Here is a 115,343-nt window from a genome sequence, read left to right as displayed (position 1 = left end):
GTAAGACACGAGCGCCAGATAGAGTTAGCTTTCGAAGAACATCGTTTCTATGACGTAAGACGCTGGAAGACACTGGACGAGACCGGCAAGATTATTACCGGCATGAAGCCCATTAACGAAAATGGGAAAACAACGTTTGAAAGATTTGTTGTAAACAGGCGAAACGCTTACTCAGATAAATATTTAAGATTCGCCATACCTGGAAAAGAAGTTATCAAATTAAAAAACAAAACGGGCCTTAACTTCCAAAATGAAGGCTGGTAATTTGTTTTAAATTAAGAACCAGAAGACAAGTCACATCGTAAAGATGTGGTCTCTTATCCTCCTCTTTCTTATAAAAATTAAAAAAATGAAACATTATCAATTCATCATCTTAACAGTATTTTTTTTCCTGTTCACCATGAATTGCATGGCTGACGACTGGGATACTTATCCAGACACATGGGTAGCCGTTGACGAACTAGGACGTGAAGTATACAGTTCTGATACACAAGGCATAACTGCAGATAAAAAGAATGGTCATGGGCATACCGTTGGATTGTTTTATTATCTATGGCACGGTAGTCATCTGATTAACAATACTGGTCAAATCTACGATGTTACGGAGATACTAAAAAAGAATACCGACAATCCACAGTGGGGACCAATACATGAAATGCACTGGTGGGGACGCCCTGTACTCGATTATTATAAAGCAGGGGATCCCTTTGTCTTAGAAAAACATATGCAAATGATATGTGATGCAGGTGTCGACTTTCTTTTCTTTGACGTGACAAACGCGTTTACATATCCGGAAGTTGTCAAACAGGTAATGCAGGAAATTGACAGACGGCAAAGTTTAGGCATGAAAGTACCCAAACTCTGCTTTATGGTTCACTCATCTACTCAAAACACAGTTCAGAATCTATATAATAATTTCTACTCAAAGTCACAGTATGACAAATACTGGTACACATTCAAGGGAAAACCTCTAATATTGGGAAATAAGGCAGAGGTCACTAGTCAGACACTGCTAGATCGTTTTACATGGCGTAATTCATGGGCGTGGATGAATGGTGCGAAATCGGATGAGTGGTCATGGTTAGAATATTACCCGCAGGCACCAGGATGGAGCGGAACAAGATTAAATAAAGAGCAGATATCTGTCAGTACAGCGCAGCATTCTTCAACAAAAGTAGGTAAAAGCTATCATAACGGCAAAGAGCCGTCCTTACTTCCCAATGCCACAACTCTCTATACAGGTCAGGGGCTCTACTATAGTGAACAATGGAAACAGGCTCATAAGGTAACCCCCCAACACATTATGATTACCCAATTTAATGAGTGGCAGGCGATGAGATTTATTGCAGGTGGAAGCGACGGTTTCAGCGTCAACGATGTACGCCCATGCGGTAAGCATGTCAACGGAGAATCAGTGTTCGTAGATACCTATAATGCAGAATTCAATCGTGATATTGAACCTTCTCGTGATTCTACTATTCGTGACAACTACTTGATGCAAACCATCAGTAATATCCGACAATATAAGGGAGTGAGAAATATTCCAATCCCCTCCCCTGCTAAGACAATCACGTTAAACGGAGATATGACTCAATGGGAAGATGTGGAACCAGAGTACCGAGATGACAAGTGTGACGTGGTACACCGTAATTATCAAAATTACACGGGATATACTACTCTCGAAAATAAGACAGGACGTAATGACTTCATAGTGGCCAAGGTAACAAAAGATACCAAAAATATCTATTTTTATATTCAAACCCATGACAATATAAGCAATTTTACAGCATTCACAAAACAGTGGATGATGCTCTATCTGAATACCGATACCTGTTACAAGACCGGCTGGGAAGGATATGATTATATGGTAACCCGTGACAAAGTTACCCGGAAATACTCTCTAATGCGGAACATTAGCAATCAATACAAATGGGAAAATCTCGGTGAGATCACCCGTTATGTGGAAGGCAACAAAATGTATTTTGCAATCAGCCGCAGTTTGCTTGGGATGGATGATGGAAAAGAATGTGACATTGATTTCAAATGGGCTGATAACACACCTGATAATCCTAATATTCTTGATTTCTATATAGACGGTGACGTAGCTCCCAACGGTCGATTTAACTACCGTTATAAAGGCTCGACAATCTCTACCACCGGTATAAAGAATATCAATGTAGAGCAGGGCATCATCGCGAACATCTGCTCCTGCCACTACAAGAACGGAAAAATCAAATTAAATATACAGGCTCTGAATGACGGCAAGAGTTCTATAGCTGTATATAGCCAGAATGGAGAATTAATTAGTCGCAAGAATTTGCACCTCATCCATGGTGACAATGCCGTTTGGCTGAATGTCTCACGTCAACCTGTCATCGTACAAATCACTCAAAATGGAAAGTCTAAAATTTGTAAGGTCTTATAGAGGATCCTCATCCTTATCGACACGTTCTTAAAGTAGTAAAACATATTAACGACAAAAAGATATTAATAAGAATACCTAATATTAACAACGTTGTGAGAAGATATAAAAATCATCTAACAACTATTGAACATTTATCAACTTAAAAATCAACATCATTATGAAAGCAAGATTTACATTAATTGCAGCTTTGTTTTGCCTATTCTCAATGAGTGTTTTTGCAAATCGTAACTATTATGTTAGGTTAGATCTGAGTGACGACTTGGCTAAAGACGGATGGATGTTAGCTGGAGGAATAGGAGAAGGAGAAGCTGGTACGGGTACCATTATTACTGCCACCAGCTCAACCGTAACCCTCACAAAAAACTATTCCGATGTCATTGATGCCGCAAAGGCATACCGTTGCCTGCTCAAAGGGGTTCAGGTTGGAAGTGACAATGCCACCGTTAAGGTGGTATTAGTTGGCGAAGATGGTACAGAAGCCATTTATACGAATACCAACAAGCTCCCAAATGACGCAGAGAAGACCTTCGATGTTACTCTACTTAATCAAGGTAGCATCACCCCTGAAAAAGTAAAAACTATAAAGATTATCGTTGACGGACTGGTAGAAGATGCTTCTCTCGTCATCAATCATCTTGAGATACAAAGCGATTGGATTTACCCGACAGTCAATGGTGTACTCGGTTCAACAACCCGTGTTGAAGCTGAGGATATAGACGAAGGTGCCGATCCTTCATTCGGATTAGGAACCACATACTATACAACCATGTCAGGAACAGACATGTATCAGCCTTGGCTTAACCGTAAGGTTACTATCCAAAGTAATGCTGATGACTACAACCACTACAGCAACCATTGGGCCTTAATGAATATGGGCGCAGATGACTGGACTGGAAACAATTGGACCAAAGAAGATGCATGGACCGTGGAAAATTGTGTAAGATACTTTGGTAACTGGTATAATTATACCGTCAAAGTAGAGCAGGACTGTGATGTAGATATTACGATGGGTGTAGGATGTCACTGGGGTTCTTACCAGACTATCGCCCAGATAGGCGTACAGAAGAATAACGAAGCTTGCACAGCCACATTGGGCTATAACTGGGTTAAACATTATGTTGGAGCCTATACACTTCGACTTGACGGACAAAATCTCAAAGGAACACAAACTAAGCACCCAAATATTTTAGACTGTGAGGGGGGGATCAATGAAGAAACCTGGAAAGCTCTCATCGCCGACGATTCTAAATGGCGTAGCTCGCAAGTGTTGAAAGACGGCATGACTACAAACAATGACACCGTATGGGTTTGGCCAAACCTGAACAATGCCGCTAGTAGTATTTCTTCATGGTGGCCTATGCAGGCCGACCAGCCCCAATACACAACCGTTCACCTGACCAAGGGCGAGCACGTATTTACCATGCAAAGTTATGCTCCTCAGTTCTCATTTGACTATTTTGACATCAAGGTTGTGAATAATGACCCCACTAGTATTGCTACACTTACCTCCTCTGAGTGTCAGGTCATCCGTATGGGACCAGACAAGGCAGAATGGAAAGACAATGCAAGCTATCAGATTTATGAGCTTACGGGACGCAGAGTCGCCCAGGGAATTGGAACCAAAGCTGACTTCTCTAAAATGACCAATGGCGTATACATCCTTAAAGTCGGAAAGGCAAAAGTCAAGTTTATTAAGAAATAAGTTAAAAATCTATGAAAAGGGAAGTGGGGCAACCAAGAAAGCACCCACTTTCTTCTCTTTTATTCTCTTTACTAATATATGATACGATTTTCTGTCAATATTCTCTCAATCTTTTTTTTCTCTCAGACTCTTCATGCACAGGGTAACGACAGCTATTCCCTCATGAAAAATACTTTTACCGTCCCGAAGAATATTACCACCTCCTGCTATTGGTATTGGGTGTCAGGAAACATCAGTAAACAAGGGGTAACAAACGATCTCAAGGCTATGAAAAAAGCCGGAATCAACAGGGCGTTTATCGGAAATCAAGGTCTCTCACCTGAAGACGATCCTCGTGGCCCTATAAAAATACAGTCACAGGAATGGTATGAAATTATACATACAGCCATGAAAACCGCTTCTCAGGAAGGCATTGAGATAGGAATGTTCAATGGCCCGGGCTGGAGTCATGCCGGTGGCCCATGGAACAAACCAGGGCAGTCCATGCGCTTTCTCGCGTCCCAACATGCTATTGTAAAAGGAGGAGGAAAGCAAACCATCACATTCTCTCATCCAGATAATTGGCTGGAGAATGTAAAAGTATTGGCTTTCAGACGCAAGCACAGTACTACACGTATTCAGTCTGGAATAGATCATTTGTCTGCAGACGGCGTTAATGATGTTGCCGCACTTTTTGACGGCTCCCAAACAACAGTATCTGGATTCAGCACTGATATTCCAACTTTCTATATCAAAGCCTCGAAAGATAAATTTCAACTAAGATCAGTACGTATAGAGATCGCCTCACCGATAAAGGGGGATATTACAATCAGTGTAAAACGCAACGGGAAATATGTAAATGTAACCAATCGTCCGCTCGACAGGACGAACATGATGATTGAGATCGGTTACTACATACAAGCCCCCATTGCTATCTCTATACCCGAGACAGAGGGAAATGAATTTAGGCTTGATTTCCATATCAACAAAGACTGCAAGCTTCGTGAAATTACCCTCTCGGAGGACCCTATTGTAGATAATTTCCCCGATAAGATATTAGGCAAGATGGTTCAAGTACCTTTACCTACATGGAACGACTACAAATGGAAAAGCAATACAGACTACGAAGGTAATAATGTAGTAGCAGAAAAAGACATCATTGACATTACATCTAGTCTGTCAGCCGACGTGCTAACATATACGTTCCCTGAGGGTGATTGGGAAATAGTACGTACCTATATGGCTCCCACCATGATTACCAACGGCCCAACTATTGCAGGAGACGGAAAGGGACTCGAGGTAGACCGGTGGAACCATGATGCCTTGAAACACCATTATGATAGTTTTATTGGCGACCTGATGAAACGTATTCCTGCCTCTGATCGTACCACATGGAAAATGCTCGTCTGCGACAGTTATGAGAAAGCTACCCAAAACTATAGTGACGACTTCATGGAATATTTCAAGGCACACTTTGGGTATGACCCTACACCCTACCTGCTTACCTACGATGGTATCGTTGTAGGAAGTACAGAGAAGAGCGAACGCTTTCTCTGGGATCTCAGGCGTATGATTGCTGACCGGCTTGCCTATGATCATATTGGCGGTCTGCGCGACTTAGGCCATCAGGACGGTCTGAAACTATGGCTTGAATGTTACGGTCACTGGGGATTTCCCGGAGAGTTCCTACAATATGGTGGACAGTCTGACGAGGTAGCTGGTGAGTTCTGGAGTGAAGGCTCACTCGGTGATATCGAAAACCGTGCGGCATCATCTGCTGCACACATTTACGGTAAAGGAAAAGTTTCTGCAGAATCGTTCACCTGTGGACCACCAGAATTCTCACGCAGCCCTAGATATATGAAACAACGCGGCGACAAGTTTTTTACCGAAGGCGTCAACAACACGTTGCTTCATTTAATTGTTTCACAACCTAACGAGAATTCATTCCCCGGATTCAACTGTCCGTTTGGTCAGGAATTTAATCGTAAAAACACATGGTACAGCCATCTCAATCTATTCACAGACTATCTAAAACGTTGCAATTATATGCTGCAACAAGGACAATACGTGGCTGACGTTGCCTATTTTATCGGTGAAGACGCCCCTGTCATGACAGGAATTACCGAACCCAAACTGCCACAGGGATATCAATATGACTTCATAAACGCCGAAGTCATAAAAGACAAGTTAACCGTAGGAGAAGATCACTTGCTTAAACTTCCCTACGGCAATCAATATAAACTACTTGTACTTCCACCACTCAAAACCATGCGACTGGATATGCTTCGTCGTCTCAAAACGCTAATTCAGAATGGGGCGGTTGTCCTCGGTCCGAAACCGCTACGCTCTCCAAGTTTAAAAGACTGGGGAGCCGGAGATGCAGAGATCAAGATCATTGCTGACGAACTTTGGGGGCATGGAGATCCTTTCTGCGAAATGAGACGAATAGGAAAAGGTATTTTGTTTACTGGCTATGAGATTAACGATGTATTCCGAATTATCAATAATCATCCAGACGCATCGTTTATCGGAACAAAAAACATAAAATACGCCCATACGTCGAACGGTAATATCGACATATATTTCATAACCAATCAAACTGATAAACCAACCGAATTCATTGCCCAGCTACGTGTAACGGGCAAACAGCCTGAGCTATGGACGCCCACAGACGGGGCCATACGGCAGCTACCTTCTTTCAGTCAGGAAGGAAAAAGTACATCCATCCCCATGCGACTGTCAGGAAACGAAAGTGCCTTTATTGTATTGGCCAAACCCGCAAAAGTTGTACCAACATCTTTGGATATCAACAAGAATTATCCCCGGGAAAGCATTATAAAAACGATCAATTCACCATGGAACGTTTCATTAAAGTCAATGGTTTACAACGGAAAGCGTATCATATTGAAACAACTAATTGATCTTAGTACTAGTGACGATGAATATGTAAAATATTTCTCCGGAACATCAACTTACAAGACTCTTTTTACGGTATCTGGCTTAAAACAAGGTCTTCTCTATAAATTAGACCTTGGCAAGGTTTATGAAATGGCTAAAGTGAAATTAAACGGACAATATGTAGGCGGTGTATGGACATCACCCTATACAATAGACATATCCAAATATCTCAAAAATGGAAAGAACGAAATTGAAATAGAGGTCGTAAACAATTGGATGAACCGCCTCATCGGCGATCGCCAGAAACAGGGAAAAGACCGGAAAACATTCTGCAGCCATGCTACATACGATGGAAACACTCCATTGCAGAGCAGTGGATTGATAGGGCCCGTAAGAATCTTAGAGGCTAACTTGAATTAAATCTTTTTCATTTCAATTTAAGTTTACTGTCTAATTAAAAGTATCTTATTCCCTCTCTCATCAAGCTTATATATGGAAGGGAAATAAGATACTTTTTCATTTGATTCTATCTATGGGATAAATATACCCAATTATTACTGCAACTTATTGCCTTGATACAAAAGTATGTACTGGATTCATATCATTTATAACCAGTAAGATAGTCCTTGGGCGAAATTCCAAAATGCTTCTTGAAACATGACGAGAAGTGCGACTGCGTGCCGAAGCCTACCATGAAGCCTATTTCGTTCAACGGATACTCCCGCAGTTTAATCAACTCTACCGAGCGATTCAGCCTGAACACACGCAGGAAGTCATTGGGCATCATGCCCGTCAACGACTTTACTTTCCGATAGAAGTTGGTACGGCTGAAACCCAGATCACGACCAAGAGCGTTCACGTTTAGATCGCTATCGGCTATGTGCTTATCAATATAGCTGTTCAGCCTGTCCAGAAAACGCTTGTCGAGGGGACTCATCTCTGAGTTGATTTTATCCAGTTCCTCCCGTTCCTCCGCCGTATAACCGCCACTGGTGCGGGCTATAAGCTTCTGGTTGTAGGTTGACCGACGGAAGACACTACCAATCATCGAGAGTAGCAATTCTGGGTTAAACGGTTTGTTGAGATACATGTCAGCACCTTCTTTGTAGCCCTTTATCTTGTCCTTATCAAGAGTTTTGGCGGTAAGTAGGATGACAGGAATATGGCACAGCATGGCGTCTCTCTTGATGGCTCCACAAAGGGCAAAGCCATCCATGCGAGGCATCATTACGTCACTGATAACCAGGTCAGGTCCCGACTCCCTTATCCGTTCAAGCGCCTCAATTCCGTTAGCAGCTGCATCGATGGCATAACGGTCCTGAAGGATATTTCGCAACAGCACTACCATCTCGTTATTGTCCTCTACAACAAGAATACGCTTGCGCTCATCAACGATGAATTCGTTGGCAACGTCCGTATCCGTATCGTTGACAAACGGGGCATTGCCCGTAAATATGCCATCCTTCTGCGCCAAAATGCTGTCGGCATCCTTGAAGGTTATCTCACCAGCCGTGTAAGCCGTCTCGTCTACAGGAATCGTTACGGTGAAGACCATACCCTTTTCGGCTCGATTGCGGACCGTGATGGTGCCCTTATGGTTATCTACCAGATGCTTCACGTAGTTCAGGCCAACACCGTTACCCATTATCTTTGAGGTTTCATTCCCCTTTACTAATCTCTTGAAACGGTCAAAGATACCGGGCAGAAGTGATTCCTCAACGCCGTTACCATCATCTTCTACCTCCAGAACGAGAAAATGCCGCGTAGTACCAGCGTCCTCTGATCCAACCGAACGACGCTCCAGCTCTACGCTCACGTTAACATGACCACCCATGGGAGTATATTTCACGGCGTTGAGAAGCAAATTGTTCAGTATTTTATCTATCTTGTCGGGATCGTAGAACACCACCATCTGCTCGTAGGGACACGTCAGCGATATCGTGATATTCTTTTCGGCAGCATACAGCTTATAGACATTCACAATGTCGACAATCTGTATGACACAGTCATTATCCGACACACTCAACTTGAGTGTATCATTCTTCAGCCGACCGTAGTCTAGAAGCTGGTTTACCAGCCTCAGAAGGCGCTCTGAATTCTTATCTATCAGCGTCAGCAGCGACAGGCTCTCTGGGTTATTTATCGTCTTGTCCTTCAGAAGAATCTTGATAGGATCATATATCATTGTCAGCGGTGTGCGCAACTCATGCGAAATGTTGGTAAAGAAGCTTACCTTCATCTGGGCCAGACGTTTTTCGCGCCTTATCTCGTTGCTCTCCATGATGGCACGCTCCTTTTTCAGCTTCAGTCTGATGTACACACGGTTAATCAGGAATAGCACTAAAAAGAACAACGTGATATAAACCATAATAGCCCAGGGCGTCATCCACGGACTCGGCAGCACTTTGATTGTCAGCAACATGTGTTCCTGCTCCCATTCGTCGGCCCCATTCTTTATCTTGACTTTGAACACATAGGTAGCGGCGGGCAGATTGGAGTAGCTAGCACGATTATACTCTCCGGTATAGTTCCAGTCCTTATCAAAGCCCTCGAGCTTATAGGCATACTCTATGTTTTTCGGCGTTTCATAAGTTAGGCCAATGAAGTCAACGCTGAATACGTTCTCATCATGTTTCAGCTCTATCTCACGAGTACGTGAGATATGCCGTGTCAGAATTCCCTTCTCTCTTTCGGTTGAGATGGGCACGCTCTTGTTGAACACCTTCAGGTCGGCCAGCAACACGGGGACGTTACGCGCCGTATTATTGATATTACGGCACAGCACCTGTGTAACACCGTGGTTGCCACCAAAGAGGATTTCTCCCTCGTCGGTCATACATTCCGATTTCTCGTGATACTGATCGCCAGCCGTGCCATCAGTCATGAAATAGGGACGAACCTTATCGGTAATCAGGTTTATCCTATATAGTCCAAACGAGGAGCTCACCCAAAGGTTGGCCAATTTATCCTCTTCTATACCCAAAATATCGTTGCTGCGCAATCCATTCGAATAGCTGAAAACCGTCAATCGGCGCTTCTGAGGACAGTAAACCATGAGACCATTGCCGTAAGTACCTATCACGATACGATTGCCTGATATGCGCTTTAGGTTAACCACATTCTTAAACATAATCAAATATTTCGGGTCGAGTGCTCGTGTCCTGAGACTGTTTACATCAATATAATAGATATTATCTCCATAGGCCGAAAAAAGCATTGTCGATGCTGACAGCGGCACGAGGCATGTAATGTTGTTCGATTTACCTGTAGCCGGCAGAAAGCTCTTTTCCTTTTGCAAGTCACTGCCGTAGATAGTAATGCCCTTGAACGACGAGCCGGTCCAGATACGACCGTGTGGATCCTCAGCCATGGTGACGATATTGCCGACATCAGCAAACGACTTTTTCAGGCTAAGCGTGCCCCCCGTAATATCGAAAACCAACAGGCTGTTCTCGTTACATACCCAAAGTCTGTTGGAAGAGTCGATGAAAAGAGACTGGATAAAATTGCCGAGCTGCCGGAATATGGCGCTTGTTCGTGAGCTGTACTCCGTGATCGCATGACTGCGTTTGTTATACCTGACAAGCCCACTGTACCGCGTTCCTATCCACAGATTTCCGTGGTGGTCGTCACGTATGCGAGTCACAAACTTGTCTTTGAGCCCGGCTATGAGAGCCTTATCGGTGTCGAATATCTTTTTCTGGAAGAGACATTTCACCCCACTATTAAACGTTCCCAGCCATAAGTTACCGCTACGGTCGGCATAAGAACACGTCAAATCCATAATACCCGTGTAAAGCGAAGCGTCTGTATTGGGAAAGTGTATGAAGTTGCCCTTGTAGAAGTCAAAAAATTTCAGCTTGTTATCCTTGGTGCCTATTACTACCTTGCCGGGGGCATACCCCCTAATATACTTAACAGACATGTGCCTCAGCGCAAGCGGAATAGCCGCTGGCAAAAAAGTATAGGTATCCTTGTCAAGAGCCACGAGCCCGTTCTTGGTGCCTAATAGGATATTACAGCCCGGTGCCTGATAAATGCTATACACCTCTTTCGTTGCGCCAAAGTCTATCTTCCGACAAAGATTCATGGAGGTATCGAAGCACATCACCTCATTATCGTCGCACACCGCCCAGATTTGTCCATGCGAATCGACGATAGATCTTTGTACCACCTGCCCCTCAAGGCTGATGACAGGCACAAGCCGTCCGCTACCCTTCCTCACTTCATATATGCCGCCATAGCCGTAGGTGTACAGATGCCTGCCAGAGAAAAAGAAGCCAAGACAATAGTTGTTTCCCATACGGTGTTCCATACGATAGTTAGTAAACTGCCAGGTATTCATGTCGAACATTGACACCCCGTCACCCGTGGCACACCAAAGGGCCCTGCCATCAAAATAAAGCGCGTTTACGTTGTCAGAACCGATAGAATGGGGTTGCCGCTGCGAATGATAGAACACGTTATAGTCCACGCCATCATAGCGGCATAGACCCTTTGCCGTAGCTATCCACATGAAACCCTGGTCGTCCTGCACCAAGTCGTTGACATGCAAGTTCGATATGCTGCTGACTATACGTGACAGCAGAAACTGCGACGCAGCTGACAGCGGGAACAGCACGAGAAACAGGATGACAAGGTATTTCTGCATAAATCTTTTCAGATAGGTTTTTCAGTGAACAAAGATACATAAAAATTTCATGTTCCTTTCATCAATATACTCGAAAAACACACTCTATAGGTAATTTTGAAACAAAAGTAAAAATCCATGAAACAAATTACAAAATAAATAAATCAATACTTACATTAAACGATATAAACGCGAAAGAATGATATGAAAATTATCGTTAATATTGCACTTAGAAATTAAAAAACAAATATTTTGAAACCATTTCACCATCTTCTACTGACAATATATGCCCTGATGCTACCCGCCATGGGTAGGGGCATGCTTTCCAACCATGTGCCGAACCATGACATAGAAAGTTCCTATAATCTTATTACCGAACACATCACACCTCAGCGCGTCCTGTGGGTATCAGACTCTACGGGAAGGAATATCCGCAGAGTCGAAAACCTGACGCGCCCTTTTTCGGGACAGGTATCGGTAGCGGACACGTCCTATACCGTCATGATAAGCCACCGCGGGCACAAAGCGGCTATTCTACTCGACTTCGGACGAGAGATACAAGGCGGTATAGAGATTGCATCGTCCATTCGTGCCACACAGACGCCCGTGGCTCTGAAAGTACGCTTCGGCGAGTCAGTTACCGAGGCCATGAGCCCCATGACCGACAAGAACAGTGCCTCAAACGACCATGCTCTGCGCGACTTCGTCATTAACGCCCCTTGGTTAGGCACCATACAAACAGGCAACTCAGGATTTCGCTTTGTTTGCATTGAACTTGAAGACACCGCCATACAGTATAACCTGAAAGCCGTCAGAGCCGTAGCCCACTACCAGAACATTCCTTATCTGGGAAGCTTTGAAACAGATAACCCACAGCTGAACGACATCTGGCGTACCGGCGCATATACCGTTCACCTGTGTATGCAGAAGTATCTCTGGGACGGCATTAAGCGCGACCGTCTCGTGTGGGTAGGCGACCTCCATCCCGAAGTGATGACGGTACTCTCGGTCTTCGGACAAAACGACGCCGTAAACCGTAGCCTAGATTTCGCGCGTGACGACACGCCACTGCCAGGATGGATGAATAGCATGTGCTCTTACTCACTTTGGTGGCTTATCATCCAGCGCGATCAATATCTCTACCGTGGCAACCTTGACTATCTGAAGACCCAGCACGCTTATATCAAGACACTTCTCAGACAGATTTGCCACCTTATTGATAGAAATGGTAACGAGCACCTTAATGGCACCCGCTTCCTCGACTGGCCTACCTCCGATAACCCCGCGGTCATCAACTCGGGCCTCCACTCGCTGTGTTACATGGCCGTCAATGCAGGCATCGAGCTGGGACATGCGTTAGCTGACGACGATCTGGTCAGAATGTGCACAGCCACGGCCGCCGACCTGAAGCAAGCCAGTTTGCCCAACTGCGACAACAAGGAAGCAGCAGCACTGAAGATAATATCAGGCCTGAGCAAGGGCACCGTCGACCGTGATGTTATTCTCAAGGATGGCGCACGCCACTTCTCTACTTTCTATGGCTATTACATGCTGGAGGCGTTGGCCCGTAGCGGGAAATACGATGAAGCTACCGACATCATTACCAAATACTGGGGCGGCATGATCAACCTTGGCGCCACCACCTTTTGGGAGGAACTGAACTATGATGACATAGCGCGCGCTGGACGCATTGATGAATTTGTGGGCAGTGGGCAGTATGACATTCACGCCGACGGCGGAAACTATTGCTACAAGGGCCTCCGCATGAGTCTTTGCCACGGATGGGCGTCAGGCGTGACTCCATGGATGACACGTTACATCTTAGGTATCGTGCCTACCGAGCCAGGCTGCCGTGCCGTCACCATAGAGCCCCACTTATGCGGCTGCACGGTGGCCCGGGGTACCTTCCCCACACCACTCGGTATCATTACTGTCAGCCATCGCAAGGGTACCGATGGAACCGTATACAGCACCATTAAGGCTCCCAAAGGTGTACGCGTCACGCTAAAGAACACCGTGGCCGAAAATGGCTCACCGCTTACCGAATAACTTTAACATCATGTTACAAGGATCTTGAGAAACAGTCTAAAAGCTTGTATATCATGAAAGTGAACAACATCAAGACGATGAAGACTATCAAGAAACAATCACAGGGGACTGTTATCGGTTCCTGAACAATACGCCAGAAGCCCGAGCTAAAAAACGGCTCAGATTTCCCTTTTTGTTTTTCCATCTGCCCATAAGCATGGCATCAGTAAGCCAACAAAGAGTAAGGTACGAAACACGACCTCACCTTGCCCCTCCAAAGGCTAGAATACCCCTACGCCCTTCCGGAAAGTCCTCTATAACACCATAACAGAGGCCTTATAACGCAGAGACCGAGACACAAGCCCACAGACGTCACGATGGTGTAAAGTTGCAGATCTGGTAACATACAGACCGAAGCCTGACAGTGAAAAAGATTGACAACAATATCGTAAATGTTGCGTGACAAGTCTGAAAAGAAGTTGCCTTCAGCTCGAAAAGATATTGCTTACAGCCTAAAAAGACATCACCTATAGCCCGTAGAGGCATAGCCTCCAGCCTGTAAAGGATACGGCGATTACGGTGTAAAGAACACACCTCTGCGCCATAAGGGTAAGGTTTTTACAAGGCTTTTAGCAAAAGAATAAGAAGTGGCGTAAACATCTTATTATAAAACATTTAAAAAACCTTACGCCCTAATGGCTCTATCATTACGCTGTAAAGGAGCTGAAAGGCAGCTATAAAGACCGTAAACCGTTGAGACGTACTTCATCACGCTCCTAACCATGTATGTGATGAGGCAAGGATATGCTGAGACGAGAATACAAGGGCTTGTACCGAAATTATGGGCGTGATAAATCATCCCCATATAAACTTACACGTAACAGTATACAGGAATACCATACATCCTCAGGGCCTTTTCTACACTCTTCCTTTCACTATAAGGGTAATAAGGGTTACCTGATAATCCCTTTCTTACCACCAATGATGTAAACGCCACAGCTCAGCTCTTGGTTTGATCGACCAACGAGTTGCACGTTGAGGTTATACACTCTACCGGCATCAGCCTCGGAGGCGGCGACAACGGAAATGCCGATGGTCTGGCCTGTAACCTTAATGTTATCCACAGTCCAGTAATAAGAGAGGCCGAGGACATAGCTATCATAGACATGGAAATGAATCTTCATCGTGTCTGAGGCGTATTTGCTCAAGTTAATCATAAGCTTGGTGTACTTTCTCCACTACGTTTTGCCGTCAGCATGCAGGGGATAATCAGTCAGGCGGTTAAAGACCGACATCCATGTGGTATCGTCGTCACTGCTCACTTCCATATAAAACTGCAGAGCATTCTTCGAGTTCATATTGGCAGTCATAGTGAATGACCAAAACTCAAACGTGGTGCCACTCGCAAAGGTTATGGAAGTAAGATTATGGTCCTCATGCTTGCTGTCCCATACCGATTAGTACTTGGAGGTATGAAGACCTACGTAAGAACGATAGTAGCCATTGTTGGTCTGCAAATCCTCGGTAAGATACTAGCCACGATCGTTTCTGTTGCTCCCCCCAACCGTTAGGATTCTACGTATTTTCCCTGTCTTCATACAAGATAGCGATCTCACCGCTTTGTCCACTTTGGGTAACCCTCAACGTAGTCTTCACGTCAGAGTCGACCTTATCGATAAAAATGATGACGGCCGTGTGCTCGCTGTTAGTGGTCACTGAAAGTTGTGTATCGCCCGATCCGCCCGATATAAACAAAAGACATTTGAGATGTTTCGGATCTCTTTCTGACACTTAAGCATAATCCTTTGTATTTTAGTAACATAAAGTTACAACAATTTTCGCTAATCACCAAATATACAGATACTTACAATTTGTCTAACTCGCGTTAAAAAATCTAAAGGGTATCGAACGGGTTACTGTTGGAATAAAATGTAGCACTCTAGCTCAACCGATAAGGAAAGAATGGGTAGTAAAACTAAATGAACAAGCAGAAAAGCAGGGCACAACATTCTTTTTTAAGCAGTGGAGAGTATGGGGAAATGATAGTATTAAATGCAATAAACACGTAAATAGAAAGATGCTTTATGAGCAAATAATTCAAGAAATATCAAATGATAAGTAAGCAAAATTAGTTTATATAAAATATTTATTGGCATATTCCGTCTTTCTATTAGATGTGGAAAAAATAAAAGTATGAAGTTAACAGAGGCAAAACGTTTCTCATTTACGAAAGGATTTTATTTCGGCGAGAAGCATTGTTTTCGTATATACTGTCAAGCAATTCTTCTGAAAAGCCAAAGGTCTATCCTTATCGGTAGTCGGGTTACAAACAGACATGGGCCTTACCAGTGTAAACACATGATTAAAGCGTTTCAAAGCCGAGAGCATGGAAGGGAGAAACCGTTCTGGACAGGGACGCAAACCTGTAATGGATTGCTCGAACAAGGATGTAGTCTGTCATGCGATAAAACAGAACAGACAGAGCGTGAGCAAGACAAGGGCACCATGGGAGCAGGCATTAGGCAAAGAGGCGAACAGCTCAACTTTCGAACACGTTTTATCCACATTAGCGCAAGATATAAGCGAATAAGAAACGTCCAAGGGAATACCTTCTCCACAACTCTATGAATACACAGTCGAGAAGTTGCAAGAACTTGAGAGCTGGGCATTCGAAAGACGGATAAAGCTATATTATGCGGATGAAAGCCACATATGTATCGAAGGATACGTTCCTTATGGCTGGCAACTAAAAGGGGAAGGGAGTTTATATTCTATCCCATAAAGTAATGTATCTTAACATTTTTGGAATAATAAAGTGTGACAATCATTACAAAGGTTTTACTACGTTTGGAAAAATGACGGCAAACAAGTTTGTCTGTTTCTTTCACGAATTTTCTTTCGATTTAGAGTTGGATACGTTTGTCGTTCTTGACAATGTCACTATTCATAGAAACAAGAAAATCAAAGAGCCTCGAGCCATTTGAGAGAAAAGAGGGCTTTTTCTCTTCTACCTTCCACCATATTATCCGCAATTGAACATTGCCGAGACTCTTTGGCAGTACTCAAGGGGAAATGGATTAGACCACAAGACTATGAAGCCTCCGACATGTTTTTCTATACCACCAACAGGACATTAGAGGACATCGGTAAGGGGCTGCATATAAACTTCTCTAAACATGTTGCTTAATTTTGATTAGCTACTTAAGTAATTATACAATAAAAATCACGGGGTGTTTCTTTATTATAGCAAAGATTACCGACTAGGAACAATTTGGGAGCATTTATAAAACAAGAAAAAGCTAATTGTTTAGTTATCAACCACTTAACCTTTTACTTTGTACCCAGACCCGGTACAGAGTGGGTAAAACAAGAGAAATGAAAAGAATATATTATATTGATAATCAGCTATTTATAATTTTCTTATATTTGGCTACTTTGCCCATTTTTACCTGTTTTTAGTTAGATAGTACACTTTTAGTACACTTTGGCATTCGGAACTTTTTAGTATCTTTGCAAAATAAGAAAACATCTGAAAATAAACGAGTTAATGATTTTACTCGGTTTGATACACATTTAGGTACATAACTATCAATTATGGCAAAATTAGAAAATAAAGCAAAAGAAAACCCGAAATTGGAGCAAAATGTGCTATCTGATGGTCGGATAAGTCTTTATCTGGAGTATTATCTCGGTAGAGAAGAAACACCGGTTTTAGACGAAAACGGCAAGCCCGTTTTGTACGAAACAGGCAAGATGATGGGCAAGCCAAAAGTACATATTAAGCACAACAGGCGAAAAGAAAATTTGCAGTTGTACTTGATAGCTAAGCCTCGTACTCCAGCGGAACGACAACAGAACAAGGAAACACTTAAATTGGCTGCCAAAATTCGTGCAGAGCGGGAACAACAGTTTAAGGAGAGTATGCTTGGTTATCGCCTGAAGAAAGACAGAAATGTCAATTTCTTGGACTATTATCAGGCTTACATAGACAGTTATACGAAGAAAGACTTGCGGATGATAAAGATAGCCTTGAATCGTTTTAAAGATTTTCTGAAAGAGCAATATCCAGTTTATGAGTTTGGCATTAAGCCCGACTTGATAACCAAGGATATGATGGAACAATTTGTTGAATACCTACAATCGAGAAGTGTCGGCGAAGGAGCAAAGAGTATCTATCAGCGTTTCAAGAAAGTTGTTCGTTATGCCATCGATCACGAAGTGATGTTGAAAGACCCTTGTAAGGGAGTCGTGTGCAAGGTGGATGAGCAGATTTTACGCAAAGATGTGTTGTCAATGGATGAGATTCAATCACTGATTCAATGCCATTATGATAATGAAAATCCCAATGTCAGGCGAGCCTTTATCCTTTGTCTGTATTGTGGTCTGCGCTTCTGTGATGTAAAAGACCTTACCTATAAGAATGTAGATTATACCAATCGCCTACTGAAGTTTGAACAGAATAAGACCAAAGGACATTCTGCACATAGTGGTGTTATTATTCCTCTCAATGACGGCTTACTCTCTTTAATTGGCGAAGCTCCTGAAGATTTAAATTCTTCTATCTTCAACCTCCCCTCGTATGAGAGTTGCAGCAAATCTGTGAAACGATGGATAAAGCGTGCAGGTATCAATAAACACATTAGTTGGCATTGTGCTCGCCACAGTTTTGCTGTGAATATTCTGAATAATGGTGCCAACATCAAGACCGTTGCCAGCCTATTGGGGCATAGCGGATTGAAACATACCGAGAAATACACTCGGGCGGTGGATAAGTTGAAGTCGGAGGCAATCAATAGTTTGCCAGAATTGAACATTTAAGATGAAAAATGAATTGAAAAACATTTTTTTGATTGAATAAGACAGTTTTTTGCTTGAAAAAGCATGTGCTTTAAGAAATAATGAATAACTTTATAGCGTAATCAAGTTACATAAGCATGGAACGGAAGAAAATCAATCGCCTAAAGGTGGTACTTGCCGAAAAAGGTATGACAAATAAACAACTGGCAGAAATCCTTGACAAAGACCCTGCCGTTATATCAAAGTGGGTTACAAATGTTGCTCAGCCCAATGTTGAAATGTTCATCCAGTTGGCAAAGATATTGGGAGTGAGAGTTGATGATTTGTTGTGGATAAAATAGAACTGCCAAATATTATTACATCTATGGATATCCACGTTAACTCTATATGTTAGTTGTCATTTTATTATAAAATTTTATTTTTTTAGGAATATATGAAGATTAAGGAAATAAAACTAAATAAATTTAAGCGTTTTACAGATTTAACAATTACGGAACTACCTGAAACTGCAAAACTTGTTATACTTGTAGGTCCTAACGGCTGTGGGAAGACTTCCGTTTTTGAAGGTCTTTACTATTGGTATAGATATTATGGGTTCAATACTCATTGGGAAAAAGACTATTATATAAAAGTCGCAAATAAAAACGAAGCAGGCAGTAGCTGGTTTCGAGATTTAGTTACTCTTTCTACCTATGACACAAATCTTAATAGTAGTAATGAAATCCATGGTCGTTTTTATTTTAGAACTGCACATAGAAATGAACCAGATTTTACAACATCTAGTCTTTCAAGGCAAAATGACCCTAAAGAAGTTACTAAATATAATTCTTTAATGCAAACGGATACAGTCGTATCTGAAAATTATCAAAGATTAATTTCTAGTACTTTATCAAGTCTTTTTGACAATCAAAATAATGATAAATCTGTCAAAGATTTAAGGGAAGAGCTAATTGGTAAAATACAGACTTCTTTAAGTCACGTTTTTGATGATTTAAAACTATCCAGCATAGGTGACCCATTAGTAAATGGTTGCTTTTATTTCACAAAGGGGGAGTCAGAAAACTTCCATTATAGAAATCTATCGGCAGGAGAAAAATCAGCCTTTGATTTACTTTTGGATATGATTATCAAGTCTGTTTATTTAAATAATACAATTTATTGCATAGATGAACCTGAAACTCATATGCATACAGCTTTGCAATCCAAGCTAATAGCTGAAATGTATAATTTGGTTCCTGATAACGGGCAACTTTGGCTTACAACTCACTCTATCGGTATGCTGAAGGAAGCAAAGAAGATTGAAGAGCAACACCCTAACACTGTATGTTTCCTTAATTTCACGGATATAGATTTTGATGTACCAGTGATAATAAAACCTTCAACTATAGACTCTACTATTTGGAATAAGTTTTTAGAACTAGCATTTGGAGATTTTTCAAAGTTAATTGCTCCAGAAAGAGTTGTGTTTTGTGAAGGTTCTGTAAATGGAGCTTCTCGCAAAAATTTTGATGCCGATATCTATACTAAAATCTTTTCTGCAAAATATCCTGGGACGTCTTTTGTTTCTATTGGTTCGTGTTCTGAGATTGAAGATGAAAGCAATATTAGCATGCAGATTATTTCTCGTGTTCTAGAACATTCAAATATAATAAAGTTAGTAGACCGCGATGACAAGAGTGAAGAAGAAGTAAGCAGCCTTCACGATAGAGGTATTAAGGTATTAGCCAAGCGCCATATTGAATGTTATCTTCTTGATGATGAAATAATAACTAAATTATGTATAGTGCAGGGAAAAAGAGATAAAATAGAAGAATGTTTAACTGCTAAAAAGACAGAGATTGATCGAAGTATTAGCCGTGGAAACCCCAAAGATGATATAAAATCAGCAAGTGGACAAATATATACGGATCTTAAGCGTATATTATCACTTACTCAATGTGGAAATGACACTGCTTCTTTTCTAAAATTTACAATGTCCCCTCTGATAACACAGGATACTAAAATATATACGGAATTAGAAAGTAATATTTTTGCTTAACAAATTATTTTTTTAATTATTTCTATGGGAAAAACTGTAACAACATATTTATTAGATGCTGATCCGAAAGGAACACAGTATGTTTTTATCAGTAATAAGATTTGTCAAATGTATGTAATTCCTCGCTCACATCTTTCAATCTTGAATGAGCGATACGAGTTACAGACACCAGCTTTTTACATTCTATTGGGTGAAGACGAAGAGACGAAACCGAAAGCATATATTGGAGAGACTGAAAACTTTCGTGAACGAGTGAGAGACCATGAGAGCAAAAAAGCTTTTTGGCAAAAAGCCTTGCTTTTTATTTCTAAAGATGCAGCAATGACTAAAGCCGATGTGCAATACTTAGAGCATAAAGCGATAGCGGAAGCGAAAGTTTCAAATTCTTTCGTATTAAATGAAAATAAGCAAACGCCTAAAGCACCTAATCTTCCGGAATATCGTAAGGATGATATGGACGAATTTTTCGAGGATGTAAAATTTCTCACATCTTTCATTGGTTGTGGTATATTTGATATTGCCAAACCAAAAGAAGAACATCTTTTCTTTACAAAGGGACGTGGTTGTGATGCAAAAGGTTTTTATCATAGTAAAGGCTTTACTGTGCTGAAAGGAAGCACGATAGTGAGTTCTTCTTCTCCTTCCTTTAAATGGAAAAATAAACGTGAAAAGATGTTGAGCGAATATACGCACTCTTCTAAAGGGAAATTAGAATTGAGTTCAGATACAACTTTTAATAGCCCGAGTACTGCTGCTGATTTCTGTATAGGGAGTAGTAATAATGGTTGGCTTGTTTGGAAAGATAAAGATGGAAACACTTTAGATTCTGTGTATAGAAAACAATTAGAGTAATATAAAACTATCGGAATGGACGTGAATGTTATATTAGGTTTTATAAGTATAGTAGTTACTTTGCTGTGTGCCTACTTAGGTGCTTTACTTCATCGTAAAACAGAAAGAATAAAAATCATGGAGGGGCAATTATCTGAAAAAAGATACTCTGCTTATGAGAAACTTTATGATTTCTTTTATGATATGTTTAAAAATGCGAAGGATAACAAGACTGTTAATAATAGAGAAATGCGTAATAGACTTCTTGAAGCAAAAAAGGAGTTGATTATGTATGGGACAGACGAGGTTGTTTTTGCATTAAATAGTTATTTAAGTTCTCTTACTGAAGAGAATATCTATAAACAAGTTGATAGTTTCTTGGATGTTATGTTATTGGCAAGGAAAGATATGTGTGGAGAAACAAAGATAAATAGAGATGAAATTTTGTTAAATATAATGCAGGATAAGACGGAAGTACAAAAATTTAAATATATGAAATTAAATAACTTAGAACTGTAGAGAATCTGTAAAAGTACCATAATATAATGATATATAATAGATCTTTATCAAAATATCATTTCTCGTTTAGTATAATCTACTAAAATTATTTCTTAAAGCATCTAACAATCGAATAATATGACCATACAAGAAATAACAACTCGCAAGGAAGACCAGACTTTTGATTGCAAAAGCATTCAAGTTGATCCGAAAGCATTGGCTATTACCATTGTGGCGTTTGCTAATGCTGACGGTGGTGCTATTGCTATCGGTGTGTCTGACAAGACAAGGAAGACAGAAGGAGTTGACCAGCATGCGGAAAAGTTGAATGAGTTGCTTCGTGTTCCTTTGGATTTCTGTAATCCTTCTGTGTCTATTACCAGCGACTTGTTACCATGCACGGATAAAGATGGAAACGAAAATCATATTTTATTGATGCATATTCCTGCAAGTTCTGAACTACATGCTAATCAGGCAGACGAAGCCTATATGCGTGTTGGCGATAAAAGTAGAAAATTGTCTTTTGAAGAACGCATACAATTGATGTACGATAAGGGAGAGCGCTACTATGAGGATACGGCTGTGTATGGTGCTACGGTAGATGATATTGATATGACCGCTGTCGAAAGATATACAGAATTGATTGGTTATGCCAAGTCTGCCAAGCAATATCTACATGAGAATAATAACTTCATAACTACCAATGCAAAGGGAGAGGAGCAGGTTAGTGTAGCTTGTATTCTGTTGTTTGGTAAATATCCTCAAAAATTCTTTCCTCGTGGGCGTACTCGCTTTATCCGTTATAAAGGTACAGAAGAGAGAGTGGGTGCAGAAATGAACGTGATTAAGGACGTAACCTTTGAAGGAACCATACTTGATCAGGTGAAGGCCACGATAGCTTATCTTGAAACCCAAGTGGAGGAACACACTTTCCTAGGACAGCATGGGCAGTTTGTAACCAACAGAGATTATCCAAAGTTTGTTATTCAAGAAATGGTTGTCAACGCTTGCTGTCACCGCGCCTACAATATTAAGGGTACGGAAATCCAAATAAAGATGCTTGACGATCGTCTTGTATTCGAGTCGCCCGGTAGATTACCCGGAACAGTCAAGCCTTCTAATATTCGTCATACCCATTTTTCACGGAATCCTAAAATTGCTCAATTCTTAAAAGCATACGACTTTGTAAAGGAGTTTGGCGAAGGGGTAGATCGTGTGTGCAGGGAATTGGAAGCTAATGGTACACCACATTTATCCCTTCATCTTGATGATTTTATTTTGAAAATCACTGTACCGAAGGTTGTGTTGGAGCAAGAGAAGTCTGTAAAAGAGAATGTAGACAAGGTGACTGATAAACACCTAAAGGTATCTGAAAAAGTGACTGATAAGCAAACTAAGGTAACTGATAGGGTGACTGATAAGCAAACTAAGGTAACTGATAAACGAAAGGTAATAGTGGAGAAAGTTGTAGCTAAAGCATTAGAAAATGGTGATAAATTAACGTCAAATCGTATTACCATCTTGCAATTAATGGCTGAAAATCCTTATATTACCAAGATAGAACTTGCTGCTGCCGTAGGAATCAGTGCCACCTCTATCATGCGTAATATCGAATATATGCGTAATAAGTACCTCCGTCGTGTTGGACCAGATAATGGCGGCTTTTGGGAAATCATAGACTAACATGCAGCGCACAAGCCCAACCAAACGAGAACTTAGGTTGGGCTTGCTTCATATAGGGTTATTTCAATTTCTTTTGCATCAGGCTATCTGCCTTTTGCTTCAATTCCATATCGTAATCATCAGCTTTTCCCTTGATTCGTTTGATAATCTTTTCATTGCGATGAATATCGAACACATCGTTGAGCCATAGAATTTCCTTTGGGCTACATCCTCTCCATACTCTGATGATACGGAATTTCAAGGCATCATCCTTGTATTGCTGTTTACTTTGCCACAAGAAGTAATTGCCGACCAAAGAAACAAAACAAAGGACAGATACTGCTACCATATAAGTAAAGACTTTCGAGGACTTGAGGTCAAAACTGTGCCTGTGAATATGTTCCTGCGGTATTGGATGCTCTTTATTCTCCTGCCATTCGTGCAGCATAGTCAAGACACTTGCCACCAATTTGTCAATGGATTTAGCCTCCTCGTCCTTGATGCGTACTTGTACTCCAATATACTTGTTAATCACGTCTTTTGTGCGCTGTTCATACTGATTGAGCAATTCCTGTTCCTTCTGTTCGTCACTTTGTGCTGGTGCAGATTGAACAGGGAAAGAAGCAGAACCGTTCTCCTTTTCTTTCAGTTCCTTTAGTTCCCTGTAAATTATTTCCAACTTGTTTTTTATTTCCTCGAAGAGGACAAATGTATTATTATCAGCCATAGTTATAAATGTATTTTACGTTTTTTCTTTTTCTTCTTTTTATCGAGTGTGTTGTAAACCTCCGCAGGGACAGTACCATGAGTTTGAAACAAGTCCAATCCTCCTTCGATGAGCTCGTTGGCTATTTCGCTCGTAACACTTGCAACATTGGAGATGAGGTTTATCATTCCTTGTGTCTGCTGTTCTTGTTCCCTGTTTTTCTGTTGCAGGGAAAAGTCTATCTTGGAATAACTGAAACCCCTATCCACTTTAGAGCCATTGAAATAATAGCCGTTCTTTTCAAAGATGATGCCCTGCACTTCCTGTGAGTTTCCTTTGTACTTAAAGCGGACATCAATATCTTGCTTTTTCAAGTGAGCAAGAAGCTCTTTCCAATTCCTGCACTGGGCAATCTCTGCTTTCAATGCCTGATAGATTTCATACTTGGTCTTGTCAGGTTCTTTCAGTCGATGTTCTTTGACATTCTCCTTGCCATCGGCTAAGTACAAACCGTATTTGGCGGTCAGTTCCTTGCAAATCTTCTCACTTCTGAATCTGTCGTTACGATCAGAGATAGTCTTGCCATTATTATCTATCCGATTGAAAGCGATATGAACGTGCGGATGTTCCTTGTCGAAATGGCGACCGATAATGTACTGCGTATCTTTTATTCCCATCTTCTCCATGTATTCACGAGCGATCTGCGCCATCCATTCATTACTGAGCTTGGAAGAGTCCTGTGCCGAGAAACTCAGGGAGATATGTCCGACAACCTTAGTTACTCGTGGATTCAGTTCTGTCTGGTCGATGAAACTTTGGACAATATGGTTGATGCTCTCCGTTCTCACTCCGGAACTATCAATGAGTTCCGTTCCTTTCTTCGGGTCAAGGATGTAATTGATTACACCCTTGAAGCCCGAACCTTTCATTATCTTGGCAATCATTTTCGTATCAGATTTAGGATTTCGTCAATCTTGCCAATGATGGTTTTATGGAAAGGAGCAATGGCATGAAAACCTTCCGCATTGGCACGATGTGCCAATTGATTGAGATTATTTGCCATTCCACACAGCTTGCGGATGAAGTCTGCTTGCTCTACGGTCAGTCGTTCAATGACATTTCCATTATCAAGAACTTTTCTTACAAACTCACTCATGGTTACTCCTGCGCTTTTGGCTTTGCTTTTGAGCGTATAGTAATCCTGCGTATTCAGTTTCACCGTGATACGGTATTTCTTCTTTTCGGCTACGCCCTTGGTTGGACGACCACCTTTTTTATATTCTGTTTTTATCATACTTGTTTCTTTGATTTGATTTGATGGAGACCAGCGGGATAATCCTCTGCAACGACTGTCAGGAGGTGGAGCAAGTGGTTTTGGTATGCCCAAAACATAAACTTGCTCCCCGAAAAACAGATTACGCAAAGCAAATCCTACAATCATAGCTTAATCCCTTTGATTTTCTTGTTTTCTGCTTTCTCTGAATGCTTAATTTTAGCACACAGATACTCGTTCAAGTCCTTGTAGCCATTGTATAAAGTTGATGCATCCACAACAGAATTTTCTAATTCCTTTGAAAGTTGCAGGTAGGCATTTCTTCCGGCATTGTCATTGTCCAAGAAGCATTGAACACTATCATATTGCGACAAGCGCTCTAATGCCTTTTGGATATTTGACACAGAATTGAGTACCAAATAATCTTGCCGCTTTAATCCGTCATTCTCCTTTCTTCGGAGCGTCATAAATGAAAGAAAGTCTATGAAGCCCTCGAAAACAAAACATATTTTCTTTGGTTCTTCTGCATAGAAATGGCTGATGTCTTTTGGTGCAATGCAGCCTTTGAAGAACGGATTGCGTATTTCGTAGCCACCTGCGATATTGGGAAAGCCAATACCAAAGTAATGCTTACCCCTTGTATCAAAGTGCAGCTCCTTACACACAGTTCTTGCCGTTTCAATATCAATACACCTTTCTTCAAGATATTTGATAAGGGCTGGATGAGTGATAGGAAGCACCTGAAGATGCTCAAAAGAGTTCTGCGGTGTGGTTGGCTTGACTGTGGGCAGACTGCCTGACACGCTGCTTGGTGCGTTACGCTCTATCTGATGAATGAGATACGACACGTCCGAAGAGTTGTAGAGCAACTCTGCAAGGGTGATGATATTGCCACCTCTGCCAATACCGAAGTCATACCATTGATTGATTTCTGTATTTACCTTGAACGATGCGTGTTTCTCCGTTCTTAATGGAGAAAGGTACATGAGGTTGACACCATATTGTTTTACGGGTTTACAGCCCATTGCTGTAAGAAAGTCCTGCAACTTAATTTGTTTGATTTCCTTTATATTCATGATTGTAGGAAGTTAAAGTGATAAAAAAAATGATGAATTGATGAATTTGATTTTATCTATATGGTTATCAGATGGTTTTGCACTCATCGCACCCTCATCGTACTACTCAACAAAATGGAGTTGCTGCCGAAAAAGAAAACACAATCCTTTTCTTTTTTCATCAGCAGAATATCCACGACGAGCAAAAGATGAGAAAGTAAACGGTTTATACTGAATACTTTATATAGTTTATTCATCATTTCATCAAAATAATGGATATAAAATTGTTTAGAGACTCTTAAGCTGCTTCTTAGTAATAGTATAGAACCTGCCAGTTCTTCTGATAGGAGAGTAATACTGCGGAGCGTTGTAACTGAGTTGGTAGGTGGTGTAGGTCAGCGTATTGGACACAGGCGTGAGTTTCCAGATGTCCTGCACAATCCTCCTTATCTGCCCTTTGTCATACTTGCATTGCGTATTACTCAAAAGTGGCATCATGTCATTGATGCAGAAAGAGACTTCCTCAACGTTATTTATCTCCATGATGTCAAGGCATAACTCGGACATTTCAAGTTCCAACTTGTTTCGGTTACTGCGGATGATGCGCTGCAAGGCAGGAGTAAAAGTCAGTTGGGGCGAAAACCACATACGGCTCTCTTTATGGGTAGAGAGCGTGCGGTGTTGCAGGAAATAGAGAAAGGCAGGAATTTCGGCTTTCAGCTTTTGCAGAAAGTCGGTGTCATCGCTTTTAAGACGCTCTATCTTCCTTACCCAATATCGGCTTTCTCCCACGTCTATGATGACTGGGAGTAACTCGTTATTGGAACACAACACGAACTTGGCAAAGAAGGAGATTTCATCTCGGTCTTTACCCTTTGCTTCCACTTTATAGGAAAGTGTTGTACTGAGATTTTTCAACCGTTCACTATCCTCCCTACGGTTGAGCAATACTTCGTCCACAACAATAAGCAGTTTGCCTGCCCAGTCTACGTTGAACTGACTGCGAAAATCCTCGTTGGTGTTGAAAGTAACATTGTTCTGAAAAACAGCTTTGAGGAAGTTGAGGAACGTACTCTTGCCTGTATTACGTTCCTCTGATACCATCAAGAGAATGGGGAGTTTCTGCACGGGTTGGAGATAGAGCAATTGCAAGTAATCCATGCCCAACTCGTATTGTTCCCCGAAGATATGCCTTATCAGGGATTCGATGTGTAGGAACTCTCCTTCTTTTGGCTGGTGTCCTATCGGCTCGTAGAGATTCAGAAACTTGTCAACCACTGGTTGATAGTTCACGTGGTTAGGTACGGTACAGAAACCATCGTACTTCGGGACAGTGGCAATGAAGTTCTTACCATAGTCCTGCCGTAGCGTCTCATTGTTCCACACGATACGCTTCTTGACAAAACCGCCATTGATGCGTGGTTGGTTCACAATCTTATATAAGGTTGTGCCAACACGGATAAATTCTTCCTGTGCCATGAGCTATTTCTGCATTAAGGGTTTGTTGCCCATGATATACCTTTGAGCCTCTTGATTTATCTGTGCTGTGGTCTTAATAGGATTCTGCCGTAGCCACGCTTCAAGTTCTGCCTTCTCAAAATAAAGCATTTTACCTTGTGGCTTGTAATGAGGTATCAGATTTCCCGATGTGAGTTTGTAGAGATAACTCTTTGAGAGGTTCAAGAATCTGCTGGCTTCTTCAAAACTCAGCACGTTCTTATTCATGAATACCATTTGTTCGAGTTCTTCAACTCGAGTTTCTAATGTCTTGTTCATATTGAAAACATTTTGAATTAAACAACATGAAGGTGCACCTTCGCTAATTATTTGTTAACGAGGGCAAAATTAGAAACGATAAAAGTAAATGGCGTTGAGCAATGTTTGAGGTATCAACCTATGCTCAACCTTTTTTCAGTTGTTTGATGTAGTTATCAATGGTTTCCCATCCTTTCGGCTGCTTCATGTTGATTTGGTCTGTTGCGGTGGAAAGGTCGGTGCGTGTCAGTGGCGTATCTTTTGTTTTCCCCAAGACAAATTCATTACGAGCAATCGCAGATTGCCATTCATCAGTAATGAACCCTCGAAGATTAAGACTTTGCATGAGATATGCCAGCTGGCGATTGTTGTTTGATTTCAAAACACCTTTTAGTTTACAAGCAAAAAAGTCTTTGAGTATCTTGGCAGATATGTGGGTCGTGAATAATTGGATTTCGTTGATGCAAGCGGTAAGAATCTCAATTTGCTCATCTGTAAACTCGGATTGAAATGGATTTATTCCTTTACCAACGATGACCGGTTTCTTTTTCTGCTCACATGGTTCATCGTTTATCAAGACAGAAGAGCGAGACCGATCAGTTTGTACCTCTGTCAATTCAATTCGTTCTATTTCTGCCATGAGGTATTTTGCGTATCGTTCATATAGAATTGCATCGACAAGATACGAAAACATCGGCAGAGCATCATTATATAAGGTGTGTGTCTCAATGTATTTCGCATATTCAAACGAAGATACAGAGAATGAGGTATATTTCTGTTTTTGTTCTTTGGTCAGTGATTCAAAGAAAGTGCTTTCCCACAAAAAGTTATCATCTGTATAGTATTTCTCTACACATGTAAGGGCAGGATAATTTAGATAAATGGAAGAAAGATCGTCTGTTATTCGGATATATTCTTTTTGTAAAATCTCTTTAAACTGCATATTGCTTACACAGCTTTTTTTCCTCAGAATATTTCCAATGAGCACATTGTAGGTCTGGGTAATGCAGTAGTTTAATATTCGTTGAATACTGTCAAGCTGTATCTTTAGATTGTCATTTTCCATTTTTGCAATTTTCTAAGATAGGTATTGTTTACAAAGATAGGGCATTCGTTGGAGAAAAAGCCAAGGAAGGGAAAGAAACAGAATAAAAAGGGAAGAGTTGTCGTTAATTAAATATAAAACTAAGTGGCGAAAAACTATAAAAGTACACCTTTTTCTTTGTTTTGTTACAAAGTACACTTTTAGTACATATTAAAAAAGAAAAGCCCCTTGTAAATCACTGATTTACAAGGGGCTTGTGGTACCAGATCCGGTACAAGATAGTGAAAACAAGAGAAACGAAAAGAATATATAATACTGATAATCAGTAATTTGAGTTTTGGTAGTGTCCTATAAAAGTGTGTAAGCCCATTTTATTCTTATCTTTGTATTTGAAAACCATAAAGAAAGGAACAAATGAAGCTTACACATTCACAAATTTCGGAAATTCTTTCGAATTACACAAGCAGTAGCGAGGGTTTTGTTACCCTTCAGTCTTTAATTATGAACTCTCTGATGTTTCATGAACGGGAGGTGTTCGTCAGTGCAAACGGCAATGAGCAATACAACGGTTTCCGTTCTCGACGTTGGTACAGTCACGGCTTTGAGTTTTCCCTGCGTATCCCTCGCAGCCGCAGCGGCAACTTCTATCCCGTTCTCCTGGGCCTGATACGCAATGAAAGCGAGGAACGTGCGAGGCTGTTCAACCTTCTCTATACCAAGGGACTTACTACGCAACAGATAGGTGAGATCTCCGACAGCATCTATGGCCGCGCTTACAGCAAGCAGCAGGTTTCCTGTCTGTCCAGGAGTTGCCGTGAGGACGTTGAGCTGTGGCTGGGCCGTGCCTTGTCCCCGCATTACTTGGCCGTCTACATTGACGCTACCTTTATCTCCACCCGCAGGGACGGGCAGGTATGCAAGGAGGCTTACTATACCATGCTGGGGGTGTTGGAGGACGGAAGCAGGGAGGTGCTCACTGTAGTCAATCATCCCACGGAAGGGGCCGTATGCTGGAAAGAGGAGCTTGAGGCGTTGAAGGAAAGAGGCGTCGAAGGGATTGACCTTGTCGTTTCCGATGCGCTGCAAGGCATAGAGAATGCCGTCTGTGCTGCCTTTCCGCAGGCAGCACATCAGTTCTGCGTGGCACATGTCAAGCGACAGATACTTGGTAGCGTATCCTATAAGGATAAGCCGGCAGTGGCCCAGGAACTTGGCGAAGTGTTCTCCTTGGAGAACAAAGAGATGAAATCCTTGCAGGGATACGAACATTTCATTACTTTTGTGAACAAATGGGAAAAGAAGTACCCAACCTTGAGAAGGTATAAGGCGGAGCGTAACGCAGCTTACTTCACGTACATGGACTTCCCCATAGAAGTACAAAGGTGCATATACACCACCAACTGGATTGAAAGGTTAAACAGAAAATACAAGAGAACCATAAGTATGAGAACCTCTATGCCGTCAGACAAGGCAGTGATATTCCTATTGGCTGCTGTGGCTATGGAGGAAACAAAGAAAACATATCCCAGAAGAGTATATCAATTTAAAAACTGGAAAGAGAGAATAAAAAACGAATGGAAAGAGAGAAGAGAATAGAAGGAATACTTACACACTTTGAAAGACAGTACCTGAGTTTTTCTTATTTTTGCTAAATTAGCCTATTCTTGCCTGTTTTTTGTTAGATAGTACACTTTGATTTTCAAGACTTTTTAGTATCTTTGCAAAATAAGAAAACACCTGAAAATAAACGAGTTAATGATTTTACTCGGTTTGAAATGTGTGACGAGCATTTATCCTTTGCGCCTGTATTGTGGTCTGCGTTTCTGCGATGTGAAAGACTTAACCTATAAGAATATCGACTATACCAACCATCTTTTGAAGTTTGAGCAGAATAAAACCAAAGGACATTCTGCCAATAGCGGTGTGGTTATCCCTTTGAACGATGGTTTGCTTTCATTGATAGGAGAAGATCCAGAAAACTTAGATTCATCCATTTTCAACTTACCCACTTATGAGAGCTGTTGCAAATCAGTAAAACGGTGGGTAAAGCGTGCAGGAATCAATAAACACATCAGCTGGCACATGGCACGCCATACATTCGGTACGTTTGCTTTGAGTGCGGGAATTCCTATTGAGAGTATCGCCAAGATGATGGGACACGCTTCAATCGCTAGCACACAGATATAATTGCATAGAAAGGCAACTTCTTATCATCGGCTAAAATTCGATATTCAAACCGGCAGAAGCATAAGGAGATACTTGGAAATAGCATGACCTGTCCCGAAACATACTCTTTAAGCTCCTGTCAGTGATTTCCGCAGGGCGTATGACATGAATGCCGGCCGTGAGGGGAATAGAGATGCGTTTGCCGAGTTTTATTTCGGGGCGGAAGCCAGCGATAATGTATTGGTGGGAGAAGATTTTGTCTTTTCCGTCCTGCACCATCAGCGCCATTTGTCCCTTCATTTCCGCCACGATGTTCAGACTTAAATGTCTGTTCGCATTATATCCCGCCGACATTTCCACACCGTCCATCATCGAGATTTTTACGGTATATTTTCCAGCCGTCGCCCAGTTCAGGTAAAAGGCGGGGAACAGCATCGGATAGCCGAAGGAGTTATTCAAAACAATCCCCCCGCCCAATTCAAGATTCGGTTTCAGATGATAGATGAAAACCACTCCCACACTGCCTAAAACGTTCTTGAACCTGATTTTGGAAAGCTTAGTGCTCGGCATATAAATGCCGCCTCCGACGGTGGTGAGCATCGACCATCTGTCATTCAAAGGCCTTAAATGATTCAGGCTCAGGCCGAGGTTCATTATCTCGTCGATGACCAAAGGCTCCGTGAAACCTTTGTTATCGAGCCTTACATATGCTCCTCCCACACTGAGTGCCCACATGGTAGGGCGTTTGTTTTCATCGAGTTTCATCGACAGCGGAATATTGACACCGCCCTGATAAACAACCGCCGAACCTTTGCTGTTTCCCACTTTCCTGTCCGTATCGCCTTCTGTCATTCGATAATCCGATTCTCCGAAATATTCGGTTTTGAACATGATTTGGGCATTTAAGCCCGTGCAGGCAGCCATCATTAATTCTAAAAGCAATATTTTTTTCATCTTGGTATTTATGAATGAATAATAATAATCTGCCACAAAGTTATATGTCCGACCGCCATTTGCCAAAATCTCTTTGACGAATCACAGCTTTACCTTTGACGAATAATAATATATCTTTCATTTAATCCGTTAACTTTGCAGTATGAATATTGACTTGATAAAAAAAGACCGATACATTATTATCCCATTTTGGATATTGATGTTTTTTATTTTCTGGCTTCAGGTGATGCCGCAAACGGCGTCGGCACTCGAATCGGTGCTGTTTGCTGCACTTCTGATCATTACGATATGCCCTGTTGCCAACTACCTGAGCGGACCTTTGCTGCTGCGAGCCATGAAACAGAAAGAAGCAGGGCGGTTTGCCGGGCAGTTTGTCGCGTTATCGCTGGTTGTGGGACTTGTCTTCGTGAGCTGCATCGAACTGTTTTCCGGTTTGGAAAAGGCGGGAGTGTTTCTCGTGTCAGGCTGTTTCAACTTGTCAGCAACGCAACCTTACGCCTTTTTCGTACCTGTTTCGGCGGGTGTTATCATCAATATCGCCATTTGTGGACTGCGTTTCTTTTTGGAATATGTCAGGTCGCAGCAGCGGCTTGCCGAATATCGGTTGTGCACGCTCAGGCATCAAATGACGCCTCACTTCATGTTCAACGTGCTGAACGACATACACGTGCTGATGCAGACCGATGTGGAACTGGCGTCGGAACTGCTGATAAGGTATTCCGAGATATTGCGTTATCAGCTGTATAGCGGGGACAGGCAAAGCGTAACGCTCGGCGAGGACGTGCAATTCCTGAAAGATTTTATTGCCGTGGAGCAGTTGCGCCGGGACGACAGGCTCACGGTGTCGTGTTCGTGGGAGATTGAAAACGCACAGGTGGAAATCCCGGCATTGCTCTTCATTGCGTTTGTGGAAAATGCGTTCAAGCATGTTGCCGGTGCTGATATGGAAAAGGGATATATCGATATTTGTCTGCGGCAGGCGGGCAGTACCATCTTTCTTGAAGTAAAAAACTCTAAACCGGCATTGCCTGCAAGAAGAACAGATACGGGAGGGAGGGGACTTAAAAACATAAAAGAGCGGTTGGATATACTCTGTTTCGGAAAATATGACTTGACAATCGATGAAACGGAAAACTGCTATCATACAAAACTTGTAATTGATTTCTAAACCGATGGTGGAAACGATATTGAAAACGAACCCGTACAGGATGAAATGTTTGGTGGTGGACGACGAGTCGATTGCCGTAAAAGGAATTGCGAACTATATCGGAAAGTTGGATTTTCTGGAAGTTGCCGCTTCCTGTTCGTCGGCGTCGGAGGCAGCCGAAATCCTCCGAAACAAAGAGATTGATCTGATGTTTCTGGATATTAACATGCCCCGTCTTTCCGGATTGGACTTTTTGGAGTCGTTGGATAAACCGCCATTGACCATCATCACCACGGCATATTCGGAATATGCGCTCGATGGTTTCCGATTGCACGTTACAGATTATCTGATGAAACCCATTGCCTTTCAGCGCTTCTTTCAGGCGGTATCGAAAGCACGGGAGATGTTTCTCCTGCAAAGCGGACGCGAAGAAACAACGGCTCCGGGCATGTATATCAGGCAGGGAGATTCCTTCAAGCGGATTGCATGGGAAGACATTCTTTACGCGGAGGGTATGCAGAACTACGTAAGACTGCATTTCGAGGACAGGGTTTTGACCATTCACCAAACCATGACGTCTTTAGAAGAAATGTTGCCCCGAGAAGCCTTTTTCAGAATACACCGCTCCTTTCTTGTCAACATATCCCATATAGATACCATTTCGGGAGGGCGGATTTTCATGGGCGGGAAAGAACTTCCCGTCTCAAAGCAGCGAAAAGACGAGCTGTTGCGGTCTGTTGTGTATAAGAATCTGATAAGTAAATAGCAATGACAGTACGAGAAACTCATTGAGAGTTCTCTTGTATGTGTACCAAAGGCAGTCGATATGGGAGCAGAATCCTTTGCAGAGTATGAATAATAAAGAAATTCAAGTATGTATGGCAAACTTCCGAATAAAATGGGATCACTCAATAAGAACGAGAGTGTGTCCAAATGGTCATATTCTCTTTTTCTGCACAAAGCCCCGACTTTCTCAAGCCAGGGCTTTACTATTTCCTAAAGTTTTTATACCTTTAGGCATTCGAAATTACAATGCCAAAGATACACTTTCGTTCTTACATACACAACCAAATGCAAAGAATCGACAAAGATATTGTGAAGTGCCCCCAAATCGTATCGGCGGATAACTTAAGCAATACAAAAAAGGAGGAGCGCATCACTTTGCACTTGCTTATGGAATTCGCCAGGGAAGAGTTGTCGTTAATTAAATATAAAACTAAGAGACGAAAAATCATAAAAGTACACCTTTCTCTTTGTTTTGTCATAAAGTACACTTTTAGTACGCCTTGAAAAAGAAAAACCCCTTGCAAATCAAGGATTTACAAGGGGTTTGTAGTACCCAGACCCGCATTTGAAATATTAAATACGGGAACATCTTATTTAATCCTATTAAATCTCATTATTTAATATAAATAACTAACAATCAATGCAATAAAGTAATAATTAATTTAGTTTGGTTGAAAGTGATAAAAATAAATTTAGGATGATTGGGAACAATTTGGGAACAATTATGTATCTTTGCAGCAGAACTAAAAGCATTGATTTATGAAGGTTACTGCATTCATCCGAAAGACTGCAAAAAAGAATGATACGGATAGTATGGCTACTATCTATTTTCGTTTGCGTGACGGAAAGAAAGACATTAAGGCTGCAAGTGAGCTTGTAATTAATCCCAATCATTGGAGTAGTGAGAAGCAAGGCTACAAAGACCGTGTTGCGCTGATTTCTGAAGAGAATAAATTACATTTGGCGCAGAGTATACAAGATATTGTGTCAGTAATTACAGAGCAATATACAGAAGAAGCAGATAGTGAATGGCTGGCAATGATTATCAACAAGTACCATCATCCTAATCGTTACAAAACGGAAGAAGAGTTGATGCAGGAAAATAAGCCAAAACTCTTGGAACTCTTTGATAAATTTCTGATAGAACATAAACTATCAGCAGTACGAGTAAAGAACTTTAAGGTTATTAGGCGTTCACTGGCACGGTATGAAATGTATGTGAAGACCGTAAAGCGTGGACATCGTGATTTTATTCTTGATGTAGATGATGTAACCTCTAACACTTTAAGGGATATGTGGGATTTCTTTGAAAATGAGCATATCTATTATGAGAAATATCCCAAGCTATATGAAGCGTTTCCAGAGAAGCGTGTTCCATTACCAAGAGGTAAGAACACTTTGATAGATAGATTTTCTCGCATAAGGACGTTCTTTATTTGGTGTTATGATAGAAAGATAACAACAAATCGTCCTTTCGACGAGTTCCCATTAGATGAATGTACCTATGGTACACCTTATTATATTACACTGGATGAACGTGACCAAATATTTGATGCAGACCTATCCGCACATCCACAGCTTACCATTCAGAGGGACATCTTTATCTTTCAGACCTTGATAGGTTGTAGGGTGAGTGACTTATATAGGTTGACGAGAAGAAACATCGTGAATGAAGCTATTGAGTATATTCCCAAAAAGACCAGAGAGGGTAATCCTGTAACGGTAAGAGTTCCTTTGAATAATAAAGCTAAAGCTATATTGGAACGGTACAATGACTATAAGGGAGCAAAGTTGTTCCCATTCATATCCGAGCAGAAATATAATGTAGCTATCAAGCGAATCTTCGAGGAAGCTGGAGTTGATAGGATAGTAACAATTCTGGATCCATTGACTCATGAAGAAGTGAAGCGACCCTTGTACGAGGTTGCAAGTAGCCATTTAGCAAGACGTACATTTATCGGCAATATCTACAAGAAAGTAAAAGACCCTAATTTGGTTTCAGCGTTATCAGGACACAAAGAGGGAAGTAAAGCCTTTAGGCGATACAGAGATATTGATGAAGAAATGAAGAAAGACTTGGTTAAAATCTTAGACTAAATCCGTATGACAGATAAATTTGAAGAGTTTAAATGCCTAATAAAAGAGTGGCTTGATACACATCCTAAAGAGTATGGTTCATTTGTTGAAGAAATGAACCGTAAGGATAGTGCAGGATTTCAGAAAGTGTTCATGTTAGTAGTGAGGTTAGTTCCCAAATACAAAGATGCTGTAAAAAAGAGAATATCTAACGATACTCTGAAAGACTTTTCTTCCTTGGAAGGTATCTTGACTAATTCAAATCTTGCAGAGAACTTGGTGAATGAGTTCCATAACATCGATAAACACTCCATTGTACCAGCTATGCTTGCATGGCTGTATTATGGCAGAAGTTACGAGTGTATGGTAGAACAGGGTGAGAGCCTTATTCATAATAATAAAACTAATAGAGTTCATAGATGGATTTTGTCGTTGTTGGTCAAATACATTATTCATAAAAGTATATCTTCTGGAGAAAGAACCAAGGAAGATTGGGAGGAATTTAGATTGTATAAACATTCCTTATCCACAGATACAATTGTTGAATCAGCATTGGAAGAAGCGAAAACTTCTGATGGTAACAGTAACAATGTTATCAACAAGAAGCGTGGCAGACCAAAGGATGAAAGGAATTTGAAGGAACTTTTAAAGCCAGAAGCAAACGAAGAGTTGCTTTCTAAGATAAGGAATAGAATATTAACCAAGCCAAAAGAGAAAGATATTGTTTATCTCAAAATTGCTTTGGAAGAACGGGGCTTACTTAACGAATGTGATATTGCGCCATTTCATAGAGCATTATCCGACTATTACAACGTTCAATTAGTGGGACTTCGTGGTGTTCAAAATGCCTATAAAGAGCTTTCAGAGACTATTGGAAAAACAGGAATTAGGTTGATGGATAAGGGAGAAGACCGTGCTTCAATAGATGAATTCAAGACCTTTTTATCCTAATAACAGTTCGTTTAATTCGTTTAATATTTAAGCGAATTAAGCGTTTTGCAATTCGTTGAAAATCAATCATTTTTCGATATAAATTTGCAGTCGTCATCTCAACCGAGGTGGCGACTTTTTGTTTGCAAGCCACCGACAACAGGAAGTCAAACAAGCTGGTGGAGTCTAAAAAATATGACCGATATTTTATCTATCATTCAAGGCTCTAACGCACATGTGCGATTAGAGGTGTCTGGTGAGGATTTGTTGGCATTTTCCAACGACCTTATTAACCGTGCAAAAGACGAACTTACAACCATCGTTGAAGAATCACGTAAGGAACGCTTTCTTTCTAAGGAAGAAGTAAAACAATTATGTGGAGTCTGTGATGCTACCTTATGGCATTGGGGCAAGAAGAACTATCTGAAGCCTATAAAGGTAGGGAACAAGGTCAGATACAGAATGTCTGATGTGCAGAAAATCTTAGGTAACGCAACCTCAAAAATCTAATACTATGGAAAAGGAAGAATATATCCGAGTTGGTACCACCTTATATAAATTGGTAGACCAACCCAAATTAGGAGGTGGCTTTGTACGCAAGCGTATCGTATGGAACAACGAAACGCTGCGCCAAGACCATGGCAAGGACTTTATGGCAAGTGTACCTAAGTACAATGGCTTCTGTACCTTGCCAGACCATGTGAACTATCAACCAGTTGTAGCAAACTTCCTCAATCTCTATGAGCCGATAGACCATGAGCCCAAAGAAGGAACATTCTCACACATAGAAGCCCTTGTATCGCATATATTTGGTGAACAGTACGAGTTAGGAATGGATTATTTGCAGCTGCTCTATCTAAAGCCCATTCAGAAATTACCTATTCTTCTGTTGGTATCAGAGGAGCGCAATACTGGTAAAAGTACTTTTCTCAACTTCCTTAAAGCCATTTTTAAGGACAATGTAACCTTTAACACCAATGAAGACTTCCGCAGTCAGTTCAATGCCGACTGGGCAGGAAAGCTCATCATCGTAGTAGATGAAGTGCTGCTTAACCGTAGGGAAGACAGTGAACGACTAAAGAACCTAAGTACCACACATACCTACAAGGTGGAGGCCAAAGGAAAAGACCGCTCTGAAATAGCTTTCTTTTCCAAATTTGTACTCTGCTCCAACAACGAGTATCTCCCTCTTATCATAGACATGGGAGAAACCCGCTATTGGGTGAGAAAAATAGAAAAGCTGCAATCTGATGATACGGATTTTCTCAAGAAGCTCAAAGAAGAAATACCTGCCTTCCTATTTTTTCTCCAGCATCGCACACTAAGTACCCAAGAAGAAAGCCGTATGTGGTTCAATCCTAAACTCACGGAAACACCAGCTTTAAAACGAATTATTAGGAGCAATCGTAACAAGTTGGAGATTGAAATGGCAGAACTTGCCATTGACATCATGAAGCAGATGAATATTAAAGAGTATTCTTTCTGCCTAAACGACATAGTTACGCTACTCAACTATACGCAAGTGAAAGCTGAGAAAAGCCATGTGCGAAAGATAGTACAAGATATTTGGAAATTGCAGCCAGCAAGCAATACACTTTGCTACACCACCTACCAGATAGACTTCAATCGCCCAAACTATTATTCCGATGTAAGGAGAATGGGCAGGTACTACACCGTCACTCTCGAACAACTTTCAGAGAAATAAATACTATTATTTTGATGAAATGATGAAACAAGAATATAAGCTACTGAATATAAGGAGAATAAATGCTCATCAGAAATCCATCAGAAATAAATCATGGATGAAGTGTATAATTGCTGTCCAAAAGAGAAATAGTGTACTATGGTGCCAAGTTTCTCTTTTGGTAAGCAGTAAATCCTGAGAACATAGAGTAGCGATTTCACTACTTCCTGAAGTAGCAAGCACTTTTGTCTGCACAAAAGTACAACTTGCTCCCCAAGAAAAAATATCTTATCTGGTAAATAGTGATAAGATGAAACCGTGAAATAACGAAGTAAAGATATAGTTGCACAAGCATCACTTCCCCTTTAGTTTATTTTTTTGATGAAGAGTTGATGTATAATATAAACACTCATTATCAAGCACTTACAAGTAAACTCATCAAATCATCAATTTTCTAACAACATCTAAGCCGTACAATTATGAACATTGAAACAGCAAAACATATCAAATTGCAGGACTTTCTGCAAAGTATAGGGCATACACCTATCAAAATTAGTGGCGAGAAGTTATATTATAAATCGCCATTTAGAAACGAAACACAGGCATCATTCAAGGTAAACACAAAGCTCAACCTTTGGTATGACTTCGGACTTGGCAAAGGTGGTAGTATCATCGCACTTGCAGAAGAGTTATATCATTCAAGAGATATTTCCTATCTGCTTGCACAAATAGAAAAGTCAGCTCCAGGCATATCCACTATGAACTATCACTCCTACCAACCTACAAGGATTACTACTCCAGAAGAACCTGCTTTTAAGAACATAGAAGTCTGCGAACTATCTCACCCTGCCTTACTTCGTTACCTCGCGGAGCGCAAAGTGGATATTGCGATAGCTCAAAAGGAATGTGTAGAACTACATTTTACCTATAAGGATAAAACCTACTTTGCTATAGGCTTTGCTAACAAGATTGGTGGCTACGAACTGCGCAACTCTTTCTTCAAAGGCTGCATAGCACCTAAATCATTTACAATTGTCAAGGCACAAGAGCAAGCCAACATCTGTTTGATATTTGAGGGTTTTATGGACTACCTTTCTTATATGACCTTGCAAAAGCAAGGCAAGGGTATCTTAACCCTTAATGATGGCAAGCCAGCTGGAGTTTCGGACATTATTATCCTTAACTCTGTCACCAACTTGCAAAAGGTAAAGAGCTTTTTAGCCTCCTACGCACACATCGTTTGTCTTTTCGACAACGATAGGGCTGGTCAAACAGCCTACGTTGAACTCTCTAAAGAGTTAGGTGCAAAGGTAGAAGATGGCTCCGTGGCTTACTCAAAGTATAAGGACATTAACGACCTACTTTGTGACAAGCCTATTACCACTCAACAACAACGAAAGGGAAAAGGGCTATAACTCCTCGCTTACTGCCCTATGGATATTTCACAAGCGAAATACCATAGCTCATTAGGGCATTTTCTTTACGCAGCCGTTACACTCCTCTGCTAAAAATGACCAATGAGCAAAGGGGAAGCCCCTTTTGAAACCCCGAAGAGAATCATCAACCTAAACTTAAAACCAAATAATTCAAGACAACTATGGGATACGCAGTACTACATTTAGAGAAAGCAAAAGGAGCCGACACGGGTATGTCTGCTCATATAGAGCGCACTATTCATCCTAAGAATGCAGATGAAAGTCGCACTCATCTAAACAAAGAACTCATTGAGTTTCCTGATGGAATCCACTCCCGAAGTGAAGCAATAAGCCATCGCATCAATACGGCTGGCATCACTCGCAAGATTGGTAAGAACCAAGTAAGGGCTATCCGTGTGTTACTCACAGGTACATTCGAGGATATGAAACGTATAGAGGATAAAGGGCAACTTGATAGTTGGTGTCAAGACAATATACAATGGTTACAGGAAACATACGGCAAAGATAATGTGGTGTCGGCAGTCCTGCATATGGATGAACACACGCCACACATCCATGCTACGATTGTACCTATTGTTACCTGTGAGCGAAGGAAAGCCAAGAAAGAGGAAGAGAGCGGTAAGCGGAAGTACCGAAAGAAGAAAGCTGGTACAACTCGGTTGTGCGCTGATGATGTGATGGTACGGAATAAATTAAAGAATTATCAAGATAGCTATGCTCAACTGATGAATAAGTATGGCTTAGAACGTGGTATTGACGGATCGGAAGCTAAACACATTTCTACCTCAGAGTATTATAAATCACTCATTGGGGAAACAGAGAACCTGCAAAGCGAACTACAAACACTTGAAACGAACAAGGGACAGTTACAGTCGGAACTCAAAGAGGTAAAACGGGATATTAAGATGGAAAAACTCAAAAGCTCTGCCGTAAATGCAACAACAGCCATTACTGATAGCGTATCTTCTCTTTTCGGAAGTAATAAGGTAAAGCGATTAGAAGAAGAAAATAAGCAGCTTAAAGCAGATAAGACTACTTTGGAAGGGAATATCTCTACGCTCAAAAAGCAAATGACAACTTCAGAAATGGTGTATAAACAGCAGGTGGAGACCCTAAAATACAAGTTAGCTCAATATGCTACTAACAAGCAATCGGAAGATAAAAAGTTGGAAGAACTTATCCCTTACCTTGCTGATATTAAGGCTATCGTGCGTGAATGTTTGCAAATGGGTTTTGCTACGCACTTGATACGAGCCATTGCATGTTTCAAAAAGGTCAGTTTCAGTGGCTCGCTTTATTCTAAGCAGCATAATCGCAAGTTTGATACCGAACAATCTGTTGCTTATATTAAGAATGTAGTTCGTGCAGAGCGCAAGAACAAATGGCAGTTGTTTATTGATGAACTACCGGTGGTAGATTGGTTTAAAATGAAATATGAGCAATGGAAAGAGAAACAAAACCTTATGCAACAACCCACACAGCATTCAGGAATAAGGAGATAGATTGTGTTCCTTCCTCTTTTTGGTTGAAAGTTATATTGTAAATGTTAGTTATACCGTATAAGGAAATATTTCTATATATTGCTTATACGGTATTTTTTCTATAAATGTAATTTATGCCCCATTCTATCTCGCTTTGTCATAAGATATTTTATATCGTAGCTATTTGGAGCAATTTCTAAAGGAATAGTATCAGTAACTATTATTCCACAACGTGACAAGCTTATTGACTTATCTGGATTATTGGTCAATAAGCGGATTTTTGTAACCCCTAATTGTTTTAATATTTCAGCACCTATACTATAATCACGCTCATCTGCGTTATGTCCCAACTTTAAGTTTGCCTCAATTGTATCAAAACCTTCTTCTTGAAGTTTGTATGCTCTCATTTTTTCCATTAATCCAATACCTCTTCCTTCTTGATTGAGGTAAAGAATTAGACCTCTTCCCTCTTTTTCAATGAGTTCCATTGCTTTATGCAATTGCTCTCCGCAATCACAGCGCATCGATGAAAAAATATCTCCCGTAGCGCAGCTTGAGTGCATTCTAACGAGGAGCGGGCTATCATCTGTCAAATTGCCCTTAAAAAGTACAACGTGCTCTTTCTTTGTCCCAATCTGCAAGAAAGGAATTAATTTAAATTTACCATAGGAAGTAGGCATTTGGACTTCAACCCCTCGTTTTATAGAGGAAGTTCTTTTAATCTTGTCCCTTATGAAGTTAAGGGCTAATTTTAACTTTGTAAGATTCTTGAAATTTACTTTCGCCATAATCATAATGAATAAAATTTAAAGGAGACAAAAATGCCACAAATTCTTATAGACAGAAAAACATGTTCTAAATGCAATACTTGCGCAACTGTATGTGTAATGGGAATCATTGATAAATCGACAGCCTTAAATTATCCAACCATACCTGAAGAAAAATTGGATTATTGTTTAAAATGTGGTCATTGTGAGTCTTTTTGTGCACAGAAGGCTCTTACCTTAGATTTCCTTCTTGACGAAAAAATTAATACGTCTTTTTTGGATAGTCAGATTGAACCACAGAATATAGCATTGTATATAAAAAGTCGACGTTCTGTGAGACATTATTCTTCAAAGACAGTTAATAAAGAGTTAATTGCTAAAGTTATTGATATAGCCCGTTATGCTCCATCTGGAGGGAATGGACAACCAGTAAAATGGATTGTTATTCATAAACCATCAGAGGTAAATCGTGTTGCAAGTTTAACCGTTGATTGGATGCGAACTATTCAAAACACATCACATCCTCTAGCAGATTATGTACCTGCAATAATTTCAACTTGGGATAGTGGTTTGGATTTGATTTGCCATAATGCTCCCCATTTACTTTTTGCACATGTTCCTATTGAGCCAATTGATGACCCTACCGAAGCAATTATTGCTTTGACTCATTTTGATATTGCTGCGCCCGCTTTTGGTATCGGTACATGTTGGGCTGGATTCGTAAAGTTGGCTATAGACAATTATAAACCATTAAAGGATTTGTTATCAATACCAGAAGAACGTAAAGCGGCTTGTCCAATGCTATTTGGATATTCAAGTTATAAAATAACTTCTATTCCGAGACGCAATCCTGTGGATATTACATGGAAGTAAAATAGAAGTTACTTAATGACTAAAATGGTGTATTAAACAGTTAATCTTGATTCAGTAAAAAAAATAATTTTGTTTTACTGAATCAGACTCTAATCAACTAACAATTAAGAGGGATGGTTTTTTTCAGGAACTCTCTCCAACATTTCCAAAAAACAACATTCCCATTGTTTTGCAGCCAAACTAACAATTTGACAATTAAGATTTATTCCATATTTATCAGCAATAACTCTGACTTGACTTTTTCTGAATATTGTCTTTAATACAGTTCTGGCTGGCAAATCGGGTTTTTGCAACAAGAAAGTGAGAAAATTCAGATATTTTCTTTTCAATTCATAACTTATTGACATTTTTTTTCTTTCAATCTTTAAAAGTGCTGACTTGACTTTTGGTGGTGGCAAAAAACTCTCATGAGATATTTCATACATAAGTTTTAAATCAAAAAAAGTATGATAAAACACAATATATGGATTGAAAACTTTTTTTGAAAATAACTTTTGGGCAGGTTCAAGTTGCATTATCAATGAACCACCCATAAAATGCTCAACACTATCAAACATCAAGGATTTTAAAATTTCAGAAGTTATTCTGAAAGGGATATTAGACACAACTTTAAAATTTCTTTTTGGTATGGTGTAACATCTAAAATCACAATCAATAATTTTGACATTCGTGTTGTTAGAAAACTTGTTTTTTAGAATGGACAATAGCGATTTATCATTCTCTATTGCAATTATATTTGTGCATTGACGAACTAAATGAACAGTCAAAAATCCTTTTCCGGCACCAATATCTATAACAGTGTCGGATTCATTTATTTTCGCAATTTTAATTGCATCATCTATCAGCACTTTATCTATAGTAAAATGCTGTCCCGTGTATCTTACGGGCAGTTTATTTTTTATCATTACTTATTTCTTTAATTAATAGTGTCAATTATGTATGTTCGGGAAAATAAATAGCCAAAGAAATGCCTAACGGAAAGTTAAGCATCACAGTTTCTTCTACCATCCAGACTATAACTGTCGGTATTGGAATTACACCAATTCAGTCCTATAAAAAGGAGTTGCGGACTATACCGCCGATAGGGAATTTCACCCTGCCCCGAAGAATACGGCACAAAAGTACAAAATTAATTCTTATTAGAGGATTGTTTGCACCTTTTTCATTTAATGTGTGTTGAAGTTGAGCTATACAAGTGATAGTGCATTTTGTTCTAAACAGTGTTTTGACATATTACCATTTTCGTGTCTTTATCTTAATCAGTTTTAAGAGATGATTTTATATCATTTATAATGGATTCTCCACGTTCAATAGCTAATAAATCATTATACATAGCAATATTCTGTATTTCCTTGATAGAGTAATCAAGAAACGATTGTGGAAGGTATTTCTGTAGTACACCCTTAATTTCCGTAAGTGCTTCATTAAAGGCATTTTGTCTTTCTTTGATCCAGTCCGCTTGCTCTTTTACCTTACCCTCAACTTCATGAAGATAATCCTCTATTTTCAGCTTTGTTTCATCATTTAATTGGCTATTTATATCAACAATTCCGTTCTGTATTACATATATGCCAATCTTATTAAGATTTGTAGCAATATTAACATAGTTGTTAACTTCTTTGTCTAAATCTAATTTTCTTTTCTGTAATTCTTGACAGAGACTCTTGAATTTTTCTACTTTTTCCATTTTATAGGTTTATATTAGGTTATTATTTAATCCCATAATATTCTGATTGGGAACATTTTGGGAACATTTATAAAATAAGAAAAAGCTAAGTGTTTGATTATAAACAACTTAGCTTTTTACTTGGTACCCAGACCCGGGCTCGAACCGGGATGGATTGCTCCACTGGTGTTTGAGACCAGCGCGTCTACCTATTCCGCCATCTGGGCTTAGTGCATGCAAAGATACGGTGTTTTTTCGTTTCATGCAAACTTTTCGCCCGAAAACTTCTTTGTGAAACTTTTTAATTTCTTTTAGTTTGTGGTCGTACACACATTTCCTTTCCTATAAATTATACTAAAACGTTGGAACTGTCGTATTATTTTTGTAACTTCGAATGCTGTTTTAAAAGTTTATAATCAATATTCGCAAGATGGCTATAAAGAACAATTATTGTGTAATATTAGCCGGTGGCAAAGGCAGAAGATTATGGCCTTCGAGCCGGGAACAATATCCCAAACAATTCGTAGATTTTTTCGGTAAAGGACGTACGCAACTGCAACAAACATACGACAGATTTGTAAAAATGCTTCCAAAAGACCATATTTATGTCAGTACGAACCAAACATATTTGCATTTAGTGCAGGAGCAGTTGCCTGAACTTTCACCCGATAACATTCTTGCAGAGCCTATTTACCGTAATACGGCGCCCAGTGTAGCATGGGCGGTTCACCGTATTATGCACATAGATAAAAATGCTAACCTTATTGTAACGCCTTCCGACCAAGATGTGTATAACGAAGATTCTTTCCGCATGAATGTGACCGATGGATTAGAATTTGTGGAAAATCACGATGCGTTGCTTACCATGGGCGTGAAGCCTACGCGTGCGGAGCCGGGGTACGGCTATATTCAACTCGGCGATCCGGCAGGGCATGATGTATATAAGGTACAATCGTTTACGGAAAAGCCCGAGCGAAACTTTGCCACAGTCTTTGTCGAAAGCGGAGAATTCTATTGGAACACCGGTCTATTCCTTTCGAACGTGCGCCATCTGCAGCATTGTTTCACGACATTGTTACCCGTCGTTTTACAAAATCTCGATGAAATTAATCCCAATTGGACGGTAGAGGAAGAGAACGAATTCATACGTGATAACTTTCCATCTTATCCGAATATCTCGATGGATTACGGTGTTTTAGAGAAATCAGAGCACGTATATGTGATGAAATGCAACTTTGGTTGGACCGATTTAGGTACGTGGCATAGCATCTATGAGACGATGCGAAAAGGCGAGGAAGATAATGTGGTGGTGAACTCGAATGTGATCATCGACGACAGCCGTAATAATATCATCAGACTTCCCAAAGGAAAGTTGGCGGTAATCAACGGGCTCGACGGTTTTATTGTGGCTGAAGAAGGCGACGTATTGCTCATTTGTAAGAAAGAAGACTCTTCGGCTCTCATCAGAAAATACGTGAATGAAGTGCGGATGAAGAAAGGCGATGAGTTTGTATGAGCATGTTCAAGATGAAAGAGTAAGAAAAAACGATGAAGGTTTAATGGCCGTTCCGGCGTTATATAATTCATAAGAAAAGGGCGGAAATGCAAAAAACAAATGTGCACTTCCACCCTTTTATCGTTTCAACACAGAACCTGTTCTATTCGAAAGCGTTCCTTATTTTCTCAGCGATCGCTTTAAATTCCTCTTCCGCAAGTTCCAAGTATTTCTTACGGAAGTCCACATCGCCCTCACTGTTGATAGGCAGAAGATGGATATGTGCATGAGGTACCTCCAAACCGAGCACTACTTGTGCCACCTTTTTGCATGGGAAAGCTTTCTTGATAGCCTGTGCCACACGCTTTGCAAATACTTGAAACTCGGCCAATTCGTTATCTTCCATATCGAAAATATAGTCTACCTCGCAACGCGGAATTACGAGAGTATGCCCTTTGGCGAGCGGGTTAATATCAAGAAATGCGTAAAATTTATCGTTTTCAGCGCACTTATAGCTGGGAATTTCGCCGGCAGCAATTTTACTGAATATATCCATCATCGTCCTTTTTTATTCCACCGTAATCTTGTCTATTCTCAATCTGATAACGCCGCGCGGTATCTTTATTTCCACCTCGTCGCCCACTTTTTTGTTGAGCAGTCCCTGTGCAATCGGCGTTTTAATTGATATCTTGCCTTGTTTCAGATCGGCCTCGCTCTCACTAACGATCGTGTAAGACATCTTGCTCTTTGTCGTCATGTTGGTCATGTCGACTTTCGACAGTATCTGAACGGCATCCGTACTCAAACGAGAGGTATCAACGATCTTTGCTTCGGCGATGGTCAACTTCAGACGATTTATCTTATCTTCGAGATGAGCTTGCGCCTCTTTTGCAGCATCATATTCCGAATTTTCACTCAAATCGCCCTTATCACGAGCCTCAGCTATAGCAGCTGATGCCTTTGGGCGTTCAATAGATTCGAGCTGTCTAAGCTCTGCTACGAGCTTATCGTAGCCTTCTTGTGACATATAAGCCATAACCTAATGTATTTTAATTATTTATATTTGTCTTTCTTGGAGACTATAAAATACAGAATTCCGACATCTCACACTGGTGTCGGAATCCTGTCTTTCTTTTTCCTTGTTATGATATTTCTGTTTGCAAAGGTAGATATTATTATTCAAAGTGCCAAGTATTTAGCTAATTTTAGCTTTTGCCGTCAGCTATAAAGATTACAATAATATGCTGAATATCAATAATCTTATTGGCTATCCCATCTTTGCTATCATATATATATAAAGGCAATATCCACTCATTGGAATATTTGTATATACATTAATTTAATGCTACCGACGGATAAGACCGGCATTTTTATACGCAGGAAACCGTGTTATACGCCCTATCATTATTCTGCCTGCATCTTGATCAGCAAACTACTTTGCGGAATATCTAAAGTTAGTGTCAGCCCATCCATAAGCTCCTTGCCTGTTTTCTTTCCCACTCTACCGGTATCTTTGTTAATTAGTGTATATGTTTTCATGGCATTCAATCCGCGCAATTTAACCGTATAATTGGGATTGGAATTATCTTTTCTTCTAAATGCTACTACGTATCCGCTGTCGTCCGAAGGACGGTAAAGCTGATAAGCCAGCCAGACATCGTTTTTTGTCAGGTCGATGTGTTCACTTTCGCTAAGCGGGTAAAAGTCTTCGTAAAAGTAAGGTCTTACCTCTTTAAACTCTGCCTGACGCTCACGCATATCATATATATTGAAGTCAGATTGCGTAATTTTCCAGTTATAAACAACCGATGTTCCAAGACTTGACCTAAAAGTAAACTTGTCTTCTTTAACTGTTCCGGTGCCATGCAAAGGCAGATATTGATGTAGCCCATATGTGTGGCATTGATAACCGATAGGTTCTCCGTAGTTATAATCGGTACGCCACATCGGTGCACTTCGCGATATCGTCTCTAAATCTATACGTCGTCCGCCGCTGGCACAGTTATCTATCAAAAGTCCGGGGAAGCGCTTCAACAGATATTCCCAAAAGCCATAAAGGCCTTCTATATAATGTATCTCGCACATACCTTGCCGCCCGGGCTCGTCGTTGGCCTGCCAAAAGCCTTCAGGTTCTATGTTAAAGTCTTGTCGATAATAATCTATGCCGTTCTGTTCTATAAAGTCTCCGATATATTTACTCACCCATTGGCAGGCTTCCGGATTACCAAGATTAAAGAGATACGAGTCGTGTTCATCGTCTATCGGCCGTTCTTTCTGCTTCTGTTTACCGCGAATATCAAGCATCCATTGCGGATGTTGCAGCGCCCAATCCGATCCTTTCGCCACTCGTTCGGGCTCAAACCACACCATAAACTTAGCTCCTATCCGATGAATTTCATCGGCAATGGGACGGAAACCGTTGGGGAAACGAACAGAATCTACCGTCCAATTGCCTACTGTATTGCCCCAACTCTTATGATTTTCCACGTCGGCAGCGTTCTTATACCAACCGGCATCCAGCCAAAACACTTCGGGAATCAGCTTAAACTGCTTGTATCTTTTAACCATGGCAATGGCATAATCATCGGTCAGACATGTATATTCGTTGCACGGGGCGGGATCTCCGTAATTGAAACTTGTAGACACCGGATAGACTGTTGGCCTGCCATTGACCTTCCAAGTGTGGTGATTAAGCACGAAACGTCGAAACATATTATGCCCTATCATGCGGTCCTTGCCCTGCCAGAAGAGCAAACAAACGCTCGATGTACGTATCTTTTCTTGCGGATAAAGATAGGTTTTCAACCGTTCTATACCTGTAGAAAGCGAGATATTACGTGCATCTACGCATCGCAAACGGGCATACCACGTGCCTGTCCACCCTATAGCGGCCATCACTCCTTGATGGTTAACAGACTCGATATTAAAGAATGGCATCATCATCTGCGATGAACGACCGCCCTCGGGACGCATGTTAAAGGTGTCGCCTGTATGTAACGTCTTTGCATGAGGACTGAAATCGGTCTTCGAGGCATGGCTTCCTTCAGGATAATGCAGTGTAAAATCGCCCGCTTTTCGGTAATTGAACGTCACGTCGGAGACCTTAACGTTGGCTATTTCGGGTGTGTTTTGCTGCCCCGTATTGCAGAAACGCAACATCCATTCCACCGCTCTATAATCGGTAAAGGCCGTTACTTCGCATGTTACTTGCAGGCCGGTGGCGTTGTCGAAATAGGTATATAAGCGTTTAATAACCCGCGAATTGTCCGACGACAGATTATCAACTCGATATTTCCACCGAGTAATAAAGCCCGAAGAATGCCTGCCTCCGTACTCGAAAGAGAACGGAGGAACCGTGCCATGAGCAAAATGTGTGCTGATCCACCGCACTGCATTTACCGGCTTTTCAGTCATACGAGCCACGGTCTGTGCCACACTCAGGGCTGGTATCAGCAGCAAACAGAATAACGTATAAATAATCTTTTTTTTCATTTTCTGAGGATAAATCTTTAATAGGTTTTTATTTCAGCAGTGCAAAATCCGCAAAGTAACGGCGTTATCGACAATATTCCACTCTACCGTTTACTATGCCATAAAGGATAAATCGCATGGAGTTACAAGGCAATCATTATGTGTTGTGCATCAGATAGTAAACTTTTTAACCGAACGATAATGCGGTCTCGCATATACAAAGAACAGCTACAGCATGCCTCATCAAGTTTTTTATACAAAGCTTTTTATCTAAACGACAATTAAGTATCCTTGCAAAAATAAGCAAAAAATATATATCTTCCAATAATATTGCCACTTTTTATTTATCCTGCGATCTATCGACACCGACTTCAGAGATATCAAAAAACAGCACCACGCAATTGATTTAAGTCAAGAAAAACGCCGTTCATCGATACTGTTCACGCAAACATTTGTATTTATTCCATAAATCTGTTATCTTTGCACTGTGTTTTTCATAGTATTAGATTTAAGGTTAACAAAGGTTGGGACTCAGCGGAGCCCCTTTTTTATTGCCTGTATGTTACCCTGATACGCCACCGCCATCCGATTTGCACGACGGGAACGACACTGCAATTTCTTTTGTTCGGTATCGACGGAAAATATCTGTAACCGAGTCGTATAATATGGCTGTTTGTCCGGAAATATCATCTCGGACCGAATAGATGGTCTACCCATGCTCGACACATGGCATGTTTACGCCCGATAGATAATTTTCCTATTATCGACAGATGGCATATCTATTTGCAGCACCACTTACGACTGGCATTTCCGGCAGGATAACATGGGGCACCTTCGCACGCCGTTTAAAGCTCTTTCTCTTACAGAAAAGTCTGCACGGCAACCTCGGTTACAAGTATGGAAAAACCGTTTTACCGCAAGTGTCCGCTATCGGCAACACCGCCGTTTCGGAGCAATTGCAGTCGCGGCTGTTGGCTGTATTGTTGCCATCCGCCGTAAAGCCGAGGGCTAAGAAAGCGGCAAAAGACCGTTGCGGGCATGCCGTTTTAGTTAATAATTCCCAATATATACCAAATAACGAGCATGCACGTCGGCCTTTCATGTATTATTTTCTACATTTGTAGGAAATACTAATTCTAAATAAATCATTTTTACATTTCATTCATGAAGAAAACATTATTTCTGCTGTTAGGCATTGCAGGCATGCTGTTTGCATCGTGCAACGGCCGAGAAACGGCGAAAGAGGAGAATTTAACGCAGTATGTAGAGCCGCGAATAGGCACGGCTCATTGTCGTTATTTCCACTTCGCACCCGGCGCAATGCCCTTTGGAATGGCGAAGCCCGGCCCTTCTACCAATGGTTCTCTGGGCAACAAGTCGGGCTGGGAGGCCACGGGATACGACTATCGCGATAAATCTATCGAGGGTTTTCCCTGCCTGCACGAGTTTCAGGTGGGCGGTGTGGTGCTCATGCCTACCACGGGCAAGCTCGTAACAGTGCCCGGATTGCCCACCGATACATTACGGAAAACGGGCTATCGCTCGGCATTCAGCCACGACGAAGAGGTGGCTACGGCGGGCTACTACTCCGTTATGTTGAAAGATTACGACATAAAGGCCGAAGTTACAGCTACCGAACGTGTGGCTTTCCAGCGTTATGTGTTCCCCGAAAGTAGCGAGAGCCATATCCTTTTCAACATAGGAAATCGGCAAGGAGAGAGCGGGGCTGTCGCCGATGCATCGGTAACCTACGACGATAATGGGCGCATTGAAGGCTGGGTAATCACCGAACCTGAATACGTTAAGAAGTATCAGCCCGGGGCTAATGTGCCTATTTATTTCTCGGCAGTGCTCGATAAAAAGCCCGATACAGTGGGCACTTTCGTAGGCGACAAGGTTACTCAAGGAGCCAAAAAGGTAACGGGCAAAGGTGCCGGACTGTATCTCACGTTCAAGACTTCTAAAGATGAAGCCGTAACAGTAAAGGTGGGTGTTTCTTATACATCTGTGGAAAATGCTCGCCTGAATTTAGAAACGGAGGCCAAAGACCTTACTTTCGACGAAGCTAAAAAGCGGTCGCACGACACGTGGCAGGAGTATCTGAGCCGCATTGCCGTAGAAACTAAGGTGAAAGAAGATAAGGTGAAATTCTATACGGGGCTGTATCATGCGCTGCTCGGTCGTGGTGTTGCCAGCGACGTGAACGGTGCCTATCCGCGGCACGACGGCAAAATCGGACAGATAGAGCTGAAAGACGGCAAACCCGCTTTCAATCTCTATAACACCGATGCCATGTGGGGAGGGCAATGGAACCTTACGCAAGTGTGGATTATGGCATATCCCGAACACATGAGCGACTTCATAAGTAGCCACTTACAGATATATAAGGATTGCGGTTGGTTGGCCGATGGTGTGGCCAACAGCCGCTATGTATCGGGCGTAGGCACCAATCAATTGAGCAATATGATTGTGGCTGCCTACATGTGCGGCATACGTGATTTCGACATAAAGCTGGCATACGAGGCTTGTCTGAAGAACGAACTCGAGGGACGGAACCGCCCCTTAGGCGCCGGAAAGGTAGATGTCGACAAGTTCGTGAAATACGGCTATGTGCCTCATGAGGAAACCGGAGAGGGCCCCGACGAGGCATTTATGTTCTCTGCATCCCACACCTTGGAGTATTCTTACAGCGCTTGGGCGGTGGCACAGTTTGCCAAAGCGCTCGGTAAGAACGACGACTATAAGAAACTGATGAACCTTTCGAAGGGCTGGGAACGTATCTACGACGATAAAGCCAACTTCGTTCATCCCAAGAAGGCCGACGGTACGTTTGTAGAAAACTTCGATCCGTTGCAGGTATGGCGTGGTTTTCAGGAGGGTAACGCATGGCAATACACATTCTATGTGCCTCACGATCCGCAGGCACTTGTGGCAAAGGTAGGCGCTGAAGAGTTCACCAACCGCTTGGACAGCATCTTTACACTATCGCAAAAGAAGATATTCAGCGGCGGTACAGAGGTCGGTGCGTTCGCCGGTTTGGAGACCTTGTACAATCAGGGCAACCAACCATGCCTGCATATCTCATGGCTTTTCAACGATGCAGGTAAGCCCTCGCGCACACAGAAGTGGGTTCGAGCCATCTTAGACGAGTTTTACGGCACCGAAGGAATTCATGGTTACGGCTACGGACAGGACGAAGATCAAGGACAGTTGGGCGCTTGGTTCGTCATATCTTCTATAGGTCTCTTCGACGTACATGGCCTCGACGCCTCCGATCCGACGTTTGCGTTGGGCAGTCCGCTATTCGATAAGGTCTCTATTCGCCTGAGCGACAAGTATTACAACGGCGGTACGTTCAACATACGTGTCAACGGTAACAGCAAAAAGAATATCTATGTGCAGGATTACAGACTAAACGGAGAAACGCTGAAAACACCTTATTTGCCGTTTAAAACATTCATCAAAGGGGGCACACTCGAGATGAATATGGGTGATACACCGAAAGATCGATATTGACAGAACGGTGAAATAAGATACAAAGAATAACGGGATGCCCACGAAGAGCATCCCGTTCTCTTTTCGTATTTTATACGGGCGGGCGGGGTTGTGTGCCCGTTCGTCGCACACGACTCTTTATCCTTTCCGCTTTTCCAGCTGCTTTTTCAAGAGCAAGGGTATCTCGCTTGTCTCGTTGGCTACGGGAACTCCCGCCGCTTCAAAGGCTGCAATCTTCTCCGAGGCAGTACCCGAACCGCTCGAAATGATGGCACCTGCATGCCCCATTTGCTTGCCCGGAGGTGCCTGACGGCCAGATATAAACACGGCAACCGGCTTGGTTACGTGGGCTTTAATGTACTCCGCAGCACGTTCTTCGGCATCTCCACCGATCTCACCTATCAGGGCTATGCTGTCTGTTTGGGGATCTTTCTCGAACATTTCCAGCAAGTCTTGGAAATAGAGCCCCACAACAGGATCGCCGCCCACGCCGACTGCCGTAGACTGGCCTAAGCCATTCACGGTAAGATTGTACACAACTTCGTAGGTAAGCGTACCGCTTCGGCTGATTACACCCGTATGGCCTTTCTTGAAAATGTTAGTGGGCATGATGCCGACCATGCTCTCTTCCGGCGATATGAGGCCCGGACAATTCGGCCCTATCAACCGTGCACCTTTCATACGGATATAGCGTTGCGCGATTACAGCATCCATCGTAGGCACTCCTTCGGTAATGCAAACGATGAGTTTTATACCGCCATCCGCCGCTTCCATCATAGCATCTTTGGCAAAGGGTGCAGGAACGAAGATGACAGACGTATCAGCTCCCGTGGCTGCAACGGCATCCTTCACGGTGTTGAACACCGGAATACCGTCTACTGTTTGTCCCGCCTTGCCCGGCGAGGTGCCGCCCACAACGTTGGTACCATAGCTTTTCATTTTCGACGCATGGAAACTCCCGTCGCGTCCGGTGATACCTTGTACAATCAATTTCGTATCTTTATTGATCAATATACTCATAATCTTTCAATGTTAAATGGTTCTGTAAACGATGTTTCTTAGGCGAGCGACCGAGCGAGTTCCACGGCCTTATGCCCGGCATCCGCCATGCTTGTGCCCACTGTGAAGCGGGTTCCGTGCAGCAGTTCGCGCCCTTCGGCCTCGTTAGTTCCCGTAAGTCGTATTACAATAGGTATCTCTGTGTTCAATTGTTCGAATGCTTCGATCAAGCCTTTTGCCACATCATCGCAGCGTGTAATGCCGCCAAAGATGTTGATGAGCACCACCCTGACATGCTTATCGCTAAGGAGCAGTTTCATTGCCTCGACGATCTTCTCCGGATTAGAGCTGCCTCCGATGTCTAAAAAGTTGGCAGGTTCGCCGCCATAAAGCTTGATCATGTCCATCGTGGCCATAGCTAAACCGGCGCCGTTTACCATACATCCGATACTTCCACCGAGGTTTATGTAGCTGAACCCCTTATCTTTAGCGGCCTGTTCCTTACGCTCTTCCTCTGTTGGTTCGAACAACTTAAACACGTCTTCGTGGCGGTAAAGCGCGTTATTATCAAAGGTCATCTTGGCATCGATGGCCTTCAACCGGCCGTCTTCGGTCAGAACGAGCGGATTGATTTCGGCAAGCGAGGCATCTTTCTCGGTAAACAAGCGGTAGAGATTCTTAAATATAGGCACGGCTTGCTTTACCTCTGTCATGTCGTCGAATAGCTTGAAGGCCGCTTCTCTTGCCAAATAATCGGTCATACCCACAAGCGGATCGATCGTTATTTTATGTATCTTCTCGGGCGTTTCGCGGGCTACTTGTTCGATATCCATGCCCCCTTCGCGGCTCAACATCAGCAAAGGCGACTTCGATTTGCGGTCGATAAGGATGCTCACGTAATATTCCGACGCGATTGCAACGGCCTCTCCGACGAGTATTCTGTCTACCGTAAAGCCTTTAATAGTCATACCCAATATCTTCGAGGCATACTCGCGAACCTCTTCTTCGCCGTTGGCAACCTTCACGCCACCGGCCTTTCCGCGCCCTCCGGTGTGCACCTGTGCTTTTACAACCGCCCGATCAACGCCGAGAGTGCGGTAGGCTGTCACCGCTTCTTCTACCGTACGGCACAGGATACTCCTGTCTACGGGCAGCCCGTAATCGGCAAAAAACGCCTTTGCCTGATACTCATGAACCTTCATAGTAATATATGTTTTAGATGTTATTGAATGTTTCGTTCTTCTTTGCAAACTTACATATTTTTTTTCTATTTTGCATATTCTTGCGACAAAAAGTTCGAGTGGTAAAAATAAATGGGGTGTACAAGTGTTGCAAAGGAAATGGGAACGGGCGTTTTCGGATAGATATAAACCGAGGAAACGGGTACCAAAAGCGCATCGATAGCAGAAAATATTTTATTTGTTGTTAACAGATATTCCGACAATTCGGCACATCTATCGCCGATAGGCAGCCTGCCTGTCGGGCTTGTACGGGCATTCTATCGAAGACAGAAACGCCATGTACGAACGGTACCAATATTTTTCTCTGAAAATAAACAAGGCAGATGCGTTTCCAAAAAGTGCCCTCTGCCATACCTGCAATAGCTTTCCGCCCGCTGTTGAGCAACAATATTTTCCGCATGATAATTTTGCTTTCTTGATAAATATCTATAACTTTGCAAAGGTTCGAATCAAGAAAAACATGAACAGAACTGTTTTGCGTGCACCGCAGGCATAAACTATATGTTCTGAAAACATAATGTAAAACGATGTTTAATTCCAAGTTATCATGAAAAAAATATTTATAGTAAAGGCGGTAGTCATACTTGCCGTTGTCCTTTTCGTAGTCTCTATGCCCGTGCAGGCCGGCAATACAGACACTATAAAAGTGGTTCAAAAAGTACCCACCTGCATAAAATATTGTACGAATTACGACGATATGATGGCCGAAAAATGGCAACAAGCAGACTCTGTTCAGGTGTTTACCAAGAGTCGTGCCAAACAAATGTGGTGGGGAGGAAATGACTTTAAGTTCGACACGGGTAACAAACACACTAATAAACTGCTGAAGAAATATGCTTTCGCCGTTATGTATAACGATACTTTACTTCTCAACACCGGCCTTTATACAGACCGCGGAGTGCGTTTTAACACGGGTTATACCCGTGGTTACCGCATGAAAGACGGCAGATTGCTGATTACTTATTTTAATGTAAAGGAGGCTGGAAGCCGAGCTATGATGGGAGGAGCGTTCGGATTGGTAGGTTCTCTAATTGCATCGGCATCGAACAGTAAGCTGATTAAACAGGATGTTTGTTATATCATTATGCACGGAGAAAAGAAAGCGTTCATTATAGACGACAAGCAGATGAGCACCCTGTTGGCCGGACGGCAAGACCTGCTAAGCGAGTATTATGCCGTGGAAAAGAAAAACAGATTGCATGCAGATGTGATAATGCCCCTATTGGAAAAGGCCGGAATACTATAAACTACGGTTCTCCCTCGTAGCTTTAACTTTTACTCTTACACCTGTCTGCCGAGAATATATTGGCGGTCTGTCTGCCGATATGGGTATTTTTTTGTACCTTTGTGGGCTTGTTTGAAACGACAAGACCTAAAAACAATTTATGATGAAACAAACAGATTTGATGCGCAGAGCTATTGCGTTGTCCGAACAGAGTGTAAGAAACGGGGGCGGACCTTTCGGGGCTGTTGTCGCAAGGAATGGCGAAATCATCGCCGAGGCATCCAACCGTGTAACCATAGACCATGATCCTACGGCGCATGCAGAAGTGAACGCCATCCGCAAGGCTGCCCGCGAACTCGATACGTTCGATCTTTCCGGCTGCGATATCTACACCAGTTGCGAGCCTTGCCCTATGTGTCTCGGCGCCATTTATTGGGCACATCTCGACCGTATTTATTATGCCAACGATCGTAAGGATGCCGCAAGGATTGGCTTCGACGACGACTTTATTTACAAAGAAATTGCTCTGAAACCGGCCGACAGGCATAAACAAATGTCGATACTCCTGCCCGATGAGGCCCGCAAAGCCTTCGAACTGTGGGAACAAAATGCGGAGAAAACGGAGTATTAAGTACAGAGAAGGGGCGGAATATTTACGGGTTCGCGGGTTCGATACGCTGGAATGCCAAGCGTTCATCGCCATTCTGCAAGTAGATGATGCCGCAGTATTCGAAGTTATGTTTTAGCAGAATGTGTTGCATAATGAGGTTGTCGCGATGGGTGTCTATGCGGATATTGTCGGTAAAGCCCCTTGAAAAGTCGACAACAGCCTTGAAGATACCGTGGCATTCAGGCATTCCGGCAATGCGATGAATTACATAATAAGGCTTTTCGTCATCGATCCAAGCTCCCTCGTAGATGTGTTTATAAGTGCTTTCCGGCCCCTCCGCCAGTACGAAAGTGCCCACCGTGCGCCCTTCTTCGGTGCAGATATAGCTGTCGCCTCGCTCTATATCGCGGATAACCGTACGTATATCAGGGCTTCCATCTGTCCACTGTTGCCGGTTGCCGCTACGTCTCATAATGCCGCGCCCTATATCTATCAACCGCATAACAGACTGCAAGTCGCCCTTTTCGGCTTTTCTAATGTGCATGATTTACCGTGCTATGAACTTTCCGTCGTTATCGATAAGGCCTTTTACCTTACCTTTAACGGCCTCGAAATAAGGAGGTTCATCGCGCAGAGAGATATTGTTGTACACGAAATCGGCCACAATAGTATCTTTGCCGTCGGGGAGTATCAGCCCCATCTTACCGTTCTTTTCCACGATGATGGGCATTGTACGAAGATCATCCACGTAAACATAGCATGTTCGGATGAAGTCGTAATAAGGATGAACGAGCACTCTACCCCGATGATCCTTTATGCCGAACTTGCCTTCCTCTTCGAAAACCTGATGATATTGCACATATTTACTTTTGATACGGTTTAGGTAAAACACCATTTTACGCTTATCGTTGACAAGTTTCAGCATATATATAAAGGTGTCGCAATAATTGGCCATGGCCCGCGTCAGTACGATCTTGAAGTCTAATCCGCTCAATACTTTACGGTTTAAATCTATATATCGCGCAATCGCTTCTTCTTTCTGTGGCACCGAGAGCTGCGATAATTGTTGTTCAAAACGCTCCATCATGCGCTTTGTACCCGACATTCCTTTGATATATCTATGTATCTGACGGGACATCTCATCACATACAAACTTGTCTATTTGCTGTACCTCTATGCTGTCTACATACCGGTCGTCGAAGTTTTCTTGTGTTATCTTTTCCATGGAATATTACTCCTTTTTGCCAAAGGTACGGCATTTTCTGCACTCAACAAAACGAAATATCATATTTTTTCCGTTTTTACAATAATTATAGGTACCTTTGTGATGTTCAACATTATATTTTAATAACGATATGAAAAAGATTATCCTCACTGCTTTTTTGTGCCTCGTAACATCGATAGGTTATGCACAAATCGAAAGACCTAAGCTCGTTGTAGGCCTCGTAATAGACCAAATGAGATGGGATTACCTATATTATTATTACGATAAATATCGAAACGACGGGCTTAAACGGATGTTGCGCGAGGGTTACAGTTGCGAAAATACGATGATTAACTATATACCTTCCGTTACCGCAATAGGCCACGCGAGCATTTATACCGGCACTGTACCGGCGTTACATGGCATTGCCGGCAATAATTTCATGATAAACAACAAGTGGAGTTACTGCTGTTCAGACTCTTTAGTTAAGAGTGTAGGAAGCACAAACAGTGCAGGTAAGATGTCTCCACGCAATATGTGGGCCACCACAATAGGCGATGTACTGCGCATAGCCACCGATTATAAGTCGCGTGTATTCGGTGTTGCGATCAAAGACCGTGCCGCTATATTGCCGGCAGGCCTTAATGCTAATGCCGCTTATTGGTGGGATCAAGAGGCCGGAAACTTCGTTTCGAGCACTTATTACATGGATGAACTGCCGAAATGGGTACAGGATTTCAACCGTAGGAACCACACCAAGCCCGGATATGATATAAAAACAAGCAACGAAGGAGTAACGATGACCTTCAAAATGGCGCAAGCTATCCTTGATAACGAGAAGCTCGGACAAGGTGATGTTACTGATATGCTTTGCGTAAGCATATCGTCTACCGATGCTATCGGGCACACTTACAGCACAAGGGGTAAGGAGAATTACGAGGTATATATGCAACTTGACAGGGATATAGCGCAATTTCTCAATGTTCTCGATACCAAAATCGGACGAAACAACTATCTGCTGTTTCTCACAGCCGACCATGGCGCCGTGCATAACCCTAACCAGATGGCCGCCCACAGAATGCCTGTAGACGGATGGGATGTAACAAAAACGACAAACGAGCTGAACACCTATCTGAAAAATAAGTTCGGTGTAGATAAATTGGTTACACGTGCTTACATGAATTTTCTTTATCTCGATCACGACGCAATCGGGCATGCAGGGCTGGAACTCGGTGAAGTAAGGACCGCTGCAGCCAACTTCTTGAAAGCCGACACCCAATTCCTATATGCCTTCGATCTCGAAAAATCAGCCATAGAGCCCTTGCCTGAGCCTATTAAAGAGCGCGCCATCAATGGATATTGCCACAACCGAAGCGGCGATTTAGCCGTGATTTTAAGAAACGGATATTTTGACTGGCCATATAAACCCGACTATAAAGGAACTACGCACGGTGCATGGAATCCTTATGATACGCATATCCCGCTCGTGTTCATGGGCTGGAATATCAAGCATGGAGAAACGTCTGTGCCCGTTAAGATGGTAGATATCGCCCCCACGGTGTGCGCTATGCTCCACATACAGATGCCCAACGCCTGTATAGGCAATGCCATATTGTCCGTGAAAGACCGGTAATAACGCCTTTCATATCTGCCGAATAAAGTACTGCAAAGCCATATTCTTCCGTAATAGTGGTACTTTATTCGGTAATTTTTTTAGCTATCTCTATTCCTTTTTACCCTATCTTTGCAAACATAAAAAGTACAAATTATGGACATAAAAAGAACGTTTGGGACTGTAATAACGGCACTCTTATGTATTTACAGCCCCATTAAAGCACAAAAGAACATGGAACTGACAGCACGACATCAAAGTCTTTCGGCCATTGCAGGCTTGGAAGCAAAGGGAGATTTGGAACGTCTGTACACGACAATTGATGAAGGTTTGAACCGCGGACTTACCGTTGCAGAGATCAAAGAGGCACTTTCACAGCTGTATGCTTACACGGGTTTCCCGCGTTCTCTTAATGCCTTGGGGCAGTTGCAGAAGGTTGTAACCGACCGAAAGGCAAAGGGTATATCCACTGAATTGGGAAACGACGGCGATATACTGCCCAAAGACTTCAATTCTCTGCAGGAAGGAACGAAGATACAGACACAACTTACGGGCAAGCCATTTAGCTATGACTTCTGCAAACGCGAAGACTATTACCTCAAGGCCCACCTTTTCGGCGACATATTTGCAAGTCCTGTACTCAGTCATGCCGACAGAGAAGTTGTAACATTGAGTGCCATAGCTTCGCTGAAAGGTTGCGAGAGCCAACTTAGAGCACATGTCCGCGGGGCTTACAACATGGGTGTAAACTTCGAAGAGTTACGGTCTATCCCCGATATACTGGCTACCTATGTGGGCGATATGGAAGCCTACCGCGCACGCAAGGCCATTGCAGCAGTGATGAACGAACCGTTCAGCGAGGGTGCACCGATAGAAAATCCGCTCTATCCCGTGGGAACTCCCAACACGGCATACGCCAAATACTTCATCGGAAATAGCTATTTGCAACGCATTGGCGAGGGTGAAATACCGATGGCCAACGTAACTTTCGAACCCAAATGCCGCAACAACTGGCACATTCACCACAAAACAGGACAGATACTTATTGCTGTGGGCGGCCGCGGATGGTATCAGGAGTGGGGCAAGGAACCCGTAGAAATGAAACCGGGCACGGTTATCGAGATACCTGCAGAGGTAAAACACTGGCACGGGGCGGCCAAAGACAGCTGGTTCCAGCACATTGCATTCTCGATACCTGTAGAAGGTGCTTCCACCGAATGGCTCGAAGAAGTGGACGATACCTACTATAATAAGCTGCCGTAACCACCTTATTAATATATAAGGTGCTCCGATATAGGAGCACAGGCATAACTCGTATATCGGCATCGGCGCCTGTCTGAAAAGAATACGGCAGGCACCGATGCCGGTATTATTATTCTTGTTTCCACAATGCTTTCATGGCATTCTCTTCCTGACGGATGCGTATTGCCAGCAAACAGCCATATAACGGCAACCCTATTGCCACGGTGTACCATGCGTTACAGAGTAAACTAACGCCGATAAGCTCGGGAATAATATTAAGATAATAGTTAGGATGACGGACTTTTCTGAATAAGAAACTCCTTTCAATTCGATGGTTAGGAACGATATACAGCTTTACCGTCCATACATCATACAGCTTGTAAATTACGTAGAATAGCATTGCATACGCGAAGGTCATCACACCTACGCCCCACACAGATAGCACATTAAAGTCTGTTTCGGAGATATAAGCCTCATACAAAGCAGAGAAATAAAAAGCAATGTGGGCAAGCGTAAGCAAAAGAGAATTGAATTTGCCATATTGCACGGCACCTTTCTTTCGAATATGTTTCTCGTTTCGGATAGAATAAGACAACGAAATCAAGCGCAAGGCAAAGAATACAATGAATGTAAAAATAATGTACCGCATAACCGGTTGTGGTTTTTAAGAAATTAATACTGTTTATGTTCACACAAAACAGACCGTTCCAAGGTCTGCTTTTATTCTATTTCAGCTTATCGATCAGGTTCCCCTGAAACCGCAATATCCTGAATAATCTCCTTTCAGATTGCAAAGATACATAATTTCAATCCTGCTTCCAAATATTTAAACCGGTAGTTGCAATTGCCGTATAAAAGTCGGCAACTTCTTAAAAACGCATTTGCAGACAACCTTAGCTGTCCGCTCTGTCTGAATTACATGTAATGCCTGTTCCCGTTAGACATACCGTGTATTACGAATACACAGCTTGTCTATCGCCGCTACCCGTAACCATGCCGTATGCCATCTCTACTTTGCATTCGATTTAAGTGCAGAATTTACGACCGCGCAAAGGGGTTAATTATTACAAAATAGCCTATTAATATTAGAAACAAGATTTCGTTTTTCGGAAATTTGGCATTATCTTTGCAAATGAAATAGCAATGGCTTGCCGCAGCAAGGTTATTGAAACAGCAACGACAATATTTTATTTAATTAAATAAAAACAATAATTATGGTAATTGAAAAAGTTCACGCTAGAGAGATTTTAGACTCTCGTGGAAACCCTACAGTAGAGGTTGAAGTAACATTGGATAATGGCGTTGTCGGTCGTGCAAGCGTACCATCAGGCGCCTCAACGGGCGAGAATGAGGCGTTAGAGCTTCGTGACGGCGATAAAAAACGCTTCGGCGGGAAGGGCGTTCTTAAGGCTGTAGAGAACGTAAACAACGTTATCGCTCCTGCTTTGAAGGGCGACTGTGTGCTGAATCAGCGTGCTATAGACTACAAAATGCTGGCACTCGACGGCACTCCTACTAAGAGCAAGCTCGGCGCAAATGCCATCCTCGGCGTATCGCTTGCCGTAGCTCACACTGCTGCACAGGCCCTTGGTCTGCCGTTGTATCGCTATATAGGCGGTGCAAACACATATACTTTGCCCGTTCCAATGATGAATATCATCAACGGAGGTGCCCATTCAGACGCGCCAATTGCATTCCAAGAGTTCATGATACGGCCCGTCGGCGCTCCTTCAGAGAAAGAGGCAATCCGCATGGGTGCCGAGGTTTTCCATGCTCTTGCTAAGCTCTTGAAGAAACGCGGGCTATCTACAGCAGTGGGAGACGAGGGAGGTTTCGCTCCTAAGTTCGATGGAATAGAAGACGCACTCGATAGTATAATCCAATCAATCAAGGATGCTGGCTACGAACCCGGTAAGGATGTCAAGATCGCGATGGACTGTGCAGCATCGGAATTCGCAGTACAGGAGAACGGTAAGTGGTATTACGACTACCGCCAACTGAAGAACGGAATGCCGAAAGATCCTAACGGAAAGAAGCTCACAGCGGCAGAGCAGATCAAGTATCTTGAAGACTTGATTACAAGATACCCCATCGATTCCATCGAAGACGGACTCGATGAAAACGACTGGGAGAACTGGGTAGAACTGACAAAGGCCATCGGCGACCGCTGTCAGTTGGTAGGCGACGACCTGTTCGTTACCAACACGAAGTTCTTGGAGAAAGGTATCAAGATGGGTGCAGCTAACTCTATCCTGATCAAGGTGAACCAAATCGGTTCGTTGACAGAGACGCTCGAGGCTATCGAAATGGCTCATCGTCACGGTTACACCACGGTTACGTCTCACCGTTCCGGCGAAACAGAAGACACAACCATTGCCGATATCGCCGTTGCAACCAACTCGGGCCAGATCAAGACAGGTTCTATGAGCCGCACAGACCGTATGGCTAAGTACAACCAACTCATCCGCATAGAGGAAGAACTCGGCAGCACCTCCAAGTACGGTTATACCAAACTGAAGTAATACATTACTCCATAAGCAACAAAAGCGGGAAGACCTTTAACAGGTTTTCCCGCTTTCTATTTTATGTAGACAGGAACTATACTGTCTTCGAATGCGATTTATGGCGCACTTTAAACTTATCGAAACCCTCGCCATACACGCCGATAACCGCGCTTTGAGATACGAAAGCGGCGGGATCTATTTCATCGATAAGGCTGAAAATCTTATCGGATTCGCTCTTTTTAGCCAACACAAAAAGCATCTTCACCTCACGTCCGGAATAGAAACCGCTGGCATTTATGACCGTACAACCGCGGTGCGGGTTCTCATTGATACGATGCCCGATTTCCTCATACTTATCGGATATGATGAAAAACTGTACCGAACGTCGCATGGAATTGACCACTTGATCTACGCAAAAAGCCGTTACGAAAAGCACTACATAGCCATAGATCACCTTTTCCCAGTCGTGCAAAACGAAATAACTCGAAGAGATAATAAAGATATCGCAAATCAATATCACCCGTCCCAGCGATATGTCGCGATACTTGTTTACGATGGCAGCGATGATATCCGTACCGCCCGTGCTGCCATTAGCCGATAAACCGAGCCCTACCCCCGTACCGCAAAAGGCAGCACCTATAACACTTGCCATAAACGGTTGGTTCTTCAACAGCACTACCCCCTTCATTGTTTGCGTGGCAAACGTGGTAAGAAGCGTAAGTACCAGTATGGCAAAAATGGTTTTGACACAAAATTTAAGGCCCAAGATACGCAGGGCAAACACCATTAGAATGGCATTAATGACGAAATAGGATACCTCTACATGGGTACCGGTCCACCAAAATATGACGGAAGAAATGCCGGGTACACCACCCGTGGCAATACTGTTGGGCAGCAAGAACACATTCCAACCGATGCAATAGAACATCATCGCGATGCCTATAAAGATATAATCGCGCAGCTCTTTAAACAGTGTAGCTTTATCAAACGCCTTCATCAACGGTCATTAAGATTTATGGAAGCAAAGTTAAGCGAAGAAAAGGAGATGGCAAAATAAATGTATTAAAATGTTCATCCTGCCTTGATAACTTTTTTATCTTCATGGCCTGTCGGCGATAGAAGCACTGCTTGTCTGCCTTATACCTTATGCCTATCCTCCCTACACAGGCATCCTATCGGACATATACTTACATTCTGTTGCAAACACAGGCGGCACTCCGCATGAGAATACCGCCCGTATTTCCATCTCAAGCATGCCGTTCGTACCGCTAACCTCGTATCATCGTAATCAACATTTTGAAGCGGTGAACCGCATTCACGGCATGGGGATGATTGGCAGGAAGGATAATCATTTCGCCTGCCTTGAGGTGATAAAGTTCACCATCAATCATTACTTCGGCCTCACCGTCTATAATCAACAGCGTTGCATCGTAGGGTGCGCTATGCTCACTCAACCGTTGACCTTCATCAAAGGCAAAGAGCGTTATACTTCCGGCATTGCTGTGTTCAAACTCCTTGCTTACAATACCGCCCGCAGCATAATCTATCAATTCGTTCGGGCGCAGTACCTTTTTCTTTTCAATCACCTTATCCATATCGTTATTTTTTAGTTAAAAGCATGATGTCTTACCAGCCTGTTTACGAACAAATGCCGTGCCAAGCGCGATTATGATAACAAATGTTACCGCCGTTTGCACGTTTCGGCCAAAATAAGTATCTTTGTCGCCATGAATGATAGAATTACCAAAGCTCTTCGCCTGTGCCCCCTATTTGCGGGAATGGAGCCTTTCGAAATAGAAATGACGCTATCCGGCATCGATTATCGTATCGTTAATTACAACAAACACGACGTTTATGCGCTCGCAGGCATGCCATGTAAGTATGCTGATATCGTAATCAACGGCGAACTGATATGCCGAATGGTGAGCCTGAGCGGCAAGCAGGTGGAAGTTAGTCGGTTGAGAGAAGGCAACATAGTGGCACCTGCGTTCATCTTTGCCAAGCACAACAGCATGGCTGTAAGCGTAGAAACAGAGGGCGAAACGGCCGTTTTGCGAATGTTACCAGCCACTCTACTACGCTTACTCGACCAAGATGATAAGATCAGAATGAATTTTATCCGTGTTCTTTCTAACATAGACGTCTTCTTAACCCACAAGATGAAGGTGTTATCCCTATTCACTGTGCGCGAGAAAGTGACTTACATGCTCCTTGAACAGGCCGGTCGGCAAGGTTCCGACGTAATTAAATTAGACAAATCGCGGCAGGAAATCGCCGATAGCTTCGGCATACAGAAGTATTCGCTGCTGCGTGTATTGGCGGAACTGGCCAAGAACGAGGCTATCAGGATAGAGGGAAAAACCATCACGATACTCGACAGAAAGAAAATGAAATGACCTTTCACCGGCTTTATACCGACATTCTTCCACCCGATACATTTACCGATCCGTTCTGCTATGAGCCCCATCCGTTGTGCCTGATGGCCGTAAACGATTTGATCGGCCGCATTGAAAAGCCGGAGAATACGAGCAATACGGCTTTCCTGAACGAGGCAAGACAGGGCAAAATGTTCGGCGTATTGGTAGCGCAGAAGCCCCGGCCAAGCGCATCGGGAGCAATGCCTATCGGCTACATAGCGGCTTATTCCGGACAAATATGCGGCAGGAGCAACTGGCAGGGGTTTGTTCCGGCGGTGTTCGATTATCTGCAAACCGGCGGTTACTTCAAGCTCCATGAGCAGGAAATATCCGATATAAATAAAAAGGTGGAGACTCTCGAGGCCGACAGCCATTATCTGCGACAGCAACAAGAGCTGCATCTGTTGCACCGAGAAGCCGAAAGAACGATCGAAGAATATAAAAATACCATCAGAAAAGCCAAGGAAAAACGCGACCGCCTGCGCTTTCAACCCTCGACAAATGCCACAGACGAGACTAACATGATACGCGAAAGCCAGTTCATGAAAGCCGAACTGAAGCGCATGAAGCTGCGGTTCCGCACAGCTATAGCCGAGAAAGAAACACTGTTGAAGGATAAAGAAGCGGAGATAGAACTGCTGAAGAAAGCCCGTAAACAGAAGTCTGATGCTCTTCAGCGGTGGCTCTTCGAGCATTTCACCATGCTCAATGCCGAAAGAGAACGGCGCAATTTGATCGATATATTTGCCGAAAAAGCGGGAAAGATGCCGCCCGCAGGCAGCGGAGAGTGCTGCGAGCCCAAGCTCTTGCAGTATGCCTACCGCCACCGGCTACACCCTCTGTGCATGGCAATGTTTTGGTATGGAGCCTCTCCGAAAGACGAAATCCGCCATCATCTGCACTATTATCCGGCCTGTAACGGCAAGTGTAAGCCTATTCTTTCGTGGATGCTTCGCGGACTGCCCGTAGCCTCGTCTGCCACACACTTTGCGACTACCCCCAACAGACCTACAACTTGTGCCCCTTACACCATAGCCCCATCGCCGACAAATGCCACATCTGTGCCAGATATACCTATTGTCTACGAAGATGAAGCGATAGTTGTAATCAACAAACCCGCAGGAATGTTGAGCGTTCCGGGCAAAGCCTGTGCGCTTTCGGTGTACGACCTGATGCGCATGCGCTATCCCGACAGCGACTGTCCGCTTATCGTTCATCGCCTCGACATGGCCACGAGCGGGCTCCTCATCATAGCCAAAACCAAGAACGCCCACCGCATATTGCAGCGACAATTCGCCGAACATACCATACGGAAGCAATATATAGCCGTGCTTGATGGCGTGCCCGACAGTTGCAGATGGCCTTCTGCCGGCATTATCTTACTGCCCTTGCGCCCCGACTTAGCTGACCGACCGCGACAGCTCGTCGACTTTGAACATGGTAAAGAGGCCGTTACGGAGTACAAGATATTGCGAACTGCGGGCGAAGAAACGCGCATCGCGCTCTTTCCCTATACGGGGCGAACGCATCAGTTGCGCATTCACTGCGCTCATCCTTATGGTCTGAACTGCCCGATCAAAGGCGATAATCTCTACGGCACGCGTTCGCAGCGGCTCTACCTGCATGCCGAAAGCATGGAGTTTATACACCCTGTAAGCGGCAGATGCATAAAATTAAACGCCGAGGCGGAGTTTTGAAAGGGGAAAAGATAAAAAAATAAAGGGGTAAAAAGGCAAAAGAACAATGTTAACGATGCTGTCTATAACAGACAGATGCACCGTTTAAGAGTAAAACTTCTATGGTTTGTGTCAGGTAAACATGTTATATTAAATCAGCGGAAGTCTATTTGTGGGGCATAGATATGAGATTTTTTGCAAATAGGTGTTCCGCATAAATCCGCTTTTCTCTCCGCTCGACCTCATTTCTTACAAGGACTTATAACTGTCAAATCCCCACATAATCATCTTCCAATGTCTTTCTATCTCCTCTTCTTGCTCCCCTTTCCTTTCTCCTCTGTACCCTTTATCATTCCTCCACGTTTCCCTCTCTTCCTTTCCTCAACTCCCCTATTTTATCTAAAAAACGCTTAAAATTATCCTAAATGTCTTATTTATTTTGAGATATTTCCATTTTTTCGTATCTTTGCAAGCAAATCAAACATATCGATATGGATGATCTATCAATATTAATATAAGAATGTAAGTAAGGATGAACAGATTATTAATAATAATTTCCGTATTGTTTTTTGCACTTACGACTTCGGCACAAACCGATGTTTCGGCCGTTTACGACACTTACGACGGCAATCTTTATACCGAAATCGGTAAGCCTGCCACCACTACAGGTACCCCCAAGAAAGTGAAGATAGAGGTTGCCAAAGGCACGAAAGAGAACACTGTAAACCTTACAATACAGAATTTCGTGTACGGAATTTTACAATTTAAAGACATAACGCTTGATAATGTGGGCATAACTCTATCGAATGATGGCTGTACTTTTGCAAAAGTAACCGAGAAAGAAGTAGAAGTAGAGACCAAAAACGGCCTAAGTTTGTATCTTTTCATATCTTTAGACGATACTAAGAGTTATGTAAAAGACGGAAAGATGTGGCTGGATATGAAGATAAGGTATACAACCACCTATATTTATTCTATCTTTAATGGCAATAAAGTTGTTACGGGAATAGATTCGCCAGTGGCTTCCGAACAGACTAAAGACATGAAGTATTACGATTTGAGCGGCCGGCGAGTTGTAAAACCACATAAAGGTATTTATATTGTAAATGGTAAAAAAATCATTATAAGGTAGGGTGTTGTAATTCTATCTACTGCGCGTGATGCGTATTTTTTTTATAGCTCTCTATGTAAGTTGGGCCTTTTGAGCCCAACTTTTTATGCAATAATGGCAACAAATATCAAATATTTCGCTTTTTTGCACTATCTTTGCATAAAATAGGCGGCACCTCAACAAATTGAAACAAGTTTCTTTGTATTCGGTTTGCACTATCTTTGCATAAAATAGGCGGCACCTCAACAAATTGAAACAAGTTTCTTTGTATTCGGTTTGCACTATCTTTGCAACAATCAAAAAACACAAAAACATGAATTACAAGCAGATTGTCCTGTATTTATTTCTTTCGTTTTCGACTTTTCAAGGGTACTCACAACCGGCCGAGAGGCAACAGATTGAAAACGAATACGCCAAGCGCGAAGTGATGATACCTATGCGCGATGGGACGAAATTGTACACGGCTATCTACGAACCACGTACCAAACAGCAGCGTCATCCTATACTTATGTTCCGCACACCCTACGGTAGCGGGCCCTACGGAAAGCAATTTACCGGTACTCTCAAGGGCGAATTGCGGCATTACACCGCCAAGAATTATATTATTGTCTGGCAGGACGTGCGCGGCAGGTATATGAGCGAAGGCGAATATGAGAACATGAGACCGGTGGTATTGGCACGGGGCGAAAAAACTAACGATGTGACCGATGCCTACGATACGGCCGATTGGCTGGTGAAACATACGCACAACAACGGCTGTATAGGTGTTACAGGTAGCTCGTATCTGGGCTATTACGCTCTTACGGCGGCACTATGTAAGCATCCTTCCATTAAGGCTGTATGCCCGCAGGCACCCATCGGAGATTGGTTTATGGGCGATGACGTGCACCATAACGGGGCACTGATGCTTACCGATTCGTTCCGTTTTCTGTGGGAATTCGGGCGATATCGCAGCACTCCTTCACCCGTTGTGCCCCCTTCAAAGCCCTATTATTTTACCGATGAGTATTCGTTTTTCCTCCGTATGGGTACCATCAGCGATCTTTCGAAGTTGCAAACAGACTCGTTACCCTTTTGGAACGCCATGCTCGAGCACCCCGACTATGACAAATGGTGGCAGCTGAGAAATCCATTAAAACAATATGAAAAAATCGATATTCCGGTAATGGTAGTGGGCGGTTTGTTCGATGCAGAAGATGCATACGGAACGTGGAACTCTTATAAAGCGTTGGCTCGGCGCAGACAAGCGGCTCCCCTGTATCTGCTCATGGGCCCGTGGGAGCATGGCGGATGGCTCGGCGGGAATGGTAATCGGTTGGGTGAAATATCGTTCGGCAACGAAGATTTAAACGACAGGTTCCGCACTTTGCAGCAACGTTTCTTTGACTATTACCTTAATCACGAAGGTGTAATGGACTTACCGCCCGTGACTATGTTCTTTACAGGCGAGAACTGTTGGCGCTCTTTTGCAAAATTACCGGCCGAGAAGGTAGAAATAACACCGATATATCTCCATGCAAAGGGCGTTCTCGGGTTCGATGAACCCGCTGAAACATCTTCCTATACGCAGTATGTATCCGATCCTGCACATCCGGTTCCCTATACCAACGCCATAGGCAGACACCGTAATGCCTCATACATGACCGAAGACCAGCGTTTTGCCTTACGAAGAAACGATGTTATCGCCTTTGTTACACAGCCCTTGGAACACTCTTTAACGCTGTGCGGTGCCGTAGGTGTAGACCTTAGTACGAGTATCTCGACTACCGATGCCGATTTTGTAGTGAAGCTCATCGATGTGTTTCCCGACGATATAGACAGTAAACAGGCAGGCTATCAGATGCTGGTTCGGGGCGATATCATGCGCGGACGTTACCGTAACAGCTTCAGTAAACCCGAAGCATTTATACCCAACGAGATAGACAGAGTGGCATTTCCGTTGGCCGATATAGCCCATACGTTTCTGAAAGGTCATCGCATCATGGTACAGATACAAAGCTCATGGTTCCCGTTGGCCGACCGTAATCCGCAGCAATTCATAAACATTTATCATTGTACAAAGGGCGATTTCGTTAAATCTTCGGTAAAGATTTACCACGAAGGCACCCATGCTTCCAAGCTCATGCTACCTGTGTTGCGCTGATAGGGCTGCGAAGTAATGATCAAGAGAGGTTTTATCTCCATCGGCATATCGTTAAATTACATAAAAGAGAGGAATGGTTTATAACCGATATATTATTTTCGTATAAAAGAAATGTTAGCTGTATATCAGTACCGCGACAATAAAACTAAACTAAAATATTTGAGCCCATGATTGAATAAACATCTATTCCCGTGAGGGTGGTTGCATAATCTATGCACAGCCTGACACAATAGTGGGACCTTTGGTTCCATGATTTTACCTTTAAGTAATTATCATTTAAAACATTTACAACATGAAAAAACATTTAACAGGTAATAGACTGATTACCTATTTTTTACCCAAACGAAGTCTGATGACCATAGGTCTTGCAGGCTTATCGGCAGTGCTTTACGCCTCTTCGTCGACAGCCTCGGAAACGAACACAAGAGACCTTCTTGCCAAAGAGACTACAACTGCGGTATCCGTTTCGGCGCAACAGCAGCAGAGAAGGACTATTAGCGGACGGGTAGTCGATGACGATGGTGAGCCTCTTGTTGGCGTAAATATACAAGAGAAAGGCACTTCAAATGGAAGTTCGACAGATGTTAATGGACATTTCTCGCTCTCATTAACGAAATACAATGCACAGATAGTGATTTCTTATGTAGGCTTTTTAACGCAAATACTTACTGCCTCGGACGACATGAATATCGTCATGAAAGAAGATAACCAACAACTTGACGAAGTCGTAGTCGTAGGTTACGGCACACAGAAGAAAGTAAATCTGACGGGATCGGTAGCATCTGTGAACTTTCAGAAAGAGGCCTCGTCGCGTCCTGTTACCACTGCAGCACAGGCACTTGCAGGAATGGCTGCCGGTGTTCAGGTGCTTCAAAACTCCGGTCGCCCCAATTCAGAAGGCTTTGGCATAAGAATTCGAGGCACCGGAACATTCAACAACAGCGATCCACTGGTGTTGGTAGACGGCATGGAAATGAATCTTGCCGATGTAAATCCTAATGACATTGAGAGTATTTCCATATTGAAAGATGCAGCTTCATGCGCCATTTACGGTAATCGTGGTGCCAATGGCGTGATACTTGTCACTACTAAAATGGGACAGGAAGGTACGGTTCGTATCACTTATTCGGGTAAATTGTCGATTAATACACCATCTAAAATCGTAAGATTTGTTTCGAACTATGCAGATTACATGGGCTTTGTAAATGAAGCAGACGACAATGTAGGCGCCGGACATACCTATTCTGACGCCACTATTAAGAAATGGCGTGATGCAGAGGCCGATCCTAATGGCATCTCAGAAAGCGGGTATCCCAATTATGTGGCTTATCCGAACACCGATTGGTTCGATGAAATATATCAAACAAAGGTAATGCAAGAGCACTCTATTTCCCTGCTCGGTAACGAAAAGCGTACCAAATATAACATCGGACTTACCTATCTTGATAACCCCGGAATGATAGTTCGTTCGGGCGTAAAGAAGTATTTCATGAACTTAAACATTACATCTGACGTTACCGACTGGTTGCAAGTCGGCGCTCATGCATGGGGTTATCACGATGATCAAGACCGTAACGACGTGTCAAATCTTACGGCATGGTCTTTCTTGAAGACCGTTCCGGGCATCTATCCTTACTATGATGGGCACTACGGAGGTATAGAAAATTCTGAAGAAGACGGCGCTGCAGGCAACCCGCTGCTTAACTTGAACGGCAATGGAGACTCCTATTACAAGCACAATCGTATTTATGCAACCACGCATGCACAAATAAGATTCCTGAATGACTTTACGTTTAAAACCGTCTTCGGCTATGATTATTTTCATCAACGTCATAAATATGCCGGCACTCCAAATGAGCTTTATAGCTTCAGCCGTAAGCAGGTAGTGGCCCCGGCTACATCACTTGATCAGATTTATGTTTGGATGTACACGAATCAGAATTACAATTGGAAGTGGACAAATACGCTGAATTATGGTCATACTTTCGGTAAAATACACGATGTAAATGTGCTATTAGGCTTCGAAGAAGGCAGATATTATAACGGTTTCTTAGATATGAGTAAGTACGGGATACTCGATCCGTCGATTACAGACATGAGCACTATAACAAATATGAATACTATCACGGGCAACGATAACCAGAATAAATATCGTTCATGGTTCGGACGTTTGAACTATGCTTATGGCTCCAAATATCTGTTTGAGGCAGATTTTCGTGAGGATGGATCGTCCAAATTCGCCCCCGAGAAGCGCTGGGGATTTTTCCCATCTGTATCTGCCGGCTGGCGTATATCTGAAGAGAACTTTGCCAAGGAATCTTTCCTGAAAGAGTTTGACAATCTAAAACTACGCGTTTCTTATGGCAAGTTGGGTAATTCTTCAGTAGATGATTATGCTTTTCAATCATGGTATGAGACCGGTTACACGGTAATGGGCGGGCAGAAGGCCCCAAGTTTTTACTTGAGACAATTACCGAATATCGACATTACATGGGAGAAAACAAAGACCTTTGACTTAGGACTTGATTTTGCTTTATTGAACAATCGTTTGAGCGGAACCATCGATTATTACAGCAAATACACATCGGGTATTCTTTATAGTCCGTCGATCGGTTTGACCTATGGTGATAAAAGATCTCCGTTACAGAACCTTGCAGAGGTGAGTAACAGGGGATTAGAATTTACATTGAGATGGGAAGATCATATCGGAGATGTAACTTATGGCGTAGCTGTCAACGGTACATGGAACAAGAACAGGGTAGAAAAATATAAAGGCTCTTGGATACATGGCCGAGGTGCAGATCCTAACAACCCCGGTTCCAATGTATATTATTCGAACCTTGGAGAGGTTTCTTCGGGTGAAGATGAACGCATATTGGAAGGGCACATGATGAATGAATTCTACCTTTATCAGACCTATTCGGGCGACGGCTCGTATTTCAATGCCGACGGTTCCGTAAATGTGAACGGAGGACCAAGCGACGGTATGATCAGAACAGAGGACGACATGAAGTGGTTGCAGGCAATGATATCGGCAGGACATGAGTTCCTTCCGAGACGTACTGCAGCAAAGAACGGTATTTGGTATGGCGACTATATCTTTGCAGACATAGATGGTGATGGCATTTATGGCGGTAGCAATGACCGAAGTTTCTGTAATGTATCGAGAGAACCGAAGTTTAATTTCGGCATTCAGGCGCATGCTGAATGGAAAGGCATCGACCTTTCAATGAACTGGGGAGGAGCAACCGGCTTTAAAACTTATTGGAGGGAAATCGGTCAGAATGCATCGGATGTGGTCTATGGTCTTGCAATTCCCAAGGATATAGCTTATGATCATTATTTCTATGATCCCAGTAATCCGAACGATCCCCGCACGAATATCGCTTCTGCCAATCCGCGTCTTGTCATGACAAACCCGGGGCAAAGCGATGGTTTACACAGCACCTTGCGCCTCTATAACTGCAACTTCCTGAAACTGCGTAACCTTACATTGGGTTATACTTTCCCCAAGTTTATCTGCAAAGCTATCTATGCACAGAATTTGCGCGTGTACTTTTCCGGTGAAAACCTATTGACAATAACCTCGTTCCCCGGACTTGATCCGGAGATGCGTACAGGACAAGGCTACACTACAATGCGCCAATTCTCATTCGGTTTAAACATAACATTTTAATTAAACAATGGAGATTTATTCGTATGAAAAAGAATATAATAAACATACTATCGGCAGGCATCATCCTTGCAAGTAGCATCTTGCTCGGCAGTTGCGATCCCCATTTCTTGGATACCACACCGTCTAACCGTGTAAGTACGGGTACAGAGTTTTCTTCGGCAAACAAAGCAAACGCGGTGGTCAATGGGGCTTACGAGCGTTTCTATTATGAATTCATCGGCGGAGAGGCCAGAGCATGGGATCAATTTACCGAGATTATGGACTTAGATGTGAACTGGGTGAGCGGAAATGCACCATTGCTTCTGGGCTCGGCAACTGCTGCTTCCGGTCAATTTTCATATTGGTGGCGGGCTTTCTATGAAGAGATATATCGTACAAGCAATGTCATTCTGAACATTGACAAATGCCCCGATATGAGCAATGATATAAAGGCACGCAACAAAGCCGAATGCTGTTTCTTGCGTGCATGGGCCTACTATCGTGCCAATTGCTTATATAGAGGCGTGCCAATTTACACAGAACCGGTCGAATACGGTAAGGCTACCAAGGCTCGTTCTACAGAAGAAGAGGTTTGGCAGCAGGTTATAGACGACTGTACAGCTGCCATTAATGAGTCTAAACTGCCGGATAAGTATGCTACAAGCAGTTCCGATTACGGACGAGTTACCAAGGCAGCAGCCTATTACCTGCGCGGACAGGTATATCTTTGGCAGAAAGAATGGGCAAAGGCAGCAGATGATTTTAAGGCAATCACTACTATGGGCTACAGTCTTTTCAACGATTATAAGGCGATGTTCAAGGCTGCGAATGAGAAAAACGATGAGTATATTTTCCAATACCAGTACACAGACGACGACGGACTCGGCAATTATTTCTCACAATGTTACGGCAATCGCGTAACCGTGAATAATGCTTGGAACAACTATCTGCCCAACCCGATGCTCATAGACAGTTATGAATGGGCCGACGGGAAGCCATTCGATATCGACGAAGTGATACCGGGATACTCGCAAATGACACCGACTGCCCGCTCCGTATATTATCTGCGTGACGGCTTAAATCCCAATGCGAGCGGCACACAGCTCGATACCGAGAACAAAGCAGGTTACAACCAAATGGTTGCCTACGGCTCTGATATGACGAAATATTTGGAGAATGGTAACGAAACACGCATCAAAAAGGTTTACGAGGGACGTGATCCACGACTGCTGATGAATATCATTACTCCTTATTCAGAGTATAAAGGCGGCTGCACACCCGACTGCTTTACTTACACGCTCCGCTGGCCTTATTTCGGTGCAGATGCCGCTTTCCCCTACGACTTGCGTACTGATACGAACGATCGTTACTACTATTTATGGCGTAAGTTCGTGATAGAAGGCCGCGAAAGCCGCACTATATGGGACAGCGACATAGATATTCCCGTCTTTCGTTATGCCGGAGCATTGCTGAGTTTGGCAGAGGCACTGAACGAACAAGGCAAGACCAACGAAGCCATTCAGTACGTAAATCAGGTTCGTGCACGTATTCCGGGGCTTGCATTGCTTAACAGTAATTCGTGGACAACCGTCACCGGACAGGACAATATGCGCGAACGTATCCGCAAAGAAATGCTATGGGAACTCGCCGGAGAGAACCAAATGTACTGGAAGGAGTTACGTTGGGGCACGTGGGCCGATAAGAAATTCGGCACTAACAGGCTGACCGAAACCGATCATACGAAATACAATGGCGCCAATGGCATGACGGAAATCTGGGGTACCAAGCGCTACACGTTGAATTACAACGGCGACTATGAATTCAAATGGGCTATACCACAGGAAGAAATAGAGCGTAACCCGAACCTCAAACAGAACGATGAATGGAAGTAAGGAGATAGGTTAAATCCTATAAGGCATATCTTGTCAAACCGGCAGGATATGCCTTTTTTAACGCCAGACACTCGTTTTTCGGCAGCAATTTATACGGCATTGCCAACACAGGCAGATGTACCCATGCACAAAGACCGTACTTTCGCGAAGATATCCGGCAATGTTTTTACGCCTTATCGAGCCGCTGTCTGATGGTTTCCATCTTGCGGCGTCGGTCTAAAGAGTATTCTTTTCCGTTTTTATCTATAAAGTCGAACAGCGCGTAAGACTTCTCCAAGAGGAAATCGGAGAAAGGTTTCGACTCGATATCTGCTTCAACATTGAAGAGTTCGGCCAGTATCTGCATCTTGTAGAAGCGGTGTTCCTCGTCCTCACCCTGCAGGGCCGCCATCACTTCATCGATGGTTGCGTTGTGATAGAGAGCATAAGGGCCCACATACTGTTCATAAAGTTTCTTGATTTCTTCGCGCCTGTCTGTCACTTCTTTCTTATTGAGAAAGCGCTCGAGTGCCGCCATGAACTCGCGTATCAGGCGCATGATATAGTCTCGTTGAAGCATTTTTATATCGGTGTTTTATTGTTCTGAATGTATCGAAGATGCAGGTTTGCAAAGATAATAAGAAATTGCAAATAAACAAGCAACCATATATAATAATATAATAAGGTGAAAACAAAAACTATATTTTGCACAGGCAACTGCTCTGTCAGGCAATGATGAAAGAAGAAAAACGATACTTTAATCAAGAGGGACAGGCGACTTGAACTATTTTTCGTATCTTTGCAAGCATGGAAACAATTGTGCTTCACGAGCTTACCATAGGCTACCGCAACAGACGCCATGCGCCTTCGGTCGTGGCATCCGGCATCTCTGCCGCCATTATGGCAGGCAAACTCACGTGTCTTTTAGGCGCTAACGGCGTGGGAAAGTCTACGCTTTTGCGCACTCTGGCGGGCTTCCAGCCCAAACTTTCGGGCAATATATTGCTGCAAGGGCGCAGCATCAACGGGTTTAACAGGAAAGAACTGTCGCGCTTCATCAGCGTGGTACTGACGGAAAAGCCCGATGTTACGAACATGACAGCCACCGAAGTAGTGGGCTTGGGACGCTCTCCGTACACGGGATTTTGGGGTTCTCTAAGCGATGAAGATAAGAAAATCGTAACCGATTCCATGCGCACGGCGGGCATAGGCCACATGGCCGACCGCATGATACAGACGCTGAGCGACGGCGAGAGGCAAAAGGTAATGATCGCAAAGGCACTGGCTCAGCAAACTCCCGTTATCATTCTCGACGAACCCACGGCCTATCTGGACTTCCCAAGCAAGGTAGAGATGATGCAAATACTAAAGAGATTGGCCCGACAGATGCAGAAAACAGTCTTCCTGTCTACCCACGATTTAGAGATTACCTTGCAGGTGGCAGACGAATTATGGCTGATGGATGCCGGCGGTAAACTGCACATCGGTTCGCCCGAGAAGTTGGCTGCAGAGGGCGTACTTGGACGTTTCGTAGAACGCAGCGGCATCGAATTCGATGCCCGAAACATGAGAATAAAGATTATCTGATGCTATAACGTAACGTTTGTCCGCAACACACGGCGCACGTCTTCGATGCCTTTATCGAACGGACCGCTGTGCTCTAATTTCAACGTACACATGGCAGCGGCGAATTTGCCCGCCTCTTCGTAGCCCATACCTTGCGAACGGCAGTACAGATAACCTGCCGAATAAGTGTCGCCGCAGCCCGTGGCATCTACCATATCGGCAGGTTTATAGGCCGGTATCTCGTAGAACTTGCCCTCGGCATAGATCAATGAACCGTAGCTACCCAGCGTGATGAGCGACTCTTTTACGCCCCATTCGGCCAACTTCAGGGCTGCTGTGCGCGGATTGGTAAATCCGGTTATCGCCTCCATTTCGTGCTCATTCACCTTCAACACATGGGTACAAGCCAGAATTTCTTCCTTTCCTTGCCAGTCTACAGGAAATACCCGTTCGCCCTCTACCCTACGCAGAAAGCCCTGCGCATCGATAGATATGCGGCCTTTGGTAGACAAATATCTGATGACTTCGGGCGAGAAATCGTCGTTGAGCAGCGAACCTATGTGAAACACTTCGGCTTTGGCATCGGCCAGTTCGCCGATAGTAAACGGATCGGCCTTGGCAAGTACGCGCTGTGTGCGGTCGTTCTGGTCCTCACCATACTTATTTTCGAAGAACACGGTGTGCCTGCTCGGATACACTTCTATGTCTATTCCGGCCCGCCGCATGTCTTCCACGGCCTTGATATCCTCAACTCCTATCTTCGTTATAAGTCCGAACGGCACTTTATGGGGCAACTGATTGAAGCCGTAACTGAAGTAAAACGACGTGCCACCCGCCATATATACAGTATGTTTAGGGGTAATAATCTTGTCTTTAGTAATGTGTCCGATACAGCAAATAGCTCTCATAACAGGTAATTTTCTGCAAATATAAGGAATTTAAACGAGGATATGGGCAAGAATACGGATTATTTGTTTCGTCGGCAATGGGAATACCCATAAACGTAATGCTTTGCGGATGGCAGGCATAGATGGTATATCTGACATAGACAAGCATACTGTCTGCCGCCCTTAGACGGCAGGTCTACCGCGCACAGATGGAATATCCGTGCACAACATGCAATAAGAATACACTCTTTACCTGTACTCTTCGGTACTCACGCCGGTAATCTTTTTAAACGCTTCTTGGAAGCACTGCGTGCTGCAGAACCCCAATGCAGCGGCTACGGAGGCATCGGTTTGGCGGTGCGCAATAATCATCTGTTTGGCGATGGCGATGCGCCTGAACTGAACAAACCTGTCGAAATCTTTGCCTGTGAGCTTTCTAAGCATGTCGTTGAAATAGGGTTCAGACATGCCGGCCCATGCTGCATACGCCGCTATACGGGGCAATCCGTCGCGGCAGACATTGCCTGCAAGCAACTCGTCGTCCACTCTACGGCCGATAGACTCTACCTGTTCCGCATATACATCGTGGCGGGTGATGAATTGCCTGTGGTAATAACGGCAGCAATAGTTGAGCAACATCTCTATTTTGTTTACTATCAAGCGGGCGCTATACTTATCGATACCCCATTCGAGTTCGTGCTCTATGTCGGCAAAACATTGCTCTAAGGTTTTTCGTTCTGCCGTAGAAAGATGCAAAGCCTCGGTCTTTTGATAGTTCAGAAAGTGGTAATCGGCAAGACGGGTGCCGAGTGCGGTGCCGCATAACAGGTCGGGATGAAACATCAGGAGCTGCCCCTTTTGCTCGTGTTTGCGCCCGCAAGCGATGTCGATCGTCTTCTTCGGTTTACGAAAGAATACGGTAGAATCGGAGAAATCGCACCCCATTCTGCCATGCCACGGCTCGTCTGATAGGTCTTGACGCAAGATAACAGCGTAGCAGTCTACCCTTATAGTGTCTTTACTACACGGGCATGCAAGGTTTATCACGCTCACCAAGGGGTGACGTGTCTTCTCATCGAAGAGCTTGTTGCAACTGCATACGGTATCCATAACTATTATTTTTTCCTGTATTCCGTGGGGGTTAAGCCTGTATTGCGCTTAAAGTATCGGTTGAAGTGCTGCGAATATTGGAAGCCCAAACCATAGGCTATTTCGTTTACAGACTTTTCCGTGCCGAGCAATTCTTCCTTGGCAAGGTCCATAATCTTGTTCTGTATGTACTCTTGAGGTGTGATACCGGTCTCCTTTTTGATAAGATCACCGAAGTAATTCGGCGAAAGAAAGCACTCAGAAGCAAAATATTTCACCGACGGAAGGCCCTCCTGTATGGGACGTCTGCCGTCGAAATACTCGTCGAGCAGGTCTTCGAACTTCTCTAAAATATCCTTGTTAACGGCTTTGCGCGTAATGAATTGCCGCTCATAAAACCGCATACAGTAATCTAAAAGCAGCTCGATGTTGCGACAGATCAGCTTTTTGGTATGGCTATCTATAGGGCGTTCCAACTCTTGTTCTATCTTCTGCAGGCAGTCGCAGAATATTTTTTTCTCGTCATCGCTTAAGTGTAATGCCTCTCTTGATGAGTAAGAGAAGAACGAATAGTTCTTTATATCGTGGCCAAGCGATGTACCTCGTATCAAATCAGGGTGGAAGAGAATGCCCAAGGCATTAGGTTTAAAGTCGGCGGAATGCTTTACATGAACCACTTGACCGGGGGCGAACGACGTTACAGTGCCCTCCTGATAATCGTAGGGCTCGCGCCCGTAAGCAATGTCTCCGCAGAAAGTCTGTTTCAGAAACAGCGCATACACGTTGTAATGATAGGTTACTTCGGGGGGAAAGTCCTGTGCCGTGAGTTTCGACAGGTCTGTAATCGTCACCAAGGGATGGCGTGTTTCGAAGCCTAACGTGCGGTTGTAGCTGTCGACAGTGTCGATGTTAAAAATATTTTCTACCATAATAATGGGTTTATCGGGTACAAAATTAAAAATAAAACCGTAGTTTTTGATAAAACAAATTACGGATTTAGGTATCTTTATTACATGATTGTTTGCGGCAAAAAGGCCTGCATGTCTTACAAGACCACGGCAAGAAACTTCTCCAAAGGTATGCCTCGGTTCTTGTCTTTGTTATCTTTGTTAAGGTCTATCAGCTTGTATACCGCATCCATAGCCTTGCGTGTGCTTGCCTTGAGCGACTGTTCTTGAAGCAAATACCCTATGAGTACCGCCGAAAAAATGTCGCCCGTGCCCGGAAAGTGTACCGGTATTTCGGTGTAAGGCAGGCAGAAGTATTCCTGTGTGTCGTGGTTATAGCCCATGACGGAGGGCTGCCCATCGATGGTAACCGACGTGATAAGCACCGACTTGGGGCATATCTTGCGCAGCTTATCTATAAGCGCATGGGCTTCATCAGCCGTTACTCCGTGCGGTTGATAGGCGGTGCCGGTGAGATAGCAAGCCTCAGTATAGTTAGGATAGGTAAGGTGCGCCACCGATATCATCTTGCGCATGTTATCGATGGTGGCGGGTGTGATACCGTTGTATAATTTGCCTTCGTCGCCCATAATGGGATCTACGAAGATCGTAGTGCCGTTCTGCGCCTGCTCCAAGCAATATGCGGCGATGATGCGTGCCTGCTGTTCCGTGGTTATGAAGCCCGTCGCAATGGCGTCGAAGGCGAAATGAAGCTCTTTCCACACAGGGAAAACACCCTTAATGTATTCGGTTGTGTCGAGAATATTGAACTTTCCGTAGTCGAGAGTGTTGGAAACAAGTGCCGTAGGCAGGTTGTATGTGGGCAGCCCCATATACGAGAGAATGGGCAACATGGCTGCCGTGGCCACCTTGCCGTAGCCGGCCATGTCGTTGATAAGCAATATCTGTTTCTTGTTCATTGTATCCTTTTTCGTGCAAAAATAGTGTAAAAGGCATGACCGACCAAACAAATTCGCGCAAAAGGCATGTCTGTCGTGCCACGAAGAGGCGGAAAACGCCTATAACGTCTTGCGCTTGTGGTTGAAACGAAAGCCTATGCCGAGCATCAAATGGTTGGGGTTTTTGAAGTTTCGAAGAGTATAACCGACGTTTAAGAAAGCATTGCGAGGCAGGCCGATCTTTAGGGCTACCATCTGATAAAGGCCGCTGAAATCGCCGCGGGCGTTGAGTATATTGTGGCCGATGCCTAAGTTTATCGTAAAATAAGGCATCACGAATTCTGCATGTCCCGACAGTCCGAGTGCCATCTGTTTATATCTCGAGGGCCTTACGAGCATGTCTTCGGCATCATAGTGCCTGCCGGCATCACGGGGAGAGTCGTCCTCTTCGAAGTTTGCACTGCTGTTGTATTCGCCGTCTAACGATACTCCGACGTTCAACCAATGGCTCATATTATACATTGGAGCAAAGCAGAAACCGAACACTCCGTACCGTCCGGGCAGGATAATAGGTTCGCCTTCCTCTGAAAGGAAACCGTTGCGACACCACGCACCATATAACATAAGGTCGTAACTTACATGTTTCGTGAAGGGCGGAATGGGTACCCGCCGGCTTCGGGTGCTGTCTGTACGGTTAATATAATAGGCTATTCCAAGACGTGCGCCGAGGGTATTGAGCCCCGAATTAGGCAGCGTGGTATTGCCGTTCGAAAAATGCGAGAGCGATACACCCGCGTTCAAATCCAGCTGTTTGGAGATACGGTAAGCCAAGAATATATCTGCATCGATGTAAGCCGTGACCTTCGAACCGATCACACGGTTTTCCTTATTGTTTTCTTCATCATAAGGATGCCAGCCGAATGTGAGACCTAAATTCCATTCATAGTTCAGAGAAAGCCTGCGGGTGATGCCTGTAATGCGTGCACCTTGAAATATAAAGGCGGAAAACGGATTGCCTAATTGCGGATTAAAATTGTGGTAAGCCACACCGATGCCCTGATAATTGTCGTGATATATATGGGCTTCGGCTTCGTTGTGGGGTTTACGAAAGGCATAGGTGAGCCTCAAACCCATATCATGGTTCATGGTTCGCTTCTCAAAATTGCCTCCCTGTAGAAATTCGTGGGTATGCAAAATCATCGAAGGCAGTGCCTCTGCCTCTATGCGATGTATGGTTTTTCCTCGGCTGACGAGCGAGTCGGCGCCTTCAGCCATGCCGCTTGTCGGAAGCAGAGCCAAACTCAAAAACAGCAATAAGCAAGAATATTTTCTGTCTCTCATATGTTCTTGCATGGACAAAATAATACAACGGCTACAAAAGTATATAAAAATACGTGAACTTCAAAATAAATGTACCGTTTTCATGGAATATCTGCAGGCAGATAATAATTTGCGTTTTATTTTGCCGTTCGCGGGGTTTGGTGTAACTTTGCAGCAGAAATAAAGCATCATAAACAATGAAATATGGAATGGCTTAACGGTCTGTTCGCTATACATTCGTCGATTCAAACGGTTGTAATCGTATCTCTTATCTGTGCTTTAGGTCTTGCATTGGGCAAGGTAAGGGTTGGGGGAATTTCGTTAGGCATCGCTTTTGTTTTTTTCATAGGCATCATTGCAGGGCACTTCGGGCTCAATGTAGATGGCGAAGTGCTCGATTATACCGAAACTTTAGGGCTGGTTCTCTTCGTATATACGCTGGGCCTTCATGTGGGACCAAACTTCTTCGGCTCGCTTAAACACGAGGGGTTGGCACTCAATATATGGGGCTTGGCAGTGATAATTCTCGGTACGGCGATGGCAGTTGTACTATGTCCGCTCACTGGAATAGCCCTTCCGGACATGATGGGATTACTTTGCGGGGCGACAACCAATACTCCTGCTTTAGGTGCAGCGCAACAGGCGCTCGCACATTTGGGCCTTTCGGGGGGACGGGCGGCACTTGCAACGGCGGTAAGTTACCCGCTTGGCGTGCTCGGAGTGATATTTGCCATTCTTTTATTGCGCAAATTGTTCGTGAAACCTGCCGATCTGGAGGTGAAAAAACATGCGGATAACGATCATACTTACGTGGGGCAGTTCGTCATCATCAATCCTGCAATCGAGGGAAAGACGATAAGTCAGGTGTCTCAACGGTCGCATTTGAAGTTCATTGTGTCGCGTGTATGGCGCGGAGAAGAGGTTATCATGCCGTTTGCCAATACGGTGTTGCACACCAACGACAACGTTCTGGTGGTGGCCAACCGCGAGGATATTCCTGCAGTAGAGATACTCTTCGGCGAGAAAGTGAAGAAAGATTGGAACAAAGAGAAGATAGATTGGAACCATATAGACGCAAAAGTGGAGAGCCGAGTGATCGTTCTGACGCAGACAGTGCTTAACGGTAAGCGGCTCGGACAGCTGCATTTGCGCGATACATATGGTGTGAATGTGAGTCGGGTGATACGTGGAGACATTAAACTCCTTGCTACTGACGGTCTCAGATTGCAATACGGCGACCGTGTAACGGTGGTTGGCGAGCCCAAGGCAGTAGACCATGTAGAGAAATTCCTTGGCAATGCCGTGCAAACATTGAACGAACCCAACCTCGGAAGCATATTTTTAGGCATGATGCTCGGCCTTGCTCTGGGCACTATACCGTTCTCCTTGCCCGGCATGTCGGCACCGGTAAGGCTCGGAATTGCCGGAGGTCCCATCATTATGGGCATCATCGTGGGTGCCTTGGGCCCACACATGCACTTCATATCCTATACCACTCGCAGCGCTTCATTGATGCTCCGTAAGCTGGGTTTGTCGATCTATCTTGCTTGTCTGGGCCTTGATGCGGGGAAAGACTTCTTTGAAACGGTGGTCAGACCGGAGGGATTGCTGTGGGTAGGCGTGGGTTTTCTGCTGACGATCGTGCCGATACTCATCATCGGATACGTTGCTTTAAAGACGCGCAAGTATGATTTCGGAACCATCTGCGGTATTCTTTGCGGTTCTATGGCCAACCCTATGGCGCTTTCTTACGCCAATGATACGCTGAAAGGAGAGACGCAAAGCATTGCTTATGCAACGGTCTATCCGCTCGGAATGTTTATTCGGGTGGTGATAACGCAGATAATCATCATGTTTTTTGTGTAGAAATAAGGCGGAAAAGGAGATTGTCTATCGCTATCGGAAAGCACATGCGGAGGTTATTTCGGGAGGCTTTCGCGCTACGGCATATATCGGTCGAGAAAGTTTTTAACATGACTTGTGTACGCCGCGCGGTGATCCTGATAGCTGTCTGCATGTTTCGAACCGCGGGCAACCCACAGTTCTTTGGGTGCAGGCTTGGCATTGTAAAGTTCGTAAACCATACGGAAAGGAACGTAAGTATCGGCATCTCCATGAATAAAAAGCATTGCCTTACGGCTCTTGGCAAGCTGTTTGAGGGGCGAAGCCTCGCCGAACGTCCACCCATAACGTAGTTTGCAGAGGGCACTGGTGGTATAAAGAAGCGGAAAAGGCGGCAGCGAGAACTGCTCTCGGAGCTGTGTTTTGAACTCGTCCCACACACTTGTATAGCCGCAATCTTCCACAAAACAGCGGATGAAAGGCGGTGTCTGTTCGCCCGAAACACACATTACAGTGGCGGCGCCCATAGATATTCCGTGGAGTACCATTGCGGTGTGAATGCGGTTACCACGGAATATACTGTCGGCAAAAGTCGCACTATGCAACACATCCGTACGGTCTTTCCAGCCCATTTGTATATCCTTGCCCGAGCTGGCGCCATGTCCGTGCAGGTCGGGCAGCACCACATTGTAGCCCATACCGCCGTACATGCGGGCGATGTGGAGCATTCCAAGCGCATTATCCTTATAGCCGTGCACAAGCAGAGCCACAAGATGTGTCGGTCTTTCGGCACGAATGTAGTACACATGCAGAGAGTCTTGCGCCTCCGTATGGATAAAAGTATCGCGCAAGGCATTATGTGCAAGAATACTGTCGAGCCATTCTTTGGTTTCCGGATGCTTGTTGATGAATGCTTCCTTATTCCATTCGTTCAGGCTGCCGCGACGGTCTTCGTTCAACAGGCCGTAAGAAAGCATGTAAAAACTGCCGCCGACGGTCAACAAAACCAACACAAGCAACACTGTAATACCGACCGCCCATATTTTCTTTTTCATAATTTTTCGTATCTTAATCGTGCAAGCAAAAGTACGAAAAAATGTGTTATAACGCAAAATGCAGATACGAATAAAACAAAAACATAGCGCTACTATAAAAACAAGAGGTGGCCTCTTTATGGTAAGGAGATGGCCTTTTTATCGTAAGGAGATGGTCTTTTTATCGTAAGGAGACGGTCTTTTTACCGTAAGGAGATGGTCTTTTTACCGTAAGGAGATGGTCTTTTTACCGTAAGGAGATGGCCTTTTTACCGTAAGGAGATGGTCTCTTTATCGTAAAGAGATGGCCTCTTTGCGGTGAAGAGACGACCTTTCCCTACAGAAAAAAGACTCTCTGCCTCATGAAAACGGCAGAAAGTCCTTATGAATTAAATTAGAGTAGTTGTTTTTGGAAACCGTTTATCTAATGATAACTTTCTTTCCATCGACGATATAAAGGCCTTTACGAGGATGCTTCACACGTCGTCCATGCAAGTCGTAAACAATCTGTTCTTGCGTTTGTTTTTGCGCATAGGTCTTCGAAATGCCCGTATTAACATCGCGTTTCCCCGAGAATTTTACCTTCAAACTTGCTTCATTCCAAATGAATGTAATATCCATGTTCAAAGAACCATCCTTGGTTAACTCCTCGGAATCGCCTATCAATACAAGCAAACTGAACGTTGTATTACCTGTATTCTCCTTGGATTCCACATCTACATAGTCGTTGGATTCCTGCCAGATTACCCACTTACCGTTCCTTTTCTGCAGGTACATATTCGGCAAATCGAAATCCTTGAGTTCGTATTTGCCTATCTGATAACCTTTCAGCGTGAGTTTTATCTCGTCTTCACCTTCTCCCTTTGCTATAGAGAAAGTTACTGTTTTAGAGGTTGTCGATATTGATGTTCCCTTTTTAGTCTCTGTCTTTGCTATCCCTTTATAGTCTCCATAGAAAGAAGACCGTTCTACATCATCCTGCGCCTTTACCGTTAAAGCCGCTAAACACGTTACTAAAATAAGTAAAAATTTCATCTCTTTTGAGTTAATAATTAATTCCTGATTACTTCAGATGCCGACTCTTCGACATCTATATCACTTAAATTCGGGTGCAAAGGTAATATGCAAAAGCAAATAAAAACGACATATCATTTCTTTTTTTCTATTATTTAACATAAATTACTCTCCTATATTTCGGATGAAGGCACGGCATGTTCCTATTACGCAAAGATGGTATTTTTATCATAGGAATTAAGAATTAAGGATTATTTTTTGTAATTTTGTGGCCACAATTATTGAAAATAACGTATTATCGATATGAAGATAGAAGCGCAAATATGCAGTTCTGTAATCGCTGCAGTGAAAGAACTATACGGGCAGGATGTGCCCGCACAGACGGTACAACTACAGAAAACTAAAAGTAACTTCGAAGGAAATCTTACGTTGGTAGTATTTCCATTCCTGAAAATATCCAAGAAGAAACCGGAAGAAACGGCACAAGAAATAGGCGATATGCTGGTAAAAGGCTGCGCGGCCGTAAGTTCTTTCAACGTTGTGAAAGGCTTTCTGAACCTGAATATCGCACGGTCGGCGTGGATAGACCTTCTGAACAGCATCGATACCAACGATAAATTCGGCTTGAAAATCGCCACCGACAGCTCTCCTTTGGTAATGATAGAGTACTCATCTCCTAATACTAACAAGCCTCTTCATTTGGGGCATGTGCGCAATAACCTGTTGGGATGGTCGCTGGCACGTATCATGGAAGCCAACGGAAACCGTGTGGTAAAGACGAATATTGTAAATGATCGGGGCATACACATATGCAAATCCATGCTTGCATGGCTGAAATGGGGCAACGGAGAGACGCCTCAATCGAGCGGAAAGAAAGGTGATCATCTGATAGGAGACTACTATGTGGCTTTCGACAAGCACTACAAAGAGCAGTGCAAGCAGCTCGAAGCGCAATACAAAGCACAAGGCATGAGCGACGAAGAGGCCGAAAAGAAAGCCGCCACAGAGGCTCCGTTGATGAAAGAGGCACACGAAATGCTCGTTAAATGGGAGCAGAACGATCCCGAAGTGCGTGCTCTATGGCAGAAAATGAATACTTGGGTTTACGCCGGATTTAATGAAACATACGATAAACTCGGCGTATGTTTCGATAAAATATATTATGAATCGGACACCTACCTCGTGGGAAAAGCGAAAGTAGAAGAGGGCTTGAAGAAAGGTATCTTTATGCGCGAAGCCGATAACAGCGTATGGGCAGACCTGACGGATGACGGTTTAGACCGGAAACTGCTGCTGCGTTCCGACGGTACAAGTGTATATATGACGCAAGATATAGGCACTGCAACGATGCGATTTCGCGATTCTCCGATCGATAAAATGATATATGTCGTGGGTAACGAGCAGAACTATCACTTCCAAGTGCTTTCCATATTGCTCGACCGCTTGGGATTCAAGTGGGGCAAAGAGCTTGTACACTTCTCTTATGGCATGGTGGAATTGCCGAATGGCAAGATGAAAAGCCGTGAAGGAACGGTGGTGGATGCCGACGATTTGATAGCAGGAATGGTGAAAGAGGCAAGAGATACGTCCGACGAATTGGGAAAATTCAAGGATATGAGCCAAGAAGAGAGGAACGAGATTGCACGTATCGTGGGCTTAGGGGCACTGAAATACTTCATTCTAAAGGTCGATGCACGCAAGAATATGCTATTTAATCCGGAAGAAAGCATCGACTTCAACGGCAATACAGGGCCGTTCATCCAGTACACTTATGCTCGTATTCGCAGCATTATGCGTAAGGCCGATGCCGACAGCCATATCGCATTGCCCGAAAAACTCGACGGTAACGCACCGCTGAACGAAAAAGAAATCGAACTTATACAGAAGATGAACGAGTTTGAAACGGCCGTGGCAGAGGCAGGAAACAACTATAATCCCGCCGGAATAGCCAACTACTGTTACGAACTGACCAAGGATTTCAACCAGTTCTACCACGACTACAGCATCCTTAGTGCCAATACCGAAGAGGAGAAAATTGTGCGCCTTGTAATCGCGAAGAACGTGGCCAAGATTATTAAAAACGGCATGGACCTGCTCGGAATTGAGGTTCCGGAAAGGATGTAAGCAAGGTCTCGGGAATGAAGAATAAACTTGTAAATCCGCCATCTTACCGACACGACACGGTTTTACCGTTGCCCTTAGAGGTGAAGGCCAATGCCATAGCCGTGGATGCAGCATGCTCCGGAAACCCCGGGGCAATGGAATATCAGGGGATAGACCTTGCTACCGGCGCACGTATATTCCACTTCGGACCGATGTATGGCACCAATAATATCGGCGAATTTCTTGCAATCGTCCACGCTTTAGCTTTGCTCGAACAGCAGGGAACGACGGATAGAACGGTCTATTCCGACAGCTATAACGCCATACTTTGGGTAAAGAAGAAGCAGTGCAAGACCAAATTGGCGCACACACCCGACACCGATGAGCTTTTTAAAATAATAGCCCGAGCCGAAAACTGGCTGCACACACATACGGTAGAGACGCCTATCGTGAAGTGGGAAACAAACAAATGGGGCGAAATTCCGGCCGATTTTGGGCGGAAATGAGTTGTTTCCGTTACTGATAAACTTTCAAAACAAATCGGGTAAACATGTACTTACCCGAAGGAAAATGCCTGTTGCGGTATTATTTCCAATGGTATAAAAGATAGTCGCCCGGCGCCAATGTTACGGATTGCCGGCCTTGCCGGCACGGGCGTTGCAACTTCCCATTGCTCCCAACCGGTCTTACCTTCCCGCTTATCTCTATTTCGATGGTCTGCGAATGATGGATGTCGTGGTTGACAAACATCATAAACCGGCTCTTTCCGTTTACCATGTAAGACACGAGAACACCCCGCTCGCCGTTGCCGCAAAGCCTTACCGGCACCGACAGGTTTTCCCATTCGGTCGTTCCTTCAATGTGTTTATTCCCCGTATGTCCTACGGCAACGGCCTTTGCACCCAAGAACACCCAAGCCAAGCTCTGTATTTCACGGTTCAAATTCTTTACGAGTTCGTACACCGGAGTACGCTTTCCGTGCTCATCGATGGGTGCACTGTGGAAGTTCCATGTATCGGTGGGCGGCGTCCAATAAGTAAAGTGTTGTATGCACTGTGCCCCATAAGCCAACGCACTGAATGCCTCTATGCGCAAATGAGCGGCCGTTGGAATGGGATAAGAACCGTGGGCAGTGCTCAAAACAAATGCCCAGAAAGGCTGCATACTGCGCATCGATACCCGACGGGCTACCTCAAGATTACTGTAAAGTTGTGGTCTTACGACCACTTTACCCTGCTCCTGAACGATCGGATAGAGGTCGTAAGAGAGCTGCGAAAGCCCCAATTCGTCTACCGACCGCTGCACATACTCCTCGTAGGTCTTTGTTCCGAGCTCTGCAGGCGATACGAATATCGGCAGCAAATTCAGATATATAAGGTGTTTGTCATCGGTCTTGTACACCCTGTCTCTAAACTTTCTAAGGTCGGCAAAACTCTCTGTCGTCGGTTCATCGCGCAGGAACCAGCCGCAAAGCATCTTTTCGTTCTTGAAATGTTCCACGATTTCGGCCGTTTTCTCCTCCAATTCAGGACAACCGGCCATCAGTCTGACACCCGTACCCTTGCTTGCCGACAGCCCTTTAGCTAACTGATCGGCGTTCTCGAAGTGCGATAAGGAGATGTTAAAGCCGGCATTTCGCAATTCCATATACCGCTCCCGTGTAAGATTACTGTCGGGAAGAATGGAATACCATGCAAGGATCGGGAACTCTTTTCCCGTAGGATTCTTGTACTTCATCTTATTATCGGCATTCCCGGCAATAGCGGCTACCAGCAACAAGAGAACTATTGTAATCTTTTTCATCATACGATTAAACATTAAAAAAACTCTATTTTTTCTTCGAACAACGGCCGTATTACAGTAAAAGGCCGCTACTCTATTTCAACCCGTTTGCCCAAGAAATGGGGCTGAAGACCTACCAGAAGATCGATATGTGCCTTGGTTCGCGCCAGATATTCGCGGCATTTCATGCGGAATTGCCACCATCTGTTCTGAAAATCGCCTGCATTGAAAGCTATCGCATTGATACCCTCGGCACGCGAAAGATACAGTGCGCGCTCGTTATGAAACTGCTGCGAGATGATCGTAAAGGTATGGAGACCGAAGATTTCCTTGGCTCTAACAACCGAATCGAGCGTTCGCAATCCGGCATAATCCAAATAGATAACGCTGTCGGGTACGCCCTGTGCCATCAAATCGGCTTTCATCTGTTCGGGTTCGTTGTACGTCTCGCTCGGGTTGGCTCCGCTAATCAGAATACGTGAAATTTTACCTGAACGATAGAGTTCTGCGGTTGCATCGATCCTTGCCGTATAATACGGATTGGGTGCTCCTGTTCTTCCTTTGGGGTTGGTACCCAACAAAAGGCCCACGCGGCGGGCAGGTATTTGCGACACATTCTCATACATTCGTCCCTCGGCTGCCCGTTTTACATCGTAATTGCAATAAACTATGACTGCGATACAAACCGCACAAAAACCCAATGCTATGAACAAAAGGCGCGCAAACAATTTCTTTTTCTTGTCTGTCATTTCTGTTTTGCTTATATTTATCGTCCGAATTGCGCGATCGCTTTACTTATCCGAACATAAAATTTCCGTAACCAACGGGCGGGAAGTGCAAGGTATATTTTGCTTTTGAGCGGCATCTGCATATCCAAATCAGATAAATCGCGCAGGATATCAAGATAGAATTTGCTGTTTAGCCATTCGCACTTCGGCGTATGAAGCGCCGTTGCGAAAAGATTATTCAGCCGGTCTTCCACCGCATCTCTTAGATACTCCGACCGACAGGCAGCAGGAATAGACGACATTCTGAATACGTTCAGCCGATACGAATAATCGGCCGTCCACACGAAGCTGGCACTTGTCGTGTCCTTGCCCTTGCAATATACACTCTTATAAACAATATTCACGGGCTTTTCGGTTGTAAAGACAAGACGTATACAAAATATGTAATCTTCTCCGCAAACTATGTCCTTCGGCAGTTCGAAAAGACGATCGGTAACGACAGAATGCCTGTAAAGGCTGCCCCAAGGTACCCCTATCGTACCAACAGCCTTTACCGTAAGATGCCTGAATTCACGTATCGGTATTGTCGTGCGGTACTCATTGCCAAGACTCAGCCCGTTTCCGAAAACGATATCCGTATGTTCATCGGCCGCTTCGAACAAATCTTTGATCGCATACGGAGGCAAGGTGTCATCGGAATCTACGAAAGTAATCCATTCGCCACAGGCCATTTTCACGCCGTTCTCACGCGCTTTACTTCTGCCAAAGTTAGGCTGATGGACGACTATGATACGCTTGTCGCCCTCCGACATCTTATCGCAAATGGTGCTACTCCTATCGTTACTGCCGTCGTCAACAACTATAATCTCGATATCGCCGAACGTTTGAGCGGCAACGCTTTTTATGCATTGCTCGATCGTATCTTCCGAATTGTACACGGGAATGATAATAGAAACTTTCGTTCCGAGTTCGTTTTCCATCTCTCTTTTGAATAAGAATGAATAACAGAGTGTACCTGTATCGATCTTAGATTGAGCATGCAAGCCGGTTAGGCAAGCTATGTATCGACCGCAGGCATACCGCCTAAGAATAACACACTGTGCACCCGCACCTTAAACACGACTGCCATAACGCTGAAAAAGCGTGGCCTTTACACTGGCGTTTAGTGTTACACGCCCCGCTCCGCCCAATCTCCACGGTCGAGATTTCGGTAACTTATGGCCTCTGCAAGATGCTCCATCTGCACGTGTTCGCTGCCGGCGAGATCGGCAATCGTGCGGGCTACCTTTAATATTCGGCTATAGGCGCGGGCGCTGAGCGACAGTTTTTCCATCGCCAAGCGTAGCATCTCGATGCCTTGTGTATCGGGTTCAGCAAACCGATGTATCATCTTTTCGCTCATTTGAGCATTGCAATACACGCTACGAATATCCTTATAGCGCTCTTCCTGCATACATCTTGCACGGATAACCCGCTCTCTGATGGTGCTGCTCGGTTCGCCTTGTGTTGCTTTGCTGATATCTTTGAACGGCACGGGAGTAATTTCGATTTGAATATCGATACGGTCTAACAGCGGTCCCGATATCTTATTCATGTAACGTTGTATCTGCCCGGGAGTACAAACGCAGGTATGCGTGGCATCTCCATAGTAGCCGCAAGGGCACGGATTCATCGATGCAACGAACATGAACGAACAGGGGAACTCTACCGTATAACGCGCCCGTGAGATCGATATCTTACGATCTTCAAGCGGCTGTCGCAATACTTCTAAGGTAGACTTACTGAATTCCGGCAGTTCATCGCAGAACAACACGCCATGATGGGCCAATGAAATCTCGCCGGGTTGAGGTATAGTGCCGCCACCCACTAAGGCTACCTCGGATATAGTATGGTGCGGAGCACGGAAAGGACGCTGCGAAATGAGCGAAGTGTTCTTGCTTAACTTTCCTGCAACGCTGTGAATTTGCGTTGTTTCCAAGCTTTCAGACAAAGAAAGCGGGGGAAGTATCGAAGGTAGACGCTTCGCCATCATCGACTTTCCGCTACCCGGAGGACCTATCATTATTATGTTATGCCCGCCTGCAGCGGCTACTTCCAAGGCACGTTTTACGTTTTCTTGCCCCCTTACATCGGCAAAATCGAGGTCGAAAGAGTACTGTTGTTCGTAAAATTCCTTACGGGTATCGATAACGGTCGGCTCAAACGCCTCCATATCCGTTAAGAATTTAATGACATCCATCATAGAATTCATGCCGTAAACCTCAAGGTTATTTACGACGGCCGCCTCTCTTACATTCTGTGCAGGTACAATCAGTCCCTTGAAATGCTCGGCACGAGCCCTTATGGCAATAGGCAATGCCCCGCGTATAGGTTGCAAATGACCGTCGAGACTTAACTCTCCGACCATCATATATTGCCCGAATTTCTCCGATTCTATGTTGCCGTTGGCGGCCAAGATCGCTATGGCAAGGGGCAAATCGAAGCTGCTTCCCTCCTTTCGGAGGTCGGCCGGAGCCATGTTAACCGTAATGTCTGCATGCGGAAACTTATACCCATTGAACTGTAAGGCAGCAGCTATACGGTCGCGACCTTCACGCACTGCTTCGTCTCCAAGTCCTGTGAAATGATACATCACACCATTTATAAGGCTCACTTCTATGGTTACTGTGGTTACATCCAAGCCGTTCACCGCGGCGCAGTATGTTTTTACAAGCATGGTATATGGATTGTATTTATTTGGTCATCTCCTCTATTTTCTTGCGTAAATCGTCCATGTTAAGTCTATGGGCAACCACTTTGCCTCTCTTCAATAGAATGTTATCGGGAACAGAGGTAAGCCCTAATTTACTTATAATGCCTCCATCGAACATGTCGCCATCGCATACGATGGGCACATTCAGCGAGTCATTGCTCAATGCCTGCCTGCACTCCGCCCGATTGGCATCCACACTAATGGCTAAAATCTTTAGCCTTCCGCCCATTTCCCGCTGCATCTGTTTGAGTTGTTGCAGCATGCTAACGCTCTCAAAACTCCACGATGCCCATACATGAACGACTGAAACAGGAGCGGAAGACAGCACGGATGAAGACACTGCATGCCCATTAAGATCGTAACCGGAGAATGGTGGAAGAGGCTTACCCGTTCTAATTATATCAAGTTTCTCGGCCTGCTTTGCAAGACGCACCAACACTCCGTTTTTGGGTTGTACGGCAAGCATGATTTTTATAAGTTCCTTGGCTTTGGCTTGGTCGGGAGTAGGAGTCTGCATAAAATATTTGCTCACCAAATAAACACTTACCAAAGATTTAGGATGATCTTTAATAAATTGTGCGGCATACTGTAGAACTTCGGGCGGCGAAGCACTCACAATCTGCTGACGGAACTTACCCATGAGCTCGTTCTCATCGGTACCTTCGATCTTCATCTCCTTCAAATGCGATGCATCGCCACGAATGCTGACTTCCTCGCCTGCTTCGGTAAAGACCGGTTGTTCAGAGAAATTCGGGAACACGATCATCAGTGTAGCAGGCTTATCATAAGGAATTTCGTAAGCAAAACGCCCTCCCGAAACCTTGATGGTATCTATTCCATCGATGGCACCATCAGGACTATACACATAAAATTCGCCCTGATTCAGGTGAATGAAGTGGCCATCAATCTTAAAATGATGGCTGTCTATGCCACACGACACCAAAATCAGAGCGAAGAACAGTAAGAAACCGAATTGTTTCATTTATTTCTTTAATAGCTCCAACTCCAAATCATTATCTGCATAAGTCTTCAAAGAAGGATCCTTCTTCAGTGCTTCATTCAGATACGACTCGGCAGCGAACTTGTTTCCTCTGCGCGCTGCAACAACGGCATGCAGGTATTCTGTCAGTCCGTCAGGGTTCTTAATAGCGTCTAAAGTAGATGCTGCAGCCGCATAGTTCTTATTCAACAGCTGCGCAAGAGCCGCCATATTAGAGTTGATTCCCTTAAGATTTTCTTCGGCTTTTGCAAAGTCTCCCTTCGCTATATTGAGGGTTCCTAAGGCTTGCCCGAAGTTATTAGCAGCAGTAGCTTTCGATATTTCGTTCTCAGCCTGTACGAGTTTCCCGTCTTTCAGCAACAAGAGTCCCTGATTGGCATAAGCCTCAGGTGCGCTGCTATTGACACGGAGTGCCTGTGCGAGGTAGCGCTTGGCAGCATCTTCGTTACCTTTAGTAATTTCTAACACGGCAAGATTGTTAAATGCACGGTAATCCTTATCGTAATATTCGGCCGTCTTCTTGTAGATTTCCTCCTTTTTAGCAGCATTATCTTGTAGTGCTGCGTAATACAGAAGTTCGTCTGCGCTTAATTTAGCGGCATCTTGATCGTATTGGTTCTTTATTTCATCATCGCTGCGCCCTATTGTCTCGTAGTTTATAATTAATCTCGAACGGCGCAATTCGGGCAGGATACCGTCTGCCAACTCACGAAATCCTTCGCTCATATTACGTATCTGCTGCTCACGTTCCTGCGGATCTTTGTACATAGAAAGCACTCTAAGAATAACATCCTTATCCTGTATGTTAGATGCCTGCACGAGCTTCTGGAAGCCTTCCCAATCTTGAGCGGTGTAATGTGCATCGATACCCGTACTTACACCTGTCTGTTTGAGCTGTTGTTTTACATATCCTTCAGACGTATTTTGCCGTTTACTGGCCAATTTATCATTGAATGTGAAGCCTCCTTCGGGCGAAGCATAGGCTTGGACCTCTACATTACGGATGTTAAGTCGTTCACGTTCTTGGTTTATTTTCCTCAACATGCGCACGAATTCAGCCACTGAATTGTTTTTAAGTTCGCTTTTACGAAGGTTAGCCTGATTGATCAAGAAGCGGATATTCGCTTCTTGTTTCTGCTTCTTTACGCGTTCGAACGAATCGGGAGCCATACATCCGCCATCGCTCACCAACGCCCGTTTGTAAAGTTCGGATGTTGCAATGACGCCGGTTGCCACCTTTACGGCCGGAATATTTACCTTTTTACTACCTATACGTGCATCGAACGTCAGATACATGTCGCTCTTCTGCATCTCGGGGACATAGGTAAAAGAGGTTTTCATATTATATCTTCCGCCCAATCGATATGATATCATTTGGTCGTTACTCATTACACTTTCGCCCCTGAACGTGGCACCTTCGCCTTGCGAAACCAATCCGTTGCCGTATCTCAATTCAGGAATAACGGTAACAACTGCCTTCTTTTTCATGTATTTCTCGGGGAACATACCGTTGATAGTAGCAGGAACATGCCCTCCTTGTGTCTCAAGTGGGTTCGGTGTAACGGTAAAATTGCTCGACGACAATGCCCCCATTTTAGAGCAAGATGTCGATATAGCAAACAAACAACAAGCTGATAGAGTAAGGATTAGATTCTTCTGCATAGTCTAAACGTTTTAGGTAAGGTGCCGCGAGCGGGACTCGAACCCGCACAGCCATTACTGGCCAAGGGATTTTAAGTCCCTCGTGTCTACCAATTCCACCATTGCGGCCGGTGATATACTATAGAGATATGGAGCGGCAAACGGGGCTCGAACCCGCTACCTCGACCTTGGCAAGGTCGCGCTCTACCAACTGAGCTATTGCCGCCTGCACTATGTATCGGCAAAAGTAGTACTTAATATCGTAACTGCAAAGACTTTTACACTATTTAACGACCGTTTTAAATGGGGCGACAATAACGAAATAAACAAGCAGAAAACCATCTCTACGGCAACCGTTCGCTATGCTCGGAGATTACACTTCGTTTGCACACTTTCAATAAACCATGCCTCTTTCCAAATCGGGTATAGCATCTATGACGCATATACTTTATGTCTATCTGACATAAACAGTGTACCTGTTACCCACAGAAGATTATCTGATCCGGGCAGCCGTATAAAAGTATGCGAGAAAAACATAGGCAGAAAGAGACCGAGACCGCTACTTCGGTCTTGCAGAAAAGGTTATCGAAGATTGTTGTTTCCCTGTTTCTTGCCTCTCTGCCGCCCTATCTTAAACAACTTAATTTACGCTCAACACCCCATACGGACCACCGGTAGCCGCCCTATATCGCGTTAACTTCTTGCCATTTTCCCCCTCTATGATGTTTCCACCGGTGTTCATGTTATATTTGCGCTTACATGTATTGCAGGTAGCAATGCCGTCGGTGCTCATCGAGAGCGGGTAATTGCGTATAGGAATGGCATTCGGATCGAAGCAATTCGGGCACTGATTGTCGTATGCATAGAACACCGGAGGCGTATCCATGTTACCGAAACCTACGATAAGCCCGTTGTTTCCACCCAATATAAACGATCTCCGAAGGTCTATGGCATTAAAAGTTTTCCTGCTTTCCGTCCCTTGATTGTTCTTAAACACAAAGTATTTCGCGCCTCCATGCATATCTTGTCGGATATAGCAGAATACTCCGGGCGATGCAGCCGTCATGGCCGAGGCTAACGTAGCATCTTTATGCAGGTTATTGTCTATAATCAGATAACAGGGAATTGTAGAAAATTCATTCTCTATATTGCCGCACGATACAGATAGGAGCACCATGCAGAGGAGCAAAATCTTAGTTATTCTCATGACAGTAATTGTTTTTCGGCACGCTCTGCACGGTCGAAATGGAAGTCTTGAAGGATGCTTTGCATGAGTTCCGCTATGCGGTCGTTGCAAAGATTGCCTATACTTCCCTCGTGTATGTGGCGTATCTGTTTGTCGGAAACGAAACTTCCGGCCTCGATATCCATGCCCACTTTCTTGTACGCATCGCGAAATGGCACGCCTGCAGCTACCAAACGATTGACTTCTTCTACAGAGAAAATCGGATCGTACATCCGGTTTTCGAGTATCCGGTCGTTCACTTCCATTTTATTAATGATATAGGCAGTCATTCTAAGACAGTCTTTCAGCTCGCCGAAAGCAGGCAGAAGCACCTCTTTGATAATCTGTAAATCGCGGAAATAGCCCATGGGCAGATTGTTCATGATGAGCATAATTTGCTGCGGGAGGCCTTGTATTTTATTGCTTTTGGCACGTATCAGTTCGAATACATCGGGGTTTTTCTTGTGCGGCATGATGCTCGAACCCGTAGTACACTCCTTGGGCAACCGCACGAAATCGAAGTTCTGACTGTTGAACAGGCAGGCATCGAACGCCATCTTTGCCAATGTACCGGCAACAGATGCCATGGCAAACGCCACATTTCGCTCTGTCTTGCCACGCCCCATCTGCGCATAAGCTACGTTATAATCCATGGAATCGAAGCCCAAAAGGTCGGTAGTAAGCTGACGGTTCAACGGAAAAGAACTGCCATAACCGGCTGCCGAACCGAGCGGATTGCGATTGGTCATCCGATAGGCGGCCTGTAAAAAGAGCATGTCGTCGGCAAGGCTTTCTGCATAAGCGCCGAACCACAGCCCGAAGGAGCTGGGCATAGCAATCTGTAAATGGGTATATCCCGGCATCAGAATATCTTTGTATCGGTCGCTCTTCTGCAAAAGTTCGTCGAAAAGCAGCTTTACTTCTTCCGTTATTTCGCGAAGTTCATGACGTATAAATAACTTCAAGTCTACCAACACCTGATCGTTACGCGACCTTCCGCTATGGATTTTCTTGCCTACATCGCCGAGCTTACGCGTCAACATCAGCTCTATTTGAGAGTGAACATCCTCGACTTCTTCTTCTATACTGAACTCCCCGCTCTCACAGGCATGATAGATATTCTTCAATTCTGCAAGCAACAGCTTCAGTTCTTCGGCCGAAAGCAGGCCGATAGTCTGTAACATAGTGATGTGAGCCATGGAACCTAACACATCGTAAGGTGCCAAGCAGAGGTCCATTTCGCGGTCTTTACCCACCGTGAAACGCTCTATTTCTCTGTTTACTTCAAAGTTTTTTTCCCAAAGTTTATTAGCCATATTATTGTTTTTGGGCTCTCGCAAACCGGAGAGACGGATGATCGGCCAGACTCGTCTGCCATGAAAAAATGTAGAAAACGAAGCGTTGGCTTACGTTGAGAAATCGGTTCGTTTATTATAAAACCTTTTGATAATACTCACACCTGTCTGATTCAGAGGGCTTAGGACGTTACTCGTATTGTATCGTTTGTAACGCATCGGCAATCTTTTCGATACCTTCTTGTAAGGGTTTCTGTACCATTGTCTTAATAAAAGGGTTCATATCCGCCTTGATGGTGAGCTTCATTTTGCTCGTAGACGCATCAACCGGCAGTATTTGAATCCAGAAATCGAAAGGCAAGGGGCTCTGTGCAGTCTCGAATTTAATACATTTCGGTTCTTCTCTCTCTACGATATGAAGCTTCACATCGCCCATCGGAGACTTGATGGAGATAGACTCTGCATCGAACGAAAGGTCTTTAAGTTTGTCTTCGGGTATGCGGTCTTTCACCTTATTTATATTGCTCAAATCGCTCAGCATATCGTAAACCGAATGCTGTGAATAAGGTATCTCACGAATACTGCTTTCAAATTTGCTGCTCATAATAATCGTATGTCTTTAGAATAATTACCGTTTCCAATGCGAAGGATCCTCGCGCCATTCATGTAGGAGCTTCGTGTCGGTCTCTTGTATATAGCCTGTTTCCAAGGCATTTCCCACTACGTGCTCGTAATCCGTTAGGGTTATCAATTCTACACCGGCATTCTTGAACGCTTCGGCAGCCACTGGGAAACCGTAAGTGTAGGCGGCCACCATGCCTATAACATTGCCTCCGGCCTTACGAATGGCCTCAACGGCTTTCAAAGAACTAAGACCTGTCGATATCAAATCCTCAATAACAACCACCTTGGCACCTTGTTTCATCTCGCCTTCTATCAGGTTTTCGAGCCCATGATCCTTGGGTTTCGAACGCACATAGATCAGGGGCAAGCCGAGTTCATCGGCCACCAATGCCGCCTGCGGAATACCTGCGGTAGCCACACCAGCTATGACTTCGGCGCCGATAAAGTGCTCCAATACGACATGAGCCATGCTTATCTTGACGAAAGAACGAATATCGGGATAAGATAGAGTTTTACGATTGTCGCAGTAGAAGGGCGATTTCCAGCCCGAAGCCCATGTAAAAGGATCGTTTGGTTGGAGCTTTATCGCCTTTATCTGCAGCAACTTCGAGGCGAGTTCTTTCTTAATAGAATCCATAGGAATAGGGTTTAAAATAATTACTTGCCTGCAAAGTTACGCTAATTCCCGTATATAGCAAGCACTACATGGGCAATTTTATTGTTTATTATCACTCATGTTTTAGAGTAACCGAGTGATAATACGCTAATTCTAACGCCGCTCGACTTCATCAACTCCTTACCGCAAGCGCAGACGGTTGCACCGGTCGTCACCACATCATCTACAATCAACAGGTGTTTATCTCGGATAGTATTGGCATCGCACAGACTGAATGCGCCTTCTACATTATCGGCCCGCTGCCAACGATTTTTCTGTGTTTGGCTGTCATGATAATAATTTCGGCGCAATACATGTTCGCTCAAAGGCAGCGATACGGCGCTTTGTATGCCACGGGCAATAGCCGTACTTTGGTTATACCCGCGTTGCCGCTGTCTTTTTCGTGCCAAGGGAACAGGAATTATCATGTCTATACCCTCGAAAAAGCCTTTGGGCAACAACTCTTCTGCCATGAAACAGCCGAGCCGTTCGCCTATTTCAGGGTGGTTACGGTACTTCAATTCATAAATCATCCTGCTTACCTGCGACTGTGCCTCATAGTAAAAAAGAGCGGCAGAACGTTCTATCGGCAGCCTTCCCCAGAAGAGTTGTGCCATCTCGTTATCGTAGGCATCGTCGGCAAAACCCGTGCGTGGCAACATTAGGTTGCACACCGCACAAAGCACTTGCTCGGTTTCAGCAAGCCTACACCCGCAAATCGAGCATTGTCGGGGCGATATCAAATCCAATAATCTGCCGAAGAAACTAATCATCTTCCAATAGATCGTCGGCGCCGTCTACGCACTTTTTAATAACTGAATAGTCGAAACCGCGGCTCATGGCAAACTTGATAAGCTTCATGCTACGTTCATAATCCGTTGCCGCCTTGATGGTTTTCCACTTGCTTTTGATAAGCGGACGAAGCACGGCGATATACTCTTCGTCGGGCACTTCGTCCAAAATCGGGCCATAGACACTGCGGTCGACGCCTTTTTGCCATAGAGCTTGCTCTATTTTACGGCGCCCCCATTTGTTATACTTTATCTTATCGTTAACGAAAAATTGCGAAAAACGGGCGTCATCCACATACTTTCCCGCCGTCAGACGTGCCATGATCCGCGCCTGCGCATCTTCTGTAAGCCCCCATTTCCGCATCTTTTCCGTCATCTCCCCGCTGCTGTGTTCCGCTCGGGCACACAGGGCGGAGAGCTTCTGCAATGCTTCTTGCTCAGTTATCTCTTTCATTTTCTATTTAATCAACCTTTTAATATATGCGTAAAACTCACTGCTTTCGCCCGTAAAAAGCTTCAATATCTTGCCATCGGGGGCAATAACAACCTTGTAAGGATAGGCTGTTACGCCATATTCAGCATCGATATTCCTGTCTCCACTGAATACTTGAAGCCACGGAAGTTGTGCATCTTTCAGCACTGCACGCCACTCCCCGTCGGTATCCTGACAATCTATACCGACAAATTCTACTCTGTCTTTGCACTTTGCATAGAGTTCCTTCATCTTCGGAAAACCTGCTATACACCACTTACACCATGAGCCCCAGAAGTCGAGAACTACGTATTTACCGCGCAAGGAAGAAAGTGTAAAATCGTTACCTCGGTCGTCTTTCAGTGTAAAATCGGGGGCCTCGGTGCCTTCTTTTATCTTCCCCGAAGCCTCAATAGACCGTGTTGCAACCTTTACAAATCTACTCAAATTGTCGATATAGCCCGAAAAACGACCGTTACGCACCTCGGGTGTAAGCAGTTCTATGCCTTTCAATATGTAATGAAAATCCAAACTGAGCAACATATCTACCGTGGCTTCCTTATCCGGATGCCGCTTCACGTATTCATAAGCAACCTTCTCGTAACGCTTATTTACCGCTTCCATCTCTTTATTTCTTTCCGTATTAAGCAGGTTTTTATCGGCACCTTCCGCCTTTAAAAGCATTTTATATCGCTTTTCAATAGCCTTTAGTTCGTCGATAAAAGGCTTTTGCACCAAAGTTTCTTGTGCCAAGTCTTTGTAAAAAGCAGTACCATCGATACTGAAATCTTCCATGGTTCCCTCGATTACAACGCTCTCATCGGGAACGATAAAGAGGTAAAAATCGCTTTTATCGCTTTGGTCTGTCTTGCTTTTAAGCATAAAATGAGCCTTTTTTGCCTCATCCAAATCGGCACTAAATGCAAACTCTCCGTTCGTAACAGGTACTTTGAGTTTAACCTCTCCGGAACGTTCTCCCTCTTTAGCCGCATAAGAAACGAGGAGAGTATCGTTGTTTAAATCGCTGAATTTTCCCTGCAAACGGAAATTATCTTCGGCAAACAACGCCGTACAATCAATAAAAAAGCAAATAAAAAAGATAAGTTTTCGCATGATGACAGTTATTAATAACGGATGGCTTTGATAAATCTTTCTTTGCCGAACATATCGTTTCGGCTTTCTATTGCCGAGAAATGCTGTTCGTAAAGCATGCGCTTCACTTCGTCGGCATGTAGGGGATTGAGCTCAAAATACAACGTTCCGCCCCGTTTCAACGCCTTTGCAGCATATTCGGCTATGGCACGATAGAACAACAGAGGATCGTTGTCGGGTACGAAAAGGGCCGTATCGGGCTCGTAATCGAGCACATTCCGCGCCATCGCACCGCGTTCCCGTTCGCAGATATACGGCGGGTTGCTCACCACGACATCCCACTTTTCCACATCTGCAGGGGGCATCAGCGCGTCTTGCCTCACTATATCGACACGGGCATGCAACGTTTGTGCATTGCTTTCTGCTATGTGCAAAGCCTCATCGGATATATCCCAAGCCACGACGTGTGCACCGTGTATGTTCAATGCAAGTGTGACGGCGATACATCCGGAACCGCATCCAACGTCGAGAACAGTGGCATCTTCGGGTGTTTTATGAGTTATCCAAGCACACAATTCGGCCGTTTCGGGACGGGGAATAAGTACCCCTTGCGTCACAGAAAATATGCGATTGGCAAATTCTGCACGCCCCATAACGTACTGAACCGGTTCGCCTTTCGCCAGTCTTCCTATCATTTGTTGCAGCAAAAGGGCGTTTTCTGCCCCTAATTGTGTAACTTTGCCGCAGATAACATCCGCCCACGACAGACCGAACTGCATCTCCAACAGCATACGAACGATAGCTTTTGCTTCGTTGTTATCGTATAATGGCGTTAGTTGTTGCCATATTTCGTTGTACGTCATAGTCTTGATTGATACTGCAAAAATAGCAAAAAGATGGAACAAAACAAAATAATATCTGCCGAAGAACAGGCTACCGAAGAGGATATACGTTATATGCGCCGGTGCATTCAGCTGGCTCTGAACGGCATGCAGAATGCAAAACCCAACCCTATGGTGGGTGCCTTGCTTGCGTGCGAGGGACGTATCATCGGCGAAGGTTATCATATCCGTTTCGGCGAAGGGCATGCCGAAGTGAACTGTTTTGCCTCTGTAAAGCCCGCAGATGAGCATCTGCTGTCGCAATCCACGCTATACGTCAGCCTCGAACCGTGCTCTCATTACGGCAAGACGCCTCCTTGTGCCGACCTCATCATACGCAACGGCGTGCGCAGAGTGGTGGTGGGATGCATCGATCCCTTTGCTCAAGTGCGCGGAAGAGGCATACATAAGCTGCGCGAAGCAGGCATCGAAGTCGTTGTGGGGGTACTTGAAAGGGAGTGTTTGGCACTGAACAAGCGATTTATTACTTATAACACGCGCCTGCGCCCGTACATTATATTAAAGTGGGCACAGACATCCAACGGTTTCATCGACGATTGTTTCCATGCTCTTTCCATCTCTACACCGTTCACAAAGATGCTGTCGCACAAGCTTAGAGCCGAGAGCGACGCCATTCTCGTGGGACGTGTGACCGACGAAAGAGAGCACCCTATGCTGAACGTTCGCCATTGGAGCGGACGAGATCCGCTGCGGATAGTGCTCGACCACCGGCAGAATATCGCCGACCTAATGACCTCCTTGTATGAAAAGAAAGTACAGTCGTTAATCGTAGAAGGCGGTGCAAAGACGCTGCAGAGCTTTCTCACAGCCGGTCTGTGGGACGAAATACGCGTAGAAACGGCACCGCTGACGGTAAAAGGCGGTACACCCGCGCCACGCATACCTACCGACATACGACTTATACGGCAGGATATATACGACGGAAACATTATTTCTGTGTTTGTGAAAGATGAGGGATGAAGGACGAGGGATTAGGGGTTAATGGTTCGGCTTTGTTCTTTCGTTCCTTATCTTTTATCTTTCTTTCCAAAATAAACCAAGTTCTTACAACCCCTCTTCTTTATCCGTATAATCACATCCCGCTACTTTTAAAGAAGAGAGAGCCCTCCTCTAACTCCTCCTTATAGGGGAAGAAAAAAACACTTTTCTATTTTTCAAGAGGCCGAGCACCATCTCACACCCTCCTCGAAAGCCGTGTTCTCCCCCTACAGAGGGGAGTTAGAGAGGGGCTAAGCACTATACCTTCCATCGCCATACACCTATTATAATATAATAAGTACGCAAACCTATTCCGCAGACACCCCTATTTGTTAAAGATTATTAATACCAAATATTTTATTTAAATATTATATGGTTTATAAAATAAACTTATTTATATTTGTGTCGTGATCACATTCTAACGGAATTATTTACCTTTTAAAACAAGAGAAAATGAAAAGAACAATTAACCTAAAGCTCGCGTTTATCGCCGTTACAATGCTTTTTTCGGTCACGATGATGGCCCAAAACACGGTGAAGATTATCGTTGAAAACGTGCCGAACAGCCAAGGAAGCATTCTTGTAACCACTTCTAACAGTCACTATGCTATGACAAAAGCCGTGGAAGGTACCACGGAAGTAGAACTGAAAGATATGCCCTTGGGCGAGTGCATGCTCTATGTAATGCACGACAGCAACGACGATAAAAGTCCGAACAACGTGAACGGACTGCCGACAGAATACGTCTGCATGCAGAAAATAAACGTAAAGAACAACAACCAAACCATTACGGCAAAACTCCAAAACATACCCGAAATAGTTGCAAACAAGAATAAATAACCCTCGAACGGGAACGGGGTTACCGCCTCTTCCCGTCGACCTAAAAACATTACAACATGGAAAAAGAACTGACAGCCGAGCGCAGTATTGAAATCATCAGAGAGACCATAGAGAAGAGCCGCCGCGATGTAGAACGACAAGCAGGTACACCTTTAATCGTTTGGGGTAGCCTCGTGGCCTTCACAGCAGTGATTATAGGTCATTTATGGGAGCATTGCGGCGGGCCGGTATGGAACTTCCTTTGGTTCATTATGACGGCCATTGGCTTTGCAATCAACCGGTTTATCGGCCAAAAACATGCCATTCGTCCGGTATCGTTTGTATCGAAAGTAGTACATTGGATATGGCTTTTATTCTGCATTATAACCATTGTAATCGCTGTGCTCTTTTACATTGTTATGTTAAATCCAGACATCTACCGCGTGCGTTACATACCCCTAACGCCCATTATAATTATTCTTATGATGCTTTGCAGCAGCATTATGGGTTTGGTAGTGGGCAATAAACTCATTCCGGGTATGGCTTTCGGCAGCGGTATTTGTGCCGTAAACTTCTGCCTTATGTGGCCCGGAAGCCACGAAATGCTAATGCTTGCAATCGTTGCAATAGCTACCTTGGTGATTCCGGGCGTTATTATCAATAGTAAAGTCCATTCATAAACGACTGGCAGATATCCGAAGTACAGATTGTAAGAAAGAGAAACAACAATGTTCAAACCATTAGATCCGTTGCTGCACAGCGAGCTGCGACTGGCCGTAATGTCGCTCTTAGTAAGCGTAGACGAGGCAGATTTCGTTTATATAAGGGAACAGACCGGCGCCACGGCAGGCAACTTGAGCGTGCAGATAGACAAACTGTCGAAAGCCGGCTATATCGATGTAAAGAAAAGTTTCATCGGAAAAAAGCCGCACACCACCTGCCTGATAACGCCGGAAGGCAGGCATGCTTTCGAAGAATATATAGAGTCGCTGAAAAGCTATATAGGATTGTAATTCATAGATTTACTATCTGTAGTTGCTAAATAGGCTCTCTGTCTGCCTTAGATGGGCATTCTAACAAAACAGCCCCTGCAATGTAAGTAATTTACTGTTGCAGGGGCCGTTTTATGAGACAGATACCTATGCCCGACGATCAGCAGTTCTGTTTACTTGTCATGATGCGAAGAACCATGTCGTCTGTGGCGCACATGGCGTCTTTACCGATACTCGTAAGGTTACGTATGCTGCGGTCTACATCCTCATCGATAATGCCTTCGGCTGCCGTAACGTGCTTTCCCTCCATAGAGAGCAACGCCGAAAGCAACGCAGTGCTTACGCCTGAACAGATTTTAAGCGAGCAACTGGGCTTCGCTCCGTCGCATATCATACCGGTAAGATTGGCAATCATATTCTTTACGGCATGGCAGATGCGGTTGTAATCGCCGCCCATGAGGTAGGTAATGCCGCAACTCGAACCGATGCTTGCCACCACGCAGCCGCAAAGGGCCGATAGTTTACCGAGACTCTGCTTAATGTATATGGCCGTAAGATGGCTCAACGTGAGCGCCCGAATGAGCTCTTCTTCGGTGTTTTCGTTCTCCATAGCAAACACAACCACAGGGTTTGTGGCACATATACCTTGGTTGCCGGAGCCGCTGTTGCTCATTACAGGGATCATAGCTCCCCCCATACGGGCATCGCATGCCGAGGCTGTCTTCGAAAGGATATGCGAAAAGATGCTGTTTCCGAATATTCCGTGGCTCAAAGGCCTGTCCATCGTCTTACCGAGACAGTGGCCGTAGTTGCCCTTACGCGACTCTTCAGCTGCTTTGAGATTATAATCTTTAGTCTTTAGAATGAAGCGCAGATCGGCAAGGGGCGTAGTCATGGCAAAGTCGTAGACCATCTTCAAATTCAACGAAACGTCTTTTTCCTCCGTTGTTTCGCCCGTCTGTCGGGAACGGTCGAGCAGCACGTCGCCGTTACGCTCCACACGTATGAAGTCCGTATGTCCGCCTGTGATGATTGCCACGGCCGTATTGCCTTCCGCTTCGCACCGTATTTCGATGTAAAGTTTCTCGGTTGTCTTTTTCAGTCGGATGTCTATACGGCGTTCATCAATGAATGTCTTGCCCTCAGTCAGCGTCTCCGGCGTAAGGTCTTTGATAACTTCGAGCCGGTATTCCGACCGCCCGACGATGGCACCAAGGGCGATGGCGATGGGCAGACCTATCATCCCTGTGCCCGGAATGCCCACCCCCATGGCGTTTTTCAGAATGTTCGCGCTCAACAGAGCCGTAATCTTCTGCGGACGCATGCCGAGCGTTTCGGCGGCCTTTGCCGTACAAAGCGCCACAGCCATAGGTTCTGTGCAGCCTACAGCGGGCACTACCTCGCGATCGATCAACCGAAGAATCTGAGTTTTCGTAGCGTTATCAAGCATGGTTTGTTGTTTTTATGGAATTCGATAGATGGGTATGGATAATAAAGAAAGGCTTGGAAAGAACAAAACCGCAGGTATCTTGAATTCCGACACCGTGGGGTTTTGTTCCGTAGAATATGCGCACTATCAGCGCTTTTTATAATTCTGCAATCCTTTGTTGAGAAAAGCAAGGAAAGCAGGCACATCTTCTTTATAGCTGAAAGAGCCGGCCAACGGGTTTCCATCGTTATCTACAGGCACATAGAAGGGCTGTGTGTTAGCGCCAAACTTACTGCGTTGCAGGTAACTCCACTTATCTCCGATGGTACGGAGTGTGCGTTTCTGACCGTTCTCCATAATCTCTATCGGTGCAGCAAGCGGCGTCTTGTCGTCTACAAAGAGCGAAATGAGCACGTAGTCTTTGGTCAGAATGTCGGCAACCGAAGGATCTGTCCATACCGCAGCCTCCATCTTCCGGCAGTTCACGCAACCGAAACCGGTGAAATCTATAAATGCCGGTTTGCCTTGTCGGGCTGCTTCGGCCATTCCTTCCTCATAACTTGTGTAAGCAGCACGTACTTCATGGGTGCTCAGATTGAAGTCCTGCGTACTGATGGGAGGCGCAAAAGCGCTCACAGCCTTACAGGGTGCGCCCCACAGACCGGGCACCATGTAAACCGAGAAGGCCAAAGAACAAAGGCCGAGCATAATGCACAACACCGGCATAGGCTTGTTTTCGCCCCCTACCATGTCGCTCTGAAACTTGAGTTTGCCGATGAGATACAGACCGAGCAGGCCGAATATCACAATCCAAAGCGACAAGAAGACTTCACGATCGAGGATATGCCAGCCGTAAGCAAGGTCGGCTACCGACAGAAACTTCAGTGCAAATGCCAATTCTATGAACCCAAGAACAACCTTGATCGTGTTCATCCACGAGCCCGACTTGGGGGCCTGTTTGAGCCAAGAGGGGAAGATGGCGAACAAAGTGAACGGCAATGCCAGTGCAAAAGCGAAGCCGAACATGCCGATGGCAGGCCCTATAAGGTTGCCGGATGTGGCGGCCTCGACAAGCAGAAGTCCCACAATGGGTGCCGTGCATGAGAAAGAAACGAGCACAAGCGTAAGGGCCATGAGGAAAATAGACAACAAACCGGTGGTTGCCGAGGCCTTGCTATCAACCTTATTGCCCCAAGAGGCGGGCAGTCGAAGCTCAAACCAGCCGAAAAAGGATAAGGAGAAAACGACCAACATCAGGAAGAAAAAGATGTTAAACGCGGCACTTGTGGCCAGTTCGTTCAACTTGTGCGGATCGTAGAGCGACGTAACAAGAAGTCCGAGCGTAAGGAATATCACAATAATAGAGATGCCGTAAGTGACGGCATCGCGCAGTCCTTTGGCACGATTTTTAGAACGTTTCAGGAAGAAACTCACCGTCATAGGGATGATAGGCCACACACATGGCGTGAACAGAGCGAGCAGTCCGCCCAAGAAACCCATAAAGAAAATGTAGAACAACGAACCGTTACCGTCGGTAGGAGTGCCGTCGAAAGCGCGTAACTCTTTGATGACTGGTTTCCAGAGATTACCCGCAACAGCGGTCTTGCTTGTGTCTGTCGAAGCCACAGCAGGTATCAAAGTTGCAGAAACGGTGCTGTCGACCGACGTTTCTTGTATCTTTCCGCCCGCTGCCGTCTCCTTTTTCTGTTCCTCTTTGGCCGCTTTGACATCTACAGCCGGCGATTTACCGGCTTTAACGAGCGAAACTTGCTGCGGCGGCATGCAGCTCTGGTCGTTGCATGCACCGTATTCGAGGTAGGCATCTATCTTGTAATCTGGTTTTGTAAACTTTACCTTTTGAACGAATTGCACGCTGTTTTCGAAATAACGCAGGCGCATTCCGAAGACATTATCGTATTTCGATATTTCGTTTCCGCGATGCGTAAGACCGCCCACCGGCTCTGCTCCCTCCATTTTCGTGGCATGGAAAGATGCCTGTATAGGCCCATCGGAACCGAGATTAGAAGAATATACGTGCCATCCGGCATCGATTTTCAAACTGAAAACAATCTCTCCGATGGCGCTTCCATCGGTTTTCAATTGTGATGAGGCATGAACCGGATCTGCCATTTGGGCGCTTGCAAACGCCGCAGACAGTAATAATAAAATAAATGTTATAGCTTTTCTCATGTCTTATAAGTGTTTGTTATCGTTGCAAAATTAATAAAAAACAAGTAACCATCCATCAAAAGAAATGATAAAAACTATAGAGAATCACCTTATTTTGGATATACAAGTATTTTTTAATTATTATTCATTACCGGCATTCCATCATCCTCTAAACTGTTTCACCTCAACGATAAGCGACGATTTACAAAAGTCCTGATAAATGATAAGAAAATCTATAATTTTTATTTCTCTGTATTTTATTAAGTAAATATCCTACTAACATTACTCTTATCCATTGTCTTTATGGCAATAGATAAGCAAAAGAAAAAACGATTTTTCTTATCTTTATATAGGATGACAGATAATTGCATGGCTTTTGATTTTACGAAATCACTCTCAAAAGAAGAATCTGTACCGCATATCGATAACAGAACTTCGCCCGCTGTGAGTCTATACTATAAAGAGGGAAGCTGCTATCTTAAAAGTCTATTCATTACTAATTTCAATGGTGAAGATAATCTAAAAACAGGGTACAAGAAAGTAAAAGATTGCTTAGACAGTTAAAGGAATTTAAAAGAAATAACTGTATAGATTATTTTAAAATATCGGTTCAGCTAAGAATATACTCGGTAAAAACTCTGCCGAGTATATTCTTACTCATATCAAAACGACATATATATTCTTGTAAAGGTTCTATTTAGCCGGAACGACATAACCATAGATACCGAACATCAGCACACAGGACTGCCGGGCTTCACCTCACGCATAACGGTTGTTACGCTCAAATTGCCATCGAAGTTTTCGGCCGAAAGGATCATACCTTGGCTCTCTATGCCCATCAGTTTGCGCGGAGCGAGGTTGGCAATGAAACAAACATCCTTGCCAATCAGTTCTTCCGGCTCGTAAAATTTGGCTATTCCGCTCACGATTATGCGGTCGGTACCGCTGCCGTCATCAATGGTAAACTTGAGTAGTTTATTGGCTTTCTTTACTCGTTCGCAATGCTTGATGCGCCCCACACGGATATCTAATTTCTCGAAATCGCCGAATGCTATCGTCGGTTTTATCTCCTTGGCCTTGTAAGAGGCTGCTTCGTTAGCTTTCTTCGTAGCCTCGAGCTTCTGCAGCTGGCGTTCTATCACCTCGTCTTCTATCTTTTCGAAGAGCAATTCGGGCTCTGCGAGTGCGTGACCGGGCTGTAACAAGTCTGTACTTCCAAGTTGGTTCCACTCAAACCGGTCAAGGTTAATCATCTTACGCAGTTTTTCTGAACTGAACGGAAGGAACGGTTCGAAGGCAATGGCGAGGTTGGCAACGAGCTGAAGACTGATGTATAGGATCGTTTCCACACGCTTCGGATCAGTTTTCCATACCTTCCAAGGCTCGCATTCTGTTATGTATCTGTTGCCGATACGGGCAAGATTCATCGCCTCTTTCTGCGCATCACGGAACTTAAATGCATCGAGCAAAGTCTCTACATCCTGCTTTACGTTTTTAAATTCGCTAAGTGCTTGCCGATCAACCTCAAGCAATTCGCCGCATACAGGGACAATACCGTTGAAATATTTCTTGGTTAATTGCAAAGCACGATTAACGAAATTGCCATATACAGCTACCAATTCGTTGTTGTTTCTCTCCTGAAAATCCTTCCAAGTAAAGTTGTTATCTTTCGTTTCAGGGGCATTAGCAGTGAGCACATAGCGCAAAACATCCTGCTTACCCGGTAGGTCTGCGAGATATTCATGCAACCACACGGCCCAGTTGCGCGACGTAGAAATCTTATCGTTTTCGAGGTTCAGGAACTCGTTGGCCGGCACGTTGTCGGGCAAGATATACCCCCCATGAGCTTTAAGCATTACAGGGAAAATCAGACAATGGAACACAATGTTGTCTTTCCCGATGAAATGAACGAGCCGAGTTTCCTCGTCTTTCCACCACGTTTCCCACTTTCCCCACTTTTGGGGCTCACGGTCGCAGAGCTCTTTCGTATTGGATATGTAGCCTATCGGCGCATCGAACCACACGTAAAGCACCTTTCCGTCGGCCCCATCCACAGGAACAGGGATGCCCCAATCGAGGTCTCGCGTCATTGCACGGGGCTGCAAATCCATGTCTAACCAGCTTTTACACTGCCCGTACACATTAGATCGCCATTCTTGGTGGTCTTCCAAAATCCATTGCTTCAGCCATTCTTGATATTCGTTCAGCGGAAGATACCAGTTCTTTGTTTTCCTGATAACAGGCTTAGAACCGCTAATTGTGGAATGCGGATCGATGAGTTCCATCGGTGAAAGGTCGCTCCCGCACCGCTCGCATTGGTCTCCGTAAGCATGGTCGTTATGACAATGAGGGCATTCTCCTACTATATATCGGTCGGCAAGAAACTGATGAGCTTCTTCATCGTAGTACTGTTCGGTTTCTTTTTCTATCAACTTGCCGTTGTCGTAGAGCTTTCTAAAGAAATCAGAAGCAAGGTTATGATGCGTTTCAGAAGTGGTACGACTGTAAATATCGAACGAAATACCGAATTCCTCGAAGCTCTTTTTGATTAAAGAATGATAGCGGTCGACGACATCCTGCGGCGTGATGCCCTCCTTACGGGCACGTATCGTGATGGGTACACCATGCTCATCGGAGCCTCCGATGAAGATTACATCCTGTTTTTTCAGCCGGAGATAACGCACATAGATATCGGCCGGCACATACACACCGGCAAGATGCCCTATATGTACACCGCCATTGGCATAAGGCAATGCTGCAGTTACGGTCGTACGCTTAAAGTTCTTCTGTTCCATTTATCGATACATAAATAAATTTCAGATGCAAAATTACAACTTTTTATTGACAAACATCAAGGCTCAAACTATATTTATTAAAAGGCACAGTCTATCATTCAAACCAAACGAATATGCACGCCACGCTCCTGAGAAACCGTTATTTATCTTCATTCATAGGGAATAAACCGTAGAGTTTTGCATCGATCATATCGGTTATCTTTTGGAAATCGTGCGCACTCTCCTCAAAATTCATCACATCACCTTCTACGATAATCAGGTTTCCTTTATACGTTTCTATCCAGTCCTCGTAACGCTTATTCAAACCATTTAGGTAATCTATGCGTATCGACTTCTCGAAATCGCGCCCTCGTTTCTGTATATGCGACACCAAGTTGGGGATAGCAGAACGGATATAGATCATCAAATCCGGCAGTCGAACCAACGACATCATCAAATCAAACAGATGTGAATAGTTATCAAAGTCACGATCGCTCATCATTCCCATCTCATGCAAATTGGGCGCAAAAATACGTGCGTCTTCGAAAATGGTGCGGTCTTGAATAATTGCCTCGTTACTCTGTGATATCTCCACCACCTCTTTAAAGCGCTTACTCAGGAAGTAAACCTGCAAATTGAATGCCCATCGTTTCATGTCGGCATAAAAGTCGTCCAAATAAGGATTATTGTCTACCGGCTCAAACCGTGGGTTCCAACCATAACGTTTGGCGAGCATCTTGGTAAGAGTGGTCTTTCCACTGCCGATATTTCCTGCTATTGCTATATGCATAATATGATGATTTAATTACAAATTGTGGGATTACAACCGGCTATGCATACCTTATTATATATGTACACAGCACATTGTTATCTATTTATTGCACTCTCTGCGATACCCGGCCGCTACCTGCCGGCTTCATGCGAGAACAGTCCAAAAAGTTCGGCATCGATCTTATCGACTATTCCGGCGAACTCCTGTCGGTTATGTTGAAAATCAATATCGTCTACATCGATTACCAGAAGGCGCCCTTTATACTTATCGAAGATAAAATCTTCGTAGCGTTTGTTAAGATTTTCCAGATACTCCAACTTCATTTCCTGTTCATAATCGCGGCCTCGTTTCTGTATATTAGCTACCAACGTAGGCACCGAAGCACGAAGATAGATCATCAAGTCGGGCAGGTTGACAATCATCATCATCGAGTCGAACAAGTCCATATAAGTTTGATAATCGCGGTCAGAAAGGTTGCCCATCGCCTT

The 115,343-nt window shown here is 44.0% G+C and carries 95 protein-coding genes, 3 tRNA genes, 3 pseudogenes and 1 riboswitch (2 of these 102 only partly in view); of the genes and pseudogenes, 46 read left to right on the top strand and 55 right to left on the bottom strand.

Features of this window, described 5'->3' with window-relative positions; translation table 11 throughout:
- From BN3912_RS11455 to BN3912_RS11440, 4 genes are all read left to right on the top strand, one after another.
- Positions 1-264 carry the final stretch of a RagB/SusD family nutrient uptake outer membrane protein gene (locus BN3912_RS11455; RefSeq protein ID WP_023983905.1) on the top strand. The gene continues 1,491 nt to the left of window position 1, outside the view, so only the last 264 of its 1,755 coding nucleotides appear in the window; the start codon falls outside the window, past its left edge; its stop codon occupies positions 262-264.
- Positions 265-724: 460 nt separating this feature from the next.
- Positions 725-2,425 carry a hypothetical protein gene (locus BN3912_RS11450; RefSeq protein ID WP_230204698.1) on the top strand — a complete coding sequence of 567 codons (1,701 nt, stop codon included), beginning with the start codon at positions 725-727 and terminating at the stop codon, positions 2,423-2,425.
- 157 nt (positions 2,426-2,582) lie between these two features.
- Positions 2,583-4,127, top strand: a complete 1,545-nt coding sequence (locus BN3912_RS11445) for a T9SS type A sorting domain-containing protein (RefSeq protein WP_023983907.1) — start codon at positions 2,583-2,585, stop codon at positions 4,125-4,127.
- A gap of 162 nt (positions 4,128-4,289) precedes the next feature.
- Complete coding sequence (locus BN3912_RS11440) at positions 4,290-7,427, top strand: glycosyl hydrolase (RefSeq protein ID WP_230204697.1); 3,138 nt, start codon at positions 4,290-4,292, stop codon at positions 7,425-7,427.
- A gap of 181 nt (positions 7,428-7,608) precedes the next feature.
- Here the strand turns inward: BN3912_RS11440 and BN3912_RS11435 are convergent, their stop codons facing one another.
- A complete protein-coding gene (locus tag BN3912_RS11435; protein WP_023983909.1) occupies positions 7,609-11,658 on the bottom strand; it encodes a hybrid sensor histidine kinase/response regulator transcription factor in 4,050 nt (1,349 codons plus the stop codon).
- 231 nt (positions 11,659-11,889) lie between these two features.
- On the opposite strand from BN3912_RS11435, the gene BN3912_RS11430 reads away from it, so the two are divergent.
- Entirely contained in the window at positions 11,890-13,686 is a 1,797-nt protein-coding gene (locus BN3912_RS11430; RefSeq protein WP_023983910.1) for an alpha-L-rhamnosidase-related protein, read from the top strand.
- 932 nt (positions 13,687-14,618) lie between these two features.
- Here the strand turns inward: BN3912_RS11430 and BN3912_RS11425 are convergent.
- Positions 14,619-14,849: a hypothetical protein gene (locus BN3912_RS11425; protein ID WP_154665164.1), complete on the bottom strand. Its 231-nt coding sequence runs from the start codon at positions 14,847-14,849 to the stop codon at positions 14,619-14,621.
- 391 nt (positions 14,850-15,240) lie between these two features.
- Positions 15,241-15,456: a hypothetical protein gene (locus BN3912_RS12260; protein WP_154665162.1), complete on the bottom strand. Its 216-nt coding sequence runs from the start codon at positions 15,454-15,456 to the stop codon at positions 15,241-15,243.
- A 109-nt stretch (positions 15,457-15,565) separates the two neighbouring features.
- Between BN3912_RS12260 and BN3912_RS12650 the strand changes: the two are divergent.
- From BN3912_RS12650 to BN3912_RS11385, 8 genes and pseudogenes are all read left to right on the top strand, one after another.
- Positions 15,566-15,787: pseudogene (locus BN3912_RS12650) on the top strand (DUF5131 family protein); the annotation flags it as partial.
- A gap of 264 nt (positions 15,788-16,051) precedes the next feature.
- Positions 16,052-16,255 (top strand): hypothetical protein, encoded by a 204-nt coding sequence (locus BN3912_RS12565; RefSeq protein WP_230204696.1) that lies wholly within the window; start codon positions 16,052-16,054, stop codon positions 16,253-16,255.
- A 1,004-nt stretch (positions 16,256-17,259) separates the two neighbouring features.
- Entirely contained in the window at positions 17,260-18,483 is a 1,224-nt protein-coding gene (locus BN3912_RS11410) for a site-specific integrase (protein ID WP_004354475.1), read from the top strand.
- A gap of 116 nt (positions 18,484-18,599) precedes the next feature.
- The gene (locus BN3912_RS11405) at positions 18,600-18,803 is read left to right on the top strand and encodes a helix-turn-helix transcriptional regulator (RefSeq protein WP_004354390.1); all 204 of its coding nucleotides are present in this window, start codon (positions 18,600-18,602) and stop codon (positions 18,801-18,803) included.
- 92 nt (positions 18,804-18,895) lie between these two features.
- A complete protein-coding gene (locus BN3912_RS11400) occupies positions 18,896-20,500 on the top strand; it encodes an AAA family ATPase (RefSeq protein ID WP_064972326.1) in 1,605 nt (534 codons plus the stop codon).
- A 24-nt stretch (positions 20,501-20,524) separates the two neighbouring features.
- A complete protein-coding gene (locus BN3912_RS11395; RefSeq protein ID WP_023983915.1) occupies positions 20,525-21,352 on the top strand; it encodes a GIY-YIG nuclease family protein in 828 nt (275 codons plus the stop codon).
- A 15-nt stretch (positions 21,353-21,367) separates the two neighbouring features.
- Entirely contained in the window at positions 21,368-21,850 is a 483-nt protein-coding gene (locus BN3912_RS11390; RefSeq protein ID WP_004354433.1) for a hypothetical protein, read from the top strand.
- A gap of 117 nt (positions 21,851-21,967) precedes the next feature.
- Entirely contained in the window at positions 21,968-23,512 is a 1,545-nt protein-coding gene (locus tag BN3912_RS11385) for an RNA-binding domain-containing protein (RefSeq protein WP_004354436.1), read from the top strand.
- Positions 23,513-23,570: 58 nt separating this feature from the next.
- On the opposite strand, the gene BN3912_RS11380 is transcribed toward BN3912_RS11385, so the two are convergent.
- The 7 genes from BN3912_RS11380 to BN3912_RS11345 all read right to left on the bottom strand — a co-directional run bounded on the left by BN3912_RS11380 (position 23,571) and on the right by BN3912_RS11345 (position 29,346).
- Positions 23,571-24,218, bottom strand: a complete 648-nt coding sequence (locus BN3912_RS11380; protein ID WP_004354456.1) for a hypothetical protein — start codon at positions 24,216-24,218, stop codon at positions 23,571-23,573.
- A gap of 2 nt (positions 24,219-24,220) precedes the next feature.
- Positions 24,221-25,141, bottom strand: a complete 921-nt coding sequence (locus tag BN3912_RS11375; protein WP_004354404.1) for a relaxase/mobilization nuclease domain-containing protein — start codon at positions 25,139-25,141, stop codon at positions 24,221-24,223.
- A complete protein-coding gene (locus BN3912_RS11370) occupies positions 25,138-25,491 on the bottom strand; it encodes a plasmid mobilization protein (protein WP_004354385.1) in 354 nt (117 codons plus the stop codon). The genes BN3912_RS11375 and BN3912_RS11370 overlap by 4 nt, the downstream gene beginning before the upstream one ends.
- A 143-nt stretch (positions 25,492-25,634) precedes the next feature.
- Positions 25,635-26,546: a toprim domain-containing protein gene (locus BN3912_RS11365; RefSeq protein ID WP_004354396.1), complete on the bottom strand. Its 912-nt coding sequence runs from the start codon at positions 26,544-26,546 to the stop codon at positions 25,635-25,637.
- Between the two features lie 267 nt (positions 26,547-26,813).
- Positions 26,814-28,004 carry a primase-helicase family protein gene (locus tag BN3912_RS11355; RefSeq protein WP_023983917.1) on the bottom strand — a complete coding sequence of 397 codons (1,191 nt, stop codon included), beginning with the start codon at positions 28,002-28,004 and terminating at the stop codon, positions 26,814-26,816.
- Between the two features lie 3 nt (positions 28,005-28,007).
- A complete protein-coding gene (locus BN3912_RS11350) occupies positions 28,008-28,301 on the bottom strand; it encodes a helix-turn-helix domain-containing protein (RefSeq protein WP_004354446.1) in 294 nt (97 codons plus the stop codon).
- A 124-nt stretch (positions 28,302-28,425) separates the two neighbouring features.
- Complete coding sequence (locus BN3912_RS11345) at positions 28,426-29,346, bottom strand: hypothetical protein (RefSeq protein WP_004354444.1); 921 nt, start codon at positions 29,344-29,346, stop codon at positions 28,426-28,428.
- A 393-nt stretch (positions 29,347-29,739) separates the two neighbouring features.
- On the opposite strand from BN3912_RS11345, the gene BN3912_RS11340 reads away from it, so the two are divergent.
- Together BN3912_RS11340 and BN3912_RS11335 are read left to right on the top strand one after the other, a co-directional pair.
- Positions 29,740-30,921: an IS256 family transposase gene (locus BN3912_RS11340; RefSeq protein ID WP_004354393.1), complete on the top strand. Its 1,182-nt coding sequence runs from the start codon at positions 29,740-29,742 to the stop codon at positions 30,919-30,921.
- Between the two features lie 187 nt (positions 30,922-31,108).
- Positions 31,109-31,512, top strand: a pseudogene (locus BN3912_RS11335) (site-specific integrase); the annotation flags it as partial.
- Positions 31,513-31,542: 30 nt separating this feature from the next.
- On the opposite strand, the gene BN3912_RS11330 reads toward BN3912_RS11335, so the two are convergent.
- Positions 31,543-32,445, bottom strand: coding sequence for a DUF6268 family outer membrane beta-barrel protein (locus tag BN3912_RS11330; protein WP_036877353.1), 903 nt, complete (start codon positions 32,443-32,445; stop codon positions 31,543-31,545).
- A gap of 142 nt (positions 32,446-32,587) precedes the next feature.
- Here BN3912_RS11330 and BN3912_RS11325 point away from each other — a divergent pair, with 142 nt between their 5' ends.
- From BN3912_RS11325 to mobV, 8 genes are all read left to right on the top strand, one after another.
- Positions 32,588-33,613, top strand: coding sequence for a sensor histidine kinase (locus tag BN3912_RS11325; RefSeq protein WP_004354437.1), 1,026 nt, complete (start codon positions 32,588-32,590; stop codon positions 33,611-33,613).
- Between the two features lie 4 nt (positions 33,614-33,617).
- Entirely contained in the window at positions 33,618-34,358 is a 741-nt protein-coding gene (locus BN3912_RS11320) for a LytR/AlgR family response regulator transcription factor (RefSeq protein ID WP_023983920.1), read from the top strand.
- Between the two features lie 779 nt (positions 34,359-35,137).
- Positions 35,138-36,475, top strand: a complete 1,338-nt coding sequence (locus BN3912_RS11310; RefSeq protein WP_004342655.1) for a site-specific integrase — start codon at positions 35,138-35,140, stop codon at positions 36,473-36,475.
- A gap of 6 nt (positions 36,476-36,481) precedes the next feature.
- The gene (locus tag BN3912_RS11305) at positions 36,482-37,405 is read left to right on the top strand and encodes a DUF6043 family protein (RefSeq protein WP_004342656.1); all 924 of its coding nucleotides are present in this window, start codon (positions 36,482-36,484) and stop codon (positions 37,403-37,405) included.
- A 174-nt stretch (positions 37,406-37,579) separates the two neighbouring features.
- Positions 37,580-37,894, top strand: a complete 315-nt coding sequence (locus BN3912_RS11300) for a helix-turn-helix transcriptional regulator (protein ID WP_004342657.1) — start codon at positions 37,580-37,582, stop codon at positions 37,892-37,894.
- A gap of 4 nt (positions 37,895-37,898) precedes the next feature.
- Positions 37,899-39,089, top strand: coding sequence for a primase-helicase family protein (locus BN3912_RS11295; RefSeq protein ID WP_004342658.1), 1,191 nt, complete (start codon positions 37,899-37,901; stop codon positions 39,087-39,089).
- A gap of 458 nt (positions 39,090-39,547) precedes the next feature.
- A complete protein-coding gene (locus BN3912_RS11290) occupies positions 39,548-40,483 on the top strand; it encodes a toprim domain-containing protein (protein ID WP_004342659.1) in 936 nt (311 codons plus the stop codon).
- 182 nt (positions 40,484-40,665) lie between these two features.
- The gene (gene mobV / locus BN3912_RS11285; protein WP_004342660.1) at positions 40,666-42,006 is read left to right on the top strand and encodes a MobV family relaxase; all 1,341 of its coding nucleotides are present in this window, start codon (positions 40,666-40,668) and stop codon (positions 42,004-42,006) included.
- 98 nt (positions 42,007-42,104) lie between these two features.
- On the opposite strand, the pseudogene ribA reads toward mobV, so the two are convergent.
- Positions 42,105-42,734: pseudogene (ribA, locus tag BN3912_RS11280) on the bottom strand (GTP cyclohydrolase II); the annotation flags it as partial.
- 138 nt (positions 42,735-42,872) lie between these two features.
- On the opposite strand from ribA, the gene BN3912_RS11275 reads away from it, so the two are divergent.
- Positions 42,873-43,625, top strand: a complete 753-nt coding sequence (locus BN3912_RS11275) for a nitroreductase family protein (protein WP_225883635.1) — start codon at positions 42,873-42,875, stop codon at positions 43,623-43,625.
- Positions 43,626-43,729: 104 nt separating this feature from the next.
- On the opposite strand, the gene erm is transcribed toward BN3912_RS11275, so the two are convergent.
- The 3 genes from erm to BN3912_RS11260 form a co-directional block, all read right to left on the bottom strand.
- Complete coding sequence (gene erm / locus BN3912_RS11270; protein WP_004342665.1) at positions 43,730-44,530, bottom strand: 23S ribosomal RNA methyltransferase Erm; 801 nt, start codon at positions 44,528-44,530, stop codon at positions 43,730-43,732.
- Between the two features lie 87 nt (positions 44,531-44,617).
- A riboswitch (FMN riboswitch) is annotated at positions 44,618-44,738 on the bottom strand.
- Positions 44,739-44,880: 142 nt separating this feature from the next.
- Positions 44,881-45,312 carry a hypothetical protein gene (locus BN3912_RS11265; RefSeq protein WP_004342667.1) on the bottom strand — a complete coding sequence of 144 codons (432 nt, stop codon included), beginning with the start codon at positions 45,310-45,312 and terminating at the stop codon, positions 44,881-44,883.
- 121 nt (positions 45,313-45,433) lie between these two features.
- Positions 45,434-45,518 (bottom strand) — tRNA-Leu (locus tag BN3912_RS11260).
- A 203-nt stretch (positions 45,519-45,721) separates the two neighbouring features.
- Here BN3912_RS11260 and BN3912_RS11255 point away from each other — a divergent pair.
- Positions 45,722-46,807 (top strand): mannose-1-phosphate guanylyltransferase, encoded by a 1,086-nt coding sequence (locus BN3912_RS11255; protein ID WP_023983922.1) that lies wholly within the window; start codon positions 45,722-45,724, stop codon positions 46,805-46,807.
- A gap of 142 nt (positions 46,808-46,949) precedes the next feature.
- On the opposite strand, the gene BN3912_RS11250 is transcribed toward BN3912_RS11255, so the two are convergent.
- The 3 genes from BN3912_RS11250 to BN3912_RS11240 form a co-directional block, all read right to left on the bottom strand.
- Positions 46,950-47,345: an HIT family protein gene (locus BN3912_RS11250; protein ID WP_064972325.1), complete on the bottom strand. Its 396-nt coding sequence runs from the start codon at positions 47,343-47,345 to the stop codon at positions 46,950-46,952.
- A gap of 9 nt (positions 47,346-47,354) precedes the next feature.
- On the bottom strand, positions 47,355-47,822 hold the full coding sequence (gene greA / locus BN3912_RS11245) for a transcription elongation factor GreA (RefSeq protein WP_004368881.1): 468 nt from the start codon (positions 47,820-47,822) through the stop codon (positions 47,355-47,357).
- A gap of 368 nt (positions 47,823-48,190) precedes the next feature.
- Complete coding sequence (locus BN3912_RS11240) at positions 48,191-50,278, bottom strand: glycoside hydrolase family 36 protein (RefSeq protein WP_023983924.1); 2,088 nt, start codon at positions 50,276-50,278, stop codon at positions 48,191-48,193.
- A 749-nt stretch (positions 50,279-51,027) separates the two neighbouring features.
- On the opposite strand from BN3912_RS11240, the gene BN3912_RS11235 reads away from it, so the two are divergent.
- Positions 51,028-51,381 carry a hypothetical protein gene (locus BN3912_RS11235; protein ID WP_036859323.1) on the top strand — a complete coding sequence of 118 codons (354 nt, stop codon included), beginning with the start codon at positions 51,028-51,030 and terminating at the stop codon, positions 51,379-51,381.
- A 40-nt stretch (positions 51,382-51,421) separates the two neighbouring features.
- Positions 51,422-53,773 carry a GH92 family glycosyl hydrolase gene (locus BN3912_RS11230; protein WP_023983926.1) on the top strand — a complete coding sequence of 784 codons (2,352 nt, stop codon included), beginning with the start codon at positions 51,422-51,424 and terminating at the stop codon, positions 53,771-53,773.
- Between the two features lie 117 nt (positions 53,774-53,890).
- Here the strand turns inward: BN3912_RS11230 and sucD are convergent, their stop codons facing one another.
- The 3 genes from sucD to BN3912_RS12255 form a co-directional block, all read right to left on the bottom strand.
- Positions 53,891-54,772: a succinate--CoA ligase subunit alpha gene (gene sucD, locus BN3912_RS11225; RefSeq protein WP_004368887.1), complete on the bottom strand. Its 882-nt coding sequence runs from the start codon at positions 54,770-54,772 to the stop codon at positions 53,891-53,893.
- 38 nt (positions 54,773-54,810) lie between these two features.
- Positions 54,811-55,953, bottom strand: coding sequence for an ADP-forming succinate--CoA ligase subunit beta (gene sucC, locus BN3912_RS11220; RefSeq protein ID WP_023983927.1), 1,143 nt, complete (start codon positions 55,951-55,953; stop codon positions 54,811-54,813).
- Positions 55,954-56,176: 223 nt separating this feature from the next.
- Positions 56,177-56,392 carry a hypothetical protein gene (locus tag BN3912_RS12255; RefSeq protein ID WP_154665161.1) on the bottom strand — a complete coding sequence of 72 codons (216 nt, stop codon included), beginning with the start codon at positions 56,390-56,392 and terminating at the stop codon, positions 56,177-56,179.
- A gap of 147 nt (positions 56,393-56,539) precedes the next feature.
- Here BN3912_RS12255 and BN3912_RS11210 point away from each other — a divergent pair, with 147 nt between their 5' ends.
- Together BN3912_RS11210 and BN3912_RS11205 are read left to right on the top strand one after the other, a co-directional pair.
- Positions 56,540-57,238 (top strand): DUF6563 family protein, encoded by a 699-nt coding sequence (locus BN3912_RS11210; RefSeq protein ID WP_004368894.1) that lies wholly within the window; start codon positions 56,540-56,542, stop codon positions 57,236-57,238.
- Between the two features lie 142 nt (positions 57,239-57,380).
- Entirely contained in the window at positions 57,381-57,848 is a 468-nt protein-coding gene (locus BN3912_RS11205; RefSeq protein WP_023983929.1) for a nucleoside deaminase, read from the top strand.
- 22 nt (positions 57,849-57,870) lie between these two features.
- Here BN3912_RS11205 and BN3912_RS11200 read toward each other — a convergent pair whose 3' ends face one another.
- Positions 57,871-58,371: a hypothetical protein gene (locus tag BN3912_RS11200; RefSeq protein WP_023983930.1), complete on the bottom strand. Its 501-nt coding sequence runs from the start codon at positions 58,369-58,371 to the stop codon at positions 57,871-57,873.
- A gap of 3 nt (positions 58,372-58,374) precedes the next feature.
- Positions 58,375-59,052: a hypothetical protein gene (locus BN3912_RS11195; protein ID WP_004368904.1), complete on the bottom strand. Its 678-nt coding sequence runs from the start codon at positions 59,050-59,052 to the stop codon at positions 58,375-58,377.
- 130 nt (positions 59,053-59,182) lie between these two features.
- Here BN3912_RS11195 and BN3912_RS11190 point away from each other — a divergent pair, with 130 nt between their 5' ends.
- Together BN3912_RS11190 and BN3912_RS11185 are read left to right on the top strand one after the other, a co-directional pair.
- On the top strand, positions 59,183-60,664 hold the full coding sequence (locus tag BN3912_RS11190) for an alkaline phosphatase family protein (protein WP_023983931.1): 1,482 nt from the start codon (positions 59,183-59,185) through the stop codon (positions 60,662-60,664).
- A 213-nt stretch (positions 60,665-60,877) separates the two neighbouring features.
- Positions 60,878-61,906, top strand: coding sequence for a carboxymuconolactone decarboxylase family protein (locus tag BN3912_RS11185; RefSeq protein WP_230204695.1), 1,029 nt, complete (start codon positions 60,878-60,880; stop codon positions 61,904-61,906).
- Positions 61,907-62,015: 109 nt separating this feature from the next.
- Here BN3912_RS11185 and BN3912_RS11180 read toward each other — a convergent pair whose 3' ends face one another.
- On the bottom strand, positions 62,016-62,534 hold the full coding sequence (locus tag BN3912_RS11180; RefSeq protein WP_023983933.1) for an isoprenylcysteine carboxyl methyltransferase family protein: 519 nt from the start codon (positions 62,532-62,534) through the stop codon (positions 62,016-62,018).
- 565 nt (positions 62,535-63,099) lie between these two features.
- Between BN3912_RS11180 and eno the strand changes: the two genes are divergently transcribed.
- On the top strand, positions 63,100-64,407 hold the full coding sequence (gene eno / locus BN3912_RS11175; RefSeq protein WP_004368910.1) for a phosphopyruvate hydratase: 1,308 nt from the start codon (positions 63,100-63,102) through the stop codon (positions 64,405-64,407).
- Between the two features lie 76 nt (positions 64,408-64,483).
- On the opposite strand, the gene BN3912_RS11170 is transcribed toward eno, so the two are convergent.
- Both BN3912_RS11170 and BN3912_RS11165 read right to left on the bottom strand, forming a co-directional pair.
- Complete coding sequence (locus tag BN3912_RS11170; RefSeq protein ID WP_004368911.1) at positions 64,484-65,386, bottom strand: YitT family protein; 903 nt, start codon at positions 65,384-65,386, stop codon at positions 64,484-64,486.
- Between the two features lie 271 nt (positions 65,387-65,657).
- Positions 65,658-65,984 carry a cupin domain-containing protein gene (locus BN3912_RS11165; protein ID WP_023983934.1) on the bottom strand — a complete coding sequence of 109 codons (327 nt, stop codon included), beginning with the start codon at positions 65,982-65,984 and terminating at the stop codon, positions 65,658-65,660.
- Between the two features lie 132 nt (positions 65,985-66,116).
- Here BN3912_RS11165 and BN3912_RS11160 point away from each other — a divergent pair, with 132 nt between their 5' ends.
- The 6 genes from BN3912_RS11160 to BN3912_RS11130 all read left to right on the top strand — a co-directional run bounded on the left by BN3912_RS11160 (position 66,117) and on the right by BN3912_RS11130 (position 77,283).
- Positions 66,117-66,785, top strand: coding sequence for a Crp/Fnr family transcriptional regulator (locus BN3912_RS11160; protein WP_023983935.1), 669 nt, complete (start codon positions 66,117-66,119; stop codon positions 66,783-66,785).
- Positions 66,782-68,503, top strand: coding sequence for an RluA family pseudouridine synthase (locus BN3912_RS11155; protein ID WP_023983936.1), 1,722 nt, complete (start codon positions 66,782-66,784; stop codon positions 68,501-68,503). The genes BN3912_RS11160 and BN3912_RS11155 overlap by 4 nt, the downstream gene beginning before the upstream one ends.
- Positions 68,504-69,014: 511 nt before the next feature.
- Positions 69,015-69,614 (top strand): calycin-like domain-containing protein, encoded by a 600-nt coding sequence (locus tag BN3912_RS11150; protein WP_036859326.1) that lies wholly within the window; start codon positions 69,015-69,017, stop codon positions 69,612-69,614.
- A 292-nt stretch (positions 69,615-69,906) separates the two neighbouring features.
- A complete protein-coding gene (locus BN3912_RS11140; protein WP_036859499.1) occupies positions 69,907-71,736 on the top strand; it encodes a CocE/NonD family hydrolase in 1,830 nt (609 codons plus the stop codon).
- A gap of 292 nt (positions 71,737-72,028) precedes the next feature.
- Positions 72,029-75,412 carry a SusC/RagA family TonB-linked outer membrane protein gene (locus BN3912_RS11135; protein ID WP_023983940.1) on the top strand — a complete coding sequence of 1,128 codons (3,384 nt, stop codon included), beginning with the start codon at positions 72,029-72,031 and terminating at the stop codon, positions 75,410-75,412.
- A 23-nt stretch (positions 75,413-75,435) separates the two neighbouring features.
- Entirely contained in the window at positions 75,436-77,283 is a 1,848-nt protein-coding gene (locus BN3912_RS11130) for a RagB/SusD family nutrient uptake outer membrane protein (protein ID WP_023983941.1), read from the top strand.
- A gap of 166 nt (positions 77,284-77,449) precedes the next feature.
- Here BN3912_RS11130 and BN3912_RS11125 read toward each other — a convergent pair whose 3' ends face one another.
- Positions 77,450-77,842: a hypothetical protein gene (locus BN3912_RS11125; protein WP_023983942.1), complete on the bottom strand. Its 393-nt coding sequence runs from the start codon at positions 77,840-77,842 to the stop codon at positions 77,450-77,452.
- A gap of 227 nt (positions 77,843-78,069) precedes the next feature.
- Between BN3912_RS11125 and BN3912_RS11120 the strand changes: the two genes are divergently transcribed.
- The gene (locus BN3912_RS11120) at positions 78,070-78,849 is read left to right on the top strand and encodes an ABC transporter ATP-binding protein (protein WP_023983943.1); all 780 of its coding nucleotides are present in this window, start codon (positions 78,070-78,072) and stop codon (positions 78,847-78,849) included.
- A gap of 2 nt (positions 78,850-78,851) precedes the next feature.
- Here BN3912_RS11120 and BN3912_RS11115 read toward each other — a convergent pair whose 3' ends face one another.
- From BN3912_RS11115 to BN3912_RS11095, 5 genes are all read right to left on the bottom strand, one after another.
- Positions 78,852-79,736 carry a PfkB family carbohydrate kinase gene (locus BN3912_RS11115; protein WP_036859329.1) on the bottom strand — a complete coding sequence of 295 codons (885 nt, stop codon included), beginning with the start codon at positions 79,734-79,736 and terminating at the stop codon, positions 78,852-78,854.
- Between the two features lie 228 nt (positions 79,737-79,964).
- Positions 79,965-80,825, bottom strand: coding sequence for a helix-turn-helix domain-containing protein (locus BN3912_RS11110; protein ID WP_023983945.1), 861 nt, complete (start codon positions 80,823-80,825; stop codon positions 79,965-79,967).
- Positions 80,826-80,830: 5 nt separating this feature from the next.
- Positions 80,831-81,733 (bottom strand): helix-turn-helix domain-containing protein, encoded by a 903-nt coding sequence (locus BN3912_RS11105; protein WP_023983946.1) that lies wholly within the window; start codon positions 81,731-81,733, stop codon positions 80,831-80,833.
- A 116-nt stretch (positions 81,734-81,849) separates the two neighbouring features.
- Complete coding sequence (locus tag BN3912_RS11100; protein ID WP_023983947.1) at positions 81,850-82,671, bottom strand: pyridoxamine kinase; 822 nt, start codon at positions 82,669-82,671, stop codon at positions 81,850-81,852.
- 99 nt (positions 82,672-82,770) lie between these two features.
- Positions 82,771-83,991 (bottom strand): acyloxyacyl hydrolase, encoded by a 1,221-nt coding sequence (locus BN3912_RS11095; RefSeq protein ID WP_023983948.1) that lies wholly within the window; start codon positions 83,989-83,991, stop codon positions 82,771-82,773.
- A 183-nt stretch (positions 83,992-84,174) separates the two neighbouring features.
- Between BN3912_RS11095 and BN3912_RS11090 the strand changes: the two genes are divergently transcribed.
- Positions 84,175-85,836, top strand: coding sequence for a putative transporter (locus BN3912_RS11090; RefSeq protein WP_023983949.1), 1,662 nt, complete (start codon positions 84,175-84,177; stop codon positions 85,834-85,836).
- 74 nt (positions 85,837-85,910) lie between these two features.
- Here BN3912_RS11090 and BN3912_RS11085 read toward each other — a convergent pair whose 3' ends face one another.
- Complete coding sequence (locus tag BN3912_RS11085; RefSeq protein ID WP_023983950.1) at positions 85,911-86,867, bottom strand: alpha/beta hydrolase; 957 nt, start codon at positions 86,865-86,867, stop codon at positions 85,911-85,913.
- 399 nt (positions 86,868-87,266) lie between these two features.
- Positions 87,267-87,881: a hypothetical protein gene (locus BN3912_RS11080; protein ID WP_023983951.1), complete on the bottom strand. Its 615-nt coding sequence runs from the start codon at positions 87,879-87,881 to the stop codon at positions 87,267-87,269.
- A 282-nt stretch (positions 87,882-88,163) separates the two neighbouring features.
- Between BN3912_RS11080 and argS the strand changes: the two genes are divergently transcribed.
- Both argS and BN3912_RS11070 read left to right on the top strand, forming a co-directional pair.
- The gene (argS, locus tag BN3912_RS11075; RefSeq protein WP_064972323.1) at positions 88,164-89,984 is read left to right on the top strand and encodes an arginine--tRNA ligase; all 1,821 of its coding nucleotides are present in this window, start codon (positions 88,164-88,166) and stop codon (positions 89,982-89,984) included.
- A gap of 14 nt (positions 89,985-89,998) precedes the next feature.
- Positions 89,999-90,469, top strand: a complete 471-nt coding sequence (locus BN3912_RS11070) for an RNase H family protein (RefSeq protein WP_023983953.1) — start codon at positions 89,999-90,001, stop codon at positions 90,467-90,469.
- A 79-nt stretch (positions 90,470-90,548) separates the two neighbouring features.
- On the opposite strand, the gene BN3912_RS11065 is transcribed toward BN3912_RS11070, so the two are convergent.
- The 16 genes from BN3912_RS11065 to prmC form a co-directional block, all read right to left on the bottom strand.
- The gene (locus BN3912_RS11065; protein WP_230204694.1) at positions 90,549-91,769 is read right to left on the bottom strand and encodes a beta-galactosidase; all 1,221 of its coding nucleotides are present in this window, start codon (positions 91,767-91,769) and stop codon (positions 90,549-90,551) included.
- Positions 91,770-91,834: 65 nt separating this feature from the next.
- On the bottom strand, positions 91,835-92,494 hold the full coding sequence (locus BN3912_RS11060; protein ID WP_023983955.1) for a SanA/YdcF family protein: 660 nt from the start codon (positions 92,492-92,494) through the stop codon (positions 91,835-91,837).
- Positions 92,495-92,511: 17 nt separating this feature from the next.
- Positions 92,512-93,453: a glycosyltransferase family 2 protein gene (locus tag BN3912_RS12560; protein ID WP_023983956.1), complete on the bottom strand. Its 942-nt coding sequence runs from the start codon at positions 93,451-93,453 to the stop codon at positions 92,512-92,514.
- A 188-nt stretch (positions 93,454-93,641) separates the two neighbouring features.
- Positions 93,642-95,189, bottom strand: a complete 1,548-nt coding sequence (locus BN3912_RS11050) for a YifB family Mg chelatase-like AAA ATPase (RefSeq protein WP_023983957.1) — start codon at positions 95,187-95,189, stop codon at positions 93,642-93,644.
- 16 nt (positions 95,190-95,205) lie between these two features.
- On the bottom strand, positions 95,206-96,207 hold the full coding sequence (locus BN3912_RS11045; protein WP_023983958.1) for a DUF4369 domain-containing protein: 1,002 nt from the start codon (positions 96,205-96,207) through the stop codon (positions 95,206-95,208).
- Positions 96,208-97,887 (bottom strand): tetratricopeptide repeat protein, encoded by a 1,680-nt coding sequence (locus tag BN3912_RS11040; protein ID WP_023983959.1) that lies wholly within the window; start codon positions 97,885-97,887, stop codon positions 96,208-96,210.
- 22 nt (positions 97,888-97,909) lie between these two features.
- Positions 97,910-97,995 (bottom strand) — tRNA-Leu (locus BN3912_RS11035).
- Positions 97,996-98,016: 21 nt separating this feature from the next.
- Positions 98,017-98,092: transfer RNA gene (locus tag BN3912_RS11030), tRNA-Gly, on the bottom strand.
- Positions 98,093-98,506: 414 nt separating this feature from the next.
- Positions 98,507-99,073, bottom strand: a complete 567-nt coding sequence (locus BN3912_RS11025; RefSeq protein WP_004368942.1) for a hypothetical protein — start codon at positions 99,071-99,073, stop codon at positions 98,507-98,509.
- Positions 99,070-100,407 carry an argininosuccinate lyase gene (gene argH / locus BN3912_RS11020; RefSeq protein WP_023983960.1) on the bottom strand — a complete coding sequence of 446 codons (1,338 nt, stop codon included), beginning with the start codon at positions 100,405-100,407 and terminating at the stop codon, positions 99,070-99,072. The genes BN3912_RS11025 and argH overlap by 4 nt, the downstream gene beginning before the upstream one ends.
- A 169-nt stretch (positions 100,408-100,576) precedes the next feature.
- Entirely contained in the window at positions 100,577-100,990 is a 414-nt protein-coding gene (locus BN3912_RS11015) for an SRPBCC family protein (RefSeq protein ID WP_023983961.1), read from the bottom strand.
- Between the two features lie 24 nt (positions 100,991-101,014).
- Entirely contained in the window at positions 101,015-101,647 is a 633-nt protein-coding gene (gene pyrE, locus BN3912_RS11010; protein ID WP_064972322.1) for an orotate phosphoribosyltransferase, read from the bottom strand.
- A 95-nt stretch (positions 101,648-101,742) separates the two neighbouring features.
- On the bottom strand, positions 101,743-102,438 hold the full coding sequence (locus tag BN3912_RS11005) for a ComF family protein (protein ID WP_036859332.1): 696 nt from the start codon (positions 102,436-102,438) through the stop codon (positions 101,743-101,745).
- Positions 102,431-102,910, bottom strand: coding sequence for a regulatory protein RecX (locus tag BN3912_RS11000; protein ID WP_023983963.1), 480 nt, complete (start codon positions 102,908-102,910; stop codon positions 102,431-102,433). Before BN3912_RS11000 ends, BN3912_RS11005 begins: the two co-directional genes overlap by 8 nt.
- A gap of 3 nt (positions 102,911-102,913) precedes the next feature.
- Positions 102,914-104,041 (bottom strand): TlpA disulfide reductase family protein, encoded by a 1,128-nt coding sequence (locus tag BN3912_RS10995; RefSeq protein ID WP_023983964.1) that lies wholly within the window; start codon positions 104,039-104,041, stop codon positions 102,914-102,916.
- Between the two features lie 11 nt (positions 104,042-104,052).
- Positions 104,053-104,883 carry a peptide chain release factor N(5)-glutamine methyltransferase gene (gene prmC / locus BN3912_RS10990; RefSeq protein WP_036859334.1) on the bottom strand — a complete coding sequence of 277 codons (831 nt, stop codon included), beginning with the start codon at positions 104,881-104,883 and terminating at the stop codon, positions 104,053-104,055.
- Between the two features lie 33 nt (positions 104,884-104,916).
- Between prmC and ribD the strand changes: the two genes are divergently transcribed.
- The 4 genes from ribD to BN3912_RS10970 all read left to right on the top strand — a co-directional run bounded on the left by ribD (position 104,917) and on the right by BN3912_RS10970 (position 107,732).
- Positions 104,917-105,882 (top strand): bifunctional diaminohydroxyphosphoribosylaminopyrimidine deaminase/5-amino-6-(5-phosphoribosylamino)uracil reductase RibD, encoded by a 966-nt coding sequence (gene ribD, locus BN3912_RS10985; protein WP_023983966.1) that lies wholly within the window; start codon positions 104,917-104,919, stop codon positions 105,880-105,882.
- A gap of 471 nt (positions 105,883-106,353) precedes the next feature.
- The gene (locus tag BN3912_RS10980; protein WP_004368951.1) at positions 106,354-106,740 is read left to right on the top strand and encodes a hypothetical protein; all 387 of its coding nucleotides are present in this window, start codon (positions 106,354-106,356) and stop codon (positions 106,738-106,740) included.
- A 56-nt stretch (positions 106,741-106,796) separates the two neighbouring features.
- Complete coding sequence (locus tag BN3912_RS10975; protein WP_023983967.1) at positions 106,797-107,399, top strand: hypothetical protein; 603 nt, start codon at positions 106,797-106,799, stop codon at positions 107,397-107,399.
- Positions 107,400-107,447: 48 nt separating this feature from the next.
- Positions 107,448-107,732 (top strand): winged helix-turn-helix domain-containing protein, encoded by a 285-nt coding sequence (locus BN3912_RS10970; protein ID WP_016665395.1) that lies wholly within the window; start codon positions 107,448-107,450, stop codon positions 107,730-107,732.
- A gap of 139 nt (positions 107,733-107,871) precedes the next feature.
- Here BN3912_RS10970 and BN3912_RS10965 read toward each other — a convergent pair whose 3' ends face one another.
- From BN3912_RS10965 to BN3912_RS10940, 5 genes are all read right to left on the bottom strand, one after another.
- Positions 107,872-109,161, bottom strand: coding sequence for an L-cysteine desulfidase family protein (locus tag BN3912_RS10965; protein ID WP_023983968.1), 1,290 nt, complete (start codon positions 109,159-109,161; stop codon positions 107,872-107,874).
- A 126-nt stretch (positions 109,162-109,287) separates the two neighbouring features.
- Positions 109,288-111,330, bottom strand: a complete 2,043-nt coding sequence (locus tag BN3912_RS10960) for a protein-disulfide reductase DsbD family protein (protein WP_023983969.1) — start codon at positions 111,328-111,330, stop codon at positions 109,288-109,290.
- A gap of 710 nt (positions 111,331-112,040) precedes the next feature.
- Positions 112,041-114,104: a methionine--tRNA ligase gene (gene metG, locus BN3912_RS10950; protein WP_023983971.1), complete on the bottom strand. Its 2,064-nt coding sequence runs from the start codon at positions 114,102-114,104 to the stop codon at positions 112,041-112,043.
- Between the two features lie 139 nt (positions 114,105-114,243).
- Entirely contained in the window at positions 114,244-114,873 is a 630-nt protein-coding gene (locus tag BN3912_RS10945; protein ID WP_023983972.1) for a deoxynucleoside kinase, read from the bottom strand.
- Between the two features lie 113 nt (positions 114,874-114,986).
- A protein-coding gene (locus tag BN3912_RS10940) for a deoxynucleoside kinase (protein WP_004368959.1) crosses the window boundary here: on the bottom strand, positions 114,987-115,343 show its 3' portion. The gene runs 276 nt beyond the window's last position; 357 of the gene's 633 nt are visible here — the last part of the coding sequence; its start codon lies beyond the right edge, outside the window; the stop codon is at positions 114,987-114,989.

The sequence above is a fragment of the Prevotella phocaeensis genome, assembly GCF_900065875.1.
GTDB classification, from domain to species: Bacteria; Bacteroidota; Bacteroidia; order Bacteroidales; family Bacteroidaceae; genus Prevotella; species Prevotella phocaeensis.
The sequence above is the reverse complement of the archived record's forward strand: the minus strand, read 5'-3'. Positions and strand labels throughout refer to the sequence as shown.

Coding starts and splice junctions, on each gene's coding strand:
- BN3912_RS11450 (WP_230204698.1), top strand. CDS start 725: ATGCAAATGATATGTGATGCAGGTGTCGACTTTCTTTTCTTTGACGTG.
- BN3912_RS11445 (WP_023983907.1), top strand. CDS start 2,583: ATGAAAGCAAGATTTACATTAATTGCAGCTTTGTTTTGCCTATTCTCA.
- BN3912_RS11440 (WP_230204697.1), top strand. CDS start 4,290: ATGAAAAATACTTTTACCGTCCCGAAGAATATTACCACCTCCTGCTAT.
- BN3912_RS11435 (WP_023983909.1), bottom strand. CDS start 11,658: ATGCAGAAATACCTTGTCATCCTGTTTCTCGTGCTGTTCCCGCTGTCA.
- BN3912_RS11425 (WP_154665164.1), bottom strand. CDS start 14,849: ATGAAGATTCATTTCCATGTCTATGATAGCTATGTCCTCGGCCTCTCT.
- BN3912_RS12565 (WP_230204696.1), top strand. CDS start 16,052: ATGGAAGGGAGAAACCGTTCTGGACAGGGACGCAAACCTGTAATGGAT.
- BN3912_RS11410 (WP_004354475.1), top strand. CDS start 17,260: ATGGCAAAATTAGAAAATAAAGCAAAAGAAAACCCGAAATTGGAGCAA.
- BN3912_RS11405 (WP_004354390.1), top strand. CDS start 18,600: ATGGAACGGAAGAAAATCAATCGCCTAAAGGTGGTACTTGCCGAAAAA.
- BN3912_RS11400 (WP_064972326.1), top strand. CDS start 18,896: ATGAAGATTAAGGAAATAAAACTAAATAAATTTAAGCGTTTTACAGAT.
- BN3912_RS11395 (WP_023983915.1), top strand. CDS start 20,525: ATGGGAAAAACTGTAACAACATATTTATTAGATGCTGATCCGAAAGGA.
- BN3912_RS11390 (WP_004354433.1), top strand. CDS start 21,368: ATGGACGTGAATGTTATATTAGGTTTTATAAGTATAGTAGTTACTTTG.
- BN3912_RS11385 (WP_004354436.1), top strand. CDS start 21,968: ATGACCATACAAGAAATAACAACTCGCAAGGAAGACCAGACTTTTGAT.
- BN3912_RS11380 (WP_004354456.1), bottom strand. CDS start 24,218: ATGGCTGATAATAATACATTTGTCCTCTTCGAGGAAATAAAAAACAAG.
- BN3912_RS11375 (WP_004354404.1), bottom strand. CDS start 25,141: ATGATTGCCAAGATAATGAAAGGTTCGGGCTTCAAGGGTGTAATCAAT.
- BN3912_RS11370 (WP_004354385.1), bottom strand. CDS start 25,491: ATGATAAAAACAGAATATAAAAAAGGTGGTCGTCCAACCAAGGGCGTA.
- BN3912_RS11365 (WP_004354396.1), bottom strand. CDS start 26,546: ATGAATATAAAGGAAATCAAACAAATTAAGTTGCAGGACTTTCTTACA.
- BN3912_RS11355 (WP_023983917.1), bottom strand. CDS start 28,004: ATGGCACAGGAAGAATTTATCCGTGTTGGCACAACCTTATATAAGATT.
- BN3912_RS11350 (WP_004354446.1), bottom strand. CDS start 28,301: ATGAACAAGACATTAGAAACTCGAGTTGAAGAACTCGAACAAATGGTA.
- BN3912_RS11345 (WP_004354444.1), bottom strand. CDS start 29,346: ATGGAAAATGACAATCTAAAGATACAGCTTGACAGTATTCAACGAATA.
- BN3912_RS11340 (WP_004354393.1), top strand. CDS start 29,740: ATGAAGCTTACACATTCACAAATTTCGGAAATTCTTTCGAATTACACA.
- BN3912_RS11330 (WP_036877353.1), bottom strand. CDS start 32,445: ATGAAAAAAATATTGCTTTTAGAATTAATGATGGCTGCCTGCACGGGC.
- BN3912_RS11325 (WP_004354437.1), top strand. CDS start 32,588: ATGAATATTGACTTGATAAAAAAAGACCGATACATTATTATCCCATTT.
- BN3912_RS11320 (WP_023983920.1), top strand. CDS start 33,618: ATGGTGGAAACGATATTGAAAACGAACCCGTACAGGATGAAATGTTTG.
- BN3912_RS11310 (WP_004342655.1), top strand. CDS start 35,138: ATGAAGGTTACTGCATTCATCCGAAAGACTGCAAAAAAGAATGATACG.
- BN3912_RS11305 (WP_004342656.1), top strand. CDS start 36,482: ATGACAGATAAATTTGAAGAGTTTAAATGCCTAATAAAAGAGTGGCTT.
- BN3912_RS11300 (WP_004342657.1), top strand. CDS start 37,580: ATGACCGATATTTTATCTATCATTCAAGGCTCTAACGCACATGTGCGA.
- BN3912_RS11295 (WP_004342658.1), top strand. CDS start 37,899: ATGGAAAAGGAAGAATATATCCGAGTTGGTACCACCTTATATAAATTG.
- BN3912_RS11290 (WP_004342659.1), top strand. CDS start 39,548: ATGAACATTGAAACAGCAAAACATATCAAATTGCAGGACTTTCTGCAA.
- mobV (WP_004342660.1), top strand. CDS start 40,666: ATGGGATACGCAGTACTACATTTAGAGAAAGCAAAAGGAGCCGACACG.
- BN3912_RS11275 (WP_225883635.1), top strand. CDS start 42,873: ATGGGAATCATTGATAAATCGACAGCCTTAAATTATCCAACCATACCT.
- erm (WP_004342665.1), bottom strand. CDS start 44,530: ATGATAAAAAATAAACTGCCCGTAAGATACACGGGACAGCATTTTACT.
- BN3912_RS11265 (WP_004342667.1), bottom strand. CDS start 45,312: ATGGAAAAAGTAGAAAAATTCAAGAGTCTCTGTCAAGAATTACAGAAA.
- BN3912_RS11255 (WP_023983922.1), top strand. CDS start 45,722: ATGGCTATAAAGAACAATTATTGTGTAATATTAGCCGGTGGCAAAGGC.
- BN3912_RS11250 (WP_064972325.1), bottom strand. CDS start 47,345: ATGATGGATATATTCAGTAAAATTGCTGCCGGCGAAATTCCCAGCTAT.
- greA (WP_004368881.1), bottom strand. CDS start 47,822: ATGGCTTATATGTCACAAGAAGGCTACGATAAGCTCGTAGCAGAGCTT.
- BN3912_RS11240 (WP_023983924.1), bottom strand. CDS start 50,278: ATGAAAAAAAAGATTATTTATACGTTATTCTGTTTGCTGCTGATACCA.
- BN3912_RS11235 (WP_036859323.1), top strand. CDS start 51,028: ATGGCATATCTATTTGCAGCACCACTTACGACTGGCATTTCCGGCAGG.
- BN3912_RS11230 (WP_023983926.1), top strand. CDS start 51,422: ATGAAGAAAACATTATTTCTGCTGTTAGGCATTGCAGGCATGCTGTTT.
- sucD (WP_004368887.1), bottom strand. CDS start 54,772: ATGAGTATATTGATCAATAAAGATACGAAATTGATTGTACAAGGTATC.
- sucC (WP_023983927.1), bottom strand. CDS start 55,953: ATGAAGGTTCATGAGTATCAGGCAAAGGCGTTTTTTGCCGATTACGGG.
- BN3912_RS12255 (WP_154665161.1), bottom strand. CDS start 56,392: ATGCGGAAAATATTGTTGCTCAACAGCGGGCGGAAAGCTATTGCAGGT.
- BN3912_RS11210 (WP_004368894.1), top strand. CDS start 56,540: ATGAAAAAAATATTTATAGTAAAGGCGGTAGTCATACTTGCCGTTGTC.
- BN3912_RS11205 (WP_023983929.1), top strand. CDS start 57,381: ATGAAACAAACAGATTTGATGCGCAGAGCTATTGCGTTGTCCGAACAG.
- BN3912_RS11200 (WP_023983930.1), bottom strand. CDS start 58,371: ATGCACATTAGAAAAGCCGAAAAGGGCGACTTGCAGTCTGTTATGCGG.
- BN3912_RS11195 (WP_004368904.1), bottom strand. CDS start 59,052: ATGGAAAAGATAACACAAGAAAACTTCGACGACCGGTATGTAGACAGC.
- BN3912_RS11190 (WP_023983931.1), top strand. CDS start 59,183: ATGAAAAAGATTATCCTCACTGCTTTTTTGTGCCTCGTAACATCGATA.
- BN3912_RS11185 (WP_230204695.1), top strand. CDS start 60,878: ATGGAACTGACAGCACGACATCAAAGTCTTTCGGCCATTGCAGGCTTG.
- BN3912_RS11180 (WP_023983933.1), bottom strand. CDS start 62,534: ATGCGGTACATTATTTTTACATTCATTGTATTCTTTGCCTTGCGCTTG.
- eno (WP_004368910.1), top strand. CDS start 63,100: ATGGTAATTGAAAAAGTTCACGCTAGAGAGATTTTAGACTCTCGTGGA.
- BN3912_RS11170 (WP_004368911.1), bottom strand. CDS start 65,386: ATGAAGGCGTTTGATAAAGCTACACTGTTTAAAGAGCTGCGCGATTAT.
- BN3912_RS11165 (WP_023983934.1), bottom strand. CDS start 65,984: ATGGATAAGGTGATTGAAAAGAAAAAGGTACTGCGCCCGAACGAATTG.
- BN3912_RS11160 (WP_023983935.1), top strand. CDS start 66,117: ATGAATGATAGAATTACCAAAGCTCTTCGCCTGTGCCCCCTATTTGCG.
- BN3912_RS11155 (WP_023983936.1), top strand. CDS start 66,782: ATGACCTTTCACCGGCTTTATACCGACATTCTTCCACCCGATACATTT.
- BN3912_RS11150 (WP_036859326.1), top strand. CDS start 69,015: ATGAACAGATTATTAATAATAATTTCCGTATTGTTTTTTGCACTTACG.
- BN3912_RS11140 (WP_036859499.1), top strand. CDS start 69,907: ATGAATTACAAGCAGATTGTCCTGTATTTATTTCTTTCGTTTTCGACT.
- BN3912_RS11135 (WP_023983940.1), top strand. CDS start 72,029: ATGAAAAAACATTTAACAGGTAATAGACTGATTACCTATTTTTTACCC.
- BN3912_RS11130 (WP_023983941.1), top strand. CDS start 75,436: ATGAAAAAGAATATAATAAACATACTATCGGCAGGCATCATCCTTGCA.
- BN3912_RS11125 (WP_023983942.1), bottom strand. CDS start 77,842: ATGCTTCAACGAGACTATATCATGCGCCTGATACGCGAGTTCATGGCG.
- BN3912_RS11120 (WP_023983943.1), top strand. CDS start 78,070: ATGGAAACAATTGTGCTTCACGAGCTTACCATAGGCTACCGCAACAGA.
- BN3912_RS11115 (WP_036859329.1), bottom strand. CDS start 79,736: ATGAGAGCTATTTGCTGTATCGGACACATTACTAAAGACAAGATTATT.
- BN3912_RS11110 (WP_023983945.1), bottom strand. CDS start 80,825: ATGGATACCGTATGCAGTTGCAACAAGCTCTTCGATGAGAAGACACGT.
- BN3912_RS11105 (WP_023983946.1), bottom strand. CDS start 81,733: ATGGTAGAAAATATTTTTAACATCGACACTGTCGACAGCTACAACCGC.
- BN3912_RS11100 (WP_023983947.1), bottom strand. CDS start 82,671: ATGAACAAGAAACAGATATTGCTTATCAACGACATGGCCGGCTACGGC.
- BN3912_RS11095 (WP_023983948.1), bottom strand. CDS start 83,991: ATGAGAGACAGAAAATATTCTTGCTTATTGCTGTTTTTGAGTTTGGCT.
- BN3912_RS11090 (WP_023983949.1), top strand. CDS start 84,175: ATGGAATGGCTTAACGGTCTGTTCGCTATACATTCGTCGATTCAAACG.
- BN3912_RS11085 (WP_023983950.1), bottom strand. CDS start 86,867: ATGAAAAAGAAAATATGGGCGGTCGGTATTACAGTGTTGCTTGTGTTG.
- BN3912_RS11080 (WP_023983951.1), bottom strand. CDS start 87,881: ATGAAATTTTTACTTATTTTAGTAACGTGTTTAGCGGCTTTAACGGTA.
- argS (WP_064972323.1), top strand. CDS start 88,164: ATGAAGATAGAAGCGCAAATATGCAGTTCTGTAATCGCTGCAGTGAAA.
- BN3912_RS11070 (WP_023983953.1), top strand. CDS start 89,999: ATGAAGAATAAACTTGTAAATCCGCCATCTTACCGACACGACACGGTT.
- BN3912_RS11065 (WP_230204694.1), bottom strand. CDS start 91,769: ATGATGAAAAAGATTACAATAGTTCTCTTGTTGCTGGTAGCCGCTATT.
- BN3912_RS11060 (WP_023983955.1), bottom strand. CDS start 92,494: ATGACAGACAAGAAAAAGAAATTGTTTGCGCGCCTTTTGTTCATAGCA.
- BN3912_RS12560 (WP_023983956.1), bottom strand. CDS start 93,453: ATGGAAAACGAACTCGGAACGAAAGTTTCTATTATCATTCCCGTGTAC.
- BN3912_RS11050 (WP_023983957.1), bottom strand. CDS start 95,189: ATGCTTGTAAAAACATACTGCGCCGCGGTGAACGGCTTGGATGTAACC.
- BN3912_RS11045 (WP_023983958.1), bottom strand. CDS start 96,207: ATGAAACAATTCGGTTTCTTACTGTTCTTCGCTCTGATTTTGGTGTCG.
- BN3912_RS11040 (WP_023983959.1), bottom strand. CDS start 97,887: ATGCAGAAGAATCTAATCCTTACTCTATCAGCTTGTTGTTTGTTTGCT.
- BN3912_RS11025 (WP_004368942.1), bottom strand. CDS start 99,073: ATGAGAATAACTAAGATTTTGCTCCTCTGCATGGTGCTCCTATCTGTA.
- argH (WP_023983960.1), bottom strand. CDS start 100,407: ATGGCTAATAAACTTTGGGAAAAAAACTTTGAAGTAAACAGAGAAATA.
- BN3912_RS11015 (WP_023983961.1), bottom strand. CDS start 100,990: ATGAGCAGCAAATTTGAAAGCAGTATTCGTGAGATACCTTATTCACAG.
- pyrE (WP_064972322.1), bottom strand. CDS start 101,647: ATGGATTCTATTAAGAAAGAACTCGCCTCGAAGTTGCTGCAGATAAAG.
- BN3912_RS11005 (WP_036859332.1), bottom strand. CDS start 102,438: ATGATTAGTTTCTTCGGCAGATTATTGGATTTGATATCGCCCCGACAA.
- BN3912_RS11000 (WP_023983963.1), bottom strand. CDS start 102,910: ATGAAAGAGATAACTGAGCAAGAAGCATTGCAGAAGCTCTCCGCCCTG.
- BN3912_RS10995 (WP_023983964.1), bottom strand. CDS start 104,041: ATGCGAAAACTTATCTTTTTTATTTGCTTTTTTATTGATTGTACGGCG.
- prmC (WP_036859334.1), bottom strand. CDS start 104,883: ATGACGTACAACGAAATATGGCAACAACTAACGCCATTATACGATAAC.
- ribD (WP_023983966.1), top strand. CDS start 104,917: ATGGAACAAAACAAAATAATATCTGCCGAAGAACAGGCTACCGAAGAG.
- BN3912_RS10980 (WP_004368951.1), top strand. CDS start 106,354: ATGAAAAGAACAATTAACCTAAAGCTCGCGTTTATCGCCGTTACAATG.
- BN3912_RS10975 (WP_023983967.1), top strand. CDS start 106,797: ATGGAAAAAGAACTGACAGCCGAGCGCAGTATTGAAATCATCAGAGAG.
- BN3912_RS10970 (WP_016665395.1), top strand. CDS start 107,448: ATGTTCAAACCATTAGATCCGTTGCTGCACAGCGAGCTGCGACTGGCC.
- BN3912_RS10965 (WP_023983968.1), bottom strand. CDS start 109,161: ATGCTTGATAACGCTACGAAAACTCAGATTCTTCGGTTGATCGATCGC.
- BN3912_RS10960 (WP_023983969.1), bottom strand. CDS start 111,330: ATGAGAAAAGCTATAACATTTATTTTATTATTACTGTCTGCGGCGTTT.
- metG (WP_023983971.1), bottom strand. CDS start 114,104: ATGGAACAGAAGAACTTTAAGCGTACGACCGTAACTGCAGCATTGCCT.
- BN3912_RS10945 (WP_023983972.1), bottom strand. CDS start 114,873: ATGCATATAGCAATAGCAGGAAATATCGGCAGTGGAAAGACCACTCTT.